This is a genomic window from Flavobacteriales bacterium (genome assembly GCA_016779995.1).
GTDB lineage: Bacteria > Bacteroidota > Bacteroidia > Flavobacteriales > UBA7312 > UBA8444.
The window spans coordinates 230686-346028 of sequence record JADHMO010000001.1; the positions used below are offsets into that span (position 1 = coordinate 230686).

Here is a 115343-nt window from a genome sequence, read left to right on the forward strand (position 1 = left end):
CAAGTGAGTAGCAAAGCCTTTATTATCAAAAAACAAAGACTTTTTGTAGGCTAAATTTCTACCTACACCCATATAGGTTTTGCCAATTAAAGCGTAGGAAAAATACTGCATAGCCACTTGAAATGTGTCAAACCTTACTAACTTATTCAACAAGCCTTTATGCTTTTCATAAGCACCATATCCAAGTACAATAGTCTTATTAGAAAAATGTTGAGTCATAGTACTAATCCAATCCTTATCTCTCGGGTAGCAATCGGCATCAGTCAAAAGAAGGTAGTCATACTTAGCGGCTTTGATACCTAAGGTTAAGGCAAACTTTTTACCCAATCCTTTTTTAATATCTTCTCCTATGTCAACAAGTTTTATTTTAGGATGGTTTTCCCATTGCTTAAAAATAAATTTTGTGTTGTCTGTAGATTGGTCATTAACCAATACTATTTCAAAATTAGGATAGTCTTGTTCTAACAGTTTATCCACTAAAGCCTCCCAGTACTGTTCTTCGTTATAACCACACACAACAACAGAAACGGCTTTAGAAAAGGTCTTTTTTTGTTCTTTATGTCTTGCTAACTTTAAATAAATAAAAAGATAATAGCACAATTGTACTAGAAAGAGAAAAGAAAAAATCACTAAGCATACAGTAGCTATATCCATAGACTACAATGATACGGATATTTAATTTTTTTATGCCCTATAAAATAGATGTTATTAAGACTTAACTATCTTTGGCGAAATTTGCATTTATGGATTTTAAGCTGATTAAAAAAGATAGTGCCTCAAAAGCACGTTTAGGAGAACTGACAACTGCACACGGAAAAATCCAAACCCCTATTTTTATGCCTGTCGGAACGGCAGCAACAGTCAAGGGCGTTCATCAGCATGAAGTAGATAAAGATACTCAAGCACAAATTATCTTAGGTAACACTTACCATTTGTACTTAAGACCAGGTCTTGAAGTGTTAGAAAAAGCAGGAGGAATACACCAATTTATGAATTGGCAAAAGCCCATTCTTACCGATAGTGGTGGTTATCAAGTATATTCTCTATCAGGAAAACGTAAAATTAAGGAAGAAGGTGTGAAGTTTCAATCCCATATAGATGGCTCTTACCACCTTTTTACTCCAGAAAATGTAATGGATATTCAGCGAACTATCGGTGCTGATATCATTATGGCATTTGATGAATGTACGCCTTACCCTTGCGATTATAACTACGCTAAAAAGTCTATGCACATGACTCACCGTTGGCTAAAGCGTTGTTGTGAACGATTTGATAGTACCGAAGCAAAATACGGCTTTGAACAAACCCTTTTTCCTATTGTTCAGGGAAGTGTATATAAAGATTTGAGAAAACAATCGGCAGAAAAAATAGCCTCTTTTGAGCGTGAAGGTAATGCCATAGGTGGCTTATCTGTGGGTGAACCTCATGAGCTTATGTATGAAATGACGGAAATAGTATGTAACGTACTACCTGAAGATAAGCCCCGCTATCTAATGGGCGTAGGAACGCCAACCAATTTATTAGAAAACATTGCTCTAGGTGTAGATATGTTCGATTGTGTTATGCCTACTAGAAATGCTAGAAATGGTATGATATTTACAAGTGAAGGGACTATTAATATCAAAAATAAAAAATGGGCTGACGACTTTTCTCCAATAGATGAAAATGGCACTTCATATGTGGACTCTACTTATAGTAAAGCTTATGTGCGTCACTTATTTACTGTCAACGAAATGTTGGGTAAACAAATAACAACTTTACACAATATTCGTTTTTACCTATGGTTAATGGAACAGGCTAGAGAACATTTGGCTGCTGGGACATTTACAGAATGGAAAAATAAAATGGTTAAAAAACTTGACAGACGTCTGTAAATGCAAAAGTTAGATTGGTATATTATAAAAAAGTTTTTGGGGACGTTTTTCTTCTCTATATCACTGATATTACTGATTGTTGTAGTATTTGACATCTCCGAAAAGATTGATGATTTTATAGAAAAAGATGCGCCACTCAAGGGGATTATTTTCGACTATTACCTCAATTTTATCCCCTACTTCGGTAACCTTTTCAGTCCTTTATTCACTTTTGTCGCTGTCATCTTTTTCACTTCTAAAATGGCTAATAATACAGAAGTCATCTCCATTTTAAGCAGTGGCATAAGCTTCAATAGATTTTTACGACCTTTTATGTTATCTGCTGGATTTTTAGCTGTCCTATCATTCACACTTAGCAACTTCATAATACCACCTGCCAATAGTGAACGCTTAGAATTTGAAAACACCTATATAAAAAACCCTTACAAAAACAGAGATAAGGATATACATATGCAAATAAAACCTGGTCAGTTTATCTACATGCAATCTTATAACACCAAACGAAACATTGGCTATAAATTTTCAATGGAAGAATTTGAGAATAACGAACTCCAAGAAAAGCTGTTTTGCAATTATATCAAATGGAATGAAACTACAGAAAATTGGACGGTGCACAACTATTTCATTCGTAAAATAGACCATTTAAATGAAGAAATAATCGAAGGCGACACCCTAGTTTTAACGATTAATCTGCACCCTAATGATTTTAACGTCAGGCGAAGTATGGTAGAAACTATGAATATGTTTCAGCTTAACCATTATATCAAGGAAGAACGGATGAAAGGCTCTAAAAATTTAGTTTTTCATATCATCGAGCAACAAAAACGTTTTGCTTATCCCTTTGCAACTCTCATACTTACCATTGTTGCTGTGGCTATGGCATCACGAAAAGTTAGAGGAGGAATTGGTTTGCATCTAGGGCTAGGGCTACTCATTAGCTTTGCTTACATACTTTTTATGCAAGTTTCTACAACATTTGCAACTAATGGTGACTTATCTCCTGTCATTGCCGTATGGATTCCCAATTTGCTGTTTGCCAGTTTAGGACTTTACCTACTCAAAAAAGCACCTAAATAGTTTTAGCCTCGTTCCAATACACATCCATCTCTTTCAAAGTTAAATCTGATAGCTCTTGTCCTTTAGATTTTATTTGTTTTTCCATGTATTGAAAGCGTTGAATAAACTTTTTGTTAGTTTTTTCTAATGCATCCTCAGGGTTTACATTCACAAATCGAGCATAATTAATAAGTGAAAAAAGTAAGTCACCAAATTCCTCGGTAGTCTTCTGCTCATCGCCTTTATCCACTTCGGCTTTTAGTTCCATTAATTCCTCTTGAACCTTATCCCACACTTGTTGTTTATCGTCCCAATCGAAACCAACACCACGAGCTTTTTCTTGAATTCGAATAGACTTTACCATAGCTGGTAAAGACTTAGGCACCCCTTCTAGAACAGAAGTCTTACCTTCTTTTAGTTTTAACTTTTCCCAATTGGCTTTCACCTCTGCCTCATCGGCTACTTCAACGTCTCCATATATGTGAGGATGACGATGAATCAACTTTTCACAAACACCATTAAGCACATCTGTAATATCGAAGGTATTTGTTTCAGAAGCTATCTTAGAATAAAAAACAAGATGTAACATAATGTCTCCCAATTCTTTCTTTATTTCTTGCATATCACCATCGACTATGGCATCAGACAATTCATAGACCTCCTCTAAGGTTAAGTAACGTAAACTATCAGTAGTTTGCTTCATATCCCAAGGGCATTTAGCCCTTAAATCGTCCATTATATTCAATAATCTTTCAAAAGCTACAAGCCGTGCGTCCATAAATAAAATTTTTAGCAAAAGTAGTATAACAATTTCATACCTTTGCAACCTATTGAATTTTGTATGAAAGTCGTTTTATTAGCAATAGCATTATTAGCTATAGGTTTTGCAGGAATAGCCATTAAGATACTCGTCAAGAAAGACGGTAAATTTTCTGGTACTTGTGCTAGTAACAGCCCATTCCTTAACAAAGAAGGAGAAAATTGTGGATTTTGTGGTGCTAGCCCTGACGAAATGTGCAAAAAAGAAGAAGTGGCTAGTTAGTCACTAGTGATTTAAAACCTTCTGTAGACCAATTCTCCCAGCTTTTATCAGCATTAGTAAATATCAAAAAAGCCTCTAAATTGGGGTGTTTACTTAAAAAGTCTTTAGTCTGCTCCACTCCCATAACCATAAAAGTAGTGGCATAAGCATCTGCCGTCATACAATCGTCTGCAATTACAGTAGCACTTAATAGAGAATGCTGAACAGGATAAGCTGTTTTAGGGTTAATAGTATGAGAATATATCTGACCATCTTTTTCGTAAAAGTTTCTGTAATTACCAGAAGTTGCTAACGATTTATTGTGAAGGTTTAATATTATTTGAAAGCGGTCGTTTACATCAATCTCATTAGAAGGTTTGTCTATACCTACTCTCCATTTTTTGTTTCTAGAATTATATCCTTTTGCTCTGAGTTCTCCACCCAATTCAATTAGATAGTCCGAAACTAAATGTGAATCCAAAAGCTCAGCAATGACATCTACTGTATAACCTTGAGCAAGAGCATTAAAATCCATAGTTTTTTGTTGAGGATTAGAAAGTAAGCTATCTCCTTTAAGCCATAAATCCTGATAACCAACCTGTTGTAATAAAGTGGCTATGTGTAAAGAATCGACCTCTTGTCCGTCATTAGGACCAAAACCCCAAGCCTCAACTAATGGTGCTACAGTACAATCAAATAATCCATTGCTGAGTGAAGAAATATGCTGAGAGGCTTTAAAAACACGTACAAAATGGGTGTCTAACAACAAACTAGTATCACCTGAATTCAATTGACTTAATAATGAATTGGTATTGTAAGTAGATAATGAATGATCAATAACCGTAAGAAGACTGTCTATTTCATGATGATAATCCTCTGAACTCATGTATTTGATACTGTATGAAGTACCTTGAGCAAAACCAACATTATGAATCAAGCTTCTAGAGCTATCTAGTCCTTTACAGCCAAAAAATAAACAAACAATAAAAAACAAGTATCTCATTACACAAAATTATACATTTGTTTCATAGAATTTAAAATATAAGTAATGAAAATTGATGCAATTTCAGTAGATGATTATTTTGATAAAATTCCTGAAGAAAGGAAGGATATAATGAATAAAATAAGAGCCATTATTAATGCCAATCTTCCTAATGGTTTTGAAGAATGTTTGGGCTATGGAATGCCTAGTTGGGTAGTGCCTCATTCTATATATCCTCATGGATATCATGTTAGCCCTCAGCTACCATTACCTTTTATGAGTATAGCCTCACAAAAAAACTTTATTGGACTATATCACATGGGAATATACGCCGACTCAAAATTATTTAAATGGTGGACAGAAGAATATGCTAAGCATTGTAAAAGGAAGCTAGATATGGGGAAAAGTTGTGTTAGACTTAAGTATTTAGATGAAATACCTTATGATTTAATTGCCGAACTATGTAAAAAAATAAGTGTTAAGGATTGGATTAACACCTATGAAAATAGTTTAAAGAGGTAGCTATTTCTTTTTAAGATACATTGTTTTAAGTACCACTCGTGTGCCATTCACTTTACAATCAACTTCGTTAGCATCATCTGTCAAACGGATGTTTTTGACTTTAGTGCCCTTTTTTATGACTAAAGGAGAACCTTTGACGTCAAGAGTTTTAATAACAATGACTGAGTCACCATTAGATAAAGAATTACCATTACAATCATTTACATCCATAATTTAATCTTTGAAACAAATGTAACTAAAGTCATTGGCTAAACTGAAAAAAATATCTAATTTTAAATCGTAATTTTTAAATCCCTTAAACCTTGAAAATAATAAAGTATATCAACTTTTTAATGATAGTTGCGTTTGTTATTCTAATTCTTTTAAAAATACTTTCAGTTTTAGAATTGGGAATAAAAAAAGATACTATAATAAATCCCGATCAATCATTTCTAGTAGAAATTTGTAGTGATAATAAACTAGAAATAGGCATAGTAGCTATACTACTGCTAATAGTCTTATCTGTTTATCAAATACTAAAAAAATAAATAATCTTATTCATTAGATTGCTTATCGCTAGGTAGAACTGGGATAAATGATTTTTTTATTTTCTGACCACAACTAATGCAGTTTATAAGAATTGAACGAGGCTCGTCTTGGTAATAGTACCTACTAGAAAATGAAGATTCATCTTTTACTACTTTTCTCTTAAACCTACAAGAACAAAAACCTTGTTTTCTTACTATTTTCATAAATGATGTATAGTAAGGGGGGATTTTGTGCGTCTAAACACGAGAAAACAACCAAAGGCTCTTAACCCACCCCCCCTAATTAAAGGAAAATAAGGTTAAGAGAAAAATCATAAAGTTTGGTTGAATTGTGTTTAGACTTCGCTAATATAAGTTAAAAAAGACAACTCTATTAGTGAAAAAATAAAAAAAACCTCACTTATTTCAAGTGAGGTTTTTTTTTAAAATAATAAATTTTATTATCCACCGAAATCATCAAAACGGACATTCTCATCAGGAATACCCCAATCATCAGCCATCTTTAAAACAGCTTGGTTCATAAGTGGTGGACCACAGAAATATAATTCTATATCTTCAGGTGCTTCATGTTTGGTTAGGTATTGATCAATTACAGCTTGGTGTACAAAACCAACAAAACCATCACCCTCCTTATCGTCTAAATCTTTCTTAGGCGTCCAATTATCTTCTTCTAATGGCTCAGACAAAACAATTTCAAAATTAAAGTTTGAAAATTCTTTTTCTAAGCTATAAAAGTGGTCCAAGTAGAATAACTCTCTCTTTGACCTACCGCCGTACCAATAACTTACTTTTCTACCAGTCTTCAAAGTTTTGAATAACTCATAAAGGTGTGAACGCATTGGTGCCATTCCTGCACCACCACCGATATATAGCATCTCCGCTTCAGAATTATTGATAAAAAATTCACCGTAAGGCCCTGAAATAGTAACCTTATCTCCAGCTTTTCTGCTAAAGATGTAAGAAGACGCTACACCTGGATTTACGTCAGCCCATGTATTTTTTGCTCTGTCCCAAGGTGGTGTGGCAACACGAACGTTTAGCATAACACGTCTACCTTCAGCAGGATAAGAGGCCATAGAGTATGCTCGAACCACTTCTTCATCATTCTTCATCTTAAGTGACCATAAACCGAATTTATCCCACTCCAATTTGAATTTTTCTGCCTCATCGTGTTCATCAGGATGTGCCGTAATGTCCATATCGGCATAATTGATTTCACAATCAGGAATTTCAATCTGTATGTATCCACCTGCTTCGTAGGGCATATCCTCAGGAATTTCTACAATAAACTCCTTAATGAAAGAAGCAACATTATAGTTAGAAACAACTGTGGCTTCCCATTTTTTTACACCAAAAACTTCTTCAGGAATAGATATTTCCATATCCTCTTTTACCTTAACCTGACATCCTAAACGGTAGTTGTCTGCAATTTCTTTTTTAGAGAAGTGTGGTTCTTCAGTAGGTAAGATACCACCACCACCATTATGCACTTGGCAAGTACATTGAATACAGGTACCACCACCACCACAAGCAGACGGTAAGAATATACCTTCATTACTTAAGGTGTTAAGTAAAGTAGAACCTCCATCGACTTCTATTTCTTTTTCTCCATTGATGGTAATTTTAACTTTACCAGATGGCATCAGCTTGGCTTTGGCAAATAAAAGAATACCTACCAAGGCGAAAATTACCAATAAAAAAATGGCTATACTTGAAACTATTGTTGTTGTACTTAATATTATCATTTGTGTGTTTGTTCTAAACGAATTATAATTTGATTCCCATAAAGCTCATAAACGCAATACCCATAAGACCTGTAATAATAAAGGTGATACCTAGACCTCTTAATGGAGCAGGTACATGAGAATAACGTATTTTTTCACGGATAGCGGCAATAGCTACAATAGCTAAAAACCAACCAATTCCAGAACCTAGACCAAATACTGTAGCTTCTACAATACTGGTATATGCTCTTTCTTGCATAAATAATGAACCACCCAAAATAGCACAGTTAACGGCTATAAGTGGCAGGAAAATACCTAAAGAGCCATATAAAGCAGGAGAAAACTTCTCTACAATCATTTCTACTAATTGAACCATAGAAGCAATGATGGCAATGAACATAATGAAACTCAAAAAGCTTAGGTCTACATCAACGAAAGATTCGCTAAGCCAAACCAAAGCCCCTTGTTTCAAAATGAAATTTTCTAATAAATAGTTGATAGGAATGGTAAAGCCCAACACAAAGATGACGGCAAAGCCCATACCAACTGATGTTTTTACTGTTTTGGATACTGCCAAATAGGAACACATCCCTAAAAAGTAGGCGAATATCATATTGTCAATGAATATCGACTTGATAAATATATTTGCTAATTCTTGCATAGTATCAATATTAAGATTCGATTAAATCTCTGTTTTTCATTCTTTGTATCCAGATAATTATACCTACTGTAATAAGTGCCATAGGAGGTAAAATCATCATACCATTGTTTTCGTAACCCATTTCGTAAAGTCCCATTTTTTCAAGTACTGGATAACCAAATAGTGTACCAGCACCTAGCAACTCTCTAAAGAATGCTACGACAATTAGTATCCAACCATAACCAAAGGCGTTACCTAAACCATCTAAAAATGATTTCCAAGGACGGTTTCCTAAAGCAAATGCTTCAAGACGACCCATAATTATACAATTGGTAATGATAAGTCCAACAAATACGGACAGTTCCTTACTTACATCGTAAACAAAGGCTTTAAGCACTTGGTCAACTAAAATTACTAGAGCAGCAATTACTACTAACTGTACAATAATTCTAATTCTTGATGGAATTAAATTTCTCATAAAAGATACCAACACATTGGCAACTGATAGCACCACCAAAACAGAAATAGCCATTACAATAGCTGGTTTCAACTGAACCGTAATTGCTAAAGCAGAACAAATACCCAATACTTGAGTAGTAACAGGGTTATTGTCGTTCAAAGGATCTATTAATAGTTTTCTATTTTTCTTAGAAAACAAAGCTTCTTTTTTATCGCTCATTATTGTATAGTATTTAAATTAAATGCCATTGTACTATCTACTACTAAAGAGTCTGTTGGCAATTCTATCATTTCAGACATTTTTTTATTGAAGAATGCTAAATACTGACCAAAACGCTCAGCTAACATATCAGTTACACCGTCAGAAGTTATTGTACCACCTGAAATACCATCAACAGCGTGCATATCATCTTCTTTAGCACCACCCTTGACAACATTGATAGAAACTAACTCCGTTCCTTCAAAAATTGTTTTTCCAATAAACGGCTCTTGAAACCAACCTAATGAAATTTCCGCCCCTAAACCTGGAGTTTCTGATTTATGATCAAAGACCGCACCAGAAATAGTACTCATATCTTCTTTAAGAGCTACAAAACCCCAGATTGGACCCCATAAACCTTTACCTCTCATTGGAAGAATATAAATCTTTTCACCATCTTGTTGACTTTCGAAAACAGGAAGCAATTGTTGATCGGCTGACTTTTTGAGTTCAACTCCCAAATCAACCGTAAAAGCGTCTCCTTCTACTTCTTCTCCTTTGTTATTAAGAACATAGGTATTGACGATGTTTTTCTCGTAAGCGGCTGCCGCATCTTCACGACTAACTTCGATACCAACTGTAGAAAGTATATTCTGTTTCTTTTCCGACTCTATATTTTTGTCTTGAAATGGTTTTAGGCTAATAGCAGCAGCAGATAGCAAAGTAGCTACCAAGACAACCATTATTGCAGCAAAACCAAAAGTGTAGGAATTTTTATTTACATCCATAATATTAAGCGTTAGCTCGTTTTAATCTTCTTTTAATATTTCCTTGAATAACGAAATGATCTACTAATGGTGCAAAGATGTTCATTAATAGAATTGCCAACATCATTCCCTCAGGGTATGCTGGGTTAAATACACGAATAACTATGGCAAATACACCGATTAGAAATCCGTATATATATTTTCCTCTATTCGTTTGTGAACCTGTCACAGGGTCTGTTGCCATAAATACAGCACCAAAAGCAAAACTTCCAATGATTAAGTGAATCTCAGCAGGTGTTGCCATCAATTCGTTTGCACCCCACATATTAAATAGTGTTGCCATAACAAAACCTCCAACAAAGGTAGAAAGGATAATTCTCCAACTCCCAATACCTGTAGCTATAAGTATAAGAGCTCCTATCATAATAGCAATGAATGAAGTCTCTCCTACTGAACCAGGAATAGTTCCCATCATCATATCAAAAGGATTGAACGATAGGGATTGCCAATTAGCAGATGCTGCTAACTCTCCTAAGATAGTAGAACCCGAGTGACCATCAACCATAGCGTTGTGTACCCATACTTTATCACCCGACATATATATAGGATAGGCAAAGAATAAAAACGCTCTGGCAGTAAGTGCTGGGTTTAAAATATTCATACCTGTACCACCAAACACTTCCTTTCCTATTACAACAGCGAAGATGACTGAAATGGCTAACATCCACAATGGTACATCAATTGGCATAGTAAGAGGAATTAATAATCCTGTTACCAAATATCCTTCGTTTACAGAGTGACCACGATAAATAGCGAAAGCAAATTCAACAGCTAATCCTACTGCATAGGAAACAATAATGAGGGGTAAAAACTTCCAAAATCCGAAAATAAAATTCTCAACTAATGTAGCAGTCTCTCCAATAGCAAGGTGGTATTGATAACCAACATTCCACATCCCGAATAATAAACATGGAATTAAGGCTACTATAACCATAAACATGGTACGTTTCAAATCAATAGCATCTCTTACGTGAGCACCCTTGTGAGTAGTATGATCTGGCACAAACAAAAAGGTCTCAAAAGCATCGTATGCAGGATACAATTTTTCAAGTTTTCCACCTTTTTCAAAGTGAGGTTTTACCGAACCCAATAAATTTTTAAATAATTTCATAGTAAATAATTCTAACTACATTCTTTTTTAACCAAATCTAAGCCTTCACGAATAATGCTTTGAACTTCCATTTTAGAAGTACATACAAATTCGCAAAGTGCCATGTCTTCTGCAGACACTTCATAGATACCCAATTGCTCCATAGCATCGATATCTTCAATCATGCACGCTTTGACAAGCTGCATAGGATAAATATCCATAGGCAAGACTTTTTCGTACTGCCCCGTAACTACATAAGCTCTTTCTTCACCATTGTAGTTTGTATTCAAATTGTATTTCTTAGCTGGTGTTAACCACGAAAAATACGACTTAGACATCGAGAATTTTTGTAAACCTGGAGCAATCCAACCTAAAAATTCTTGCTCATTACCCTCTGGAATTACAGTAATCTGAGAATCGTAAAAGCCAATACAACCGTCAGCAGAAATTTGAGTACCAGTAAGCACATTGCCACTAATAAATCGGTTGCTACCATCTTTAATAGAATTTTCAGATATCATATTGGAGATAGATGCGCCAGAAATTGTTCTGTAATAACGTGGTCTTTCAACTTGTGAACCAGTCAAAGCAACAATGCGAGATACATCGTATTTGCCATCAGTAAACAAACGTGCAATAGTCAAAACATCTTGTGGATACAAATACCACACCACATCGCCTTTGTTAATAGGGTCTATGTGATGAACTTGCACACCAACATTACCTGCTGGGTGAGAGCCAGAAATTTTGTTGATTTCCACTCCTTTACAATCCGTAAATACTTTGGATGGATTGGTATTACCATCAACATTGAGGTGTACCTTACCGTCTGTCAATTTCTTAATAACCTCTATTCCTACTTGGAACTCCTTGTCTAAACCATGTAAAACGAAATCGTTATCTGGTGCTAAAGGAGCAGTATCAAATGTAGAAATAAATATGGCTTTAGGATTGTCCGAAGGGTTAGCAATCGTATCAAATGGCTTTTGACGAATAAATGGCCAAACGCCACTATCCAATAAGCCTTTAATAACTTGCTCTCTAGAGGCCTTAGCGTCTAGAGAAAAACTTTCATAACTAACTTCTGAATCGGCAGCAATTTTAACCTCCATAATTCTACGCTTAGCACCACGAACAATTTCTGTCACTTCACCACTAACAGGCGATGAAAAACGAATGCGTTCGTCATACTTATCGAAGAACAAGCACGTACCAGCTTTGACTTTATCACCCTCTTTAACAACCATTTTGGGTGTCAGAGCGTGAAAGTCTGTTGGTTTAATACTAAAATTTTGAGATCGAGGAATACTGGCGTAAACTTTATCGGCCTCCCCTTGTAGGTTGATATTAAGGCCTTTTTTTAATCTGATATCTTTTGACATCTCTTTTTGTAAAAATTGTGATTTTCGTGCGCAAAAATATACATTTGTAGCAAACTAAACGCACCACATTTCAATAAGAGTTTTTAATTTATAATGATTCTAAATAAGAGTGGGTTTTCTTGCTTGAAAAGGTGGTAATAAATGAGTAAAATAGTAGTTAATAATAAAAAATAAGACTTTGAAAAATACTTTAGCACTATCAATATTCTGTTGTGGATTACTTTTTTCTTGCGGCGGCTCTAAAAAAACAGCACAATTTGACGAATCTTTATACGATGATGAAAGCTCTGAAAGTTTAGCAATCGATGAAATAGAAGAAGTCGATACGATTAGCCAAGACCTTATTTTAGAAAATACTTTACGTTATGAAAATGCCATTTATGAGCCTTCTATTCACAGTGTACAGCTTCATCCCCTACGTTTTGAAATGGGAAATCCACTCATACACCTTTCTTTCAAAGACAGTCTTCTACTCTCTTTTGATGACCTTAGTAGCGACCCACAAAACTACGCCTACACCCTAATTCATTGTAATGCCGACTGGACGCCTTCCGACCTCATGGAGAGTGAATATTTAGAGGGTTTTTATGAAGAACCCATCACAGATTATCAATTTTCATTTAACACCATACAAAATTATGTCCATTACCAAACTGTTATCCCTAGTGCTAACTTAAAACCTAGCCTTTCTGGAAATTACCTGCTTATTGTTTTTCCAGAAAATCAAAGAGACCAACCTATCCTTAGTCAAAGAATGATGATAATGGACGAAAAAGTATCGGTTAAAGGCAGTGTCAAACGAGCCACAGATTTAGAACAACGCAACTACCAACACGAAATAGACTTTAGCATACATCACAGCGGCTATGAGATAGAAAATCCATTCGGTGACATAATGCCTGTTATCACTCAAAATTCTAGATGGGACAATGCCATTAGCGGTTTACAAGCTGTCTTTGTAAAAGATGAAGAAATCGTTTACGATTACGAAGACGAAAACCTTTTTGACGGCGGTAACGAATACCGATTTTTTGATATACAAAGTTTGCGTTATCTTTCTGAACGATTAGCCGATATTAGCTTTGAATCCGACACCCACAAAGTAGTATTAAGAACTGACGAAGCTAGACGTTTTCAACGTTACTCGGGCTTAGTACAAGACATCAATGGTAAGCGTTTGATACGAGTACAAGAAGGCTCAAGAAATGCCATAGAAGCCGATTATGCTTTAGTACGTTTTACACTTCCGTACGAGCATGAAATTAGTCATGGTGACCTTTATGTTTTCGGACAAATTAGCGACTATGGTTTTCCAGAAAGTCATCGCATGACTTACAATGCAGAAAAAAACCAATACGAAACCAATATATACCTCAAACAAGGTTATTATAATTACGAATACGTCCTTAAAAAATACGAAGGTGGCAATATCAACAAATTCATAGAAGGCACACATTACCAAACTGTAAACGATTACCACATATATATATATCATAGACCAACAGGAGAATCGTACGACCAGTTGATAGGAATTCAAAAACTGACTTCAAAAGACTTGTTATGATGGTATATTCCTATAAATTTGCACCAATTACTAAATAAACTAAAAAAATATGTCAAAAGGCGTTTTTAATGTACCCGTAGCTACTAACGAACCCGTAAAATCATACGAGCCAGGTAGTCCTGAACGAGAAGAATTATTGAGCACATACCAAGCTATGTATAATTCAACCATAGATGTACCACTATACATTGGTGGTAAAACAATTCACACATCAGAAAAAATCAATATGGTTCCTCCACATGATCATCAACATGTTTTAGGACAATACAGTATGGCTACTGCAGAACACGTCAATATGGCTATTGATGCGGCCTTAGAGGCTAGAGAGGAATGGGCATCTATGCCTTGGCACCAAAGGGTGGCTATCTTTTTAAAAGCTGCCGATTTATTGGCTGGACCGTTCCGAGCAAAAATTAATGCTGCTACTATGTTAGCACAATCCAAAAATGTCTTTCAAGCCGAGATAGATGCCGCTTGTGAACTCATAGACTTTTTCAAATTCAATGCGGAATACGTCACTCAATTGTATGGTGAGCAACCCGAATCTGCACCGGGCATGTGGAACAGATTAGAACACCGACCATTGGAGGGTTTTGTTTTGGCCATTACACCTTTTAACTTCACTTCTATCTGTGCTAACCTTTGTGCTGCACCTGCTATGATGGGTAATGTCATTGTATGGAAACCGGCTGGCACTCAAGTATATTCGGCTAAGGTCATAATGGATTTGTTTAAAGCCGCAGGACTTCCTGATGGCGTTATTAATTTAGTACCAGTAAGCGGTCCTGTTTTAGGCGATGTGGTATTCAATCACAAAGATTTTGCCGGCTTACATTTTACGGGTTCTACAGGCGTATTCAGACACCTTTGGAAAACCATAGGTAACAACATAGAAAAATACAGAAGCTACCCCAGAATAGTTGGCGAAACAGGTGGTAAGGACTTTATCGTAGCTCACGAATCGGCAGTTCCTGCTGAAGTGGCTACAGGTATTTCAAGAGGTGCTTTTGAGTACCAAGGACAAAAATGTTCGGCAGCATCAAGAGCTTATATCCCTTCTAATATGTGGGAAGAAGTCAAAACTCAAATTGTGGCAGATGCCAACTCCTTTAAAATGGGAAGTCCTGAAGACCCTTCCAACTTCATCAATGCTGTCATAGACGAAAAGGCATTCGATAGAATTGCACAATACATTGACTACGTCAAGGAACAATCCGATGCTGAAATTATTGTTGGTGGTGGATACGATAAATCTAAAGGCTACTTCATAGAACCAACCATAGTGCTGACGAGCAATCCTAAATTCAGAACCTTGTGTGAAGAAATTTTTGGACCTGTCATTACCATTTACGTTTACGAGCCTAAAGATTGGAAGGCCACTCTAGAATTGGTGGACAATACAAGTGAATACGCGCTTACAGGTGCTATTTTCTCTACTGACAGATATGCTATTGAAGAAGCCTCTAAAGCTTTGGAAAATGCAGCCGGTAACTTCTACATCAACGATAAGCCAACAGGGGCTGTTGTAGGACAACAACCTTTTGGTGGTGCTAGAGGTTCTGGAACTAACGATAAGGCAGGGTCTATACTCAACCTATTGCGTTGGGTATCGCCACGCACCATTAAGGAAACCTTTGTTCCTGCTCAAGACTACAGGTATCCATTTTTAGGATAATTAAATTTTAAGCGTTGGGTTATGAATCCAACGCTTTTTTTTACTTTTGAGAACAATGTTGAAAGAGTATTACGATAAATTACCCCCTATCTTGAAGAACAAGTTTATACTTGTTACGCTAATCCTTATCGTATGGGTAGCCTTTTTTGACTCCAACAACTGGATAAAACAAGCCAAACTGAAATCCGAAATTGAGGATTTGAAAGAACAAAAAAATTACTACCAAGACGAAATAGAAAAAGATAGTATTGCTCTATTCGACCTGACCAACAATCAAGAAACGCAAGAGAAATTTGCTAGAGAAAAGTACTTGATGAAAAAGGAAAACGAAGACGTCATAGTTATCATAGATTCGGATGAATAAATTATTTTCAGAATTTGCTGCTGTTAGCAGTCAGCAATGGAAAGACAAATTATGTGCCGACCTAAAAGGTAAAACCTTTGAGAGTCTTATTAGCTCAGAGGGTACGCTTCCTTTTTACCATTCCGACACCCACAAGCACTTTAAACCCCTACCAATTACTGAAAGTTGGGAATCGGTACAATGGATAGATGGCTCAGATCCTAAAAAAGGCAATCAACAAGCTTTGGAAGCCTTGCAAAATGGCATGACGGCTTTGTGCTTTTCCAATCCACAAGAATTAAAAACACTACTTCAAGATGTACTCATACAACATATCCGAGTAGATTTTGAAAATTATTCCAAAGAAAGCATACAAGAGTTTGAGGATTTAGTCCAAGAAAGAGGGCTTAACCCTGAAGACATATTAGGTGCTTTTCACGGACAAGAAAACAAAGGAAATCTTCCGAATTACGTTTACCATACGGTTTTTGTCGATGACATTTACCAAGCCATTGAAGAAGGTCAACTAAGCTCACAATATGTGTTTACCATAGGTAGCGATTACTTCAAAGAAATAGCAAAAATGAGGGCTTTCTTCATAGCCTTTGAAACAATAAATAAGACCATACCCTTTATCTTGGCACAAACTACTTTAGCCAATAAAACGACTGAACAGCCTTACAACAATTTATTGCGAACGACTACCGAAAGTATGTCGGCTATTTTTGGGGGTTGTGATGCTCTTATGATACGCCCATACAACCAATCTTTTGAGGAAGTCACCGACTTTTCGAACCGTTTGGCACGTAACCAACATCATATCCTGAGGGAAGAAAGTTTTTTAGAAAAAGTACAAGACCCTAGTGCAGGAAGCTACTACCTAGAAGCCCTAACCCAAGGCTTTTTACAATCCGAAAGACAAGAAGGCAAGGTTGAAAATATAGAACAACCTTTGTGGCATACGGCAGAGCAAATAGCCGTCAAAAGCAAGTACACTAAAGAAGATATTCAAGACCTTGAGCACATTCATTTTGGGGCTGGTATAGCTCCCAATTTGAGAGGGCCTTATTCGTCTATGTACGTCAGTCGCCCGTGGACTATTCGTCAGTATGCTGGTTTTTCTACGGCACAAGAATCCAATGCCTTTTACAGAAGAAACCTAGCCGCTGGGCAAAAAGGCTTATCGGTAGCTTTTGATTTAGCTACCCATAGGGGTTATGATTCCGACCACCCTAGAGTAGAAGGCGATGTTGGCAAAGCTGGTGTAGCCATAGACTCCATCACCGATATGAACGTCTTATTTGATGGTATTCCTTTAGATAAAATGTCCGTTTCTATGACTATGAATGGTGCGGTATTGCCCATTATGGCCTTTTATATTGTAGCCGCCCAACAGCAAGGTGTAGACCAAAAAGACTTAGCGGGAACTATACAAAACGATATCCTTAAAGAATTTATGGTGCGTAACACTTACATCTATCCGCCCCAACATTCTATGCGTATCATTTCGGATATTTTCAAATACACTTCTGAGCACATGCCCAAATTCAACAGCATCAGTATTTCGGGCTATCACATGCAAGAGGCTGGTGCTACGGCAGATATAGAATTAGCCTACACCTTAGCCGATGGTTTAGAATACATACGCAAGGGTATAGAGGCTGGTATGGACATTGACACCTTCGCTCCTCGCCTGTCTTTCTTTTGGGGCATTGGCATGAATCACTTTATGGAAATTGCCAAAATGCGAGCCGCTCGTATGCTATGGGCAAAAATTGTAAAGCAATTCAATCCTAAAAACCCTAAATCTTTGGCTCTAAGAACCCATTGCCAAACGAGTGGTTGGAGTTTGACCGAGCAAGACCCCTTTAACAATATCAGCCGTACCTGTATTGAGGCCATGTCAGCCGTTATGGGTGGCACACAATCTTTGCATACCAACGCTTTGGACGAAGCCATCGCTTTGCCTACCGATTTTTCAGCTAAAATTGCTAGAGATACACAGATTTACCTACAAAACGATATTGGCTTATGCCAAACAGTAGATCCTTGGGGCGGTTCATACTACGTAGAAAAGCTAACTCACGACATCGCCCAAAGAGCATGGGAACACATACAAGAAATTGAGGAATTGGGTGGTATGGCAAAAGCCATAGAAACGGGCTTACCTAAAATGCGTATTGAAGAAGCCGCCGCTAGAAAACAAGCCCGAATAGACAGTGCAAAAGATACCATTGTTGGGGTTAATGCTTATAAGAACAAATCCGAAGAACAAGACTTGGATATTTTGGAAGTGGACAATACAGCAGTCCGTTTATCTCAGATAAAAAAACTCCAAGAACTCAAAGACCAACGCGATGAAGTCGCTGTACAACAAGCCCTAGATGCCATTAGCCAAGCCTGTGAAAATGGGGAGGGCAACCTATTGGCTTTGGCTGTAGAAGCCGCCCAAAAAGGTGCTACTTTGGGCGAAATTTCGTATGCTTGTGAAACGGTTTTTGGTCGCTATCAGGCACAAAACAATTCGATATCAGGTGTTTATAAGATGGAAATAGAAGACAACCCCCATTTCAAAGCAGCTTTAGAGCTGAGTGCTACTTTTGAAAAGCAAAAAGGAAGACGTCCCCGTTTGATGGTCGCTAAGATGGGACAAGATGGCCACGATAGAGGTGCTAAAGTGGTAGCCACCTCCTTTGCAGATTTGGGCTTTGATGTAGATATGGGTCCTTTGTTCCAAACGCCTAAAGAAGCCGCCAAACAGGCCATAGAAAATGACGTGCATATTTTGGGCGTATCTTCTCTAGCAGCAGGACACAAAACCTTAGTCCCACAAGTCATTAGTGAACTTGAGGCTATGGGGCGTGGCGATATATTAGTTATTGCTGGTGGCGTGATTCCACAACAAGACTACGATTTCTTGTACCAAGCTGGAGTAAGTGGTATTTTTGGACCTGGAACAGTCATTGCCCAAGCGGCTATTGACATATTAAAGCAATTGCTCGATGAATAAGCTCAGTCAAGAGGTTATAGCAGGGAATCGTTCGGCATTGGCTAGAGCCATTACCCTAGTGGAAAGTACACTTGCCGAGCATCAACAAGAAGCCCAAATCATCCTACAAGACATATTACCCCATAGCGGACAATCTTTGCGTATAGGCATAACGGGAGTTCCTGGAGTAGGCAAAAGCACTTTTATAGAAGCCCTAGGTAAGCACCTTACAGCCCAAGGCATTAAGGTAGCCGTTTTAGCTATTGACCCCTCTAGCGAAAAATCAGGAGGTAGCATATTGGGTGACAAAACCCGTATGCACGAATTGTCGGTTGATGATTTGGCATTTATTCGCCCCTCACCAACGGCAGGTTCTTTGGGTGGCGTAGCTAAAAAAACACGAGAAAGCATACTCCTTTGCGAGGCTGCTGGTTATGAAGTCATACTCATAGAAACGGTAGGCGTAGGACAATCCGAAACAGCCGTTCATTCTATGGTGGACGTCTTTGTATTGCTCATGTTGGCTGGGGCTGGTGACGAGCTACAAGGCATCAAACGAGGCATTATGGAAATGGCAGATATCTTACTCATCAACAAAGCCGATGGGGATAACCTCATTCCAGCTAAAAAAGCCCAAGCCCAATACAAAACAGCCTTACACCTTTTCCCTCCTAACCCCAACGGTTGGACTCCACAGGTGGGGATTTGTTCGGCATTGGAAAAACAACACATTGACCAAGCTTGGGAAACTATCGAGGCTTATCGCAAATGGACCCAAGAACGAGGGACTTTACAAAGCCAACGCCAAGAGCAAAACCGCTATTGGTTTCATCAGATGATAAAAGCCCGTTTGCACGATGACTTTTATAGCCAACACCAAAGCCAAATAGCCCAATTGGAACAGCAAGTTATTGAAGCTAAACTCAGCCCATCACAAGCCTTACAACAACTCTTTCAGTGAAAAAAGGCGTCTTTTATATGCTAGGTTCTACCCTAGCTTTTGCCCTCATGCAAATCTGTGTGAAGTACTTGCCTCATATTCCAGCCCACGAACTCATTTTATTCCGTTCCATCATCTCTATCGTATTGAGTGTGGCTATGCTCCAAAAATTAGGCATACCCCTATTGGGCAACAATAAAAAGGTCTTATTGATGCGAGGTATTTTTGGCACTACTGCCCTATTGTTATTTTTCTATACTTTACAAAACATACCCCTAGCCAGTGCAGTGACTTTGCAATACCTCTCGCCCATCTTTACTGCCCTCTTTGCGGCTATCTTTCTCAAGGAAAAAATGCAAATCAAACAATGGCTTTACTTTGGCATTTCCTTTGCTGGAGTAGCCTTGATAAAAGGGTTTGACGAGCGTATTTCCCTAACTTTTATGCTCATAGGTATATGCTCGGCTATGTTTTCAGGTATGGCATACACTTGCATACGCCAACTCAAAGACACGGAACACCCTGTGGTGGTAGTCTTGTACTTCCCTTTGGTGGCCATTCCCATTATGTCGGTACTGTCCTATTTGAATTGGGTGACACCTCAAGGCACAGACTGGCTGTACCTTTTACTGATGGGACTGTTTACTCAAATTGCCCAAATACTGATGACTAAGGGCATACAAAGTGGTGTAGCCAACAAGATGATAAGTCTTAAGTACGTGGGTACCATTTACGCCTTAGCCATTGGCTACCTCCTCTTTGGGGAAAGTTATGGCATCATGAGTCTATTGGGTATTGCTATGGTTATTTCGGGTGTGGTGCTGAATTTGTGGAAGAAAAGGGCGATTAAAAAAAGCACCTAAGCGGCTAGAATGTAGATGCTTACAAGAAAATACCTATCTTTAGTGCATGCAATTATCTACTGACATTTTTTCATTTTTTAGCAAATTAGAAGAAAACAATAACCGCGAGTGGTTTGAGCCAAACAAAGCCGAATTTAAAGCTTTGGAGAAATCTGTCAAGCAGTTTGGCGAGACTCTAAAAGACCAACTCAATACCCACGATAGCGTAGACGGTTTTAAGCTTTTTCGCATCTACCGCGATGTGCGCTTTTCCAAAAATAAAACACCCTACAAAACCCATTTTGGACTTAACTGGCACCGAAGCAAACCCGAGTTAAGAGGAGGCTACTACCTACACCTCAGCCCCAATGATATTTTCTTAGCCTGTGGCTTTTGGGATCCTAGCCCAGCAGATCTCCAACGCATCCGCCAAGAATTAGCCGTAGATGGCGATGAGTACCGCCAACTGATAAACAAAGCCAACTTTAAAACCATTTGGGGTGAGCTTCACGGCGATGCCGTAAAAACCGCTCCCAAAGGCTTTGCTAAAGACCACCCACACATAGACCTATTGCGTTTTAAGCAACACCTCTTTAGTGTACGCTACAGCCAAAGTCAAGCTACTGCACCCGACTTTTTGCAGCGTCTAAACACCGACCTAAAGGCTGTACGCCCATTTTTAGATTATATGAGTAGTGTGCTAACCAGCAATAGCAATGGGGAGTCTTTGCTCTAAGGAATAAGTGTTTTTGTGGTACAAGAAGATGCTCGCGCTAGCGGGGGGTATTAAGATTTAAGCTTGTTAGTTACTACCAATTGGAATAATTTCAAAATGAAAGTTTACTGGTGTCGAATAGCTTATTTTTTCAAAATTCCTGTGAAATTTTTTAAACTCATGAAGATATTTTAAATCAAATCTCATTAAACTTATCAAAAATGGTTTGAATAAATGTTTACCGCTAAAAAGAATATCGACAACTTCGAAAATATAATATTTATCTGATCTATAGTCTTTTTTAATCAAACTTAATAAAAACTGATCGTAATCTTTCTTAACGAATTCTAACATTATTTCAATAGCTTCTGTCCAATAAATTTTGTGCCTATCATTAACATCAAAACAACAATAAAACAACCTATATACTTCATCATCTATTGATTCAATTTGCTCTGTATATTTTGTTAAATAATTAAGCATAATTCTTTTTCTATCACATGAATTTAAAACAACATTTGAATTAAATTCGTTCAAACGTCGTAATACACCAGACTCAAAATAATATGGAGGATTTGCATTTTGAAATTGTTTAATTAAAAACTCATAAAACGGTTCTTTTTCCTTCGAATAATATTTGTTTACAATACAGTTTTCATAATTATTTAACTTATTTATCAAGTTAGTATCATCATATCTTACATTTACTCTATATTTTAATAGATTAGATTTTTGGTTTACTAAATAAAAAATACTTGAAATTACTTTTTCATAATCATCTCTATTGTCATATTGCCTTATTATTTCTAGTTCTCTTGCAATTTCTAACTCTAATCCATCAGATATCCACTTATCAATTGAGTTTTTAAAATCATTAAAACTGCTTCTCCTAGCTTTAGAAAATTGTATTCGAGGAATTTTTGAAATTGGAATCATATATGAAAAATAAATATCAAACATACTTGGATAAACTATAGAAAGTTTATCACTTGAAAAACTTCTACAAAATAAATTTTCATCTAAGTGTGAACTGATTTTTTCTATTTCATTTGAAGAAAGAAAATATTTTAAACTATTCTCTTCCAAGTAACGATATAAAGTTATTTTTAGCGGTAGGCTATCAACATTATTTTCTTTTTTTAATTTATATGTAAAATCATTTCCACTTGATTGTGTTTCAAAAAATTCAAGTGGCTTATCTTTAATTAAATCATATACATCTGGGTAGAAAACTCTCAAAACTTCAATGCTGAAGAAGTCATATAAATCGACATTCCCAATTAATTTTCCAAAATTTAAACAAAAAGAATTTGACAGTCTTGTTACATCTCTTTTAGATTTTAGCCAGTCATTTAAAATTTTTCTAATCTTATTATCATATTTATAACCTTTAAAATAAAAAAACTGTTCCTTCTCAATAATATCTGGAAATACTTCTTTAACATTAATATAAAACTGTTGCTCAAGTACATTCTTTGGGATTAAAGGCAAACTGATTTCTAGTTGAAAAATCTTTTCTAAGTACTTTCTTTCATTGAAGCAATTGTGTGACTTAATAGCACTTACCACATAGTTTCTGTCATATGCAACTAAAAAAAAGGTATTTCGGAAGTTTGCTGTATTACGAATCAATTTCAAAACCTCAATAATTTCACTAGTTGAAAGTCTATCAACATCATCAATAAAAATAATTAACTTTTTATCTATAGCTGAAAGAGTTGTATTTATTTCGCTATATAAAGTGTCAGTTGATAAAGGTTTAAAAAAATATATCAAAAATTCATGTATTAATTTGATAGCAAGGTTAGAATTCAAATTTTGTACTTCTTTTGAATATCTTCTTATCAGTCTACTTAAAGATAAGCTGTAAACTCTCAAATTTTCATCTAATATTTTAAAGAAATTCTGAACAATCGAATTAGAGTTTTTACTAGCCCAAACATTAAATTCAATTGTTATAACATCGTCATTTTTCAATTTCTTTTGAAGTAAATCAATAAAAGATGTTTTCCCCATTCCCCAACTAGCATTAAGACCTATTGCAAAAGAATTATCAAAATTGCTTTCCAATATTTTTTTTGATAATTGTGAAACATAATTAGAATATCCAAATTCATCCTCCCCATTTTCTCCTAATGATTCCTCATTAAAAAAGGCATCTTTAGAATTTAAAGGATTAATTACAGCTAATTTGCTTGTGTGAAGCACTAACCTAAATAATGTCAATAGAAGTATTACATCTAAATAATAAAAATTATCATTTAAAAAAAACTCTTCAAACCTCCATACTGAATCAACTTTAAATCTGTAAAAACTTAAATATATTAAGCTAATTAAAATTAATATTTTACTAAAGTTTTTTGAAGGTTTGAATCTTTTGAAATCATAAATCATTGTAATAATTCCAATTAAAACTAGAATAATAAAAATCAAATCGACAGGATATGATTTTTCGATAAATGAAAATAAATACTCAACTAATGAGTTTGAAATAATATTTTCGATCAATCTTTTAAATAAAATAAATAATGAAATTGAAATAAAAAAGAATAAGAAGTCACTTGATATTATAAACCTATATATTTTATTTATCCAATTTTTAGAATAAATTTTCATTTTTTCACTGCTTTATAACCCATTGTAGATAAACTTCCCTTATTATCATACAAGGTCATATTCATTTCATCATCAATCACATAATATTCGCCGTCTTTACTTCCAATTACAAAATATTTATTACCTATTTTTTCTAATCTTTCAATTTTATTATTAAAGTCAGGAATAATGCCCTTATATTCTCCATTTGACACATGAATCTCATAGGTATATGAGAAATTAGCTGAAGTATTTATAATCGTCCACTTACCAAATAAATTAGATTCAGTTTGAGGTGTTGGCTTTTGTTCATCTACTACCACCTGATTATCTGATGAAAATGCTTGACTAAAAATTTGACTAAAATTTCTTGTTATTTCATTTTCTTGTCCTTTTGAATCAACATAAGCTAATGCTAATTGTTCTAAGTCACCTACAACAATTCTTTTTTTAATTAATAAATCAGAAGCAGGGTTGTTTTTAAGCACATACAACTTTATTAACCAATCGTTATATGGTCCTCCATTACCTAATCCATACGTTTTAAAATCGTCTTCATCTTTAAATTCGACTAACTGATAATAAAGTGATTTAAATTCTTCAAATACTATTTCAAATTTTTCTTCATCATTCAATTTCGGCTTGTTGTTCTTTTTCTTTTTAACTATTGTATTCTCTAGTTTTTGCTCAGTTATCGCTTCCTCAGTCTTATTTTTTGAATTGTCACTTTCATCTTTAGTTAAGTATACTATTACAGCACTTACAATAATTATAAAATATATTTTTTTCATGCTTTCATTTTTTCATATTCCTAAATGAGGGATATCAAAAATGAAGTGTTAAGGTTTGGAGTTGTATTTATGTTTCTTCACGAACTACATATTCTTTAATAGTTTGGGTGCGTTTGGCTATGCGTTCTTTCAGTTCTTCCAAATTATCTGAATACTCAAAATCCATCAAGTGGGGGTTGTTGGGGTTGAGGTTGTTATTCAGATTAAAATAGATGATTTTTAAGTGTTTGGTATAGCCTGGCATAATGGTACAACCCAAATATTTTATTTCTGGGCTTTTCTTTAAATGGTTTTCCAAATGGCGTTTGCAAGGCTTATAATGAGGAAACTTTATCACTCTATATTCTATGCAGTAAGTTTCATAACTAAAATCGTGGGCATAAATACCTGGGCAATCGACCCAAAACCACCACCATTTTTTTATTTGTGCCCAAAATTCTTCTCTACTTTTTCCGTAGGCATCCGTATATATTCTTTTTTTAATTCTAAATTTATCCATAGTACTTTACTCTATCCCAAATCTGACAAAGACCGAGGATTGTAGTTTTATCTTTTGAAACTGTATAGTTCCTTTAAATTTGCCTTGGCTAGTGCTTTGCACCCCTTCAGAAAAAACACTTATAGCATCTGTAAATTGTGCCCTTAGGTTTCTCTCGTAGGGTCTTATGTCCGAATTGCTTTCTTTTACTTGCATGGCTTTACCCCTACGTTCGCCAATAGCTTCTAAGAGGTAATCGGCTCTATCTTTAGCGTCTTTAATGGCTTGTATGCGTATGTCTTTTTCAAAGGCTTTTATCTTGGAATGGCTAACTTTTACTATACGTGCGTCTTTTATGTTGAGTTTATCCAATTGCTCAAATACCTTGCTTAGCATAAAAGCATCGCCCACCTTCAAACGGTAATCGGTTCGGCTAATAACATTTTTCTTGCGCCATTTTATACGAATATAATCGGCATTGGCATCGGAAAGTTCCAAATTATTGAGATTTATTCCCAAGGCTCGCAAAGCGTCTTTCAAATTGCTTTCTTGCTGTTCTACTGTCAATACCTCTCTGCCTTCTGTCCGTTCGTGAATACTTATGGCTATATATATTTCATCGGGTACCACTTCCATTTCGGCAGTGCCACTAACATCTATGTGTGGGGGGCTGTGTTCTTGAGCAGATACAGCAATGCTCAAAAGGAAAAATAGGCTTAGAATCAATTGTTTTTTCATGGTTTTTTAAGTCTTTAAAATAAGGAACCCATGCGGTTAAACATGGGTTGCTTCATAAAAAAACTTGAAAAATTAAGCTTGTTATTAGCGGTTAAGCTATTCCAAATATAAGTTATTTATTGTAACGGAAATTCTTTTTTTATCAACAATTGCAAATCGTGGCAAGTATCCACGACATAATGGGGCTGATGTTCTGAAAAATTACCGTGTCCGTAGCTGACACCAACACAAAGCATGTGGTGGTTTTTGGCTCCAATAATATCAAATTTAGTATCGCCAATCATCAAACAGTCTTTGGGTTCTAGGGCGTACTTTTCAAGGATATAAGCTATAATTTCTGTTTTGTCGCTACGGCTATTGTCCAAATTACTACCTACTATCTCCACAAAGTATTTGTCTAAAGCGTGTTCTGCTAATATTTCTTTCGCAAAGACTGTCGGCTTAGAAGTCGCTACATATAGGGTATAGCCTTCTTGTTTGAGGGCATGTAAGACATCGGCAATGCCTGTAAACAAAGCGTTTTGGTGTATGCCCGTTTCAGCATAAAAACGTCTGAAATGACTGACTGCCTCCAAAGCTTGTTCATAGCTTAGCTTTAACTTCTCTTGAAAAGAATCCATTATGGGAGGTCCTATGAATTGGTGCAGCTCCTCCTCGCTAGGCATCACTACACCCATCAAATCGGCAGCATGACGTATGGAATTGACAATGCCTTCTTTGGGCTCTATGATAGTGCCGTCAAGGTCAAATAAAAGGTGTTTCATCGCTAATAAAAAAATATTTAAAAAAGCTATCAAGAGCTTGAGCTACTGAAAGCATAGAAAAGGTAAAGTAAAAGAAAAAAATAAACATTATTGGTAGGAAAAAACTGGACGTAGTGCTGGACGTTCACTAATTTCATGAAAACAAATGGCGTCTTTGGCGTAATAGTGAAATACCATACTTTTTCTACTAGATTGGGGATTTTGTATAGGTTCACCCCCGTGTAGCAAATTGGCATGCCATATCAGTACATCGCCCTTTTTGGGTAAGAAAATTTCTTTATGTAGTTGTTTTTCGGCAATAATCTGTTCTATTTTATCTTCGTAGTCGCAATAGTCCTTTTTTCCATTTCTAAAAGCCGTTCCTATATTGTCAAAATCGGCATTAAGAACCAAAGGCAATTTATGAGACGAGGGATAATAAAATATGGGACCGCTATCAGGAATTATATCTTCTAAAGCCACCCATACAGCAATGATGTTATTTTGTGGGTAAGTAGTCATATGCACAAAATCAGAGTGGGCTTTCTGCTGACTACCTTTCAAAAAATTAATACTCTGAAAAACAGACATTTTTTTTCCTACTAGCATCTCTAAAATACTCATCAACTGGGGATTGGTAGCGGATTCAAATAAGGGTTTGGACTGACGTATAGCAAACATGATTTTTTGAGCATAGCCCCAATTAACCTGATTGGTATCGAGCAAATGCTGTATCTCTGCATTATAACGTTCTACTTCATCTTCGCTGAAGAAATTTTCTAAAATGGCATAGCCATTTTTCGACCAAGGCAAGAGTGCCGATTGTAAATTCTCGTCCAAAGCTTTGAAAGCTGCCATCTTGGGCAATTCTTGTGCGCTATCTAGTCTATCCAAAAGTGGTTTGGGGTTATCCAAATGCTTGAAGTCTTCTGAAGTTATGGAGGAATAATACTTTTTTTTAAGGCCGTATTTCTTGTACAAAGGAACGTTATGAAGTAATTCTTTTCTTTTGAAAAGATTGTAAAGTTGAATACTCCACTTGAACGAACGAATCCAATTTATCATAATTAATTGGCTGTAATTTCAAACTCTGTTCTTCTGTTATTGGCTCTACCTGCTTTGGTATTGTTAGTATCTACTGGACGACTTGCCCCATAACCCATAGCCGTTACTCTACTCCCATCTACAGAACGAGAAACTAAATAGGCTCTAACGGCTTCTGCACGTCTTTGGGATAGCTTTTGATTGGCAACATCGCCACCCACATTGTCGGTATGTCCAGAAAGCTCAATCTTAAGACTTGGTACATCGGTCATCAGTTGTATCAAACGGTCTAACTCAGGATAAGAATCTATCTTAACCTCAGCTCTTCCTGTGTCAAAGAATACATTTCTCAAAGCAATTTTACTACCAATATCGATGTTCTTCAATTCAATGTCTTTGTTAATCATGTTGTAGGCTGAGCCTTCAGGTAAATTGAAGTTTTCTGAATGAAACAAATAGCCTTCAGCCTCCACCGAAATACCATAATTCAATCCCGATGGTAAAGACAATAAGAATTTGCCCGTAGCACTGTTAGAACGCATTACGGCATACACATCTCCCGTAGCATTATCAAATATTTTTATTTCTGCTTCTATAGGGTCTTGCAACAGACCGTCTAAAATACGCCCTTTGAAAACAGTTAAGCTATTGGCTACGGTAACTTCCACACTTTCTGGTATATAAGTATCTTCTATAGGCGAAGCAATACTGGCAATGAGGTTGTCCTCACTAGCTACCGTCGGTTTTTTAGGTTCGCCCCAAAAGGTAGCACAATAGATATCCATACCACCATTACCTCCATCTCTATTGGAAGCGAAATAGGCATTTTTTCCGTTAGCAGAAATACTAAAATACAATTCATCATAAGGGGTATTTATAGGATAACCCATATTGATAGGTTCGCCCCAAAGCCCCAATTCGTTACGGTAAGAAACAAAAACGTCATAGCCTCCTATGGAGGTATGCCCCTGTGAACAGAAATACATAGTTTTGCCATCGGGTGCCATATATACCGAACCTTCTTGAAAACCTGAATTGACCTCTTGCCCTGCACTCTGTGCTTTTCCCCAAAAGGTTTCTTCCATATCTTTTTTACCACTAAAACTGATGTTCTTATCGCCACCATAGCCACCATCGGTAATGAAATAAACTTTGATATCTTGAGGGTCGTAAGAAGCAAAAGTTTCATTGGCTTCGGTATTGACCACCTTTGACATCTTAAGCTCGGGCTCACTCCATTCCGTTCCCTTGAGTTTAGATTCATAAATATCACTTTGACCATCGGTGTATTTGAATAACAACAAACGCTGACCGTCATAGGCTAAAGAAGAAGATACATCGTCGCCCTCGCTATTTAGACTGTTTAGGGCTTTTATAGATTGCCACTTTCTCTTTTTGCGCTCGGCTGAGTATATATCAAAATTACCACTCTTGTTGGTGTTGAAGATAATCTCCGAACCATCAGCAGAAATACTCGGTGCTATGTCATCGTAAAAGGAATTTAACTCCTTAACGTTATCTACCCATACTCTAGTTTTCATAGCGAAAATCTCAGCACCACTCTTGCTTTCTGATATGTGCTTTCTGTTCAACTTTTTGTAGGGTTCTAATTCTTTATCATTAGCTAAAGTACCATAGCGTAAAAACGACTTTTCGGCTTGTTCAAAATCCTGTTCTAGCTGATAGGCTTTACCCAATAAAAAATATAAAAAAGGTACTGCCTCATCTCCTGCCAACTCTAAAGATTTTTTAAGGAATGGCATAGCCTTATAAGGGGTATTGGTATACAAATAGGCGTGACCTACTTTTCTATTTAAATCTGCATTATTTGGGTTAAACTCTTGGGCTGGCAAATAAAATTCTAAGGCTTTGGAGTACTCATTAGCGGCGTACACCATAGCTAATACTTTAGCCTTTCCTTTCTCCAACCATTCGTCACCCAACTCTAAATTGGCTTTGGCTTCTTCAAAACCTGCTTTATCGTCTTTAAAATTACCTTTCTTGAAAGCTACATCTTGAGCGAATAAGCTACAGGTCATTATGAAAAATACTAGTGTAAAAAACTGTTTCATATCTCTTTTTATTCGCAATTGTTAATGTAATATTCATTGGCTTTTTCCATACCCAGTTGATAGGCTTTTTGCCAGTCTTGACATGCACCGTCAACATCTCTTAGCATTTCTCGAGTAATGCCTCTATTGAGTAAAGCTGTGGCATTGTTGGGTTGTAGCTTAACCGCTTGTTCCAAATCTGCTAAAGCTCCAGTATAATGCTCTTGCAAATGATAGATGGCGGCTCTATTGCATAGTGCCATAGCATAATCGGAATTTATCTCTATCGCTTTCTTGAAGTCTTTGAGTGCCATATCGTAGTTTTCGGATTCAAAATAGACCGTCCCTCTGTTGTTGTATGCCATTTCATAATTGGCATCGGATTGTATGGCTTTGGTATAAAAGTCAATGGCTTGGTCTTTATCTCCTGCTTTTCGATAAGCACTTGCTAAATTGTTAAAAATAAAGGCTTGGGCATCATTCTTACTAGCTTCCAAATAATCGGCTATGGCTTTGTCATAGTCTTCTAATGCTCGATAACAACTTCCCCTATCGTTTAGTGCATAAGCATAAGATGGGTCTATCTTTATGGCCTTAGAATAGGCTTTGATAGCATTATCATAATCCTTTTGCAAATAGTACAATACGCCTTGGTTGTATGCCGCCTCAGCACGACTAGGCTCTATGGACAATAAACGATCATAAGTGCTTAGGGCTAGTTCCTTATTATTCAATAATTCGTAACACTTGGCAATATTAAAAATAGCATCAAAATAGCTGTCGTCTATGCTAAAAGTACTTTCAAAATCAGAAATAGCTAGTTCATAATTCTTTAACTCCTTGTGGGATAAACCTTTATTGAAGTAAGCGTCCGCATTAGCAGAATCCAAAACAATAACAGATTCAAAAGACGTAATAGCTTTCTCAAAGTTAGATGACGCAAAAGCCTCTATACCAGCATTATAAGATTCTTGTATCTCTTGAATTAAAGCGTTATTGGTGTTGATAGCCGCTATAGAATCTCTAAATTGGATTTCTTCGGTCGTAAGCGTACTATCAGCTTCTTGTTGTCCGTACACCCAAAAAAAGCCCATAGTAAAGACTACGGACATAAAATAATTCTTCATTTTATTTTTTTTCTAAAATTAAAAATAGTGTTTGACTTTAAAGAAATTTAATACTAAAGTTTTCTACAATTTATCAACGCTTCCAAGTGGCTGAATAAACCAATACTTCCGTATCTTCTTTAGGGAAAATTTTAAGGGATTTGTATTCAGTTCCTTGCTTTTCATTATGCTCTCGATGGGCATTGTCACAATAGGGTAAGTTTTTACTCAACCCACAACTGCAAAAACTGTATCGCTTGCCTTCTAATAATTTTACCTTAATGGCTTCTGCTGTTTTATCAATCATTTTTAAAAAGTTTAAAGGTTCGTACTTCTTCTTGTGCTACTAAATTAGCAATATAATATCCGTTTGGCAAATGACTAAAATTGATACGCTCTAGTCCTACTATATCTTTACTGAACACCAATTGTCCTTGTAAATTGTGTAAGCTAAAGTGCATAACATTCTTGCCACCTTCAATAGTAAGGTAATCGTTCAATGGCGTAGGATACACTTTGATTGTTTCTTCCGAATTTGAAAAAACAGTAGTATTCGTGGTATCGTTAGAATTGGTGGTATCGTTGGAAGAAATATTTATTTCAAAGGATTCTTTCTTGACTAAACAGCCACCATTGGAAAAAACACTCAAGTCCACTGTGTACTGACCAGCAGAAAAGGTATGCGAGGCATTAAGTGTATTGGCTGTATTCCCATTGCCAAAATTCCACTCCACATTGTCGTAATTGGAAGCAGTAGCACTAAATGAATAAGTACTGTCATTGGTAGAAGATGTGTCGGCAGATTGAATAGCGAACATGTTCCACACCCAAGTGCTATCGAGTACGGTATTGGAAGCTATACTTTGTAATGTAGCTGCATCCTCTGTTGAAAGTCCATTGGGCACATAACTAGAGCCCTCGCAACTTTTTTGAAAAAGAGTGCAATAAAAAGTACAGGCCGCAAGGTATGAACCCGCTAAATTAGGGTGTCCTTCATCAGGATTATATAATTCAAAGTCAGGGTTATCAGCAATGGATTTTTTCCAAGCCATTCCAACTGGTGCTACTGTAGCCTCATTGTCCATACCCATTTCTAAATAGGATTCTCTTAGTCGTTGTTGCATACCTAGGTAGGTAGAAATAATAGGGTATTGCTGACCATTAATAGGATCTCCATATTTACGCCCCCATGTCATAAAAAAGACAGGCTCTGTACAACTGTCATTGACAGCAATGGAGTCAACCAATGCTTGGGCATAAGGGTAAACTTCTTCTTCAACTTGCCATTCTGGTACACTTGGCTCATTACTTTGTGCTTGAAGAATTACAAAGTCCCAGGCTTGCTGTCTGATTTTTTGCATACTCGAAGAATTGGCTTCAGCATGATTCATAAAACGCCAACCTCCGGGGGTGTTACTCTCTACATTAAGGGTATCGCCCATAGAGGTTGCAATGGAAGATGCCATAGTAGGCATATTGTTGTAAAAGGTATATGAATTACCTAAAAACAAGGCATCATAGGATTGGGAAAATAAAGCAAAGGGAGTCAATAGGAATAATAATAGTACTTTTTTCATGTCATTGTTTTAATTTGTTCTTCGTAAAAATACAATAATAAAATGATTTCCAAAAAAAACTATTTTTGTGAGATGAACACTTTGTATTTCAAACTCATTTTAAGCTCACTTCTAATCTTGACCTTAGTAAGTTGTGACACGCCAAAATCATTGACCAAAAAGGGCGATAAATTCTCTGAAAAGAATCTGTATCAAGATGCTAGTATTCAGTACATGAAAGCCCTAGATAAAAAAGGAGATTTTATTGCTGCTAAAGAAGGGCTTCGATCTTCAGGACAAAAGCAAGTCAATTCCTACCTCGATGAATTTTTCAAGTCTAAAAACTTTGGCGATAAAAGAGCTGCTATCTATCATTATAGAAATGCTAATGACACAAAAGAAAAAATAAAAAAGTATAACATCGCTATAGATATCCCTAGCACATACACCACCGATTACAACAGATTAGTTGATGAGTACGTCAGTACCATATATGTTGAAGCTATGGACTTATTAGAACAAGAGAATTTTTCTGAGTCTGAAAAACTACTAAAAGAGGTAGCCCTACTCAAGCCTAACTTCAAAGATGTTAACGACCTTAAAAACGTTGCTACTTTTGAGCCTATCTACAGAAAAGCTAATGAATTTCTAGAGTTAGAAAAGTTCCGCTCTGCCTACTACGAGTACGACAAAATACCTGACTCTTACCAAGAAACCAAACAAAGAAAAGCACTAGCTCTAGAGGCTGGACTATTTACTATTGCTATCGTAGAATTTCAAAACGCCACACTACAAAGTGGTGGCGAATCGGCTATATCGGCACTAGTGAGTGATAAATTGATGAAACTCAATAACCCTTTCATCAAACTTGTTGACAGAACTTACACCCAAAATTTTATAGACGAACAAATTATGGGACTTAGTGGTCAAGTAGCAGAAAATACTAACGCCCAAGCGGGTGAGCTAATCGGTGCTAAAGCTATCATTTCTGGTAAACTAGTCAGCTTTTCTAAACAAAAAAACCCAATAGTTAAAACTGAAAAAAAGGCTTGGGCAGAAAGGAAAGTTCGTAAGTATGACGAAGAAACAGAAAAGTATTTTTACGAAACGGTATATGACAAAATAAAATACCAAGAGTACAGAGGAAATACTAGCGTACAAGTAGGCTTTCAATTTCAGCTTATCTCTACCGAAAGTGGCGAGATACTATTGACTAAACTCATTAATTTAAACCGTCGAGATGAAGTCCATTTTGCTGAATCCAACACCAACTACAATAATATTGTTCCTGGTAATTGGAGATGGCAAAATAAACAAAGTCCTAACGATATTGTAGAAACCTCATACTCCCAAAAGAGAGCCTTAAGAAACTTGTTTAAAAACAAGAAAACTCTCCTATCAGTGAACGCTTTGGCCAACGATATCTACCAAGAAATTGCAACAGAAGTGAGTCAAATGGTTAATAATTATAATCCAGAAAATGAATAAACTATCCCTACTCCTTCTCAGCCTTTTTATCATTTCTTGCCAATCCTCAAAACAGACTAGCGAGCTAGATGCTGGTATTCCTGCTTGGGTAAAAGAATATCCCGTTTCTGACAGCCATTATATTGGGATAGGCATAGCCGATAGAAGTACACATCCCCAAGACTATATTCAAGTTGCTCAACAAAATGCACTGCAAAACCTTAGCTCTCAAATCAAAGTCAGTATTTCTTCCCAATCTGTATTTCTACAAATGGATAGAGAATATGGCTACGAAGAAGATTTTAAATCTAACATCGAGGTAAAAGCTAACGAAATCCTTGAGGGCTACGAAATGGCAGGTACGTTCACACAACAAAATGAATATTGGGTGTATTACCGACTCAGCAAACAACTGTATCAAGAAACTAGAACGGCTAGAATACAAGAAGCCATAGAAGAATCCAAATACTTTTTGAACAAAGCCATTATGTATTATACGCCACTCAAGGAAAAATACATTTACTACGTCAAAGCCTTAGATGTTTTAGAACCCTACCTTAGTGAGCCGTTAAAAACTGAGTTTGACAGAGAAACCGTTTTTCTAGGCAGTGAAATCATTGCTCGTTTTCGCTCATACATAGACGACTACCAAATCTTTTGCCAAAGCAAAAAGATAAAAGCTATGATTGGCAACTCTGTAGATAGAATTAAATTAACCGTACAACACGAAGGTAATCTACTAGCTGACATACCCCTCATCACTTCATCTGTATTTCTTGAGTTAAAAGACATCAGCCAAAGTACCGATACCAATGGTGTTTTTATCACTTCTGTACCCAAAATTAAAAGCGTTGAGACCGTACAAAAAATAGAAGTCGGAATAGATTTTCAGGCTTGGCTAGACGAAGGTAGCGATAGCGACTTCATAAAGAAACTGTTTAAAAGCATTAAGACTCACCAAATCAATGTGCCAGTTTATGTATATACGCCAACAATATATGTGCAAACTGAAGAAAAACATTTTGGTAAAGATGAAAAGGGCTCAGACTTACGCTTTGCTGTAGAATCTGCCCTTAGTGAAATGAGATTCACTCCAGTAGGTAATAAAAACGACGCTCAAATATTTCTTACTGTAAAAGCCGATACTAGAAAAGGTATAGAGAAGAAAGGGCAAAAAATGTTTACGGCATTTTTGGATATGAATGTACAAGCTAAAGACTTAGAAGATAGAGTCATATTCAGTAAGACTATCAATAAAATAAAAGGCATACAGTTAGACTTTGAACAGGCAGATAAGGAGTCCTATCAACAAGCTATCAAAGAAATTAAAAAGACTATTATTCCCGAATTCGTTAATAGCTTTGTTAAAGACTAAAAAAACTCGCCCGAAGGCGAGTTTAAATTTTCAAAAAAATGGGCTATTTGTTAGTATCCCTTGGATAGCTTTTCCATTTCCTTTTCAAAGGTTTCTTTAAACTTCTCATAGTTATAATCTGCCTTTATTTTTTCATCTTTAGAAAGTCTTTCATGATACTTTGAAGCTAATTTTTCAGCAGCTAGCTCCAATGCCATATAGCACTTGTACTTGCCATCAGATGTCTTAGTCATCTTCTCACAAATCGTAACAACACCGTTTAATGTTTCATCAACTACAGTTCTACTCATTTCATTGAAGGTTTCCGTTACTTCTTCCTTATTGTTAAACTCAGTAGAGTTCACATAATTATCTCCAACAATTTTCATCGTTGAACTAATAGTTTTAGCCAATTCAGCCTGGGCATTAGAACGTGCTTTCTTCTTTGCAGTCATTTGGTCTAGACTTTCCCCTAATGCATTACCTCTAAATGTATTTTTATCAGAAAAATACTCGTCTCCAGAACAATACTGCTCTATCAATACTTCGCCTTGGTCTTCTACGCTCAATCCTTGATTAGATTTGCAAGAATATATTGTTGCTACTGCAAACAATAATAAAATATAATTACTCAGTTTCATAAGTTATAAAAATTAGTTTGTGCTCAAATTTAAACTTTTTTATCAAACTTTTATTTTGTGAAACATCAATTTAAATTATACTGATGATAGATATTAAATCTATTTTTTAACGATATTTGTAACACTTTGACCATTATAATAACAAACTCATCATTATGAATAAGTACCTAATTCTATTAGTTGTTACATTACTAGTTAGCAACACCTTTGCTCAAGTTCAAGTTGGTAACACCACCCTTACTGAAAGAGAAGTTATCGGAGGACTCGATGTTCCTTGGGAAATAAAATGGGGGCCAGATGACCATATTTGGGTTACCGAACGTTCTGGTATCGTTAGTCGTGTAAACGTAGAAACTGGAGAACAATATATCCTATTAAACCTCGCCCCTCAGTTGTACGATCAATACGAATCAGGGCTATTAGGCATGGAAATACATCCTGATTTCAACAATGGTGCGCCCTATGTATTTATGGCATACACCTATTATTCTGCTGGTGGTGCTAGTGAAAAAATTGTGTACTATGAATACGATTTTGATAACGATGCCCTCATCAATGAAACCATAATGGTAGATGATATTGATGGTAACAGCACACACATTGGTTGCCGACTTCTAGCTATTGACAACACAACCTTATTAGTCACTACTGGTGATGCACAGGATTGGATGGCTTCCCAAGATGAAACTGCTTTAACGGGTAAAACTCTCCGTATAGATATTGATGCTAATGGTGGTAACTTCGGACAGCCTAAAGCCGATAATCCAAGTCCATATAGCTATGTGTGGTCTATTGGTCATAGAAATGCACAGGGTTTAGCTCTAGGACCAAACGGTATTATTTACAGCTCTGAACACGGTCCTAGTAATGACGATGAATTAAACATCTTAGAGGCTAATGGAAACTTTGGTTGGCCTAACGTTCAAGGCTTTTGCGACAACATTTCAGTAGATTATAGCTACGCTGAAGATTTGACAAGCAATTTTACTGAAAGTGATTACTGCCAAGAAAATAATGTAATAGAACCTTTGTGGAGTAGTGGTACTTCTACCATAGCACCATCGGATATAATATGGTACGACCACCCTTCTATACCTGAATTTCAGAATACTCTACTAATGACTGTATTGAAAGGCAAGAAATTGGTTCGTTTTGAATTTAACTCTTCTGGGGACGAAATTATTGGCGAAACAGACTTTTTCAATAATAAATGGGGGCGTTTGAGAGATATTTGCGTTAGCCCTGACGGTAAGATTTATCTTGCTACTAACGGTTTCAACTGGCCAAGTCAAGGTCCTAATGAAATTATTGAACTTTATAATGCTGAATATGATGCTACTAGTATTGAAGAAAATGAGCAAGAAAATGTAAAGTTCTATCCCAACCCTATTGCTAAAGATGGTGTGCTAAACTTCCAAAATTACGATTACCCTTTCCATTTGAATATTTCTAATTTACAAGGACAAATAGTTTACTCTAATAAAGCACAAGAAAGAAGTCTATTGATACAAGGTCTGTTAGAAAGTGGTATTTACTTCCTCAGAAGCAATAATGATAATAACACTAAACTAATCGTAAAATAAAGATGAAATACCTATTCACATTTACTTTACTTTTAGGTTTTTCAAGTCTTTTTGCTCAATCCTACAATAGCCCTGAAAGTGTCGATTATGATAGTTATGGACAACGTTATTTAGTATCTAACTCTAGTCAAGGTCAAATACTTTCATACGATGCCATTAACGATGAATTGGATGTTTTTGTTTCAGGTGTTGGCTCTGGTCCTCACGGACTAGAAGTAATAGGTGAAGAAGTGTTTGCTTGTAGCGGCAGTCGACTAAAAGCCTATAACCTAGTTACCGAAGAACAAACCGTAAACGTAAATCTAGGCGCATCTTTTGCAAATGGCATCACCCATAAAGGCAACGATGTATTCGTTACGGATTTTAGTGGTAAAGATATCTATCGCTACAATACAGTTAGTGGTAACTTCAATATGTATATAGAAGATCTTCCTAGAAAGCCCAATGGCATATTTTATGACGATATAGAAGACCGATTAATTGTGGTTTGTTGGGATAGTAATGCCCCCATTTATGAAATCAATATGTCGGATTCTAGCTATACTACAGTAGCAAATACCAATCTAGGAAATTGCGATGGTATTGCTATGGATAATAACGGAGATTTTTATGTATCTGCATGGAGCAATAATGCGATTAGTAAATTCAACAGCGACTTCAGTGGCGGTTCAACGGTAGTTGTTCCCAATATGAGCTACCCTGCTGATATATATTACAACAGAGCAACGGACACTTTAGCCATACCAAACTCGGGCAATAATACTGTTGTGTTTGTAGGCTTCGGTGCTCCTGTCACTTCCTACATGTGTGTGGATGAAGGTTGTGTTGAGCTGAGTAGTGCCGATGGCGACTATGCCACATTAGAAGATTGTGAGACCGTATGCCAAACGACAGATATTGAAGAAAAAGAATTGCCATCTAGCCTATTCTACCCTAACCCTATTATGAATGGTGAGACTATTACAATTAACCCAACAGAAAGTGTAGTCTTATACACTATGCAAGGGCATATAGTTTTTGAAAAGGAATTGAAGAATAATTTTTCTTTTGAACTACCATATCTCAAAAAAGGCTTTTATTTGCTTAAGACAAATGAAGAAATCGGAAAAATTCTAATTCAATAAAGCTATGCAGTCTCCCCCTTTAGCCGAACGATTACGCCCCAAATCTTTAGATGATTTTATAGGACAAGAACACCTTATTGGCGATAATGGTGTATTGCTAAAAACATTAAAAAATAATGTCATACCCTCTATCATTTTTTGGGGTCCTCCCGGTGTAGGCAAAACTACTCTAGCCAACATCATAGCCAATCAGTTAGATAGACCTTTTTACACCCTTAGTGCCATCAATTCAGGTGTGAAAGACGTTAGAGATGTCATTACTAAAGCCGCTTCATTGGGCTTATTTGGCAAGAATGTGCCCATACTATTTATCGATGAAATACATCGATTTAGCAAATCCCAACAAGACTCATTACTTAATGCCGTTGAAAAAGGAATCGTTACTCTCATAGGCGCTACTACTGAAAATCCATCTTTCGAAGTGATATCGGCTTTATTATCACGCTGTCAAGTGTATGTATTGGAAAGTTTAGATAAATCTCACCTCATTCAATTACTGGAACAAGCCATTACTAAAGACGAGATACTGAAAACAAAACGTATCAACATAAAAGAAACAGATGCCCTACTCCGTCTATCAGGTGGCGATGGCAGAAAATTACTTAATGTTTTTGAGCTAGTTATCAATACCCAAAACACCATAGATATTAGCATTACTAACGAATTGGTCATGGCATCGGCTCAAGAAAATGTGGCACTCTACGACAAAACAGGCGAACAACATTACGACATCATATCAGCCTTTATCAAGTCCATACGAGGAAGTGACCCTAATGCAGCAGTTTATTGGTTAGCTCGTATGCTTGAAGGTGGCGAGGACATCAAATTCATCGCAAGACGTATGATTATTTTAGCCTCAGAAGATATCGGTAATGCCAACCCCACAGCCTTAGTTATGGCTAACAATTGTTTTCAGTCCATAAATGTCATAGGAATGCCTGAAGCAAGAATTATACTATCGCAAACAGCTATTTACTTAGCCTCGTCAGCTAAAAGCAACGCCTCCTATATGGCTATTAATATGGCACAAGAAAGTGTACGAGAAAAAGGTGCTTTATCCGTTCCTCTAGAACTAAGAAATGCCCCTACTAAACTGATGAAAGACTTGAATTATGGCAAAGAATACGATTACGCTCATAATTACGAGAATAACTTTGTCAAACAAGAATATATGCCAGATGAAATTAAAGGACAAACTTTTTATGAACCTGGCAATAACGACAGAGAACGACAAATAAGAAAATTCCTAAAAGAGCGTTGGAATGGTAAGTACAATTATTAATTATCCCTAAAGACTAAAATTAAATGTACTAGATTTGTATAAATTTGCCATTAGAATGAAATACACCCCATACCTTTTACTTCTTTGTATCCTTTTTTCATGTCGCCACGATTTTGAAAAACCCACTTGGGATACTGATATTAGTGCGCCTATAGCTTATACTACTTTAAATCTTACGGATATTGTTAACGATAGCAGTATACAATTTGACACACTAGCTGATAACAGCTTAAAATTTATCTATCAAAAAGAAATTATCAACTATAATTTCGATAGTCTGATTCATTTAAAACCCATTAGCACGACTAAAAATGTTAAGCTAGAAAGCATCAATTTTTCAAATACAACAGTCACTCATTCCATAACTATGGGAAACTTAATTTCCTCAATAGATTTTGGCACGATTTTATTTCCTAATGGTGGCACAGCAGTTATCCCTGCCTATTCAGACTTGCTCAATGAAACCTTTCCTATTGATGCTAACGACTATTTTGAGGAAATGACCTTCACCGATGGATACCTAGATTTGACCATTGAAAATGGACTACCTACCGATTTGAGTAATGTCGTTATAGAACTTCGTAATGAGGGTGAAACCAACAACATTATTACGATGAATATTCCCTTACTGCCAAGTGGAGAAAGTGAGACAACCACAGAATCTTTAGCTGGTCAAACATTATTCGGCAATTTAGAGGCTGAGATAATTAGTGCCGATATTGTGGGAACAGCACCCAATCCTGTAACTATTGATTATAGCGATGCTCTAACGGCTAAAATCGTAATTCGTGATATCGAACTCCAAGAAGGAATTGCCGTTTTCCCAAGTCAAGAAATTTTTGATGAAGATACTGTCGTATCCTTTGATATTGGAGATGTAAAACTAAAAAGAGTATTGGTGGCAGAAGGTGGCGTAGAAGTTGTAGGCGTAAGCACCATACAAGATACCCTAAAGATAGAATATAAAATTCCTGGAACTACTTTAAATGGTCAGCCTTTTGAATTTTATTTCGAACTACCTCCTGCTCCTGAGGGGGGCTCAATTAGTGAAACCAAACTTTTCGACTTTTCTGGGTACGAAATAGATATGACAGGTAAATATGGAGATACTATCAATACCATATACACCGAATCAAGAGGCTGGATTGACTCATCAGGTGTTGTCACTCACATTTCACTAGAAGATAGCGTATTTAATACTATTACCATCAAGGAAATAATTCCTGAAAAAGCTTGGGGTTATATGGGTAAAGACACCATCAATGAAAGTCAAGAATTAGATTTTAGCGATTTTTCAGATTTCAGCGGACAGTTTGATTTAGAACATATCGAAGTGAAACTATTGACTCAAAACTCCATAGGTGCTAAGGCAGATGTGCGTATTAATACTTTTAAAAGTACAAGTGACCAAAATGAAATTGTGTTGAATAGCGATGTGCTATCCTCTGCTATCTCTATTGGTTCAGCCACAGAAAACCCCAACTCTATCCCAGAAGTATCTCCTAGCAATAGTACGGTAGTATTTAACGAAGTGAATTCTAACATAGACGAACTCATAGAAGATAAACCCCATACCTTAGGTGTCGATTTTGAGCTATTGCTCAATCCTGATGACAATCAAGAAGATGGTTTTTTATTCAAAAACTACGGTGTTAAATCAGAGCTGCAAATTGAAATACCCTTATCCTTTTCTGGCTCAAACATTGTCTTAAAAGATACAGTAGATGTTTCTTTTTCAATAGATAATATTGAACAGGCTTCCTTCACTCTACTAGCACAAAATAGCTACCCCATCGATGCCGAAATAAAAATGTATTTGCTAGACCAAAACAATATGGTATTAGAAAGTCTTCTTTCTGAACAAATCGTTCAAGCTAGTGAAGTCGATGCTAACGGCAAAACTAGTTCTAGTACCTCTAGTGAATTGACCTTCGCTTTCACTAATATCAGCGAAAGCTTATCGCTATGTAAAAAAATAGCTTTTGAAGTTACTCTCAATACACAACCCTCAAACCAATTCGTCACTATTTACAGTAACTATGCCATGGATCTAAAACTCGTTGCTAACTTTAATTATACCGTAGAATAATGCCAAAGTATTTTTCGATGTTCTTAGTGGCTCTTACTTTATCGGCCTATTCGCAAGAAAGCTCATTAGAGTTTAATACAGATATTGGTTTGTTTAACAGTAGCATCAACGCCCAATTACTGTCACAGTCCTATGGCTTTTTAGATGCTATGGAAAAGAACAACATCATAGACGCTTTAAAAGCAGAAAATAATATTGCCTTTGAAAGTAATAACACTTTTGTTTATCAAAATAAAAAAGGCTGGGGGCTGAGTTTATCTAACCATATAGGAGCATACGCCACCTACTCAAAATCATTAGTAGAATTGAGTCTGTTGGGAAACACTCCATTCAAGGGTGAAAACCTTAAACTAGACCCCTTTGATATTACTGCTTTTAACTACTCACAACTAGATTTTTCATATCAATGGAGTAGAAAAATACAAACGAGTGTAGGGCTACTTTTGGGACACCATTTTCTAGATGCTACTGTCAATGAAGCTCGTTTTTACACCCATCCTCAAGCTGCTTTCATTAACTATCAAGTGGATTATGAGGCTCACTACACGGATACAATAGATTTTTTACAAAAACCTTTTAGCAAGAACGGTTATGGTGCTGTTTTTGGAATGACATACAAAGACAGTATCAGTAAGGGACAAATCGAGTTATCGATTAGTGATTTAGGATTTATTAGGTGGAACGATAAGACTAGCAATATGCATATTGAAAGTCAGTATGAATTTGAAGGCATCAATGTTGATGACTTTCTCAGTTTTAGCGATAGCATCATCAGAAATGAACTAGATAGTCTACAATCGGATTTACAAAGTAATATAAAGGAAAGCTATACGTGGCAACTTCCTACTAGGTTTAGACTAAGTATAAATCAGCCTTTATACAATTCAATAATTCAAGGCTACTCCCTATCCATTGAACACCGAATGAACCTTTATAATATTCCAAAACTGACTTTAGAAGTTCATAAAAAAATGAAAAAACATCGTTTGGCATTAGGTTATCATATTGGTGGTATTGAGCATAATGGTTTTCAATTCAGCTACCTTTATGGTGGAGAAAAAACCCATTTCCACATTTACACCAAACAGTTTAATGCTGGTATTCCCACTTTAAGCTATGGTCTTCATATAGGTATTGGCATAAAAAGAGTATTTTCGAGCAGTAAATAAGCGATACCGTGATAAGTAAATTAAAATTTAAAGACTCCTTTTTTCTGATTGCTGGGCCCTGTGCTATTGAAAGCGAAGAAATGGCTTTTGATATTGCTAGACACGTCAAAGCAATTTGTGAAAAATTAGAAATTCCTTTTGTTTTTAAAGGTTCTTATCGAAAAGCTAATCGTTCACGTTTAGACTCTTTTACAGGTATTGGTGATGAAAAAGCACTTACTATTCTGAAGAATATTAGAAAAGAGCTAGATATTCCCGTAACTACAGATATACATTCTGTAGAGGAGGCAAAATTAGCTGCTAAACACGTGGATATTTTACAAATTCCAGCTTTCTTGTGCCGCCAAACTGACTTGATAGTAGCTGCTGCCAAAACGGGCAAAACCGTTAATATCAAGAAAGGTCAATTCTTGTCACCCCAAGCTATGCAATTTGCCGTACAAAAGGTAAAAGATAGCGACAACAATTGTGTGCTAATTACGGAAAGAGGCAGTCAGTTTGGTTATCATGAATTGGTAGTGGATTTTAAAGGGATACCTCTTATGCAAGAATACGCCCCTGTTGTAATGGACGTTACACATTCCCTACAACAGCCCAACCAAAGTAGCGGTGTTACAGGAGGTCAACCTCAACTAATAGAAACCATAGCTAAAGCAGCTATTGCTAGTGGTGTAGATGGTATTTTTATAGAAACTCACCCCAAACCCCAAGAGGCTAAATCTGATGGTGCGAATATGCTACCCCTAGACCAATTGGAAGACTTATTGTATAAGTTAGTGCGACTGAAAAAAGCCCTTTAATTTTTGTAAATTTGATTTAATAAAAATTTAAAGCCACTCTCCTTTTTTACATTTTCATTTATGATGCAATTGACTAATCAGAAAGACTGATGCTCAATTAGAATTGTATTATACTTAAAATGGAAAAAACGCTTACTCATAAAAGTCAAATCAAAAAAAGTATCAGTGAAACAGAATTTTTAAAACAATTTGTTTTTACTCCCTTTAAAATAGACGACTTAAAAAACTTCAATTCAAAAAAAATTGGAAATCATTATTTATCATTTCATGACAAACTAAACATTTGCGATTTTCAAAATGATAGTTTTGAATGTATTATAGTGGGAGATTTGTATGACTACCAATATACAGATTTTGATAATGAGCACATATTGGAAAATATTTGCCGTACCTATTTACACAAAGAAATATTTGATTTTGTTCAATTATTTGAAAAATACTGTGGAAGTTATCTTGTATTCTTCTATGATAAAGAATTAGACAATACCTTCGTTTTTACAGATGCAACAGGTACAAGAGAATGTTATTATCATACAACCGATAATAATCAACTCATAGCAGCATCTCAAGCTGTTACAATAAACTCTATTTGTTCACTTGAGATTGATGATAGTGAAGAAGCTAAAAGCTTTTTTAATTCTAAAGCCTTTCAAAAGCGAATGACCTTTGTTGCTGACACCACAAATTTTAAAGGAGTTAAACGACTAAAACCAAACTATCTATTAGACCTTAATAAAAAGTTATCAATTAGGTATTTTCCATATGAAAAGCTCCAAAGAAGTGATGTGGATTCAACTGCTAAGATAGCAGCAGAAATGATTAAAGGATATATTACCTCTGCAAGTAAAAGATATAAAATGGCTATTCCAGTAAGTGGTGGTTGGGAAAGTAGAGTTTTACTTGCTGCTAGTAAAGACATTAGCGATAAAACTTATTATTTTGTTTATAAGCATAGTAATTATTCTGATAATCATCCTGATATTAAATATCCAAAGATGCTATTAGAACAATTAGGATTAACATTACATATTTTTGAATGCTCAAAAAATATTTCTGAAGAACACCATAACAATCTTGGTAAAATTTTATCATTTCCTAGATTTTCAAATTTCAATTATTTATTTAGTGCAGTCAATCAGCATATACCTAACTATCTAATACTAAATGGCAATGTAAGTGAAATTTGTAGAATGCAATGGGATGAAATCAAAATTAAAGATGAGTATAGAATAGCTTTTCTAGAGAACTATCCATATCAACAATTTGCACTAAAGCATTATAAAAAATGGTTAGAGGACAACAATCCAACATTCGAGAAATATAATTATAGAGCTTCAGATATGCTATACTGGGAAGAAAATTCTGCGAATTGGGTGGGAAAAGCTAATAGTGAAACAAGAATTATTGCAGATGCATTACAACCTTTTAACTCAAAAAAACTCATTAAAACATTAATGTCTGTGGACAAGAAATATAGACAAAAACAACACCCTATTCTCTATAAAAAAATAATAGAAACCTTATGGGCTGAATGTCTCTCTGTTCCAATAAATCCAGGTTTCAAGAAGAAAACAATACGATTTATGCAAATTATCGGTATCTATGGGATTTATAGAGAACTGTATATAAATTTACAATTAAAACTAGCCAAAATAAAATCTAAAAGAAGCTAAATAAAATGGTGCTAATAGGCTACCCCTTGACCATTTGGAAGACTTATTGAAAAAGTTATTACGGCTGAAAAAAGCCCTTAAATTTTTGTAAACTAATTGACTGAGCCTCTTAACATAAATCAAATGAGTATTATTGATATAGAACTCCTACCCCTAAACAAAAACGATAGCAAACTCTTATACGCACTGTTTAATGATGAAAAAGTACTCCAATCATATCGGCGAGAATCTTTACTAAGTCAAAAGCAAAGTGATGATTTTTTACAAAAAATTACTAGCAGAGGATGTTGGACATGGAAAATACTTAATTACAAGGAAAAAAATAGTTTTTTAGGCATCTGTTCCTTGCACCACTACGACCAAGAAAACAAAACAATAGAAATTGGAGGTACTCTTTTTTCAATTTATTGGGGTAAAGGAATAATGGTAAGCGCATTTATTCAATTGATTGAAAAAGCTAGAAAAGAATTCAATATCAATAAAGTCATTGGCAAAACACATATCTCAAATAAAAAGGCAATACAAATGGTACATAAATTAGGCTTCACTATCTTACAAAAAGATGACGAAGAAGTAGTTTTAATTAAAGAAATAAACCAAAAAACTACTTCACCCTAAAGGCTGTTCTTCTGTTAGTGGCTCTACCCTCGTCTGTATCGTTAGTAGCGATGGGCTGACTTGCACCAAAGCCTTTGAAAGTCATTCTGCTGGCACTTATGCCATTTTCTACTAGAAAATCATAAACGGCTTTGGCTCTATTTTCTGAAAGTTTAAGGTTATGCGATTCTGCACCTACATTATCGGTGTGTCCTTCTATTTCTACCTCAAGACTCGCATTATTATTCATAAAATTAACCAAGGTATTGAGCTCTACCTCGGATTCATTTTTTAGGGTATAAGCATCGGTATCAAAGAAAATATTTTTCAATACAATCTTACTTCCTTTATTGAGTCGTTGCAATGGTATATCTAACTTCAGTGCTTGTAATGCACTTTGCTCATTTAAGACAAAATTTTCCGAATGAAACAAATAACCTTCTTTAGAAACATTTACAGCATAATTGGCATTGGCTGGTAAGCAAGTGAAAAATTCTCCTGTCTTGGTATATGTAAATGACGATATCATCACTTTGCCGGTAGCTAAGTCAATGATTTCAATACTTGATTTCATGGGTGTTTTGGTTTCGGCATCATAAACCTTAGTGTTGAGATAAGCCACTTGTTGAGATTGCATTTCTTGAGGTAGATGAAACCAGAAAATGTCTTCTTGACCATAACCCGATTTATCAGAAGCGAAGTATGCTGTTTTGCCGTCTGAAGCTACAATAAGACTATTTTCTACACCTAACGTATTGATAGGATAACCTAAGTTAATGGGGGTTTGCCAACTAGCTGCAGGATAATCTCTACGACTTAAAAATAAATCAAAATCGCCTAAACCGGGGTGTCCATTAGAGGCAAAATACAAGCTTTGATTATCGGTATGTATAAAGGGTGACATTTCATCGTAAGGAGTGTTTATGGTCGAACCTAAATTAACTGGCTCAGAAAATGTTCCATTTTCAGAAAGTATACTTTTCCATATATCCATATCGCCATAGCCTCCTGGTCTGTTGCTCACAAAATAAAGCTCTCTACCATCCGGTGATATAGTAGGTTGTGATTCCCAGTATTTGGTGTTAATAGTAGGTCCTATATTTCTAGCCTCGGACCATTGTCCATTTCTCTTTATACTGATATATATATCGCAACGACCTAGTCCATCATCACGGTCACAAGCTGTAAAAAACAAAAGTTTTCCATTAGGTGCTAAACACTGAGCTCCTTCATTACCCATTGTATTGACCGATGCCCCCATATTTTGAGCTTTTGTCCACTTACCGTTTTGGTATTCACTCTGATAAAAATCTTCTGAAACGACATTGTCTTGATGTGGACCTCTTCTAGTGATAACGAATAACTTGCCATCGGCAGAAACACTAGGTAAATACTCTTCCCATTCACTGTTAATGCCATCCCCCATATTTTTAAAATCGAAAGGCTTTGGGTTAGCTATAGCGTCGATAGAAAATTCGCAGTTTTTGAGTTCTTTTCTGGCAGACTCTATTTTTTTTGATTTTTGATATTTAAAGCTTAAAAAATGATTGAACGCTCGTTGAGCTTCTACATAGTTCGGTATTTGCATGTATAGCATACCTACTTTCCAATAACCCCAAGCGTTATCGGGATTATTATCTGAAATGCCTTTTAAGTAATTATCAATTGCCGATTCTATATTACCACCTTCTTCCTCGAGCTGACCCAATAGCAAATAGGAAGGTAAATAATTGGCATCTTGTCGTATAGCCGACTGAACCAATTCTTTGGCTTTTTTATCGTTACTCTCTTGATAAAACTCTACAGCTTTAGCATAGGCTTTTTTGGCTTTTGGGGTATTCTGAGACACTAGCACAAAAGGGGTAAATAATAGAAGAATAAGGAGGTTTTTCATTTCAAGAAGGTATAGATTAGGGTATGTTCATGTACTTATGCGATTGTAAAGATATGTTCCATTTGGGGTTATTCATCACGTAATCTACTATTTCTGGCATCATTTCTTTGGCTTTGCTCCATTCTGGCTGCAAGTACAATTTACAATCTGAAGTACATTGACTAGCAAATTGTTCAGCCCATTTGAAGTCATTCCTATTGTGTATTATTACTTTTAACTCGTTGGCTTGAGGAATTATTGCCTCTTTTGGCGGATTATTTTTCTTAGGCGATAAACATATCCAATCAAAATCGCCACTTAATGGATAAGCTCCTGAAGTTTCTATGTGAACACTCATGCCCTTGTTGTGAAGACTATCGGTAAGTGGTTGCATATTCCACATTAAGGGCTCACCGCCAGTCACAACAACCGTTTTGGAAGGATAAGCTAGAACTTGGTCAATCATCTTATGAATGTCTGTAGGTGGATGCAAATCGGCATTCCAACTTTCTTTGACATCACACCAATGACAACCTACATCGCAACCGCCAATTCTTAGAAAAAAAGCTGATTTCCCTGAATGATAGCCCTCTCCTTGGATGGTATAAAAGGCTTCCATAAGAGGTAACATAAGCCCCTCGGCAACTAATTTTTCTTGAGTCTTATTCATTAATTGAATCCTTTAACGGCGTAAAGTGTATTTTTTAAGAGCATAGCAATAGTCATTGGTCCTACTCCACCCGGTACTGGTGTTATAAACTCGCATTTTGAGGCTACCTCATCGTAGTTGACATCTCCTTTTAACTTCCACCCACTTTTAGTTTTATCCGATTTTACTCGACTAATACCAACATCAATTACACACGCTCCGTCCTTTACCATATCGGCAGTTATGAATTCGGCACGCCCTAGCGCAACAATAAGAATATCAGCCGACAGGCATAATTCTTTAAGGTTGGTGGTTCTACTGTGTGTTAAAGTCACCGTACAATTACCAGGGTAGCTATTTCTTGCCATAAGAATACTCATCGGTGAGCCAACGATATGACTACGCCCTACAACAACACAATGCTTACCCTCTGTATCTATATTGTATCGCTTTATCAATTCGACTATACCAGCAGGTGTAGCAGGAAGAAATGTGGGTAAATTTAGAGCCATTTTCCCTATGTTTTGAGGATGAAAACCATCGACATCTTTGGAGGGCAATATAGTTTCAGTAATGGTCATTTCATTAATGTGCGAAGGTAAAGGCAGTTGAACAATTAAACCATCGATGTTGGCATCGTTATTTATTTTATGGACTTCTGCAACCAATTCATCTTCTGTAATGCTTTCATCAAAACGCAATAAAGTGGAATCAAAACCAACTCTTTCACAGGCTTTTACTTTAGCACCCACATAAGTTTCACTAGCTCCATTGTTGCCAACCAAGATAGCTGCTAAATGTGGTTTCTTCTTGCCCTCATCTACTAAAACCTGAACTTCTTGAGCAATCTCTTGCTGAATATCTAAAGAAGTTTGTTTTCCGTCTAATACTTGCATAAAATTTGTCTTACATACCTGGCATACCGCCTCTATTTTTCATCATTTGCATCATCTGCTTAGCACCACCGCCTTGCATCATCTTCATCATCTTACCCATTTGTCCAAACTGCTTTATCAACTGGTTGACTTCTTGTATGGAAGTACCACTACCATTAGCAATTCGTTTTCTTCGGCTACCATTCAAAATTTTAGGGTTGCTTCTTTCCTCAAGAGTCATGGACTTTATCATTGCTTCTATACCTTTAAAGGCGTCATCGTCGATATCTACTCCTTTTAGAGCTTTACCCATTCCTGGTATCATACCCATCAAGTCTTTCATGTTTCCCATCTTCTTGATTTGCTGAATTTGCTTTAAAAAATCGTCAAAGCCAAATTGGTTCTTGGCAATTTTCTTTTGCATCTTACGGGCTTCTTCTTCATCGAATTGCTGTTGAGCTCTTTCAACTAAAGAAATAACATCACCCATACCCAAAATACGACTAGCCATTCTATCTGGGTGAAATACGTCTAAACCGTCCATCTTTTCACTCGTACCGATAAACTTAATTGGCTTATCGACAACTGAACGAATCGTCAAAGCAGCACCACCACGAGTGTCACCATCTAACTTTGTCAAGACGACACCGTCAAAATTTAACTTTTCATTAAATGCTTTGGCCGTATTGACAGCATCTTGTCCAGTCATTGAGTCCACAACAAATAATATCTCATTGGGATTAATGGATGACTTGACAGCAGCTATCTCATTCATCATTTGTTCATCTATGGCCAAACGACCTGCTGTATCCACAATAACCACATTATGACTAGTTGTTTTAGCATGTTTTATAGCGTTTTGAGCAATCTCAACAGGGTTTTTATTCTCTAATTCCTTATAAACTTCTACGCCTACTTGCTCTCCCAATACACCTAGTTGGTCAATGGCTGCTGGTCTGTAAACATCACAGGCTACCAACAAAGGCTTTTTGTTAAGCTTAGTTTTTAGGTGAAGGGCTAACTTTCCCGTAAAGGTAGTTTTACCAGAACCTTGCAATCCCGCTATCAATATTACGGTGGGATTACCATCTAGGTTAATTTCAGACTTGGAACTACCCATCAATTCAGCGAGTTCATCACGCATAATCTTGGTAAGCAATTGACCAGGCTCTACAGCAGTAAGGACTTGCTGACCTAAAGCTTTTTCTTTAACAGTTGCTGTAAAATGCTTAGCGGTTTTAAAATCCACATCGGCAGCTAACAATGCCTTACGGATTTCTTTCATAGTCTTAGCGACGTTAATTTCCGAAATGCTACCTTGTCCTTTGAGAACTTTAAAGGCTTTTTCTAATTTTTCTGATAAATTTTCAAACATATCTTTTACATTCTATCGGGTACTTTTACCCCTAATAATTTCATACCTGTTTTACTTACTCGAGCTACCATCTGGCAAAGCGCTATTCTAAATGCAACTTGGTTTTTATCTTCGCCAATCAAGATAGGAACATTCTGATAAAAACCATTAAACTCTTTAACCAAATCATACACATAGTTAGCTATTAAAGCTGGACTGTATGAGTTGGCCGCCTCTTGAATGATAGTTGGAAAATCGTTTATCTGCTTTATAAGCGTTCTTTCTTTCTCCGTTAGTTCTAGCCCTTCTAATGTATACTCAACTTCTTTGTTGTACTTTTTTACCATAGTTTGAATACGAGCATGAGTATATTGAATAAATGGCCCCGTATTTCCGTTAAAATCAATGGACTCTTTGGGGTCAAATAACATGCGTTTTTTAGGATCTACCTTAAGCATAAAATATTTTAAGGCACCCATACCAATATTCTCATAAAGCAATTCAGACTCAGAGCCGTCCATACCATCAAGTTTTCCTAAATCTTGAGCAATAGCTTTGGCAGAATCTACCATTTCTTGCATCAAGTCATCGGCATCAACAACAGTGCCTTCTCTAGATTTCATTTTGCCAGAAGGTAAATCTACCATTCCATAAGATAAGTGATAGCAGTTTTGTGCCCAATCGTAACCTAATTTATCAAGGATTAAGAATAATACCTTGAAATGGTAGTCCTGTTCGTTACCTACCGTATATGCCATATGAGAAAAATCAAAATCTTGATGCCTCTGTATAGCAGTACCAATATCTTGAGTCATATATACGGCTGTACCATCAGAACGCAATAAAATCTTTTCATCAAGACCATCTTCTGTTAAATCTATCCATACTGAGCCATCGTTTTTCTTGAAGAATGTTCCCTTGTCTAAGCCTTCTTGTATAACAGCTTTTCCAAGAAGATAAGTGTCACTTTCGTAATAATTCTTATCAAATTCAACACCCATTCTATCATAGGTCGAAGCAAAACCAGCGTAAACCCAATTATTCATTTTCTCCCAAAGTGCTATTACCTCAGCATCTTTGGCCTCCCATTGACGCAACAACTCTTGAGCTTTTTTGAATAATGGTGCTTGTTTTTCAGCATCTTCTTTAGACATACCACTTTCCACCATTTCAGCTTGTTCTGCCCTATAATGCTTATCAAAAATGACATAGTATTTGCCAACAAAATGATCCCCTTTCATCTGAGTAGACTCAGGGGTTTCTCCATTTCCATACTCCAACCAAGCAACCATGGATTTACAGATATGAATCCCTCTATCGTTAATGATTTGTACCTGTTTTACTTTTTTTCCCGCTGCTTGTAATATCTGAGAAACAGATGCTCCTAAAAGAATATTTCTGATATGCCCCAAATGAAGGGGTTTGTTGGTGTTTGGAGATGAAAATTCTACCAAATGTATTGGCGAATCGTCTGAATGTTCAACACAACCGAAGTTCTCTGAATCAAAAGCCATTTGAAATTGCTTGAGCCAATAGGAGTTATCAATACTTAAATTTAAGAACCCTTTAACGACGTTAAAATCCGAAACGAGTGCTTCGTTTTCTTTCAGATACTGACCAATTTCCTCGGCTGTTTGCTCTGGACTTTTCTTTGAAACTCTTGTTAAGGGAAAAACAACTAAAGTCACATCTCCTTCAAATTCCTTTCTTGTTTTTTGAAACTGAAGGTTGGTGTTATCAGCTTGATAAAGTGACTGTAAGGCTAACTCTACAACTTTATGTAATTCTTGCTCTATCATTTAGATTTGGGTAAAAATATTTCTGCCATCATACATCTTGCACTACCACCACCACAAGCCTCTATGGTATCCAATGAGCTGTGAATTATTGGACAATGCTTTTCAATCTGACTAATTTGTTCTGGGCTTAAACTGTTGTAGGCAGAATCTGACATTACTAAATAAGGCTTATCTCCCATAACCTGCAACATATTACCAGCAAAATGTTGTTTTTGCTCTTCTGAAATTTCTATGATTTCTTTATCTGATTCTTCTAACATCTCTATGACGTGAGTACGCTCCTCTATTTCATCAATGGTATCTAGACAAACCACTGCAAAATTATCTGCTACACACATCATTACATTAGTATGATAAATCGCTAATCGTTCACCATTCACATCTTGATTGGCTGTAAAACAAACGGGTTTATAACCAAAAACATCGCAAAACTGAATTACTGCCTGTTCGTCTGTTCGTTCAGAAATAGCGGCATAACAATATTTATTTTCTCTATCTAGTATCATGCTACCAGTTCCCTCCAGATACCTATCGTATTCTTCAAATTCGGTAAAGTCATGTATCTGCTCGATATGAAATCCATAATCATCAACCAAGATATCAAAAATATCTTCTCTACGTTCTGTACGTCTATTTTCAGCACACATAGGGTATAATCCTACACCTCCATCTCGATGAAAAGACACCCAATTATTAGGGAAAATTGAGTCAGGCGTGTCAGGCTCTTTAGTGTCAGGAACTACAATTACATTAACACCTTTAGAACGTAATTTATCAACAAAGGCATTAAACTCTGAAAGTGCTTTTTCTTGAGTGGCTTGAGGTGACAAACCGTCTAATACTTTTTGATAGTAATTGTTTACAGCCGTTTGTTCGTTAAAACGAAAACTTACTGGCTGAATCATTAGTATGTGCTGTGTTATTTGACTCATTTTCTTCTCAATGGTAATGTTGAACAGCGCAAAAGCCCCTCCATCTTTGCTATTTCAGCATAGGGCACTTCTTCTACTGTAATTCCTTTATTTCTTAACTCTTTATTTAATCTTTCAAATCCTTTTTCTGATATCACAACTTGAGGAGAAATAGAAAATATATTAGAATTCATTTGATACATTTCATCTCTACTAATAAATATGATGTTATCTTCTCCAAAATAACTAATTAAAAAATCTACATCTGATTGGTTTTTGAAACCCGCTTTGTACATAATAGCATAGTGTTGACCAACAGGCTGAAAACAACAATCCAAATGCAAGGCATTATCTTTAGGATTGTCATCTGATTTTTTGAGTTCAAAGCCTTTTACTTTTTTATGAGGAAAAGAATGCTGTAAAAATTCAACTGCACTTCTGTTAGTTCTTGCCACTTGATACTTCTGAAAATCGGCTTCTTCTGAATAACCCACAAAAATAAAGTCGTCACACAACATTACATCGCCACCTTCGACTCTTACATCAATAGGCATTGAAATGATATCTTCAGCTCTTATATTTTCTATTAATGTGTCTATGGCTGAAACTTCTTCCTTTCTATCGTCAATGATATTAGGCAAAATAAATTTGTTGTCAATAACAAAAGCTATATCCCTTGAAAAAATTTGATTTAAACCTTCAATATTCCTTGGTCGAAAAACCTCTACACCATACTTTAAAAGTACAGATTTGACCGCATTCATTTCGTTAATAACATTTTGCTGTGTAGGAAAAGTGCCTTTCAAAACGTGTTCTCTAGACTTTGGATCATAGCAATCTTCAATCTTAGGTGTACCACCAAAACTATCTGGCAAACCTAGAACAACAGCCTCTAAAGGATTGGTTTCGTTGTGTAAATTTAGTGCTATCATCTTTTCTCAATGAATCGCAAATTTAACTATACTTTAGGGTTTAATAAAATCTTAATGATGATATTATTTGCACCCATAAATTTGAATATATTTGAAGAGCATTTCAATCCAAAATGAAAGATAAATTTGTATCATACCATTGCGAAAATAGAATTGGCTTTATCACTATGGATAGAGCTGAAAAAAGAAATGCTCTAAATCCTCAGCTTGTTCAAGAGTTAAAAATTGCTTTTGGAACTGCCGAAAAAGATGAAACATGTAAAGTGATTGTATTACAAGCACAAGGCCAAGCATTTTGCGCTGGTGCCGATTTGAAATACTTGCAATCCTTACAATCTTTTTCTCACCAAGAAAATGTTGCCGATTCGTCAAGTCTAATGCAGTTGTTCAAACAAGTTTATTCCTTAGAAAAGGTAGTCATCGCAAAAATAAAAGGACACGCCATAGCAGGTGGTTGTGGTTTGGCTAGTGTTTGTGACTTATCGGTTGCATCAGATGATGCTAAATTAGGCTATTCTGAAGTTAAAATTGGATTTATCCCTGCTATAGTCAGTGTGTTTTTACTCAAAAAAATCGGCGAAAGTAAAACTAAAGAATTACTACTTACTGGAAAAACTATATCAGCTACAGAAGCGGCTAGTATTGGATTGATAAACCAAGTGGTTGGCAAGGATATTTTAGATGATACAGTACAAAACATAGCCGAAAAGCTGTGTCATCAAGCCTCACAACAATCCCTAGCAAGTACTAAGAAATTGATAGCCCATCTGCAAAGCATGTCGTTAGAAGATGGTCTTAATTTTGCCGTAGAAGAAAATGCAAAAGCTAGAGCTAATGAAGACTGCAAAAAAGGTATTAAATCCTTTCTCAATAAAGAAGAAATAAATTGGTAGAATTCCTATTGAATGAAAAAGAAAAATACAAAAGAAAACATTTTTAAACGTCTCATACAAAAGTTTAAAATTGAAGATGATAGAACGAAAAAGATATTTGGTTTTATATTTTTATTTTTATCAATCTACGTATTTGTGGTTTTTGTCTCCTACCTCCTAAACGGAAATATTGACCAAGACAAGACAGGTAAGCTAACTAATGACATTAGTAATATTGGTGGAGTGTTTGGAAATACTTTGTCGCATTTATTTTTGCGTCATTATTTTGGTATTTCTTCTTTCATTTTTCCTCTATTGTTTTTCAATTGGGGCTTATCACTCGTCTTTGACAAGACATTATTTTCTATAAAAAAAGGCTTTTCACTTGGTATTCTTGCTGTAGTTTGGATTTCTTTATTCTTTGGCTTTTTCACATCTCCTTCAATTTTAGGTGGAGTATTTGGCAGTGAAATGAACGAATTTCTAGCCTTGAGAATAGGAAAAATTGGAAATGGATTTTTTATTTTTCTATCCTTATTAACTTTCATAATTATACGATTTAATCCAAAATTTAAATTCACCAAAAGCAGTGATGATAAGCAAGAATTGCCAGAAAATAATGAAATAGCTGATGAAGAATTTAGCTTATCCAACGAATTAGATTTTCAGGAGGAAGAACAAGAACCAATTATCGAGCCGATTAGTCAAATAGTTAATCCGCAAACAGAAGATAATAAAGAAGAAATTACACCAAACATAAAACAAGAAGAAAGTAATGATTTAGGAATTGAGGTTCACGTCAACGAAGAAGATATTTTAAGTCAAAAAGACATCAAAACAAAACTCGAAGAACTCGGAGATTATGATCCTAAGCTTGATCTTTCTAATTATAAAATACCTGCAGTAAACTTATTAAATGACTATGGCTCAGGTAAAATAGAAATAGATAAAAGTGAATTGGAGGCTAATAAAAATAGAATTGTCGAAACACTTGCAAATTACAAAATAGGTATATCTTCTATTAGTGCAACTATTGGACCAACCATAACGCTTTATGAAATTGTTCCAGAAGCTGGTATTCGAATCTCTAAAATCAAAAACTTAGAAGATGATATTGCACTTAGTTTATCAGCCCTAGGTATTCGTATCATTGCTCCTATCCCTGGCAAAGGAACTATCGGAATTGAAGTGCCCAATCAAAAACCAACGACAGTCTCTATGAAAGCTGTAATTTCTTCCGATAAGTTTCAAAATTCTGAAATGGAATTACCTGTTGCTTTTGGTAAAACTATTTCAAACGAAACCTTTGTCGCTGACTTAGCTAAAATGCCTCACCTTCTAATGGCAGGAGCTACTGGTCAAGGTAAATCTGTTGGGTTGAACGCCATATTAGCATCATTACTCTATAAAAAACACCCTGCTCAAGTCAAATTTGTATTGGTAGATCCAAAGAAAGTGGAACTCACATTATTCAATAAAATAGAAAGACACTTCCTAGCCAAACTACCAGACTCCGAAGAGGCAATCATTACTGACACCAAGAAAGTAATTAATACCCTCAATTCCTTATGTATTGAGATGGATCAACGCTATGATTTACTTCAAAATGCTCAATGTAGAAACATTGTTGAATACAACAAGAAGTTTATTGCTAGAAAATTAAACCCTAATGACGGGCATAAATACTTACCCTATATTGTCTTGGTTATTGACGAATTTGCTGACCTTATAATGACAGCCGGTAAGGAAGTAGAAACGCCAATTGCTCGACTGGCTCAACTTGCTAGAGCTATTGGAATACATCTAATAGTAGCTACTCAACGCCCTTCAGTAAATGTTATTACAGGTATCATTAAAGCCAATTTCCCTGCACGTGTAGCTTTTAGAGTTACCTCAAAAATTGACTCTAGAACAATTCTAGATGCTGGAGGTGCCGACCAATTGATTGGTCGTGGTGATATGCTTATCTCTCTAGGTAGTGACTTAATACGATTGCAATGTGCATTTATCGACACTCCAGAAGTAGAAAAAATCACCGATTTCATTGGCAATCAAAGAGCCTATCCCGAAGCCTTTTTACTACCTGAATACATTGGAGATGCCGAGGGTGGCACTAGCGATGCTGACCTCGATGACAGAGATGTCATGTTTGAACAAGCAGCACGAGTTGTCGTACAACATCAGTCTGGCTCTACTTCACTCATACAACGTAAATTAAAACTAGGCTACAATAGAGCTGGAAGAATCATTGACCAACTGGAAACAGCTAGAATTGTAGGTCCTTTTGAAGGAAGTAAAGCCCGTCAAGTACTAATTCGTGATGAAATGGCGTTAGAAGAAGTATTAAATGAATTAAACAACCCAAATTAAATTATGAAAAAGCTATTATTAATCCTCACTGTCTTTCCTTGTATAATTTTTGCACAAGACCAAAAAGCCAAAAGTATTTTAGATAAACTAAGTGATAAGACTAAATCTTATACCTCGATAGAGGCAAAATTTACTAATACATTTACTAGTACGGTAACAGATATTAGTGAGTCACAAAGTGGAACATTATATCTTAAAGACGATTCATATAGACTAGAGATGGAATCACAAACAATTATTTGTGATGGAGAAACAAATTGGATTTACCTTGCAGATGATGATGAAGTAAATATTACAGAAGTTGATGATGAAGAAAATGAATTAAATCCATCTAAAATTTTCACCATTTATGAAAATGGCTACAAGTATAAATTTGTGAAAGAAGACGGTAAAAACTACCATATCGATTTATTTCCTAAAGAAAGTGGTCCTTTTACGAAAGTGGAGTTATTCATTAATAAATCTAAGATGCAAATTAGCTCGTTTACTATGATTGACAAACAAGGTAGCCATTTTAAATACGTTATTGATTCATTTGTAACAAATAAAGAAATGAATAATGATTTTTTTGTGTTTAAAATAGCTGACTACCCTAACGTAGATGTTATTGATTTAAGATAGTTATCTCATCAAAGTAACCTCACCTATTTGCCTAGTCTGCTTACCTAATTCATCTTTAATACGAACAGACCATAAATAAGTGCCTGGCATTGCTAAATTTCCAACTTGGTTCTCGCCATTCCACCATTGATTGATATCATCTACAGAATATATAATTTCGCCCCATCTATTGGTTATTACCATAGAAAACTCTTGTACCCTATCGATATTGTATCCTTTTAAGCCAAATTCATCGTTTATGCCATCACCATCTGGCGTAAAAGATGTAGGCAAGTAAAAAATAAGCTCACTTTCAACTAATAAACTCTTCGTAATAGAGTCTGAGCAACCGTTTTCATCTTCTAAGGTCAATTGCACATCGTACCAAGCTGCCGAATCAAAATAATGAATTGGTTGCCATTCATTAGAGTAAAAGCCATCTCCAAAATCCCAACTAACGAAACCCTCAGTTGATAAATTTACAAACTCTACCATAGGGTTTAGAGTGGTAATTTTCTCAGGATAATGATAAAAATCAGCAATTGGTTTATCAGAAATCTTAAATGTTAGAGACTCCATATCAGAACACCCTAAATTACTGACAACAGACAATTCTATAAGGTACTCTCCTTCCTCGTTAAAGGTATAATTCAAATCAATAGCATCGATTATATCATCACCAACACGCCAGATAGAAGATTGTAGACCATCACTAGAAATAGAGGTATTGATAAATTTTACGGAATCGTAAATACACACCTCATCACTGAAAAAACTAGCTAAAGGATTAGGCCTTACCAAAATATTCATTTCTACTGCATTAAAACAATTGGTTGAACCGAACTCTCGCAATTGTAAAATATAATCTCCAGGGTTGGAAAAAAGAACACTTATACTATCCGAAAATTGCCCCTCGACAATTTCTGCACCATCACCATAAACAAACTCCCATTCAAGCGAATTTGTTGCTGAGCTTGGTACAACAGAAAAGTATTCTAGGCTATCGCTAAGACAGATTTGAAGGTTTTGACAATATCCTAGAACACTCAACTTTAAAAAGAAAAGTATAAGTACTCTATGCATTCTAATTAGTTAAAAATAATTGGACCTGGGTTAGGTAAATTATTAATCGTAATGTTAATGGTATCAACAGATTGACAACCCTCTGAATCAGTTGATGTCACTGTATATGATGTTTCAGAAGTGTTTTGAGGAACATAGTTACCATTATCACCAATTACCACAGCAGGAACCCATACATAAGAACTAAATCCATCAGTAGCATCAAGAGAGATAGTTTCTCCTAAACAGATAGTAGTGGTTTCAGCTCCGTTAACTAGTAGCTCAATAGGGCTAATTTGATTAATTGTTAAAGTAACATCATCTGACGCTTCACAGCCATTAGCATCGGTAATACTTACGCTGTATTCGGTATCGACCAAAGTAGGTGTTAAAGTAGTTTGATCACTGGAAAGAGATGAATTAGTCCAAGTATAAGAAGTAAACCCTGAAGTAGCATTAACAGTGATAGACTCTCCTAAACAAATGGTACTATCAGAAAGTGAAACCTCAACTGAAGGAAGTTCAAAAATTTCTATTTCAATACTTTCCGTTGTAGAACAACCTCCCTCACCGATGACCTCAACCTCAAAAGTATCATCAGTAATAGCATTTGGAGTGTACGTAGATGAAGCACCAGAGAGTGATGAAGGAGTCCAATTGTAGCTATCATAACCAGCATCAGCAGATAATATTACTGATTCACCTAAACAAATAGACAGGTCTGAAGCAGATAAATTAGGTATAGGATTATCTAATATTTCTACACTCAAGGTCTGGTCGGCCTCACAACCGTTAAGTTCTTCGGTCAGTGTAATAGCATTATTTATTATACCTAAAGGCGCATTAGACCAATCTACTTGAATGGAAGTGCCAGTACTAGAGCCTATTATAACTCCACCACCAGAAACACTCCAAGAATAAGTAGAACCTGCGTTAGGTGTAATAGAATAGTTTTCAAGAGTAGAACCAAAACATAAGGTATCAATTTGAGCGTAAGAGGCCATTGAAACCGTAAATGATAGAAAAGCTGTTAATAGAGTTTTAATACAATTTTTCATAATGAAATAGTTTAGTTAAGTAGTTTTAATTTTTAGTTCGTAACAATTGGTGGTGGAATAACTTCAATGACGTTAACATTAACTTGAGATTGATACGTATCACACTCCCCTGTAATGGTGTACGTATAAGCTCCTGAAAGGTTTGCTGACGGATCAAAATAACCTAAATAGTTTGCATTCAAAGTAGGTGACCAAACACCATTTGTATCTGGATTGCCGATTAATTCATACAAGTTAACTGCGGAATCATCAATGCATATTTCAAGCTCATAGTCACTACCAGCATTGATATTTTCTTCAATTAATGAAACATCCAAAGGATAACTTTGTTGGCAACCATTTTCATTAAAGACAGTATAAGTGTATAAACCTGTCTGTTGTACTTGAGGGTTAAAAAACCCTTGATAACCAAAGTATAAATTAGAAGTTCCTTGCCATACACCTGAAGTGTTATTCAGGTTTAGAGCACTGTATAAACTTACGTATGTATTGTTATCACAAAATTGTAATTCAACTGTAGGCTGACTTTCTATATTATCCAAATTCAAAAAGACACTAGATGACTCCGTATTACATTCATCTGAAACAGTATAGATATACTCTTGTGGGGTATTGACTAAAGGATTAAACTGACCTAAATAACCTTGAGCAAGTGACGGGGTCCAAAAGCCACCATTTTGAACGTCATCACCTAAAAAATCAAATAAATTAAACGCACTAGATTCTTGACAATATATGATAGTAGTGTCAGATCCAGAATTTAAATTTGAATAGACAAAAAGTGAATCATCATAATTTACTAATGCTATATCAGAGCAACAATCTCCATTATTCCAACCTCCGGTTTGACAATCTCCATATACATTAATACTGATGTAAAGATCTTCTGGAAAACAAGATTCAGCAACAGTAACTTGAAAAGAAAAAGATAATGGACCAGTAGATGAAGAACCCCAGTTTGGAAGTCCTGTTGTATTTATAAATCTAAAGCCTGGTCCAAATTCTAATCCGCTAGGAAAAGTATTTTGCAAATCCCAAATCCAATATCCAGATCCATAGTAATTATTGATATTTGAATTTACCGGCGTTGATATGGGGCTCAGATTAGACCAACCACTACCAAGATTAATTTGAAAAGCGATTACCCAATTGATATTTAGCTGATAAAAACTATTTAAAGTATAGTCTACTGTCACAACATCACCAATTTCATAGGGACCTACGGGACTTAAAGAATACGATTCTTCCACAACACATTGAGCGTTAGAATATATGTATAAGAAAAGAAAGGATATGACAAATAAATACCTCAAAACAACTAGTTATAGGTTAAATAGCAAAGTAAATAATTTAAACAAACACAACACTTGTATACGTAGATATAATAATTATGTTTCAAATTTTTTTTTAACTACCTCATCAAAGTGAAATCACCAAATTTTCTCGTCACTTTTCCTAGTTCATCGACTATACGAACTGACCATAAATAACTACCGGGCATAGCATCATTGCCTTGAGATGTTTTGCCATTCCACTTTGCGTTAACATCTTCAGAATAAAAGACAATTTCACCCCATCTATTGGTAATTTGGAATTGGTAATTTTGAATTTTATCAATTCTAAATCCATTCACTCCAAAGTCATCGTTTAATCCATCACCATCTGGTGTAAATGAACTTGGAAAATAGTAAATCAGGTTATTTTCTACTAACAATTGTTTTGAAATAGAATCAGCGCACCCTTTATTATTTTGAACTTTCAAAATAACTTCAAACCATCCCAAGGAATCGTAGGTATGAATGGGCTCCCATTCATCTGAAGTTTGATTATCACCAAAATCCCATAAAATAGTATCGTCATTCGAGGATAGATTTACAAAAGAAACCTCAGGATTAAGAATTGTAATTTTCTCAGGCTCAAAATAAAAATCAACATAAGGACGATCTGAAGGAACAAAACTTGTGGATAATGAAGAAGAACAATTTAATACATCAACAATGGTAAGCTCAAAAACTTTACTATCATTATCTAGCGGATAGGATAAGTTGTAACTATCAAAACTTAAGTCATCTACCGACCATAAGACGCTTTGAATCGTTGTATCAACACTAGAGTTATTAGTGAAAAGTACAGAGTCCTTGTAACAATCTTCCACATAGCTAACGTTAAGAACAGGATTAGGGTTTACTTTTACTTCAATTTGTTGAGGAGTAAAGCAATTTTGAGAACCATACTCTCTGAATTCTAAAATATAATCTTCAACAATTGGAAAAGAGACTGCCAATTCTGAAGTATTTTGACCATTTTCTATAATAGCTCCATTGCCATTGATAAAAACCCATTCTACAGGATTATCAGGACTACTAATATTAGACGAAAATTTAATATCTGAAACACCCGCACAAAGGTTAATGCTTTGTGGCATTGTTTGTACGCTATCTGAAAATACTGATATTAGACTTGGAGTTGGAATACTATTGATAGTAATATTTAAAGCAGATGTTGAATTACAGCCGAATTGGTTGGTGCCTATTACTGAAAATTGATTATCACTCAGGTCAGTAGGCACATAAGTTGTTTGATTGGATAATACATTAGGAATTGACCAAGTATATGTATCAAAACCTAAAGAAGCAACTAAGTCTAATTCTTCTCCGATACAAATTGTAGTGGTGTTATTTCCATTAACTGTTAAGTCAATTGGTGTTGACTGATTAATAACAAGATTGGCATCATCAGTAGATTGACAACCATTGACATCCGTTACTTCAACAAAATAATTTGTTTCTGTTAAATCAGGTGTTATTTGATTTGTAGTATTTAAAATAGTTGGTATCCAATCGTAACTCACGTATCCAGAGGTGGAATTAACAGCTATGGACTCACCAAAGCAAATCACACTATCAGAGAGTGAAACTTCAACAATAGGTAAATCAAAAATTGTAAGCTCTAAAGAGTCTGAAGACGTACAACCACCATCTCCAGTAATCGTTACTGAGATTTGATTATCTGTTAAGGATGTAGGAGTATACATATCTGTATTAGAAGATATGCTCGAGGGTGACCAATCGTAGTTATTATATCCTGCGTTAGTATTTAGGCTTATTGATTCCCCAATACAGATTTCTGAATTATCAACACTTAAGTTTACAATAGGTAAATCATAAACAACAATTGCTAACGAATCCGAACTTGTACAACCACCTTCTCCTGTAACTGTTAAAGAAATCATATCAACTGATGATGAAGTTGGGAAATAGACATCCGTATTACCAGAAATACTTGAGGGTGTCCAAGAGTAATTGTCATAGCCCGAATTTGAACTGACCACTAAGGATTCACCCATACACAGATCGTTATCATCAATTGATAGATTTACAATAGGCAAATCATAAATTGTAAAATCAATAGTTTCTGTTGATGAACACCCAAAGTCAGAGGTAACTGTTACAGAAATTTGATTGTCTGTCAAAGAAGTAGGCACATAGGTATCTGTATTCGAAGATATTGCTGAAGGTGTCCAATCGTAATTATTATACCCTGGATTAGTATTTACAATAAGAGATTCTCCTAAACATATTTCAGAATTGTCAATAGTGAGGTTGACAACAGGTAAATCATTTATAACTATTTCAAGAGAATCAGTACTTGTACATCCACCCTCTCCAGTAACAGTAAGAAAAATCATATCTTCTGATGAAGAAGAAGGATAATAGACATCTGTGTTTCCTGTTATAGTAGCTGGTGTCCATGAATAATCGTTATAGCCCGGATTTGAAGTAAGCGTCAATGAATCAGTAATGCATATTTCAGAAACTTCAGCAGAGAGATTCACTATTGGGCTATCATAAATTGTAAAGTCAATAGACTCAGTTGTAGAGCAACCCTCATCGACAGTAATAGTAACAGATATTTGATTGTCTGAGGTTGAGTTTGGAGTATATACATTAGAGTTTTGTAAATCGGCAGGAGTCCAAACATAATTGTTATAAGCTTGACTGACACTAACAGTAATAGAATCCCCCAAACAAATTTCAGTATTATCAATGTTTAGTGCAGGTATTGGGTTGGCAATGATGGTAGCATCCAATGAGGAAGTATTGCTACAGCCATTAAAACTTTCTGTAATTACTACGGCGTTAGAAATTGTACTTACTGGAGTTGCTGACCAATCTACCTGTATGGAGTTAGTTGTTGAAGAACCTACTATGTTTCCTCCGTTCACAGACCACGAATAATTTGAGCCTTGATTGGCAGGAACGGAATAAGTAACTAACGAAGAAGATCCAAAACAAATAAAGTCTTCGCTTGAAGTAATTTGAGGAGGTGCTACATCTATTACAGTTATTGGTATAGTAGCAAAATCTGTCAAACATTCTCCTGTAACAGTATAGATGTAATCATCACTTGTATTGGTTTGTGGATTAAATGTCCCAAGATAACCTCCTGAAAGAGTTGGTGACCAAGTACCAGCTTGATTTACATTATTGCCTAAAAAATTAAATAAATTTATTGGAGGATCATCATAGCATAATGTGTAACCCTGAATATCATTACCTGCATTTACATACTCTGTGATGACAGTAAAAGAAATAATAGCTTCATTTACATAGGATTCCCATGTTCCTCCACCCCAATTAGGACTATTTATAAAGACTTGAATTGAATATCCAGCATAAACATTAATATCAGTATTTATTGTATTGGTGAAGTTCTGATAAGTATTAATAGTCAAATTATTTCCAATTACTGCAATATTTTGAACAAATGCACCAAAATTGTCATACAATGCAATTGTAGCATTATTGACATTAAAATTTATGTTACCCCATCCATGACTATGCCAGTTGATATCATAATATAACTCATTGATAACTCCATTTTCTGTAATATCGATGGTAAGGTAATTTATGTTTGTTTCTAAAAATTGACTAGCTACTTGTTCTCCTGATTCAGAATCACAATACACCACTTCGCAATCATCAACTGTTAAAGGCGTGTAAAAGCAACTACCATCGTCTTCATTTGCATCAGGTTCAAAATTACAGGCTTCAGGATCTGTACAACCTTCAACATCACAATCTCCAATAGTTTGATCAACAGTTAAATGATTTCCAGAAAAGATAGTAACTCCAGAGTTATTGACAAGGTTGTAAGAACATTCATATTCCCATAGACCACCGTCTGTAAATGATATATCCAAACAATCTGTTGGATCTAAACAAATTGTATAAGAAAAAAAGGTTCCTGTAGTAAAATCATATCCACCATAATCTACTCCATTAATAGTCACCAAATGCCCAGAACCATGATCCCAACCATCACCAAAAGAGTCAAATAAATTAAGAGTATATTGTTCTTCTCCTTCATCACAATCAGCTTGACAGGTGAAATCAATAGACCACGAATTTAGTGACCCTGATATAATCCAATCATCATCTCTTATTTGCAAGCGCCATAATCCATTTGCATTCTGACCAATAAGAGCCGATAAATTACCCTCAGGCACATAATCTCCAGTAAATGGGGCGAATCCTGCAGTTATATTAGTAGTTGCATCCATAGTAAAACAAGTACCTGTATAATTGTCCCCTGAACCACCATTATCAGTAGATAAATAAACAATAGTTCCAGAGGGAGAAATTAATCTAATATCAAGATCAGCTGTGTAATTATGTGAAATATTTATGCATACCTTTATATCGCAATTAATTGTACCAACAGAATTTACATTGAGATAAAAGTTAGTCCATGCTGATGGTCCAAAAAATGTAGCATCAGGGATATTACCACCACCACCTGTAAAAACTTGAGCCTTTGAAAAAGAAATACAAAAAAATAAAGCAATTAAAATTAAATACCTCAATGTCGTACTTGTTAAGTTTTATGTGTACAAATATAACAAATAGAACCTTAACAAGGTTATCTAAGGAAAAGAGCTATTGCACTATAAGTCGCTCAAAATCGGCGAATCGAATTATATTAAATTTGGTGTTGGATTTAAAAGAAGTATTTGGAAAAGTTTCAAAATCGAGAAGACCTTTGAATTCACTAGATAAGAAGTATAGACACTGTTGATAAGCTGAATAAGCATACTTCTCTGGATAAGAGAAGTACCTTTGATAATAATTATTAACGAAATCTGAGTAAAACTGACTGTTATCGTTCATAAAGATTGACGGTAAATGAACATTTAGATTCACCAAATCATAATAATCTAAATTATCGAACCTATTCCATGTATTGAGCCCATAAATAGTAAACACTGTATCCTCCATACTTCCTAAAGTAGGTAGCAACCTACTGACAAACGAGCGGTCATTTGAAGGGATAATCATAATATTTTTATCCGATTTTAATTTACTTTTTAATAAATCCCTATCAGACAATTGGTTTTCATCGAAAGTAAATACCTGACATCTTCTATTCATTATTTGCAAACTCAATTTCTTTTTAGCATAAGAAAAAAGGTCATCTTCTCCGTCCTGTCCCAGTAATATTAATTCATCGCTAGTATTATTAAGCAAAAGATAATCAATCAATGCGTCAATTTGAACGTAAGACAAAGGAACCGATTGATAAATATTCAAATACTTATTTTTTACACTCATGTAAGACAAAGGAGAAATGAGTTTCTTTTTGGTATCATATCCATAAAATTTGGCTAATTCTTCGAACTGCCTAATGTATATTGGTCCAAAAATATATTCCCTATCATACAATACGTTAGAGGTAAGTATGGATTCAAAAACAGAGTCATTTGGTACATCTAACACCATCAAGTCAATATTGTATCCCAATTCAGTTAAACTATCTATAGCTAGTTGAAAACCAAAATAAAAATCTAAAGCTACTTTTGACTTGGGATAAACCAAATTCTTATTGTTATTATTAACTTTTAGAGAATCGTTTAAATCCAAATAAAAAGGTAACAACAAAGCCACTTTAATTTTTGTAGTATCTAGCTCATAAGTTGGGAGATTTGAAATCTGAAAATCCGCATTATTTATGATTTTTTTGGAAAGAGTTTCCGAACTGATAGGCTTTGTTGACTGTGATACTGTGTTATTATCAATTGGTTTTACTATGGTGTGACGTAAAGGAACTAATAATTTGAAACCAACATGCAAACCTTGAATAACCGCTGGATTAGATATTACTAAATCATTTAATTCAGCATTGTATTGTCTCGAAATGCCATATAGCGTTTCTCTAGGTTGAACAACATGTATAGCAAAAGGTTTATTGTCAATAATTGTATCCTGCTGAGCCTCAGCAAAAAAAGTGCTAAAGACACTGAATAAAACTATACAAATTGCCGACTTAGTCATAAATAATTTAACTTTCAAAATCTCTTTTTATTATTCCCATTCTATTGTAGCTGGTGGCTTAGAGCTGATATCATAAACCACTCTGTTAATACCTTTGACTTTATTGATAATGTCGTTAGATACTTTCGCTAAAAACTCATAGGGCAAATGAACCCAATCGGCTGTCATTCCATCTGTGGATTCTACAGCTCTCAAAGCTACTGCATTTTCATAGGTTCTTTCATCACCCATTACCCCAACCGATTGTACAGGTAAGAAGATAGCACCAGCTTGCCAAACCTTATCGTACAGACCTTCTGAAATTAGTGAGGATATAAAAATATGATCAACTTCTTGTAAAATTCTAACTTTCTCTTTAGTTACGTCTCCTAGAATACGAATAGCCAAACCAGGACCAGGAAAAGGGTGTCTTCCTAAAAGAGATTCATCAATATCCATAGAACGACCTATTCTCCTTACTTCATCTTTAAATAATGTATTTAAGGGCTCAACCACTTTCAACTTCATAAAATCTGGAAGTCCACCTACATTATGATGAGATTTGATAGTAGCTGAAGGCCCTCCAGTAGCAGATACAGATTCTATAACATCAGGATATATTGTTCCTTGTGCCAACCATTTAACATCTTCAATTAGGTGTGCTTCATCATCAAAAATATCTATGAACTTGTTGCCAATAGCTTTTCGTTTAGCTTCGGGATCACTTAGGCCATCTAGAACCTCATAAAAGCGTTCTTTAGAATCAACACCTTTGACATTTAGACCCATACCCTTGTATTGTTCCAATACATTTTCGAATTCATTTTTGCGAAGTAAACCGTTGTCAACAAATATGCAGTATAAATTAGCACCAATGGCCTTGTGTAATAGCACACCAGCAACAGTTGAATCCACTCCTCCAGACAATCCTAAAACCACTTTATCGTTACCTAATTTGGCTTTCAAATCTTCAACTGTTCGTTGCACAAATGATTCTGCCGTCCAGTCTTGAGCACACTCACAAATGTTAACTAAAAAATTTGAAAGCAACTGTTTTCCGTCTGTTGAATGATAGACTTCAGGATGAAATTGAATAGCAAATGTTTTTTCTTTAGTTATTTGGTAACCAGCTACTTGCACGTCTTTAGTTGAAGTGATTATTTCAAACCCTTCAGGCAAGGTTGTTATGGTGTCTCCATGGCTCATCCATACTTGTGAACCTTCAGAAATACCTTCCAAAAGCGGATTAGATGAATGGACAAAAGAAAGATTGGCTCTACCATATTCTCTAATTTTTGAGGGCAATACTTCTCCCCCGCTGACCTTAGCTAAATGTTGTGCGCCATAACAAACTCCAAGTAATGGAAGTACGCCTTTTATACCTTCTAAATTTGGGATAGGTGCATGCTCATCACGCACAGAAAAAGGACTTCCTGAAAGGATTACACCTTTAATATTATCAGTCAATTCAGGTATTTTATTGTATGGATGTATTTCACAATAGATGTTTAATTCTCTTACCCTCCTAGCGATGAGCTGAGTATATTGTGAACCAAAATCTAGAATAAGAATTTTTTCTTGAGCCATTTATAAATTATTAAAGCGGTAAAACTACAAAATTAGTATCTAGTGGATTAAGCTCTTCCTTCAACTTTTTTATAAAGTTATCACCATACTTTAGGTAATATGGAATAAAGTTATTGTAACGCTCTTGTAAAATTCGGTTTGGGAAAAAACTCATTTTAATTTTAGAAATTTGAGATAAAGCTACTTCATGCTTTTGCTTTTCTACTTTGTGTAGTTTTTTACTTAAATTTTCAAGAGATTTCTTTTGCCTTTGATGTTCGGCATCTATCATAGACTGATATGCTTTATCGTCAAATTTATCCTTGATAGAATGAAACATTTCGCTCAAAGACTCCACTTGACTTTCTAGTGATACATTAGCCTGATTTTGAACATATTTCTTGTGTAAATCGGATTCTGAACTAAAGAAATCTTCAAATGAAAAACCTAAGTGATTTATTTTATCTATCTGAGATGGTGTAGTTAAGATGACTGAATTTCTCAAAACCAAGATAGGAAATGGTATGTGTTCAGACTCAAAAGCTGTTTTCAACTGCATCCAATAGGACAATTCGGCACCACCCCCAATATAAGCTAGGTTAGGGAGTACCATCTCCTGAAACAAGGGACGTAATAATACGTTAGGACTAAATTTCTCAGGATTGGATTCAATTACTTTAGCATCTAATCTGTCTAAGACCCTTTTTCTACTACCCTGCTCTAATTGGAAAAAATTACACTCTCTAACATAAGCCTGTGCTTTGTAATTTTCACTGAGCTTTTCCGATTGTGAAGCAATAAGAGGATAAAATGAATGGTCTTGTATGTCTTTCTTCATAATAGCCACAAAGGACTTTTTTAGCTGAATATCATCACCGTCAATGATAACAAGTCCATCGTCTTTAAATAATTCATTTATCAAAACACGTGTGGCTTGGGCTAGATTAGCTGAAGAATAGGCTTTATGAAAAATAGCTTTTAACCGCTCAGCATTTTCACCCTTACCCATAAGTAAGTTTATATCTTCAAGAACACTTGAGAAGTCAGATAAGTTCATTCTACCAACTGCCCCACTCTGACTGCTATCCCATCGAATAGTCTGACCAAATAAATGGATGTGATTTATCTCATCAAAATCATGATCTTCACTAGCTAACCAAAATACTGGCACAAAATGTTTAGAAGGGTATTTTTCCTTTAAAGCAAGACTTAAATTAATAGTAGAAACGATTTTATACAGGAAATACAAAGGCCCCGTAAAAATACACAACTGATGGCCTGTAGTTATTGTAAAAGTGTCTTTAGATTCTAGTGATTCTATGTTAGATTGTGTCAAATCCGATATATCAATAGCTTGGTTTTGTTTTTTCAAAACATCAACTAAAGTCATTCTATCAATAGGGAATTGGCTTTTTTCTTCCATCTGATTATGAAAGCTATCAATAGTATTGTAACGGCCATAAAAAGAAGATAATTCGGTACTTTCAGACAAATAGTCTTGTACCAAAGGACTTAAAAAGTTAATTTTACGATATGGTATTTTAATAGAACTCACTTAGCGCAAAAGTAAGTAAAAAGTAATTTTTATTTACCTAATAAAATAAGTGATGAACCAAATCGTTTTTAAATCATGAAAATAAATCTCTTACTTCATTTAATTCTTTTCTCTGCAATAGTCCATGCTCAAGATGTTGTCGATAATTATGATTATAGTCAATCCGACAAAATCAGCGAACAAACCATAACCATAGAACCTTATTTACAACTAAGTAATGGTGCATTTTTCACTTCTCTGACACTAGTTTCCGACAATCCCTACGTAGATTATGTAAAAGGCTTTGACTTTAATTGGGGGATTCGATATCAACTCAAAGTAAAAGAACGCATTTTTGCTATGCCACCAGAAGACATGTCAGATAGAGAATTCGAGCTTATAGAAGTGCTTTTACAGACACCAGCCAAAGATAACTTCGAGATGATACTAATCAACGAATTTTATCTCTCTGAACCCAAAGGAGAATCGATTTCAAAACTTAAAGCAGGACGATATCGCTATCATGACGAAATGGAATTTAATGTACCGCCTAAGCTTCGTGCAGAATTTGACAGAAAGATGAAAAAGAAAAGCTATTGCAAAGGTTATTTTGGATTCGATAAAGACGATAACATTATCTTGTTAAAAATAGAATAAACTAAAAATCGCTATGAAAAAACTAATCGTATTAATACTCATCTCCAACGTACTGTTTGCATAGGAATACTCTAATTCAGCTCTGTCTTTCTCATACATACCTCGTATTAGAATTCTAGACCATAAGTACGAAGGAAGTAATGACATTTAGATTAATTTGTAGGTTAAAATAAATTGATACCTTTGCTTAACTTAAAAAATTTGAACCATGAAATATTTAACTTTACTCTCTTTGATCTTTATCCTTTTTTCTTGCGACCCAGAAGAAAAAGCAGTTACTCCAGACCCTAGCATAACACCTCCTGAATGGATTCGAGGCAGTTGGACTTATACAGACTCTAGCAATTATACTGAAAACCTCATTATTTCAGAAGACGATATTGTTCACGAACGTTTATTAAGTACAGGTAAAAAATCTACAAGCTACATGGATTCGTGTAAAGAGTATAGCATATCAGTAAACCAAGAAATCAAATACAACAGTTATTTTCATATTAAATTTACCGATAAAAACGATAGCATTAATCTACTTTATCTAGCAAAAATAGCAGGAGATGAAATTAGAGCAATCGACGAAATAAGCCCTACACCTAAGTCTTATACTAGAGTGAATTAGGCATGAGAATATTTTTGTTAATACCATTGACTTTAATTTTACATTCCTGTGTTCCAGAAGAGGATAATTCTCCACAAATTATAGAAGAATTTTATCATATTAATCCGCCAAATTGGCTTTATGGAAGCTGGACTAGTGGTGTGGATAGTAATAAAGTTATATTACATATTAGCGAACATAACATTGAAGATGTTCAAGAAAATAGTTCTTATAACTTAAAAGATAGCTGCATCATTAATAATTGGGAAACAGAAGAGAGTTTTATAATTTCAACAAAATATATTCTAAACATACCAAATTTTGGAGAGGACAAATCGTATAAGATGACTTTTAATTACTTATCTAATACTGAATTTGAATTAGAACAAAACCTTATAATTTTTTCTGGAAATACAACAACAACTTTTGATACTACAAATATTTATAAAAGACAGTAATATAAGGCCACCAAAAATTTGGCAAGGTCATTTTTATAGCTTTTTATGCTGGAGGGGGCATAACGTTGTAAACGAAGTTTTACTTCAAAGTCGGAAAGTAGCTTGTTGGTGTTGAAACACATAACATTCGCTTTAAGGAAATTAAAATACGCTATTAATAAAGCTTAACTTATTGATTTTCAAAAGAATACCAAAAGAATACTAAAATGGATATACGACACTCATAATGATTGGATTTACGTAATGCATATATTTAGGTGTTGTACACAAGCTGATCCAGCCGCATATTTTAGCACATTTACAAATCGCTCAAGCCAGCCCATATTCCAAATTTGTAAAAGAGTGCAACCCCCTATCCACTCTCGAAAACGGAGTATACTTTTATATTTGTAGAAGCCCTACTTAAAAATAATTTTAATATTTTCTTGGTAATTTAGATATTATTCGTATATTTGTACTCGTTGTACTTAAATATAAATACTCATAGATTGAAAAAGGAACTAAAACATATTACCAAAATTCAAACAGGAGTCTTCGCTAAGACTGTTGCAAAAGGCGATATAACTTATCTGCAACCTAAGTATTTTGACGAACTAGGTAAGCTTACCGTAAACTTGGAGCCTGACTTAAATTCAGTTGGCGTCTCAGAGAAGCATATCCTAAAACAGGGAGATATAATATTTGCTGCTAAAGGCTCAAAAAACTTTGCCTTTCATTTTAAACTGCAAGAGCTAGCTGCAGCTGCATCCACTTCATTTTTTGTTATCAAAATACATGATGAATCTGTTCTTCCAGAATATTTAACCTGGTACCTGAACCATCAAAACACAATGAAGTATTTAAAGTCATTTGCTAGAGGGACTTCTATCCCCTCTATATCTAAAGATGTACTTAATAACCTAGAAATCATGATACCCGCAATCGAAAAACAAAAACTCATTTATAAGATAGACAACCTACGATCTAAAGAGAGACAAATAACAATGGATATTCTTTCGCTCAAGCAAGCACTGAATCAACAACAACTTTTTAACGAAATAAAATAATCACAATGGATAAGACGATAACTCAAAAAGACATCAATAATGCCGTGTGGAAAGCCTGCGACACCTTTAGAGGCAGCATAGACCCTAGCGTCTATAAAGACTATGTACTTACTATGCTCTTCATAAAATACTTAAGTGATGTGCATGATGATAAGTATAAAGCGTACTTAGAGAAATACAACGGAGACGCTGAGCGAGCTTCGCGCGCCATGCGTCACGAACGATTCGTAGTACCAGAACACAGTCACTTTAAATTTCTGTACGATAGTCGGAACGAATCCAATATAGGAGAACTCATCAACATTGCTTTGACCGATTTAGAGGAAGCTAACCGAGAAAAACTATACAGTGAAGACGGTGCTGGGATCTTCCAAAACATTGACTTCAACAACAGCAAACTAGGTGAGCCAAAAGACAAAAACACACGTCTTAAAAACCTGCTTTTAGATTTTAATTCCGAGAAGTTGGATCTACGCCCATCACACCTAGATGGTAACGATATTATTGGTGGTGCTTACGAATACCTAATTGCAAATTTCGCCAGTGATGCTGGTAAAAAAGCGGGTGAATTTTTTACGCCAGCCGAAGTCTCTACCCTACTTGCTAAGCTTACCAAGTCTAAACCAGGTTCTCGTATAGCAGATATTACATGTGGCTCGGGATCACTACTTATTAAAGCTGGACAAGAAGTTGGCTCACCTAACTTTTCTCTATATGGACAAGAAGCCAATGGTAGTACATGGGCACTTGCCGTTATGAATATGTTCTTGCATGGATTCGACAATGCGACAATTCGTTGGGGAGACACTATACGTAACCCCAAACTAAAGGAAGGTGATGAGCTCATGAAGTTCGACACGGTAGTTGGGAATCCGCCCTTTTCTTTGGATAAATGGGGAAAGACTGATGACAAAGAAGAAGATAAAGCAGCCGACAGCTTTGATCCAGAAACTGATCAATACAACAGATTCTGGAGAGGTGTTCCACCTAAAAGTAAAGGAGATTGGGCTTTTATAACCCATATGATTGAAACCACCTATGAAGGCACAGGTAAAGTGGGCGTAGTAGTACCGCATGGTGTTTTGTTTAGAGGGGCAAGCGAAGGAAAGATCAGAAAAAAACTCATTGAAGAAAATCTGCTTGAAGCGGTAATTGGCTTACCAGCCAACCTATTTTTTGGAACGGGTATACCAGCTGCCATTTTAATTTTTAATCGTGGAAAAGGAGACAATACACATGTGCTATTTGTGGACGCAAGCGAATGCTATGAATCCGCTAAAAACCAAAACAGGCTGCGTTTGGAAGAAGACATTACTCCTATTGTCGAAACCTATGAGCAATTTAACAAAGGGCAATTACAACCAGGTGTAGCTAAAGAGAAATATAGCTATGTAGCCACATTTGATGAAATAGCCGAAAACGACTTTAACCTCAATATACCACGATATGTTGACACTTTTGAGGAAGAGGCTGAAGTAGATATTGCTTCAGTGCAAAAAGAGATTATTGAACTAGAAGGTGAATTGAAAACAGTTCAAGAGGATATCAATAGACATCTAAATCAGTTAGCACAATGATGAATCGTGAAATTCCTTCAGATTGGAGCTATAAAAAATTAGGTGATATTGTCAAATTTCTTGACGGAAAAAGAAAGCCGATAAAAGAAGCTGATCGTCAAAAAATGAAAGGACCTTACCCTTATTATGGTGCTTCTGGCATCATTGATTATGTAAACGATTACATATTTGATGATGATTTAATCTTACTCGGAGAGGATGGAGCTAACATTCTAAGCAGAAGTACGCCACTAGCCTTTAAAATATCTGGAAAAACTTGGGTAAATAATCATGCCCATGTCCTTAAGCCAATCAACGGAACGGTTCTAGGTTATTTGGTGGAATACCTCGAAAGTATAAGGTATGAAAAATACAATACGGGGCCGGCACAACCTAAGTTGAACAAAGCAGTTTGTGAAACTATCCCAGTTTTATATCCACCTATTTCCGAACAATTAGCCATAGCCAAGGCCTCCGAGACAATGGACAAAGCCATAAACGGCAACAACCAACTCATAGCGCAAAAAGAGTTGCGTAAAAAATGGCTGATGCAAAATTTGCTCACAGGTAAAAAACGTTTGAAGGGTTTTCGTGGTGATTGGAAAGAGTATCAATTAGGCCAAATGTTTGCGGAGAGAAATGAACGTAACAATGATGGATTTGCGCTTTTATCTATTGGACAGAATGGAGTTTATCCGCAAGAAGATTCTATTAAAAAAGATACTTCCAACTCTGACAAATCGAAATACAAAAAGATCTGTATCGGTGACATCGGCTACAACACTATGCGCATGTGGCAAGGTCGAAGTGCTTTGTCAAATTTAGAAGGAATTGTAAGTCCTGCATATACCATTCTAAAACCAAGAGAGAATGCAGACGCATTGTTCTTTTCATACCTATTCAAAACACCTAAGCTTGTCAACTTATTTTGGAGAAACTCTCAAGGTTTGGTTGGTGATACCCTTAACTGTAAGTACAAAGATTTCTCAATAGTAAAAACCATGCTGCCTCTAAAGGACGAGCAGATTGCTATCGCTCAAATCTTACAAACAACAGACAGGGAACTTGATCTGCTCAGGGCAAAAACCGACAAGCTTAAAGAACAGAAAAAAGGAATGATGCAGGTATTGCTGAGTGGTAAAAAACGACTAAAAATTAATTAAATGAAAATACTCGGAATAAGAAACTCACCTAAGGTCATACGGTTTTGCATCTTAGATGGAAATGCAACCAGCTTCTCTTTTTCAAATGCAAACGGAGAAAATAAAATAGATCTACCTAAATCCTTGAAGACTGAAGCTGAAATCTATCAATGGGTTAAAAGTGAATTCAACCGTTTGTTTGATAAATATGGGCCTTTTGACCATATGGCAATAAAGCAAAATGAAAATGTACCCACTAGGTACAGCAGTGTAAAGCCTGTCATGTTTCTAGATTGTATTGCCTGTCTAGTGGCAATAGACAATAACACGCCTTTTTCGTCTCATTTATACACCTCATTGGGTACAAAGAGTAAAGAAGTAGTAAAACATATTGAATCACAAGTTTCAAAGAGCAACACCCATTGGGACAGCAAAATGGCTGACGCAGTTGTAGCAGCAATAAAAAATATACAATAGATGAGTTTTAAAGCAGGAGATAACATATACAAATTCACTCTAATTAAGAAGTTAGGCGGCAATTTTGGTGAGGTTTGGCATGCGAAAGACAACAGCATTAATAAAGAAATTGCTCTTAAGATTCTTGAACCTGCTTTTGAACCCATTGCCAAATTATTAGACGAAGCGAGGATTGGAAACAAATTCAATCATCGTAACCTTCTTCCGATTCACTATGCTGATGTGGCATCTGTTGGCCCGAAGACTTACACACTAATTTCTCAAGAGTACTATCCAAATGGGGATATCACTAATCAATTGAACACCCACAACTTTTTACCACTACCACAAGTGATGAGTGCTCTTCAAGATATTCTGTTTGGCTTGGAATATCTTCATAATAGCGGGTTCTATCATAACGATATAAAGCCTGGTAATATATTGATGGACGATCAACAATCAGCAGTTCTTGCTGATTATGGAATTGCTGGATTTTCTCCAAGTATTACCCCAGTTACCCCTAAGAACTCGTATAAGGTTCATAGAGCACCTGAAACAAATGGCAGCTCTGCGAAAATCAGTATTCAATCCGACATCTTTCAGGTTGGCTGCACAGCGTATAGACTACTTAATGGCGTAAGTACTTTAAAAAATGAATTTATCACTCTTGGTGCTTCGGACTATGAAAATAAAAAAGCGAATGGAAAAATTCCAGATAGAAAATCGTACCAACCATTTGTTCCGAAGAAACTAAAAACCATCATCAACAAAGCGCTGAATGTTAATCCTGGTGACAGATTCAATTCAGCCTTAGAGATGAGACGAAAACTAGAAAAACTTCACTTTCCGGGTTATTGGACAGCTGATAAAAAATCGAACCTAATTGGTGTTGGGAAAAAGTACTTATATCAATTTGTGGTAGTAGCACTACCTAAAGACCTTTTCAATTTCACGGCTACAAAAACCAATCAAAAAACAGGAAAAACAACGAAAATCGGTCAGTTCACTGTTAAGAAGAAGAGTGAGTTAGAAATGAATAAAATAAGAACTCAATTCATTGAATGGGTTGTAGAAAATGCAAGTTAATATGGATACACCTAGCTTTAAAGAAGACCATATCAGCCAGATTCCTGCTTTACAATTATTGCAAAATTTAGGCTACAAATACCTCACTCCAGATGAGGCCATGCAATACAGAGGCGGTAAAGCAACTCAGGTGATACTTGAGGATATTTTACGCAAGCAGCTAAAAGAAATCAACTCCATCAAAATTGGTAGTAAAAGAGAAGAACGGTTCTCTTCTGGTAATATAGAAATGGGTATTCGCGCATTAAAAGAACTCCCCATGAATGAAGGTTACATTAATGCCTGTGAAACAACCTACAACCTTCTTACCCTGGGCAAAGCGCTTGAGCAAAGTATTGATGGTGACAAGAAAAGTCATACGCTGCGCTATGTAGATTGGGAAAACATTGAAAATAACGTGTTCCATGTAACGGAAGAGTATAGTGTGATGCGCAGTACCAGCAAAGACCACTACCGCCCAGATTTGGTGTTATTTGTTAACGGTATTCCTATTTCAATTATTGAATGTAAACGTCCTGATATGAAAGAGCCTTTAAAACAGGCCATCAGTCAGCACCTCAGAAACCAACAAGCAGATGGAATTAGAGGTTTATATGTCTATTCTCAACTATCCTTAAGTATTGCAACCCAAGAAGCTTCGTATGCCACAAATGCAACTCCCGAAAAGTTTTGGTCTAAATGGCAAGAAAAATTTGATTCGGAATCTGAAGAAAATGAATACAACAGGAAATTATTGGAGCTGAAGAACCAACCACTATCAACTGATGAAAAGGACAAACTATTCTCTGATCGGTTTAGATATGTGAGACAATATTTTGATGCACTTGAAAAGGAAGAAATCCTTCCAACAATTCAAGATCAGTACCTCTACGGTCTATGCCGTCCTGAGCGATTAATGGATCTAATTTTCAATTTTATACTTTTCGATAATGGCACTAAGAAAGTAGCTCGCTATCAACAATATTTTGCCATCAAAAAATCGACAAAGCGTATTCAGCACTTAGAAGGTGGCAGCAGACAAGGAGGTGTAATTTGGCATACACAAGGAAGCGGAAAATCACTTACCATGGTGATGCTTGCTCAGGCTATAGCTATGGATAAAAGCATCCGCAACCCTAAAATTATTCTGGTAACGGATAGAACCGATTTGGACAGACAAATTACTGGGACATTTAGAAAATGTGGTCGCTTTGTAGAGAATGCTTCTACTGGACAACGGCTTGTGGAGTTGCTAGAAAGCAAAAGTGATGCAGTTTTAACCACTATCATCAACAAGTTTGTGGCTGCAATGAAAAAGATCAGAAAACCTCTTGATAGCCATGATATTTTTGTATTAGTAGATGAAGGTCACAGATCGCAAAACGGAACTTTCAATATTGAAATGCAAAAGACATTACCAAATGCATGTTTTATTGCTTTAACCGGAACTCCCCTATTCAAAAAGGATAAAAGCACAGCTGCTAAGTTTGGAGGAATTATTGACGCCTATACAGTAGATCAAGCTGTAAAAGACAAGGCCGTTGTGCCACTTTTATATGAGGGTCGTTTGGCAAAACAAACGGTAAATGCTAGTCCTTTAGATACTTTTTTTGAGATGGTTTCAGAACCATTAACAGAATATCAGAAAGCTGATTTTAAGAAAAAATTTAGTCGTGCTGATCAATTGAACAGTGCGGAACAAAAGATATATGCCGTTGCATGGAATATTAGTCTTCATTTCAAAGAAAACTGGCAAGGGACTCCCTTCAAGGCACAGCTAGTTTGTGATAAAAAGATTAATGCGGTTCGATATAAAGAGTTTCTTGATGAAATTGGAATAGTTACAAGCGAAGTTCTCATATCCGCTCCAGATGATCGTGAAGGGGAAGACAGTGCTTTTGGGAAATCACCTGAAAAAGTAAATCAATTCTGGAAACGGATGCTAGATGAACATGGCAATTCGAAAACTTACGAGAAGAATGTCATTAGTCGATTTCAAAACCAAGAAAACCCAGAGATTATTATTGTAGTGGATAAACTATTAACTGGTTTTGATGAACCAAAGAATACGGTTCTTTATTTGACCCGAAACCTGCATAGTCATAAGCTTCTACAAGCCATTGCCCGTGTTAATCGAGTTTATCCTGATAAAGAGTTTGGCTACATCATTGATTACTACGGAGTAATTGAAAACCTAGATGATGCGCTAACAATGTACTCATCTTTTGAGGATTTTGATGCAGACGATTTAGAAGGCACCCTAATCAATATCAGCGAAGAAATTCAAAAGCTTCCTCAAAAGTATTCCGAGTTATGGGATATTTTCAAGACTATAGCTAACAAACGTGATGCAGAAGCCTATCAGCTATTGTTAAAAGATAAAGCTATAAGAGTTGTATTCTACGATAAGCTTGCCGCCTTTGCAAAAGGGCTAAAACTAGCCTTATCAACGATGCAATTCCATAAAGAGGTAGACGAAAAAACAATTGATCGCTATAAAGAAGACTTGGCGATGTTCATGAAGTTAAGGATGGCAGTTGTGGAGCGATACTCAGACACAATTGATTACAAACAATACGAAGGGCAAATTCAAAAACTCATTGATACGCATATCACCACAGAAAAGGTAGAAGTTATAACTGAACTCGTAAATATTTTTGATAAAGAGAAATTCCAGCAAGAAGTAGAGAACACAACTGGAAAAGCAGCTAAAGCGGATAAAATTGCAAGTAGAACTGCAAAGCACATTTCCGAGAAAATGGATGAAGATCCTGCTTTCTACAAGAAGTTTTCTCAAATGTTATCAGAGACAATTGCAGAATACGAAGAAAAGAGAATCAATGAGGCTCAATATTTGAGTAAAGTCCAAGAAATAATGGAAAATGTACTCGCGCATACTGATAGCGACATACCTGAAAGTTTGCAGCAAAGGGAAGTTGCTAAAGCGTTCTATGGCCTAACAATTGAAGCACTTATTGACAAAGTACAAGATTCAGTTGTAAGAAGAGAAGTTGCCGTTCAATCGGCTTTACGTATAGATGATTTGATAAGAGAATCGGTATTGGATACAGAAAAACCGATTATTGATTGGCAACAGAAATCCAATATCACAGGCAAGTTACTTATTGAAATAGGAGATTACCTTATTGATGAGGTTAGAGATAAATACAACGTTTCATTGACTTTTGGTGAGATGGATCAAATAGCCAACAACTTTATTGAAGTTGCAAAACTGCGCTACAAATGATGATGGCTTCTATTCAATTCGGCTCAAAACAAATTGACTATCAGATTGAATATTCTGTTCGAAAGACTTTGGGAATTACTGTCACTCCAGACATGGACGTTTTAGTTAAAGCTCCAAAAGATAGCCCTATTTCAAAAATTGAAGAAAATCTTCAGAAGAAAGCTCCCTGGATAATTAAACAACAAAGTTTCTTCTTGGCCTATCATCCTAAAACAACTGAAAGGAAGTATATCTCAGGAGAAACACATTTATATCTCGGTAGACAATACCTACTTAAAGTGGAAGAAGAAAAAATAGAATCGGTTAAGCTGAAAGGGAAATACATTCAGGTTAAAACTCCTGATAGGTCAAGAACGAAAAAACTGCTTAATGAATGGTACTTGAATCATGCCAAGTCAAAATTCTATTCAACCGCACTCCCTCTGATTGAAAAATTCAAGAAATACAATGTTGAACCAAGTTCCATTGTTCTACGGGAAATGCCGACACGCTGGGGAAGCTGTACACCTAAAGGCAAAATCATTTTAAATCCTGAATTGATTAAAGCTCCAAAGGGTTGCATCGAATATGTCATCATACATGAATTGTGTCATTTGATTCATCACGATCACACAAGAAAATTTATCGAATTACAAACGAAAGAAATGAAGGATTGGGAAAAATGGAAAACGAAATTGGAAAAATTGTTAGCATGACTAAGTCAACCCAATTTGCAAGTACATTGCCAAAGCCGCACATGCCCACGCTACGCCCTAAGCTTTGTCAAATAGCTAGCAAAGCCAACCCGAACAGAATATGTATATTAATAAAAATAAAAAGCCAGCATACAACAACACCTATACGCAATACCCTTCGGGATACTGCGCATAGCCAAACCTTATAAAGCTAAAAGTCCATATAAATCGTAATGGTCAGCGTGGGTTATTTTAACTTGGGCAAAATCACCCATTCTTACGTAAACATCTGAAGCTTTGACTAAAACTTCGTTATCAACATCTGGAGAGTCAAATTCTGTTCTGCCAATAAAGTACTCCCCTTCTTTTCTATCAAACAGTACTTTGAAGGTCTGACCTACTTTTTCTTGATTCAAACGGTATGAGATATCGCTTTGCAATTCCATTATCTCCTCAGCCCTTTGGTGTTTTACTTCTTCTGGCACATCATCTTCTAACAAATGAGCATGTGTGTTTTCTTCGTGTGAGTATGTAAATACACCCAACCGGTCAAAAGCGGTATCGTTTACCCATTGTTTGAGCTCTTGAAAATCTTCTTCAGTTTCACCCGGATAACCTACAATTAAAGATGTACGGATAGCTATTCCCGGAACTTCTTGCCTAAACTTGCGCAACAAAGCATCGGTTTTTTCATGAGTAGTGCCTCTACGCATAGATTTCAATACAGCATCACTAATGTGTTGCAAAGGAATGTCAATATAATTGCACACCTTAGGGTTGGTTCTAATGACTTCTAAGACATCTTCTGGAAAACCTGTTGGGAAAGCGTAGTGCAAACGTATCCACTCTATTCCTTCCACTTCTGATAATGCCCTCAATAAATCAGCTAAACGTCTTGATTTGTACAAATCCAATCCGTAATAAGTCAAATCTTGAGCAATAAGAATAAGCTCTTTAACGCCGTCCTTAGCTAATTTTGTAGCCTCTGTAACTAAATCCTCCATAGACTTAGACTTGTGCTTACCTCTCATCAAAGGAATGGCACAAAAGGAACAAGGACGGTCACAACCTTCTGCTATCTTTAAAAAAGCATAGTGCTTAGGCGTTGTTGTTAAACGCTCACCTATAAGCTCATGCTTATAATCTGCTCCTAATGCTTGTAATAATTTAGGTAAATCAGTCGTCCCAAAATATTCGTCTACATTAGGAATTTCCTTTTCTAAATCGGGCTTGTAGCGTTCGGACAAACAACCAGTAACAAATAACTTGTCTATTTTACCATCAGACTTTCGTTCTGCTTGTTCAATAATAGTATTAATAGACTCTTCTTTGGCGTTGTCAATAAAGCCACAGGTATTGATAACCACAACATTAGCATCATCTTTATCCGATTCATGCTCCACATCCATATCATTGGCTTTCAATTGCCCCATCAACACTTCTGAATCGTAAATATTTTTGGAACACCCTAGAGTGATAACATTGATTTTATTATTCTTTAACGACTTTGTTCTCATATTAGTTGAATAAAGAATCTACAAACTCTTTCATATTGAATACTTGTAAATCTTCAATTCCCTCACCAACACCGATGTAGCGAACGGGAATTTTGAATTGGTCAGATATACCAATGACTACGCCACCTTTGGCTGTACCATCTAATTTACTAAGAGCCAAAGAGTCCACTTTAGTTGCTAAAGTAAATTGCTTGGCTTGTTCTATTGCATTTTGCCCCGTAGAAGCATCTAAAACTAACATTACATCGTGAGGAGCATCAGGAATGACTTTAGACATGACGTTTCTAATCTTAGTCAACTCATTCATAAGATTGACTTTATTGTGTAAACGACCTGCCGTATCAATAATAACCACATCAGCCCCTTTATTTTTAGCCGACTGAACAGTATCAAAAGCTACTGATGCAGGGTCAGAGCCCATCTCTTGTTTTACGATATCTACTCCTACTCTTTCAGACCAAATAACCAATTGGTCAACGGCAGCTGCTCTAAACGTATCCGCCGCTCCAAGTACTACCTTTTTACCAGCTTGTTTGAATTGATGAGCTAATTTTCCAATGGTAGTAGTTTTACCCACTCCATTCACTCCTACCACCATAATGACATAGGGTCCGTCAGTTTGAGGAACTACAAATTCTACCTCATCCGAATTATTACTTTCTTCAAGTAAAAGACTCATTTCCTCTTTAAGAAAGGTGTTCAACTCTTTAGCGTCAAGGTATTTGTCCTTCGCTACCCTTTCTTCTAGTCTTTCAATAATTTTTAGAGTCGTTTCAACACCAATATCGGAAGTAATTAAGGCTTCTTCAATGTCATCTAGAGCATCTTCATCAACTTTAGACTTACCTCCAACAGCACGAGAAAGTTTTCCGAAAACATTTTCTTTAGTCTTTTCTAAACCTTTGTCTAGCTTGTCTTTTTTATCTTTTGAAAAAAAACCAAATATTCCCATAGTTAATGATGTGTTTCTAAACAGAAAAAGCTCCTTTTTCAAGAAGCTCAAATCTGTTAAATTATAAAGTTAAGGCTTACTTTTTAGCCAAATATTCGTTCACTTTATCCTGTGGAACGATTTCTGATTTAAAACCATAAGAACCCGTCTTCTCAGACTTGGTCATCTTAATTACTTTTGTAAAATCTTTTGCTCCTCTTTTCTGTAAAGATGCTACTGCCTTCTTTGCCATAGTATATCAGCTTTTAATTGCTTACTTAATTTCTTTATGCACCGTCATTTTCTTTAGAATAGGATTGAATTTTTTCAATTCCATTCTATCTGGTGTATTCTTTTTGTTCTTAGTAGTAACGTAACGAGAAGTACCTGGCTGACCAGATGCTTTATGCTCTGTACATTCTAATATCACTTGAACTCTATTTCCTTTCTTAGCCATTTGCTTAAAAATTATTGGGTTGCAAATTTAATTAAACTATTGTTATCTACAAATACTATTGAAGCTTTTTAACATCTATCATAAATAAATGATTAGCTATCTGAAAATCCTTCTTCCAAATGGATAAATCCAACTCTTTCCATTCACTTTTAGGATAAATCCAATCAAATACACCCTTTTCTAATGTCACTTTTAAAGGCATATCAAAGCCATCAATAGCGTTCCACTTGTATTTTAAGGTTTTTCGCTTACCCCAACCAGATAATTTATATTCAAATTGAGGCAATTTTGGCGTATATAAATACTGCTCATATAATTTATCAAAATTACGAGCACTTTTTTCATTAATATAATCTAGAACTTCTCTACCATCTACGGTTTGGTGTTTAAAATGATTAGTCATAGATTTTAATAAATCAAACCATAAGGTATCGTTATCAACAACACTTCTCAAAGTATGTATAAAAGCACTTCCCTTAGCATACATATCACCACTACCCTTATGATGCACATCCGGAGTTCCTACTATTGCTCGTCTATTTTGAGCCATAGACATCTGATTTTTCACATATTCTATCATAGCATCGTAACCATAGGTACATTCTACAAATAAAACTTCAGAATAAGTGCAGAAGGTCTCTTGTATCCACATATCAGAAATGTCATTTGCCGTAATACTATTGCCCCACCACTCGTGAGCACTTTCGTGAACAACGATAAAATCAAAACCCAAACCAGCCGTAAAACGTGTATTGCCTAAATAACCTAGTCTAAACTTATTACCATACGCAATAGCACTCTGGTGTTCCATCCCTAAATATGGTGTTTCGACCAAAGCAAAACCATCATTCCAAAAAGGGTATGGCCCCAAATATTTTTCAAAACAATCAAGCATAGGCTTAACGACCTCAAATTGCTCTTTGGCTTTCTCAAGGTTATAAGGCAGTACGTAGTAATCCAAATCTAGTGTATCAGTACCACTTATATACTTGTCCCCAAAATGAACATAATTACCAATATTTAGAGTTACATCATAATTGTTGATTGGATAGGACACAAACCAATGGTATGTGTTATATAACTTTGTGGACTTGCGTAAATCATGAAAACGCATATTGCCATTTGAAATGCATTGCAAACCTGCTGGAACTTGACAGCTAATAAGCATACTATCTGGCTCATCGGATTGATGGTCTTTATTGGGCCACCACGAACTAGCTCCTAAACCCTGACAAGATACGCCCACCCAATCATTACCATTAGCGTCTTTATCCCATGAAAAACCGCCGTCCCAAGGTGGATTGACAGCTACTCTTGGATTACCAGCGTAATATACCCTTATGAAGGTCTTTTCTCCGCTTTTTACAAGCCTATCAAAATTCACGAAAACAGCGTTAAATTCTCGAGAATATTCTTGTGCTCTGCCTTCAAACTGAATTTCAGAAATTTTCATGTTCTCAAATAAATCAATTTGAATAAGTTCAAAATCAGACTGAGCCTCAAAATGTATTTCAGAATAACCTTTAATGAATTTTTCTTTTGGGTCAACAGAGATTTTTAGATGATAATAACTAACATCATAACATAGCCTTTCTGGAGATAGATAACCTCTGAGACTATCTTTTCTACCAAATTCTTGGGAATAGGAAAATAAGGGTTGAAAAAAAATAAATAATAAAATGAGTTTTTTCATAGTCTTTTAGTATCAATTTATTCGATAAGAGTAAGCGTTAAAGTACAATTTTCTGTTAAAAGAGTAACGGTTGCCGTAATATTAATTAGGGCTGTAGTTTCTGACTGCAGAAAACCTGTTCCTGATATTTGAGTAAATCCTGTCGGATCTTCACCACTAACAGAAATATTACCATTATTATCGATAGTGCCTTCTAGAGTAAATAGACCAAAATCTACTACTAAATCACCTTCATTTTCACCTTCTTCAATAGTGATTTCACTAGCACCAACATCTATAAGTTGAGACATTATAAAACCGTCACAATTAGACTCAACCGCCCAATTATTTACCATTAATTGAGACGCATATACACAACTTCCATCATCAATAGTTGCTTCAGAGTCAAAATTGAAAGCTAACTCATCTGTACATCCATAGCAAGAGTAGTTGCACGATTCGTTATCGACATTGGCTAAATTGTTATAGTTACAAGCCGTATCTACCATACAACCAAAAACAGTTTCAACATTATTGCCTCCTCCATTTGGATTAATATCATTATTGATGTTATCATCTTCTTTTTTACAAGAGGCAATTACTAGAGAAGTTAAAATACAAATTGCTAAAATTCTAAAGCTAAATTTCATAAATGTTGAATGTTAGGTTAAAAAAAAAGTTGTTACCAAATGTAACAACTTTATTTTAAATCTATAATGTATTGTTTTTTACAACAATATGTTATCGTTTTCTAATGCTTTTTTCAATACAGAAGTGATACCGTTTTTATCGATAGTTCTTAAGGCACTAGCAGAAACCTTTAAAGTAACCCACTCACCAGATTCAGGAATAAAAAACTTTTTAGTTTGTAAGTTTGGATAAAACTTTCTCTTAGTCTTTCTGTTAGAGTGAGAAACATTGTTTCCAACCATTACTTTTTTGCCCGTTATGTCGCAAATTCTTGCCATCTCTATATTGTTTAATTATTTTGGGTTGCAAATATAAACTTATTTATTAAAAAAACTACCCTTTTATTTTTCTGCTACACTAATCAAAAAATTGAGTGCTGCATTTGACGCTCTAATGATATTTGTATCTCTATCAGTATTGTATGCTATTGTCTGAGAATATACATTTAAAGGTGTGGCAACTGCTATACAAATTGTACCTCCTTTTACACCCTCACTGTCGTTCAATTCTGCTAATCCTGAGGTAGATATTGCAAAATCACTGTTGAATAATTTTTGAGAACATTGTGCCATTTCTCTAACAACTTCCTCGCTAACAACTCCATATTTAGAAATTGTTTCAGCTTTTACACCAAGAATATCTTCTTTAATAGCTTTGGAATAAGCTACCACAGAGCCATTGAAATAGGAAGAACTGCCTGAAACAGAAGTTATCATCTTAGCAATATTACCACCAGTACAACTTTCAGCTGCTGAAAGAGTAGAATTGGTATCTTTCATTATTTGCCCAACGACTTCTTCATTCAAACGCATTTGATATTTTGAAAAATAAGGGCCTATTAAAGATTTTAGAGTACTAATATTTTTGTTTATCAGATTTTCCAAATACTGTCTGTCCGAACCTCTAGCCGTAAATCGTAACATCAAACAACTGGCAGAGGGCAAATAAGCCAATTTTATTTCTTGAGGTAAATCATTCTCCCAGTCAACAATTAGCTCTGCTAAATGAGATTCAATAATTCCTCTAGTATAAACTGTTTTATGTACAATTTCCAATAGATTAAATTGTTCCTTAAGTTTATGTAGGACTAATTGCATCATGGACTTCATCTCATAAGGAACACCGGGCATTGAAACGACTATTTTACCATCATGTTCAAACCACATTCCTGGTGCTGTTCCTTTTCTGTTTCTAATGACTTTGCATTTAGAAGGCACAAAAGCTTGTGATTCTGTAAACTTATTTATAGTTCTTTTTCTCAACTCAAAATATTCTGTAATATCATCTAATACGGTTTGACTTAAAATCAATTCATCGTGGAAATATTCACAAAGTGTTTGCTTTGTGATATCGTCTTTAGTAGGACCTAAACCACCAGTAATCAAAACTATGTCTGAACGTTCAAGAGATTGAGAAAGTGAAGAGATAATGTGGTCTTTTTTATCTGAAATGGCACTTATTTCTACAACATGTACTCCATTTTTTTCCAAAAAATCCCCCATCCACGCGGAATTGGTATCAATGGTTTGACCAATCAATATCTCATCACCAATGGTAATAATATCTGCTTTCATATAGAGGAGCTAAGCAGAAACTAATTACTCAATAATGTAAAAAGTGTTTTTCTGAGAAGTTTCCTCACCATCAACATCTTGCAAAGTAATTGTTAGCTCATATCTACCAGGCTCTAAATCTGGATAAGGCAAAGCGATTTGAAGAGTGTCTTTTACAGAGGTTCCGCTAAGATTATAATCTTTCTCGTAATTCCAAGGAGCTGATTGTAATCTTGCATCTACAAAATTATCAAGAACAGAAACTCTAAATTGATTCAAACCATTATCATCAGAAAATTCATAGATAAACTCTAAAACAGCACCGTCTGCTTTTTGAATGTTAGTGTTTACAATAGTTAATGAGTTAATAGTTGGAGCATCATTATCAGGCTGACATGATGCCATAAGAATCAACACAATGGATAAAGCGAAAAAATTTTTCATAGTAGTAAGTTTATTTAATTGTTAATATTAATTGTTCAAAGGTCATATTTTTTTGTGAACCATCAAACATATTTTTGACAGTTATTGTATTGGTTTTCATTTCATTTTCACCAACAAGCAACACATACTCAACGTTTTTTCTATCGGCGTATTGCATTTGTTTTTTCATTTTGGCTGCACTAGGGTAAATCTCCGATTTTATTCCTTCTGATCTCAACTTCTTTAAAAGATTTAAACAGTAATTTGCTTCGCTTTCGCCAAAATTAACGAATAAAACTTGAGTACCCTTTTCAGTAAACTTAGGGAACAAATCTAATGCCTCAAGTACAATACAGATTCTATCAAAGCCAAAAGATATACCGACACCGGACATATTTTCAAAGCCAAAAATACCAGTCAAATCATCGTATCTGCCACCACCACCAATACTTCCTATGCTAAGATCTTTAGCCTCAACTTCAAAAATTGCACCTGTATAATAGTTTAAACCTCTAGCTAGTGTTACATCTATATCCAAACTTGCACATTTAAGTTGAATTTCTTCTAGCTGATTAACGACTTGACTTAGTTCATCTACACCTTCCAAACCAATTTTTGAGTTTTTAAGAAAATCTTTAAGACTGCTTATTTTAAATGAATTAGTACCGTCAAGATTGAAAAGAATGTCCATTTTAGCTACAGACTCTTTAGATATCCCTTTTTCGTACATTTCCTCTTTAACTTTAACCTCTCCAATTTTATCCAGCTTATCTAATGCAACCGTTATATCAATAATTTTATCTTCTTCGCCAACTACTTGGGCTATGCCACTAAGAATTTTCCTATTGTTTATTTTAATGGATATATTTTTTAGACCTAAGGAGTCAAATACTTCGTCATACAGTTGAACTAATTCTATTTCAGCTATAAGAGAAGTAGTGCCTATGATATCTGCATCGCATTGATAAAACTCTCTAAACCTACCCTTTTGAGGGCGATCGGCTCTCCAAACATTTTGCATCTGAAACCTTCTAAAAGGAAAGGCAATATCGTTTCTATTTTGAGCTACATATCTAGCAAATGGCACAGTTAAATCATATCTGAGTGCTTTGTCTGAGATTTGTGGAGTTAAAGATTTAGAAGTTGAAGACTTGTCGAATTGAGTTTTAGATAGGAAATCACCAGATTTTAATATCTTAAAAATCAACTGATCACCTTCATCTCCATATTTACCAGTTAACGTTTCTAGCTTTTCCATAGAAGGAGTTTCGATTTGTTCAAAACCGAAGACACCAAAAGTTGTTTTCATCTTTTGGAACACATAGTTTCTTTTTCTCATCGTTTGAGGAGAAAAATCTCTGGTGCCCTTAGGAATACTAGCTTTATTATTCATTGTTTTAATCTTAAAATCAAGCAAATATCTGAAAAATTACTCTTGTAAATAATTAAGTCATTAGATATTTAAAATAAATTTTTACAAAAAAGTATTGTGAGATGATAAGATTTATAAGATATTTGCAAAATATTATTAATCTATTTTATCAAAAAAAAGAATTATGAAAAAAATGCTTTTAACTGCAGCTATCGCTTTTACAAGTTTAATGGCTTCTGCACAATTTATGGTTACTGCTGATATCGATATCGAAGATTTCGATACTGATAGTATTAGCGAAACTACAGACTTCGGATTTGGTTACATGATCAATGACACTTGGACTGTAGGTGCTACTATCCCAGCTGGTGATGACGAAGACTTTAGAGTTTTTGCTCGTTACTACTGGAATGAGTCTATCTACTTAACAGCTAACACAACTGCTGAGGACTTCTCTGACAACCTACGTATAGGTGCAGGTTACAGCTTCGCTGCTTACGGAAGTTTCTATGTTGAGCCTAACTACACTTTCAACGTATCAGAAGATGATAACAATGAAAGAAATGGTAAATTAAAATTAGGTTTAGCTTACAGATTCTAAGCAAACAACTAAATTTAAAGAAAAGTGTATCGTAAATGATACACTTTTTTTTTGCTCTAATTCTGACTTATTCCTTAAATTTGTACTCTTATTTAAAACAAGATTTATGATTTGGTTAATTATTATATTTTTTATGATTGTTGGTGGCATTGTTAGTAGCCGACTTAAAAATAAATTCAAAAAATACTCTCTAGTTCCCTTGTCTAATGGTATGACAGGTAAAGATGTTGCTGAGAAAATGTTAGCAGACCACGGTATCAGAGATGTGAAAGTGGTTTCAGTTCCTGGTAGACTAACAGACCATTATAACCCAGCAGATAAAACGGTTAATCTAAGTCCCGATGTTTATAACAAATGTAGCGTAGCTTCTGCAGCTGTAGCGGCACATGAATGTGGTCATGCTGTACAACATGCAACGGCCTACTCTTGGCTACAAATGCGCTCAGCTATGGTGCCTGCAGTAGCATTCAGTAGTAAAATGTTAAATTTTATTTTTATAATGATGTTTTTAGGTGCTGGTTTTTTAGGCTGGTTTGGTATAGATACTGCCTTATTAGTAGTCATCGTTTTTCAATCTGCAATAACCTTATTTACACTAGTTACTTTACCGGTTGAGTTTGACGCAAGTAATAGAGCATTAGTTTGGCTAAACAGAAAAAATATTACCAATCAACAAAACCACCCTCTTGCTGTTGATGCTTTGAAATGGGCGGCTGGAACTTATATGGTGGCTGCTTTAGCTTCTCTTACACAGTTGGCATATTACATTATGCTTTATTTGGATAACAGAGATTAAAAACATACCCAAATTTAATACAACCTTACTCTGAATGAGTAAGGTTTTTTTTTATTTGGTTTTTTAAGACAAATTAATTGCTGAAATTTGTACCTCATTTAAATATATTGCTTTTTATGTCCAAGTCGTTTTGTTTTTCATTAATTTTTCTATTCTCAACAATTTATTCTTTCGCTCAAAAAAATTGGGCGCAAGACATTCACAACGAAGAAAAATCCTTATATGAAATTCAAGAAGCTTTTGAAAACTATTGGGAGAATAAAACCATAGGCAAAGGAAAAGGCTGGAAACCGTTTAAAAGAAGAGAGGCTTTTATGGAACCTAGAGTATATCCTTCAGGCTTTTTTCCATACGAACAATTATATACTGAATATAACAAGCTAATGAATCAGCCTAAAAGCACTTCTCAAGCTCCTTTTGAGGCCAATTGGCAAGCTTATGGTCCTACTCAAGTGCCATTACAAAATAATGGAAGAAAAAGAGGAGTTGGTAGAATTAATAATGTGACTTTCAATCCAAATGACGATAATATACTCTGGGCGGGCTCCCCTTCTGGCGGCTTATGGAAATCAATAGATGGTGGTCAAAATTGGACATCTAATACTGATTTATTACCTAATTTGGGTGTCTCTGATATTGCTATTGACCCCACAAATACAGACATAATGTATATCATTACTGGCGATAGAGATGCCGATGACACCTACGCCTACGGACTAATGAAATCTACAGATGGAGGCGAAAGTTGGAATACAACAGGGCTATCCTTTAATATCAATAGTGCTTATAGAGGCAATCGCATACTTATAAATCCTAACAACACCAATATTTTAATCGTTTCTACTAGAAAATCTGGATATGGCGAAACTTTTCGCTCTACTGATGGCGGTCAAAATTGGGAACTTGTTCTTCAAGGTCCAAACTTGATTTCTATGGAATTTAACCCAACAAATTCTAATCATATATATGCTGTTACAACCGGAACAAGTAAATACTACCGTTCCTATGACAATGGTGTAACATGGAACAATGTCACTAATGATTCTGGACTTCCAAATTCAGGAAACACTAGAGCCGTTGTAGCTGTAACACCTGCCAACCCTAATGTTGTTTATATACTTTACAGTGCTGGTGGCGGTGGATTTGGTGGTCTTTATAAATCTACAGATGGGGGTTATAATTTCACATTACAATCTAACAGCCCTAATATTTTGAGCTGGGAGGTTGATGGCTCGGGAGCAGATGGACAAGGTTCCTACGATTTAGCTCTTGCAGTATCTCCCACTAATGAGGATATCGTTTTTACAGGTGGAATTAACATTTGGAAATCTACCAATGGCGGTGTTGATTTCAATATAAGCAGTCATTGGTATGGTGCTGATGACACTGAATATGTTCACGCTGACCAACATATACTGAAATATAATCCTTCAAATGGAATACTCTACTCTGGAAATGATGGCGGTCTTTATAAATCAGAGGATAATGGGATAATCTGGACAGATATAAGTGATGACTTACAGATTACTCAATTCTACAAAATAGGAATATCACAATCCAATTATGGATTATTAATAGGTGGCACACAAGATAATGGAACCTTAAGATGTAATAGCGAAAATGATTGGGATGCTGTGAGAGGTGGTGACGGAATGGAATGTGCTATTGACCCCACTGACCCATCAATTATGTACTCAGAGGTTTACTATGGTGCTATTTCAATTTCAACAGACGGAGGTCAAAGCTGGAACGATATAGCACCTGATACAGATGGTGCTTGGATAACACCTTATGAAATTGATCAAAATAACCCAAGTAGAATTGTTATTGGCTATGACAACGTTTATGAAAGTCTAGATTATGGCTCTAATTGGGAGATGATTTCTGGTACTTTTAATAATTCAGGAAATATAGACGTCATTGCTCTCTCTACAAATTCTGATGTCATATATATTTCAGAAACAGAAGAAATTTATAAAACCATTGATGGAGGTGAAAATTGGACTAACATAAGTTCAAGTTTGCCTAATAATACCGTTACTGATATTGCAATACACCCTACTGACGAAAATAGAGTTTGGATAACATTCTCAGGATATTCCAGCGGAAACAAAGTGTTTTATTCTAATGATGGGGGAACAAGCTGGGCTAATATTTCAGATGACTTACCTAACCTACCGGCTAATTGTATTTTGTTTTATCCCCCTAACGAAACACTATTTGCAGGGACTGATATTGGTGTTTTCTATAAAGACAGCTCAATGACAAATTGGGAGTATTTTAATCAAGGATTACCCAATGTAATTGTTACCGAATTAGAATATCATATCAATAGTAACAGTTTATTTGCTGGAACTTATGGCAGAGGTGTTTGGGCTACTAATTTACCATCTACAGCTCCCCCTGTGGCGTCCTTTAATTATTCTATCGTTGATGAATGCTCTGGCTTGGTATCATTTAATAATACTTCTTCAAACTCTAGCTCTGTTGAATGGAATTTCGGAGACAATAATAGCTCTAGCGAAGAAAATAGCACTCATCAATACCTAAATGACGGCACATACCAAGTAAAACTAGTTGCTACCAACAGTTTAGGAACAGATACTATTTATCAAAATATTACTATTGATATATTGGATATGCCAATTGCTTCAGATAATGAAAGTTGCACTCCTTCTTCATTAGAACTAACCGCAACATCTAACAACCCTAATGCAGAAATTAATTGGTACGATAGTCCATTAAATGGTAATTTACTTGCTACTGGAGAAAATTACACTACAGAAGTTCTTAACGCTACAACAGTATTTTATGTTTCTACTACAGAAGTTCTAAACTTTGGAAATATAGGACCGACTGAACACGAAGGGAATAATGAATACAGCAGCTCTGCATCTAGTGTAGGTTCTTTAGTATTTAGTGCTTATGAAAGTTTTATTCTTGAATCAGTCGATGTTTTCACTAACCAAGCGGGAGAAAGAAAAATTGTACTACTTGATGAAAACGATAATGTCCTTTTAGAACATACCGAAAATGTGCCTGTTGCTGACAACAATCCTCACACTATAGTTCTCGATTTCATGATAAATCCAGGCTTGAATTATAAATTGGCAACAGATAATGCTGTAAGTATTGCTAATTTTGGAGGAGAAAATCCGCAGTTTAAAAGAACAGGTAACGCTGTACCTCTTTATTTCCCTTACAATTATGACAATACCCTAAGTATCACTAGTTCTTATTGGGGTAACGAAACCTTAACAGATTATTATTATTATTTCTACAACTGGAGAGTCAAAGAGATATGCTCTAGTCCGTGTTTAGCAGTTGAAGCAAAAATAGGTAGTAATGAGGTTTTGACAATAAACACAAGCGAATGCCCATATGATAGCGTAATTCTAAATGCTTCAGGCAATTTTACCTCTTTCGAATGGAGTAATCAATCTTCTAATCCAAATTTAACGGTTTATGAAAGTGGCGAATATAGTGTAAGTGCTTACGATTCTGCTGGATGTATAGCCACAGAAAGCATAAATATTCCATTGATACAATCTTTCGACATAAATTCTAATGAAGTCTTATGTGAAGGCAGCTCTATATTTTTACAATGTTTATCTGGCTTAGACTCATACACTTGGAATACAGGAGAAAGCACCAACGTTATTTCTGTAAGTAGTAGTGGCATATATTCTGTAATTGCAACAGATGCTAATGGTTGTGAGCTAAACGATGAAATTGAAATTAACTCAATAGAGCCAATTCAAGCAGTTATTCAAACAGAAATGGATTCTCTTATCGTATGTAAAGGTTCTGAATTCTCATTTAATATCGCTTCAACATTCTCTAGTGCAGTATGGAATGAAAGCTTTTCCGCTTTGCTTTATACTGGTACAGCATCAAGTTTAGGTGATAATATTATTTCTGTATTAGCTCAAGATGAAAATGGCTGTTACTCGAATGACTCTATTATCTTAAAAGTTGTTGATTGCGCTTCCTTAGAAGAATACCTAGCAAATACAACACTTTATCCCAACCCTACAACTAGCGAATTTATCATTCAACATCAGTCATTGAATAATGATATTCAATTTATTGAAGTATTGGATTTACAAGGCAGGATTGTTGAACAAAGAAAAGCTGATTACACTAATGGCATTCTGTTTGAAAAGTTTGACTTAAGCGAATTAAGTTCTGGAATTTATCTTGTCGAGTTAATGGGTAAAAAAGGTAAGACAGTTAAGAAAGTAATTTTAGACTAATCTATACAAACACTTTTTTAGGATTAAGAATACCTTTAGGGTCAAATATGGATTTTATACCTTTTTGAATGGCAATATTTTCTTCAGAAAATGCAATATCCATATAGCCTTTTTGGACTAATCCTATGCCGTGTTCACCACTAATCGTACCACCAAGACTAACTGTTAATTCAAAAATTTCTCTAATGCCTTTTGACAAATCTTCGTTCCAAGCTTTGTCACTCATATCTCCTTTAATGATATTAATATGCAAGTTGCCGTCACCAGCATGTCCATAGCATACAGATTTAAAACCGTGCTTTTTGCCAATAGACTTAACCCCTTTTAGTAACTGAGGTAATTCTGCTCTAGGAACAACTGTATCTTCTTCTTTGTAAACGCTATTACTTTTGACCGCTTCTCCTACTGCTCTTCTCATTTTCCATAACTGTTCCTTTTGTAATGAGGAGTCAGCAAATAATATTTCGTCACAATCGTATTGCTCCATCACCTCCGTAATTTTTTCGCAATCTTTAAAAAGCATATCCATATCATTGCCATCGACCTCAACCAACAAGTGAGCTTGAATATCTTCGTTGATTGGCACATTCATATCTGTAAATTTCAGAGTCCAATCGATAGCATCTCTTTCCATAAATTCGAGTGCCGAAGGTGTAATACCTGCTCTAAAGACAGCAGAAACAGCCTCACAGGCCTTTTCTGCAGAACGAAAAGGTACTAAAAGCGTTAGGTCATGTGATGGGTGAGGAATTAGCTTGAAAACAATTTTTGTAATAACGCCAAGGGTTCCTTCACTACCGACCATCAGTTGAGTTAAATTATAACCCGTGGAATTTTTCAAAACATTAGCTCCTGTCCAAATGATATCTCCCGAAGGTAATACCACTTCTAAATTTAAAACATAATCTTTAGTCACCCCATACTTGAGAGCTTTAGGACCACCAGAATTTTCAGCTAAATTACCTCCAAGGAAACTACTCCCCTTACTTGCAGGGTCGGGAGGATAAAACAATCCTTTAGCTTGTACAGCATCTTTAAAAACTTGATTGATTACACCTGGCTCAACAGTGGCTTGTAAGTTACGCTCGTCAATTTCTATTATTTTATTAAAACGCTCCATACTCATAGCTACACCACCACAAACAGGCAATGAACCCCCACTCAGACCTGTTCTAGCACCACATGGAGTTACTGCTATATTTTGTTCGTTGCAATACTTCATTATCTTAGAAATATCTTCAGTATGGCTGGGTTTTAAAACAATTTCAGGGAAAAACTTTAAATCTTCAGTCTCGTCGTGAGAATAATCATTAATACTTTCATCATCAGAAAATATTCCTTTTTCATCTAAAAAAGAATTGAAAAAATCTAAATCTTCTGCGCTTATCTTCTTATATCCTGTTTCCATAATTTTAACAAAATTAAGTAAATTCGCCATACTAAAAACATAAAAAATACATGAGAAAGATATATCTAATATTAATGTTCCCCATTGTTTTATTGGCTCAGAAAAAAGAGATAACACTTGAAAACATTTGGGAAACCTACGATTTCTATCCCAAATCAGTGAGTGGTTTTAACTCTATGCAAGATGGAAACTACTATAGTAAATTAGATAAAAAAGGAGATAATTCACAAATCAACAAGTATAGTTTTCGTACGGGTCAGAAGACTCGCACACTTGTAGATTCTAAAAATATTGAAATCGATATCAGTAACTACACTTTTTCAAAAGATGAAAAGAAAGTCCTTTTCGCCAATGAGACTGAAAAAATTTATCGATACAGTTCAAAATCAATTTACCACATCTACAACTTGAAAACTAATAAACTAGAAAAGTTAAGTGATGATAAAGTAATGTATGCTGACTTCTCACCCTCTGGAGACAAAGTAGCTTATGTCAATTCAAATAACCTTTTTGTCAAAGATTTATCCAACGGCAAGACCATTCAGATAACTACAGATGGAGAGCTAAACCAAATTATCAATGGAGCCACCGACTGGGTATATGAAGAAGAGTTTGGTTTAACACAAGCTTTCTTTTGGTCACCTGACGGAAATAAAATAGCCTTTTATAAATTCGATGAACGTGAAGTTAAAGAATTTTCTATGGATATGTTCAATGCTGAACTTTACCCAAGTCAATACCAATTCAAATATCCTAAAGCCGGAGAAGACAATTCAAAATTAAGTTTACATATTTATAATATTGATGATGAAGAAACCACAACGATTTCTTTAAATAAATCTTATGAATATATACCAAGAATGAATTGGACTAAGTCCAACGACCTGCTTTATATCCTTGCAATGAACAGACATCAAAATGAGCTAGACTTTATTCTTTACAATACCACTAATTCTACATCTGAAATTCTATTCTCGGAAAAAGACAAATATTATATCGACGTTCACGACAACACTACCTTTACCGATGACGGCCAAAGTCTAATTTGGACTTCAGAAAAAAGTGGCTTCAACCATATCTACATAGTAAATCTAGAAAATGGGCAAAGTCAGCAAGTCACGACTGGAAATTGGGAGGTTACCAAATACCATGGCATGAACCAAGATGACAACAAAGTTTTCTACACTTCAAACGAAGAAGGTGCTATTAACAAAAGTCTATATTGCATTAACTTGGATGGTAGTGATAAAACAAAACTGTCAGAAGATTTAGGAACACATTCAAGTACATTCAGTAATGGCATGAAATACTATTCCAACACCTACTCTACTGCTGACACTCCACCTTACATTAGCCTTCATAACCATACTGGAAAAGAAATAAGAGTATTGGAGGATAATGCAGACTTAAGTAATAAAATGGAAGAGTTTGATTTGACAAAAAAGGAGTTCTTTTCATTTACAACCTCTGAAGATATAGAACTTAATGGGTGGATGATTAAACCATCGGACTTTGACCCCAATAAACAATACCCCGTTTTTATGTTTTTATATGGAGGACCTGGCTCACAACAAGTGGTTAACTCATGGGGTTGGTTTAATTACTTTTGGTATCAACACCTAGCCCAAAAAGGATATATCGTAGCATGTGTAGATAATCGAGGTACTGGTGGTAGAGGTGCTGAATTCAAAAAGATGACCTATCTTCAACTAGGAAAGTACGAAACCATTGACCAAATAGAAGCCAATAGATATTTAGCTAAACTACCCTATGTTGATGAAAATAGAATAGGTATCCAAGGGTGGAGTTATGGAGGCTATATGTCTTCATTAGCCATTACTAAAGGTGCTGATGTGTTTAAAACAGCTATTGCGGTTGCGCCAGTAACAAATTGGCGATATTACGACAATATATATACCGAAAGATATATGCGTACCCCACAAGAAAATGCTTCGGGCTATGATGATAACTCCCCTATCAATCACGTTGATAGTCTCAAAGGCAATTATTTACTTATTCATGGAACTGCTGACGATAATGTACATGTTCAAAACACCTATGAAATGGTTTCTGCACTTATTAAAGCCAATAAACAATTTGATTTGTTCGTATATCCTGATAAAAATCATGGAATTTATGGTGGTAATACTAGGTTACATTTATATAAGCTGATGACAGACTATATTTTAGAGAAATTATAAGTCAAGAAATTAGTATATTCGACCTTTTAATTTAAAAAAACATAAATTATGCTTCAGATTATTTCATACGTTGTTTTTACAATACTTATTTTACTAATTGCCAAAACATACTTAGACAAGAAAGGACATCCCAAAGGATTATTTTATTTATTTTTTGCTGAAATGTGGGAAAGGTTTTCATTCTACGGAATGCGAGCATTATTAACCCTTTATCTTATTAAAGATTATTACTCTCATCTTGAAAACAATGAAGAAGTAGCATATGGTATATACGCCGCCTATGGAGCATTAGTTTATTTAACACCATTGATTGGTGGCTATCTAGCAGATAAATTTATAGGCTATAGAAAATCCATTCTTTATGGTGGAATATTAATGGCATTAGGTCATTTCTTTATGGCATTTCCTACCGATTTTTTCTTTTACGGAGCTTTAGGTTTACTTATTATGGGTAATGGTTTTTTTAAGCCTAATATTTCTACACTAGTAGGCTCTTTGTATGAAGAAGGAGACATCAAAAGAGATGGTGGATTTACAATATTTTATATGGGAATAAATCTAGGTGCAATGATTGCCCCATTATTCTGTGGTTATCTTGGAGAGGTTTATGGTTGGCATTATGGGTTTGGAGCTGCTGGTATTGGAATGTTGGCTGGTTTAGTTGTTTTCTGGAAAGGTATTAGCAGTAATGTCTTAGGCGACAAAGGGCTTCAACCCAAAGAATACATTAACAAAAAAATATCTGGAATTTCAGTAGCAAATTTAATCTATATACTTGGTTTTGTGGCTGTTCCTGTTTTTGCGTATTTAATCGTTCTAGACACACAATCCTCAGTTTTAGGTGATGTTCTATCAGTAGTAGGTGCAGTTGTATTAATATATCTCGCCTATATTATTTACGACTATAAAGTTAAACAAAACGATAAAGTCAGTGGCGACAGACTAATTGCAATACTTATTCTATCTGTATTTTTAACAATATTTTGGGCTTGTTTCGAACAAGCTGGAAGCTCAGTAACAGTATGGATTGACAAGTGTGTCAACCTAGTTGGAATGACTGCTTCGCAAACCAATGCAATAAATCCTTTTTACATTGTACTACTAGCTATACCATTTAGTCTTCTGTGGACTAAATTAGGAGCAATGAACAAAAATCCTAATACTCCTATTAAATTTGCTTTAGGTATTTTTCAACTTGGACTCGGATTTTTAATTTTTGCAGCTACTGCACATTTTATCGGCGACAATGGAAAAGTGCCATTTTTATTTGTATTCCTTGGATATTTCCTAATTACTACTGGAGAGTTATTTTTGTCACCTATTGGTTTATCTAAAGTGACTGAATTATCTCCTAAAAAAATGGTAGGGTTTATGATGGGTGTATGGTTCTTATCTTCCACATTTGCTCATTATATCTCTGGAATTCTTGCTAAACTTACAACAACTGGAAGTAGTGCCGAAAGCAATTGGCTATCAAATCTAGGAAATTGGTTTATGGGCAATCCTGATTTATCATCTGAACCTGTAGCAACACTGATGCAATACAATAGTATTTATGCTCAAATAGGTTTTGTCACAATATTTATCTCAATTTTCGTTATGATAATATCACCATTTATTAAAAAATTGATGCATGGTGTTCACTAAAAAATATAATGATATGAAAAACACCCTTTTAATTTGTGCCCTTTTAATTGGCTCTTTAAACCTCTATTCTCAAGAAAAAAACGATGGTTGGCTACTAAATTTTGACGAAGCAGCAGAACTATCCATGAAAACTGGAAAACCTATTCTTGCTAACTTTACAGGTAGTGATTGGTGCGGTTGGTGTATTAGACTAAAAAAAGAAGTCTTTGTAACCCCTGCCTTTAAAAAATGGGCTAAAGAAAATGTTATTCTTCTTGAACTTGACTACCCTAGACGAGTACCACAAACTGAAGAAATCAAAAAACAAAATCGAGAGCTTCAACAATTCTTTAAAGTAAGAGGTTATCCGACACTACATATGTTCAATGTTGGAGTAGCAGACGGAAAAACTCAAATTACTGCTTTAGGTAAAATGGGTTATTTAGCTGGTGGACCAACACCTTGGATTGCCAATGCAAATAATTATCTTAAAAAATAAATAATGAAACAACTCTTATTCACTTTAATGGTTTTCATTTTGCCATTTGTAGTAGTTTCTTGCAATGAAAATACTGCTAATCAAGTAAAAAAAGAAACCGACCTTAAACAAATCATTCAGTCAAATAATGCTTATTCAGCTATTAAATGGATATCATTAGAAGAACTTGAAAATAAAATGAAAAAGTCACCTCGTAAAGTGATATTATTATTTACCAAAAAAGGTTGTCCATACTGTAAGGAGATGAAAGAAACTACTCTTATTGACCCAGAAGTAATTAAATTAATTAATGAAAATTATTATGCAGTTACTCTAGATGGCAAATCTAAGGAAGCTATTACTTTCAAAGGTGTAACCTATACCAATGATGCTTCAATTGAAGAAGACCCAAAATCAACGTGGAGACATAATTTATTTGCCGAATTGGTAGAGCCATATAATGGCGGTTATTATTGGCCTTCCACAGTAATACTCGACACCAATCTTGATTTGATTAAAAGTTTTCCTGGCTCACAAAAACCTCCTCAGTTTAAGCGATTGCTGATGAACTATATGAGATAAAAATCTCGTGAAAAATCTAATAAAAAAAAGGTCTTGCAAATGCAAGACCTTTTTTGTTGGGTGGATGATGGGATTCGAACCCACGACCCTCGGTACCACAAACCGATGCTCTAACCAACTGAGCTACAACCACCGTTGGGACGGCAAATATATAAATTTAGAAAAAATATTAGCCTAATTTTATATAAAAAACTACCTTTGATAATACCATGGCCACAACTAAAAAATATCAGAGTCTTAATATTTCTGGAATGACTTGTGCTAATTGTGCAAAAGGAATCGAAAAACACCTCACTAAAAAAGGATTTAAAGAAGTAAAAGTCGATTTTGCTAATGCTGAAGCTCATTTTTTATCTAAAAACATAGAGATAGATGATGTCATTAAAGAAATTGAATCTATTGGTTTTCAAGCCAATACTGAAGAAATTGAGGAGGATAATACAGTAGAAAAATTATTTGCGTTTTGTCTCATTCTGACTATTCCTTTGTTTAGTCATATGTTTTTAAATGAAAATCATATTCTACATAATCCTATTATTCAGTTTTTTTTGGCTTTACCTGTTTACATTGTTGGTTGCTACTATTTTGGTACAAGTGCTTGGAATTCACTAAAATCAAAAGTACCAAACATGGACGTTTTGATAATGATGGGCACTACGGCAGCATTTTTCTATAGCGTAACAGGAACTTTAATATTTTGGGGTACTCCAGAAGCTCATAATTTTTTGTTTTTTGAAACAACAGCTACTATAATAACTCTAGTCCTTTTAGGCAATGTTTTAGAGCATCGCTCGGTAAAACAGACTACCACAGCGATAAAGGAACTCAGCTCAATTCAAAACCTAGAAGCGAAAAGGGAGAGAAAAGATGGCTCAATAGAAATTATTTCTTTCAAAAACATCATTAAAGATGATGTCCTACTAGTTAATTCTGGAGATAAAGTGCCAACAGATGGTATTATCATATCAGGAGAAGGTTTTTTTGATGAATCCATGATGACTGGTGAAAGCCATTCTATTCTTAAAAAAAGTAATGAAGAAGTAATTGGAGGCACACTGTTACTTGATGGTAACATTAAAATGATTGCCAAAAAAGTGGGTGAAGAAACTGTTTTATCTCACATCATTAAATTGGTTAAAAGTGCCCAAAATAATAAGCCTAACATACAACGCCTCGGTGACAAGGTCAGTGGTATTTTTGTGCCTCTTGTTTTATTTATATCTCTATTTACTTTCATACTAAATCATTACGCCTTTGACATCAGCCTATCAGATTCTGTTATGCGAGCAATAGCGGTATTAGTTATTTCATGTCCTTGTGCGATGGGCTTAGCAACACCAACAGCCGTAATGGTAGGTTTAGGACGAGCAGCTAAAAATGGAATTCTAATTAAAGGTGGTAATACTTTAGAAGAGTTTGCAAAAGTCAAAAATATAGTCTTTGACAAAACAGGGACACTAACAACAGGTGACTTTAAAATAGATAATCTAGTTTGTAAAGAGAGTGACAACGAAGATGTAACAAACTTAATATATACCTTAGAAATGCATTCTTCCCACCCTATTGCTAAGTCATTTATCAAAGAACTAGAGGAAAAGGCTGAGCTGTTAGAATTAGAAGAAATCCAAGAAGTCAAAGGGCAAGGTATTCAAGCAAAGTGGAAAGGAAATTTTTACCAATTGGGCTCAGCTAAGTTTGTCAATCATGAAGACCAAACTCATCAAATTTACCTTTATAAAAATAATAGTTTTTTTGCAGGAGTAAATTGCTCTGATGAGATAAAACACGATTTAAAAGAAACTATTTCAAAGCTTAAACAACAAGGATTAACAACTACAATATTAAGTGGAGATAAAGTTAGTAAATGTGAATTTGTGGGTCAAGCTATAGGAATAAATAACATTTATGGTGAGCACTTACCTCATGAAAAATTAGAAAAGATTGATGAGCTAAATAAAAATGGTCTTACAGCTATGGTAGGAGACGGCATCAACGATGCACCCGCTTTAGCAAAAGCACATGTTGGAATTTCATTAGGAGGAAGCACCGAAGTAGCCATAGAATCAGCACAAGTTGTATTATTAAATACGGATAATTTAAAACAAATAGATACAGCCTACAAAATCAGTAAGCATACTCTAAAGACTATCAAACAAAATTTATTTTGGGCATTTTCTTATAACATCGTAGCTATACCAATCGCTGCCTTAGGATTTCTAAACCCTATGTGGGGCGCTTTGTTTATGGCGTTCTCGGATGTTATTGTGATTGGAAATTCTCTCAGACTGAAGAAGAAGAATATAAATAATTAAAAAATGCGACTAATAATCACTTTCCTTTTAATATTTCTTAGTATTAACCTAATAGCTCAAGACAAGTTTGTCGCTCACGACTATATCAATGGCAATATACTTTCATACAAGCCAACATTTCAAGAATCATTTCCAAAATGGGCAAAGTTATTGTACGAAAATGATGCTAATTTTTATGACATACAACAAAACTATAGCCTTTGGAAATTAGATAATTCAAAAAAAGAATTCAAAGCCGTAGAACGGTATTACAAGATATGGTCTAGACATATAATTCCATATGTTTCTGAAGATGGCAGCATAATTATCCCTAATCATTCAACAGATGTTGAAAGTCAAAATGTGCCAAATAGTGTTTCTGATAATAACTGGGAATTTTTAGGTCCTAAAGAAACTTTTTTTCTCAATGAAACTGGTGGTGAAATAGCAATGGCTAGTTGCCCGTGGCAGGTAAATGTTTACTCCTTTGATGTCTCAAAAAGTAATAATAATGTATTGTATTGTGGTACAGAAACCGGATTTGTCAATAAATCTATAGATAATGGAGATAGTTGGACAATGTTGGCTAAAGAATATAGTTTTAACGGAGGAATAACCGCCTTAGCTATTGACCCTCAGGACGAACAAACTGTCTATCTAAGTGCCAATTCACAAATCCATAAAACAACTGATGGAGGACAAAATTGGAATCCCATACTAGCTAATGATGGGCTATTTAGTTCTGATAAAATCATAATTGACGAAAATAACTCCAATACAATAATTTCTGCGGGTTCTTCTGGAATTCACCGTTCAATTGATGGTGGGCAAAATTGGTCTAATCCATCACAATTACAAACCTATGATATTCACTTCAAAAGCGATGATGCATCGACCGTTTATGCCATAGCTACATTAAATGGTTATTTTAAATTTCTTATTTCAACAAATGGAGGACAAACTTTTACAGAATCCAATTCATTCCCTACTGACATAGAAGATGAGTCAGGAGCATTAATAGCAGTAAGTCAAGATGATACGGAACATGTTTTTGCTTTACTTTTAAGTTCTGATGACACCCCTATTCTCTACAAAGGTAATCCTCAAAGTAATAGTTGGGAATTATTAGCAACAGGACAAACGGATAATTTTCCACTTGATAATTGGCAAGGTTTCTATGACCTTGTTTTTGAAGTATCACCTGATAACTCAGACGTAATTTTTGCAGGTACAGCCAGTCTATACAAGTCAAGCGATGGTGGTGAGACCTTTAACATTGTTGGTGGATATGGAGGTAGTTTTTCTATTCATCCAGATGCTCAATGTATGGTACTTCTAGATAACAATAGAGCATGGTTGGCAACAGATGGAGGCTTGACCTATTCTTCAGATAATTTTACGCAAACAAATAATGCTCAATCTAAAAACAATCTAATAGTCGGTTCTGATATGTGGGGCTTTGACCAAGGTTGGAATGAAGATATTGTTGTTGGAGGAAGATACCATAACGGAAATACGGCGATTGCTGACTTTTATGAGCCAAAAGCCTTGAGAATGGGTGGTGCTGAATCTCCAACGGGTTGGGTTATGAAAGGTAAAAGTAGGCATGTTGCTTTTAATGATTTAGGACCTGGCTGGATATTACCTACTTCAGCAGAATCTTCACCAGAAGGAAGATTTCCTTTTTCTAAATATCCAAATATGGACGAATATGGTGGTAGAAGAGGAAATATGGTTTTCCACCCCAATTATTACGAAGTTATTTATTTAGGAGAAGGTGATGGATTTTGGAAAAGTAATGATATGGGACTTAGTTTTGAATTATTGCATGATTTTGGTCAAAGGGTGAAATACATTCAAATCGCCTTTAACGAGCCAAATATAATCTATGCTGATGTTGTCAATTTAGGCTTACATAAATCTGAAGATGGTGGTTATACTTGGACAGCTAAACCGAATTTAACTAATGCACAAAATGGAGGAAACTATTGGAAAGGAAAACTACATTTTGATATATCGCCAAACGATGCTAATACGATATACGCTTGTCAACAAAATGGAATTTGGTCTTCAGATTTAGGAAAGATTTTCAAATCTACCGATGGTGGTGACAGTTGGACAGACTGGACGGCAAACCTTAATCCTTATGCTAAATCAATAGTCGTACAAGCCGATGAATTAGGTAATGATATTGTCTATTTATTCACCTCAAACATCAACAATCAAGATGCTCAATGCTACATTAGAAGAGATGGGGAAAATGAATGGTCAATATATGGTAATGGATTTCCAGTTGGCACTGACCCCAATCACGCACTAGCATTTTTTAGAGATAGTAAGTTAAGAGTTGCTGGGACATCAGGCGTCTGGGAAATCGACTTAGATCAAGTAAATTTTTTACCAATTATTCAGCCTTGGGTAAATCGTCCTGTTATCGATTGTATAAATGATACTATTCAGCTAGAAGACCATTCTATCCTAAATCATGAAAATTGCAGTTGGACATGGAGCATTGACCCTGAACCTTTGTATATTGAAAACACAAACATTAGAAATCCAAAAGTTGTATTAGGCGAGGTGGGTAATTACTCTATTACTTTAACTGTTACCAAAGATGGCACCACATACTCTAAAACCATAGACAATATGGTTTATGCAAGTGAATGTCCATCGGTAGAAAACTGCAACAATCCAGCCTTAGTTTCAAAGGAGGATTGGAGTTTAACCTATGTTGATAGTGAAGAAATCAACTACCCAGGATATGCTACTATGGCTTTTGATGGAGATGCAAGTACTATTTGGCATACTCAGTGGAGTACAGGTGATATACCCTATCCTCATGAAATGCAAATTGACTTAAATAATGAGTATAAAATTTTTGAGTTTACCTACCAAACAAGGCAAGATGGGCAAAATGGTCGAATTAAAAATATGGAATTGTATTTCAGTAACGACTCTAATGATTTTGGCACGGCCGATACCATCATTCAATTTGAAAATACATCAGCACCACAAACCATCATTTTCCAAAATCCTAAAATAGGAAGTCATATGAAAATTGTAGCTCTCTCAGAAGTTAATGGAGGGCCATGGTCGTCTGCTGCTGAATTTGATTTAAAAGCATGTTATAATACGTCAAGAGTTGAAACAAAAGATTTTGAATTTCTTAATGCTTATCCTATTCCAACAAGTGGCCCATTAAAAGTGTCTTTACCTTCAATTGGAAGCTATCAATATGCCATCTATACGGTTGACGGAAAATATCTTACAGGAAATTCGTTTAATGGAAATACCGATTACATAGAGTTAGATTTATCTAACTATGAAGACGGTGTATATGTTATTGAAGTTATTTCTAACAATAACAGAAAATACCTCATTAAATCTATTAAAAAGTAAGCCTTATTTTAAACTTGTTAAGCTTTCAGAAACTAATAATTTCTCCGTTGTAAAGCCCTCTGCATATTTTACTCTTGATAGTCGCCCCAAGTTAGCCGCACGATAATGCACACTATCTAAAAACCCTTGACTAGAGATGATTGTTTCAGGTTCTTTAGAACTTGCGTCAAAAAATTGGGAACTAAATGCCTTTACAGCCTCCATTTTAATAGACATAAAATCGCTAACATCTACAACGAAATTTGGTTCTATTTCTTCAAATTGTATATAGTGATAAACCACATCTGGTCGCCAAGCTTCTTGTCCTGTTTCTATCTTGGGCAATCCTGACAAAAAACAAGCAGTAGAAACCAAGTCAGAGCCTTTTTTGTGGTCGGGATGTCTATCACTTATAGCATTGGCTAATACAATACGTGGTCTATATTCTCGGATTATTTTCACAAGCTCCATTTGATGCACCTCATCATTTTGAAAAAAACCATCTTTAAAACCCATATTGTGACGAAACTCAACACCCAATATTTGAGCCGCCAAAGCAGCTTCTTTATCTCTTATTTCAGCACTACCTCTTGTCCCTAATTCACCCCTTGTAAGGTCAACTATGCCAATCTTACTGCCCAAATTAACTTGTTTTGCTATTGTTCCTCCACAACCTAACTCTACATCATCGGGGTGAGCTCCAAAAGCTAATATATCTAGCTGTTTATCCATTTTATTATTTTTTTTGATTTTGGACTTGTTGTCGGTAAAAAATAATCTACCCACTGACCATTTTCATCGATAATGAATTTTTGAAAATTCCACAAAACCGAAACATTCTTTTTACCATTTTTATTTTTCTCTGTCAACCATTGATAAATGGAATGTTTAGATTTTCCTTTGACCGATACTTTTTCAAAAATAGGAAAAGTTACGCCATAATTTTTTTGACAGAAAGAGGATATCTTTTGACTATCGCTATATTCTTGATTGGCAAAGTCAGAAGAAGGGAATGCTAAAACTGTAAAGTTTTGATTTTTATACTCATTATATAATTCTTCTAATTGCTTGTATTGGGGTGTCAATCCACACTTAGAAGCTACATTGACAACTAATAACTTCTTACCTTTCAATGTAGACAAATCAAAATCTTTTCCATCAATGGTTTTCACCTTAATGTCGTAAAAAGATAAATTCTCCTCATAATTGTAACTATTCATACAACTCAGTAATAAGGTTATTAGAAATACAAATGAGTATTTCTTTAGTTTCTTAATTGTTTTTGTCTCCATTTAGCTAATACTGCAACAAGAGTAACTATAACGATAGAATAATAAACAAATGAAGGAATAGGCATTGGATCACCTTTAGCGTAAGAATGTAAACCTGAAAGGTAGAAGTTTACTCCAAAATAGGTCATGATAATTGAACTATAAGCTACTATTGAAGCTAAGTTAAATGCAAATATTCCCTTGATTTTTGGTATGAAACGCATGTGCAAAACAAAAATATAAATTAGCATACTAGCCAAAGCCCAAGTTTCTTTAGGGTCCCAGCCCCAATATCTACCCCAAGATTCATTAGCCCATACACCACCTAAAAAAGTACCTACGGACAACATAAATAAACCTGTTGTAATACTCATTTCATTAATAAATGTCAACTCCTTTAAACTAGCTGCTATTCTACTTTTATTCGTTGAACTTTGAATGACCATTAAGATTAAATTGAGAAATCCTAACAAGGCCCCAAGTGCCAAAAATCCATAACTAGCAGTTATGATAGCTACATGAATGATAAGCCAATACGAATCTAAAACAGGCACTAAATTGGTAATTTCGGGGTCTAACCAATTCAAAGCCGCAACTATTAGTAATAAGGAAGATAGAATAGCTGTTGCTGCTACAGTCATTAAACTTTTTCTCGAAAAAATGAATCCAGCTAATATGGTTGCCCAAGCTATGTAAATAACACTTTCATAAGCATTACTCCATGGTGCATGTCCAGAAATAAACCATCTGCCCATAAGACCAATTGTATGAGCTAAGAAGCCAATTCCTACTAGTACAAGAGCAAATTTTATTATATAATTACGCCATTTTCTTTCCTTTAAAATTTGCTGAATGAGTAGTAAAATCATTATTAAACCTACAATAGCATAGTAGTATGATAAGCGATTAAAAACTTTAAGCTCATTATAAAATACTTCAGATTCTATTTTCATATCCGATGGATAAACAGCAGAACCAAATTTCAATTGATAGTTTTTTATTGCGGTTAAGGTATTATTTGGCACTTCATAATCTCCGTCATTTAAGGCTTGTTGTAAACTCTTGTAATAAATAGGGAGAATATTATTCACAAATAAAGAATCATCACCCATCAGTAAACCTTGATTCATAGATGGTGATATCCATTTGTTGTTCACATCATCAGGGATTGGGAAAAAGCGCATGAAAGAACCGTTATAGACCATATAACAAATGTTTACTCTTTCATCAACATTCATTACCTCCTTGTCATACTTACTTCTTTCGGCTGGTTTTTTAGCGTAGGCTATCTCAACATCATTTGTTAAGACATATTTAGCCTCATCACTAAAAAATGATAAGAAGGATGTATATTTTTCTTCTAAACCTAGTTTTTCCTGTAACTCATCATTATTTACTTTTATCATTGGTGCTAACTGCCACAAATAAGGATTCTGTAACATACCCAATACCACTTGATTAGAGCTTAAACCTTTATACTCACTCTTCCTACTTACTTTTCTAAGAACTTCAGAAGTTGTTGTGCTAAAAGGTTTCAAGCGACCACCATCATCTTGAACAACTAATCTGCCAAATTTGTCAGCGTGATTTTTATCTATAGCATTGGCTTGAATAAGTGAATCCACTGATGATGAACTTTGAGCTAAAATAGAAGATGAAAGGGAAACAAAAAGCAAAAGTGAAAGCGCCCTTTTGAGCCTTAAATCATCTAGTTTTTTTCTCAATGAAGCAAAACGTGTTTTCTTAGAAAACATAGTAGCTACCATTCCCACAGTCATCATCAAATAACCTAAATAACTTATCCAAGTACCCCAAAAATCGTGATTGACAGAAAGAACTGTTCCCAATTCGTCTTGGTCATAAGAAGATTGAAAAAAACGATAGCCTTGATAATCCAAAACGTTATTCATAAAGATTCGATGATTGGTCTTTTCTTCACCATCTATTAGAGTCACCTCACTAGCAAAAGAAGCTGGACTATTTGAACCTGGATAACGCTCAAGCTGAAAATCGTTCAAGCCTATGAAAAAAGGTGTTTGGTAATATTTAGAACCATAGGAAAGGGAAAAGTTTAGCCCTCCTAACTGAAACTGATTTCTATTACTAACAAAGCCCTTGTCACCAAATAACTCAATAAGCTGTTCTTCACCATTACTTCTAACCATTACCTTTAGTAAGTCTTCCATTTCTTGACCTTCAGGATTTACTCCTGCATAATGTGTCAGAGTAGCTTTTTCATTCAAAACGGGAATTACAAAATTTTGACCATCAACCATGTACAAGGAACGTAGCATTAGGGGTTGAATGCTATCTTTTTTGACACTGCCTTGAAAACGATCTGCCATACGCATGAACTCTCCATCTGAAGGAAGTTGAACCATCAACTCATCGTTTTGATAAAAGAAATTGACATGACCTGGCAAGGGTGTTCCAAAAGAAAAGTTTAAACCCAAATAGCGTTTTGCCCTACCCTCTTGTAAATAATAGGTTTCTCTACCATTAGCACCTGCCAAAACAATGGTAAGTGTTGGAATACCTTCACCAACAACTAAAGTATCTACGGCATTAGGAATATAATCGACGTAATCTACAGAAATATCGTTATCTAAAAACTTCACGTCTTGACTAAAATTATTGGATTTTAAAAACTCTAATGGCCCCTCATAATTGTGTAACAACAAAGGCTTATCATAACTATACTGATAAGCGTTATCATGAACATTTATCTGTAAAAAAGTACGATCAGATACAATTAGGTTAGATTGCTCACCTTCACGAATTGACATCATACCTTCAAAACTTATGTAACGAGTAATACCTGCACCAATAACAATCATAATAAATGAAATGTGGAAAAGTAATACTGGCCATTTTTCTTTGCGCCAAAGTTTGTATCGATTGATATTCGCAATCATATTGACACTAAGAAGTACAATAATAATCTCAAACCAAGTTGTATTATATATGAGAGCTTTAGCTGTTTGAGTACCAAAATCATTTTCTATAAAAGTAGCATATCCGATAGCAACAAAAAACAAGAGTATCAAAATAGCCATCAGACGCATTGAAAATAAAAAGGCAATAAATTTATCTAACATAAAGGTTTAAATTTGGAAGTACAAAATTACTTAATTTTGTGGTGATTTTATCTCAATTAACTACATTTCAGTATGACAAAAATAACAATGATAGGCGCAGGAAATTTAGCAACTCATTTGTGCCGTGCATTGATAAACGCAGGTCATGAAATAATTCAGATATACAGCAGAACCGTAGAATCGGCTTCTACTCTTGCTAATGAGATAAATGTACCTTATACCACGGACACTAAAGCTATCATAAGTTCAGATTTAGCCATTATCGCAGTTAATGACGATAGTATTCAAGATATCGAAAAGCATATTACTTTCCCAAAAGTACATACTTCAGGAACAAAAGCACTATCTAACTTAAATGGAAAAAATATTGGAGTCTTTTATCCTTTACAAACCTTCAATAAAAATATAGAGGTTAACTTTAAGTCCATTCCAGTGTGTATAGAATCATCAAATAGTGATTTATTACAAACACTAAAAAACATAGCTCAATCAATTTCTGATAAAGTTTTAGAATTAAACAGCGAACAAAGAAAAAATTTGCACCTTGCTGCCGTAATTAGTTGTAACTTCAGCAATATGCTTTACCGTCTCTCTGAAGAAGTATGTCAAAAAGAAGGTATCCCTTTTGACATCTTGCATCCGTTAATTTTAGAAACAGCACAAAAGATTAAGCATACAACTCCCTCTAATGCTCAAACAGGACCAGCTAAAAGAGGTGATTTTGAAACAATAGAAAAACATTTAGTGCTTTTGCAGAATGATGAGGAAAAAAAAGAAATATATCAATTACTAACGGCAAGTATTAAAAAACGTCAATGAATTATAAAGAAAAACTAAATCACATTAAAACATTCATTTTTGATGTAGATGGTGTGCTTACAGATGGGAAAATATTACTTCACCCATCAGGAGAGCAAATGAGGAGTATGAGTGTTAAAGATGGAATGGCAATAAGAGAAGCTATTAAAAAAGGATATTTAGTTGCTATAATTTCTGGAGGAAAAAGTCAAGGCCTTACAGAACGTTTCAAACATCTTAAAATTAACGATGTATACCTTGCTTGTGACGACAAAAAAGATGCTCTTAGTGATTTAATGCATATTCACGAACTAGATTCACAATCAATTCTTTACATGGGAGATGACATCAATGATTGGGAAGTTATGAAAGAAGTAGGCTTAAGCTCATGCCCTCAAGATGCAGTACCAGAAATAAAAGCTATTGCTGACTACATTTCACATAAAAATGGTGGTCAAGGTTGCGTCAGAGATGTAATAGAACAAACACTTAAAGTACAAGGAAAATGGTCAAACTAATCGATTTTTTCAGACTGATAAGAACAAAGAATCTTTTAATTATAGTTATTAGTCAATACCTAATTCGCTATGCTATAATTATACCAATGACTGATAGTAAGAGTCTTAGTGATTTACAATTTTTCTATCTAGTATTGTCAACGATTTTTATTGCCGCTGCAGGCTATATCATTAATGACTACTTTGACACTAGAGTTGATAGACTTAACAATAGAAAATTAATAATAGACCACACTATTAAAAGACGTGAAGCTATTTTGTTACACTTTGTATTCAGCGGAATAGGTGTATTTCTAGGTTTTTTTCTAGGATGGAGAGTAGGTATTATAAATCTTGGCTTTATAAATTTATTCTGTTCCAGTGCATTATGGTTTTACTCTACTCATTTTAAACGCGCTTATTTAAGTGGTAATCTACTTATTAGCTTATTAGCTGCTTTAGTTTTACTTATTGTTCCGTTGTATGAAATAATACCCAATCCAGACACTAATAGTGAGAACGCTTTTTATATAATCTGTGGTTATGCCATTTTTGCTTTTATTACAACTTTTATTAGAGAAATAATTAAAGATTTCGAAGATGCCAGTGGAGATAAAAAAATGGGCTACACTACCTTTGCTATAGTTTCAGCTAAAACAGCTAAAAATATAGTTCAATCTTTAAGTTTAATATTAATATCTATCATTGGAGTTGTTGCCTACTTTCAACTTATGTATCCAGCATATTTAGCTGCGGCATACGTTATCTTGATAGTTGAAGTACCATTTATTTACTTTTTCATAAAGTTATTTAGTGTAAGTGATAAAAAAGGATATCACCACCTCAGCCAAACTATAAAATTAATAATGCTAACAGGAACTTTATCTATGTTAGTCTTTACACTTTTGTTTTAAAGCTATTTTATGTTAAATAACCTTAACACCAAGACTATAATATTGGCTTCCCAATCTCCTAGAAGGCAAGACTTACTTTCTGATTTAGGTATTATTTTTGAAGTAAAAACAAAACCCATAGAAGAAGATTTTCCGTCAGAGATGAACCCTCATTTAATTGCTGAATATCTAGCCAATAAGAAAAGTTCAGCATTCCATCCAAAAGGAGAAGAAATTGTAATTACAGCTGATACCATAGTAATTCATAACAATAAAGTACTAAACAAGCCCAAGAACAAGGAAGAAGCAAAAGAAATGCTCAGCAACTTATCAGGTTCAACACATGAAGTTGTTACTGGAGTTTGTATTCATCAAGAAAATAATCAATTTAGTTTTTCTGAATTAACGAAGGTACAATTCAAAGCACTCTCCGAATGGGAAATAGACTACTATGTGAACAACTACAACCCTAGTGATAAAGCAGGTGCGTATGGCATACAAGATTGGATTGGCAAAATTGGAATAAAGTCAATTGACGGCTGCTATTACAATGTTATGGGACTTCCTTTACAAACATTATACGGTTATCTGATAAAACTTTAGTACTTTTGTATTGAGTAAATAACAAGATTTATTATGAA

98 protein-coding genes and 1 tRNA gene (2 of these 99 only partly in view) are annotated in these 115343 nt (G+C 35.2%); 48 read left to right on the plus strand and 51 right to left on the minus strand.

From position 1 onward, the window contains the following. Positions 1-600, minus strand: partial view of a glycosyltransferase gene (locus tag ISP71_01085; GenBank protein ID MBL6662670.1) — the 5' portion only. The gene continues 444 nt to the left of window position 1, outside the view; 600 of the gene's 1044 nt are visible here — the first part of the coding sequence; it begins with the start codon at positions 598-600; its stop codon lies off the left edge, out of view. A gap of 143 nt (positions 601-743) precedes the next feature. On the opposite strand from ISP71_01085, the gene tgt reads away from it, so the two are divergent. After that, positions 744-1874, plus strand: coding sequence for a tRNA guanosine(34) transglycosylase Tgt (gene tgt / locus ISP71_01090; GenBank protein MBL6662671.1), 1131 nt, complete (start codon positions 744-746; stop codon positions 1872-1874). Then, positions 1875-2951 (plus strand): LptF/LptG family permease, encoded by a 1077-nt coding sequence (locus tag ISP71_01095; protein ID MBL6662672.1) that lies wholly within the window; start codon positions 1875-1877, stop codon positions 2949-2951. It abuts the gene before it with no gap. Here ISP71_01095 and mazG read toward each other — a convergent pair. Further along, positions 2944-3708, minus strand: coding sequence for a nucleoside triphosphate pyrophosphohydrolase (mazG, locus tag ISP71_01100; protein ID MBL6662673.1), 765 nt, complete (start codon positions 3706-3708; stop codon positions 2944-2946). The two genes, ISP71_01095 and mazG, sit on opposite strands and share 8 nt — an antisense overlap. A 63-nt stretch (positions 3709-3771) precedes the next feature. Here mazG and ISP71_01105 point away from each other — a divergent pair, with 63 nt between their 5' ends. After that, positions 3772-3972 carry a membrane or secreted protein gene (locus tag ISP71_01105; protein MBL6662674.1) on the plus strand — a complete coding sequence of 67 codons (201 nt, stop codon included), beginning with the start codon at positions 3772-3774 and terminating at the stop codon, positions 3970-3972. Here ISP71_01105 and ISP71_01110 read toward each other — a convergent pair. Continuing rightward, positions 3965-4954 (minus strand): FAD:protein FMN transferase, encoded by a 990-nt coding sequence (locus ISP71_01110; GenBank protein ID MBL6662675.1) that lies wholly within the window; start codon positions 4952-4954, stop codon positions 3965-3967. The two genes, ISP71_01105 and ISP71_01110, sit on opposite strands and share 8 nt — an antisense overlap. A 45-nt stretch (positions 4955-4999) precedes the next feature. On the opposite strand from ISP71_01110, the gene ISP71_01115 reads away from it, so the two are divergent. Next, positions 5000-5455, plus strand: coding sequence for a DUF1801 domain-containing protein (locus ISP71_01115; protein ID MBL6662676.1), 456 nt, complete (start codon positions 5000-5002; stop codon positions 5453-5455). On the opposite strand, the gene ISP71_01120 is transcribed toward ISP71_01115, so the two are convergent. The 8 genes from ISP71_01120 to ISP71_01155 form a co-directional block, all read right to left on the minus strand. Then, positions 5456-5665, minus strand: a complete 210-nt coding sequence (locus tag ISP71_01120; GenBank protein MBL6662677.1) for an alkylphosphonate utilization protein — start codon at positions 5663-5665, stop codon at positions 5456-5458. It abuts the gene before it with no gap. 323 nt (positions 5666-5988) lie between these two features. Continuing rightward, positions 5989-6186 carry a hypothetical protein gene (locus tag ISP71_01125; GenBank protein MBL6662678.1) on the minus strand — a complete coding sequence of 66 codons (198 nt, stop codon included), beginning with the start codon at positions 6184-6186 and terminating at the stop codon, positions 5989-5991. A 236-nt stretch (positions 6187-6422) separates the two neighbouring features. Further along, positions 6423-7727: an NADH:ubiquinone reductase (Na(+)-transporting) subunit F gene (locus ISP71_01130; GenBank protein MBL6662679.1), complete on the minus strand. Its 1305-nt coding sequence runs from the start codon at positions 7725-7727 to the stop codon at positions 6423-6425. Positions 7728-7749: 22 nt separating this feature from the next. Beyond that, the gene (gene nqrE / locus ISP71_01135; protein ID MBL6662680.1) at positions 7750-8367 is read right to left on the minus strand and encodes an NADH:ubiquinone reductase (Na(+)-transporting) subunit E; all 618 of its coding nucleotides are present in this window, start codon (positions 8365-8367) and stop codon (positions 7750-7752) included. A gap of 10 nt (positions 8368-8377) precedes the next feature. Next, positions 8378-9025 (minus strand): NADH:ubiquinone reductase (Na(+)-transporting) subunit D, encoded by a 648-nt coding sequence (locus ISP71_01140; GenBank protein ID MBL6662681.1) that lies wholly within the window; start codon positions 9023-9025, stop codon positions 8378-8380. Continuing rightward, positions 9025-9792, minus strand: a complete 768-nt coding sequence (gene nqrC, locus ISP71_01145; protein MBL6662682.1) for an NADH:ubiquinone reductase (Na(+)-transporting) subunit C — start codon at positions 9790-9792, stop codon at positions 9025-9027. Before nqrC ends, ISP71_01140 begins: the two co-directional genes overlap by 1 nt. A 4-nt stretch (positions 9793-9796) precedes the next feature. Next, positions 9797-10942, minus strand: a complete 1146-nt coding sequence (locus ISP71_01150; GenBank protein ID MBL6662683.1) for an NADH:ubiquinone reductase (Na(+)-transporting) subunit B — start codon at positions 10940-10942, stop codon at positions 9797-9799. An 11-nt stretch (positions 10943-10953) separates the two neighbouring features. After that, positions 10954-12303 carry a Na(+)-translocating NADH-quinone reductase subunit A gene (locus ISP71_01155; GenBank protein ID MBL6662684.1) on the minus strand — a complete coding sequence of 450 codons (1350 nt, stop codon included), beginning with the start codon at positions 12301-12303 and terminating at the stop codon, positions 10954-10956. Positions 12304-12481: 178 nt separating this feature from the next. Between ISP71_01155 and ISP71_01160 the strand changes: the two genes are divergently transcribed. From ISP71_01160 to ISP71_01190, 7 genes are read left to right on the plus strand one after another with little or no spacing between them, the layout of a single operon-like run. Then, complete coding sequence (locus ISP71_01160; GenBank protein ID MBL6662685.1) at positions 12482-13867, plus strand: DUF5103 domain-containing protein; 1386 nt, start codon at positions 12482-12484, stop codon at positions 13865-13867. 49 nt (positions 13868-13916) lie between these two features. Further along, a complete protein-coding gene (pruA, locus tag ISP71_01165; GenBank protein MBL6662686.1) occupies positions 13917-15542 on the plus strand; it encodes an L-glutamate gamma-semialdehyde dehydrogenase in 1626 nt (541 codons plus the stop codon). 55 nt (positions 15543-15597) lie between these two features. Next, positions 15598-15906: a septum formation initiator family protein gene (locus tag ISP71_01170; protein MBL6662687.1), complete on the plus strand. Its 309-nt coding sequence runs from the start codon at positions 15598-15600 to the stop codon at positions 15904-15906. After that, positions 15899-18895 carry a methylmalonyl-CoA mutase gene (gene scpA / locus ISP71_01175; GenBank protein ID MBL6662688.1) on the plus strand — a complete coding sequence of 999 codons (2997 nt, stop codon included), beginning with the start codon at positions 15899-15901 and terminating at the stop codon, positions 18893-18895. Before ISP71_01170 ends, scpA begins: the two co-directional genes overlap by 8 nt. After that, the gene (gene meaB / locus ISP71_01180) at positions 18888-19835 is read left to right on the plus strand and encodes a methylmalonyl Co-A mutase-associated GTPase MeaB (GenBank protein MBL6662689.1); all 948 of its coding nucleotides are present in this window, start codon (positions 18888-18890) and stop codon (positions 19833-19835) included. The genes scpA and meaB overlap by 8 nt, the downstream gene beginning before the upstream one ends. A 17-nt stretch (positions 19836-19852) precedes the next feature. Beyond that, entirely contained in the window at positions 19853-20677 is an 825-nt protein-coding gene (locus tag ISP71_01185) for a DMT family transporter (GenBank protein MBL6662690.1), read from the plus strand. Positions 20678-20723: 46 nt separating this feature from the next. Next, the gene (locus ISP71_01190; protein ID MBL6662691.1) at positions 20724-21392 is read left to right on the plus strand and encodes a DUF2461 domain-containing protein; all 669 of its coding nucleotides are present in this window, start codon (positions 20724-20726) and stop codon (positions 21390-21392) included. 66 nt (positions 21393-21458) lie between these two features. Here ISP71_01190 and ISP71_01195 read toward each other — a convergent pair whose 3' ends face one another. The 10 genes from ISP71_01195 to ISP71_01240 form a co-directional block, all read right to left on the minus strand. Continuing rightward, positions 21459-23987 carry an AAA family ATPase gene (locus ISP71_01195; protein MBL6662692.1) on the minus strand — a complete coding sequence of 843 codons (2529 nt, stop codon included), beginning with the start codon at positions 23985-23987 and terminating at the stop codon, positions 21459-21461. Then, positions 23984-24757 (minus strand): hypothetical protein, encoded by a 774-nt coding sequence (locus ISP71_01200; GenBank protein ID MBL6662693.1) that lies wholly within the window; start codon positions 24755-24757, stop codon positions 23984-23986. The genes ISP71_01195 and ISP71_01200 overlap by 4 nt, the downstream gene beginning before the upstream one ends. 67 nt (positions 24758-24824) lie before the next feature. Next, positions 24825-25256 (minus strand): hypothetical protein, encoded by a 432-nt coding sequence (locus tag ISP71_01205; protein MBL6662694.1) that lies wholly within the window; start codon positions 25254-25256, stop codon positions 24825-24827. Between the two features lie 6 nt (positions 25257-25262). Further along, complete coding sequence (locus ISP71_01210; GenBank protein MBL6662695.1) at positions 25263-25973, minus strand: SIMPL domain-containing protein; 711 nt, start codon at positions 25971-25973, stop codon at positions 25263-25265. Between the two features lie 116 nt (positions 25974-26089). Next, complete coding sequence (locus tag ISP71_01215; GenBank protein ID MBL6662696.1) at positions 26090-26737, minus strand: HAD-IA family hydrolase; 648 nt, start codon at positions 26735-26737, stop codon at positions 26090-26092. A gap of 87 nt (positions 26738-26824) precedes the next feature. Further along, positions 26825-27781 (minus strand): phytanoyl-CoA dioxygenase family protein, encoded by a 957-nt coding sequence (locus ISP71_01220; GenBank protein ID MBL6662697.1) that lies wholly within the window; start codon positions 27779-27781, stop codon positions 26825-26827. A 2-nt stretch (positions 27782-27783) separates the two neighbouring features. Continuing rightward, a complete protein-coding gene (locus ISP71_01225; GenBank protein MBL6662698.1) occupies positions 27784-29832 on the minus strand; it encodes a PD40 domain-containing protein in 2049 nt (682 codons plus the stop codon). Between the two features lie 8 nt (positions 29833-29840). Beyond that, positions 29841-30938, minus strand: a complete 1098-nt coding sequence (locus ISP71_01230) for a tetratricopeptide repeat protein (protein MBL6662699.1) — start codon at positions 30936-30938, stop codon at positions 29841-29843. A 73-nt stretch (positions 30939-31011) separates the two neighbouring features. Further along, complete coding sequence (locus tag ISP71_01235; protein ID MBL6662700.1) at positions 31012-31224, minus strand: CDGSH iron-sulfur domain-containing protein; 213 nt, start codon at positions 31222-31224, stop codon at positions 31012-31014. Further along, positions 31217-32494 (minus strand): T9SS type A sorting domain-containing protein, encoded by a 1278-nt coding sequence (locus ISP71_01240; protein MBL6662701.1) that lies wholly within the window; start codon positions 32492-32494, stop codon positions 31217-31219. The genes ISP71_01235 and ISP71_01240 overlap by 8 nt, the downstream gene beginning before the upstream one ends. A gap of 42 nt (positions 32495-32536) precedes the next feature. On the opposite strand from ISP71_01240, the gene ISP71_01245 reads away from it, so the two are divergent. Continuing rightward, entirely contained in the window at positions 32537-33961 is a 1425-nt protein-coding gene (locus tag ISP71_01245; GenBank protein MBL6662702.1) for a hypothetical protein, read from the plus strand. Next, positions 33954-35315 carry an LPP20 family lipoprotein gene (locus ISP71_01250; protein ID MBL6662703.1) on the plus strand — a complete coding sequence of 454 codons (1362 nt, stop codon included), beginning with the start codon at positions 33954-33956 and terminating at the stop codon, positions 35313-35315. Before ISP71_01245 ends, ISP71_01250 begins: the two co-directional genes overlap by 8 nt. Before the next feature lie 50 nt (positions 35316-35365). On the opposite strand, the gene ISP71_01255 is transcribed toward ISP71_01250, so the two are convergent. Next, complete coding sequence (locus ISP71_01255; protein MBL6662704.1) at positions 35366-35935, minus strand: hypothetical protein; 570 nt, start codon at positions 35933-35935, stop codon at positions 35366-35368. A gap of 155 nt (positions 35936-36090) precedes the next feature. Between ISP71_01255 and ISP71_01260 the strand changes: the two genes are divergently transcribed. The 8 genes from ISP71_01260 (at position 36091) to ISP71_01295 (ending at position 46273) form a co-directional block, all read left to right on the plus strand. Then, a complete protein-coding gene (locus ISP71_01260) occupies positions 36091-37518 on the plus strand; it encodes a PQQ-dependent sugar dehydrogenase (GenBank protein ID MBL6662705.1) in 1428 nt (475 codons plus the stop codon). A gap of 2 nt (positions 37519-37520) precedes the next feature. Beyond that, complete coding sequence (locus tag ISP71_01265; protein ID MBL6662706.1) at positions 37521-38642, plus strand: T9SS type A sorting domain-containing protein; 1122 nt, start codon at positions 37521-37523, stop codon at positions 38640-38642. Between the two features lie 4 nt (positions 38643-38646). Next, positions 38647-39924 (plus strand): replication-associated recombination protein A, encoded by a 1278-nt coding sequence (locus tag ISP71_01270; protein ID MBL6662707.1) that lies wholly within the window; start codon positions 38647-38649, stop codon positions 39922-39924. Positions 39925-39979: 55 nt separating this feature from the next. Beyond that, positions 39980-42013: a hypothetical protein gene (locus ISP71_01275; GenBank protein MBL6662708.1), complete on the plus strand. Its 2034-nt coding sequence runs from the start codon at positions 39980-39982 to the stop codon at positions 42011-42013. Continuing rightward, a complete protein-coding gene (locus ISP71_01280; GenBank protein MBL6662709.1) occupies positions 42013-43182 on the plus strand; it encodes a hypothetical protein in 1170 nt (389 codons plus the stop codon). The genes ISP71_01275 and ISP71_01280 overlap by 1 nt, the downstream gene beginning before the upstream one ends. Before the next feature lie 8 nt (positions 43183-43190). After that, complete coding sequence (gene kdsA, locus ISP71_01285) at positions 43191-43982, plus strand: 3-deoxy-8-phosphooctulonate synthase (protein MBL6662710.1); 792 nt, start codon at positions 43191-43193, stop codon at positions 43980-43982. Positions 43983-44101: 119 nt separating this feature from the next. Then, positions 44102-45655: a hypothetical protein gene (locus ISP71_01290; protein MBL6662711.1), complete on the plus strand. Its 1554-nt coding sequence runs from the start codon at positions 44102-44104 to the stop codon at positions 45653-45655. A gap of 123 nt (positions 45656-45778) precedes the next feature. Beyond that, on the plus strand, positions 45779-46273 hold the full coding sequence (locus tag ISP71_01295) for a GNAT family N-acetyltransferase (protein MBL6662712.1): 495 nt from the start codon (positions 45779-45781) through the stop codon (positions 46271-46273). On the opposite strand, the gene ISP71_01300 is transcribed toward ISP71_01295, so the two are convergent. The 7 genes from ISP71_01300 to ISP71_01330 are packed head-to-tail and all read right to left on the minus strand — an operon-like array spanning position 46260 to position 54645. Next, positions 46260-48146 carry a PD40 domain-containing protein gene (locus ISP71_01300; GenBank protein MBL6662713.1) on the minus strand — a complete coding sequence of 629 codons (1887 nt, stop codon included), beginning with the start codon at positions 48144-48146 and terminating at the stop codon, positions 46260-46262. The two genes, ISP71_01295 and ISP71_01300, sit on opposite strands and share 14 nt — an antisense overlap. Before the next feature lie 16 nt (positions 48147-48162). Further along, entirely contained in the window at positions 48163-48795 is a 633-nt protein-coding gene (locus ISP71_01305) for a 7-carboxy-7-deazaguanine synthase QueE (protein MBL6662714.1), read from the minus strand. After that, positions 48795-49670: a bifunctional 5,10-methylene-tetrahydrofolate dehydrogenase/5,10-methylene-tetrahydrofolate cyclohydrolase gene (locus ISP71_01310; protein ID MBL6662715.1), complete on the minus strand. Its 876-nt coding sequence runs from the start codon at positions 49668-49670 to the stop codon at positions 48795-48797. Before ISP71_01310 ends, ISP71_01305 begins: the two co-directional genes overlap by 1 nt. Before the next feature lie 10 nt (positions 49671-49680). Continuing rightward, a complete protein-coding gene (ffh, locus tag ISP71_01315) occupies positions 49681-51024 on the minus strand; it encodes a signal recognition particle protein (GenBank protein MBL6662716.1) in 1344 nt (447 codons plus the stop codon). 5 nt (positions 51025-51029) lie between these two features. Next, complete coding sequence (locus ISP71_01320; protein MBL6662717.1) at positions 51030-52802, minus strand: arginine--tRNA ligase; 1773 nt, start codon at positions 52800-52802, stop codon at positions 51030-51032. Next, on the minus strand, positions 52799-53734 hold the full coding sequence (locus tag ISP71_01325; protein MBL6662718.1) for an amidinotransferase: 936 nt from the start codon (positions 53732-53734) through the stop codon (positions 52799-52801). The genes ISP71_01320 and ISP71_01325 overlap by 4 nt, the downstream gene beginning before the upstream one ends. Further along, positions 53731-54645, minus strand: a complete 915-nt coding sequence (locus tag ISP71_01330; protein MBL6662719.1) for an amidinotransferase — start codon at positions 54643-54645, stop codon at positions 53731-53733. The genes ISP71_01325 and ISP71_01330 overlap by 4 nt, the downstream gene beginning before the upstream one ends. 113 nt (positions 54646-54758) lie before the next feature. On the opposite strand from ISP71_01330, the gene ISP71_01335 reads away from it, so the two are divergent. From ISP71_01335 to ISP71_01345, 3 genes are read left to right on the plus strand one after another with little or no spacing between them, the layout of a single operon-like run. Further along, positions 54759-55538, plus strand: a complete 780-nt coding sequence (locus tag ISP71_01335; protein MBL6662720.1) for an enoyl-CoA hydratase/isomerase family protein — start codon at positions 54759-54761, stop codon at positions 55536-55538. A gap of 12 nt (positions 55539-55550) precedes the next feature. After that, positions 55551-57887 carry a DNA translocase FtsK 4TM domain-containing protein gene (locus tag ISP71_01340; GenBank protein MBL6662721.1) on the plus strand — a complete coding sequence of 779 codons (2337 nt, stop codon included), beginning with the start codon at positions 55551-55553 and terminating at the stop codon, positions 57885-57887. A gap of 3 nt (positions 57888-57890) precedes the next feature. Further along, on the plus strand, positions 57891-58508 hold the full coding sequence (locus ISP71_01345; protein ID MBL6662722.1) for an outer membrane lipoprotein carrier protein LolA: 618 nt from the start codon (positions 57891-57893) through the stop codon (positions 58506-58508). On the opposite strand, the gene ISP71_01350 is transcribed toward ISP71_01345, so the two are convergent. The 7 genes from ISP71_01350 to bshC form a co-directional block, all read right to left on the minus strand. Continuing rightward, positions 58509-59570 (minus strand): gliding motility-associated C-terminal domain-containing protein, encoded by a 1062-nt coding sequence (locus tag ISP71_01350; GenBank protein MBL6662723.1) that lies wholly within the window; start codon positions 59568-59570, stop codon positions 58509-58511. A 5-nt stretch (positions 59571-59575) separates the two neighbouring features. Further along, positions 59576-60607 (minus strand): hypothetical protein, encoded by a 1032-nt coding sequence (locus ISP71_01355; protein MBL6662724.1) that lies wholly within the window; start codon positions 60605-60607, stop codon positions 59576-59578. A gap of 32 nt (positions 60608-60639) precedes the next feature. After that, positions 60640-61920, minus strand: coding sequence for a hypothetical protein (locus ISP71_01360; protein ID MBL6662725.1), 1281 nt, complete (start codon positions 61918-61920; stop codon positions 60640-60642). 98 nt (positions 61921-62018) lie between these two features. Then, positions 62019-66473: a gliding motility-associated C-terminal domain-containing protein gene (locus ISP71_01365; GenBank protein MBL6662726.1), complete on the minus strand. Its 4455-nt coding sequence runs from the start codon at positions 66471-66473 to the stop codon at positions 62019-62021. Between the two features lie 73 nt (positions 66474-66546). Beyond that, positions 66547-67938 carry a LysM peptidoglycan-binding domain-containing protein gene (locus tag ISP71_01370; GenBank protein MBL6662727.1) on the minus strand — a complete coding sequence of 464 codons (1392 nt, stop codon included), beginning with the start codon at positions 67936-67938 and terminating at the stop codon, positions 66547-66549. A gap of 30 nt (positions 67939-67968) precedes the next feature. Beyond that, on the minus strand, positions 67969-69504 hold the full coding sequence (guaA, locus tag ISP71_01375; protein MBL6662728.1) for a glutamine-hydrolyzing GMP synthase: 1536 nt from the start codon (positions 69502-69504) through the stop codon (positions 67969-67971). Between the two features lie 10 nt (positions 69505-69514). After that, positions 69515-71038 carry a bacillithiol biosynthesis cysteine-adding enzyme BshC gene (gene bshC, locus ISP71_01380; protein MBL6662729.1) on the minus strand — a complete coding sequence of 508 codons (1524 nt, stop codon included), beginning with the start codon at positions 71036-71038 and terminating at the stop codon, positions 69515-69517. A 75-nt stretch (positions 71039-71113) separates the two neighbouring features. On the opposite strand from bshC, the gene ISP71_01385 reads away from it, so the two are divergent. The 10 genes from ISP71_01385 (at position 71114) to ISP71_01430 (ending at position 81934) form a co-directional block, all read left to right on the plus strand. Continuing rightward, on the plus strand, positions 71114-71674 hold the full coding sequence (locus tag ISP71_01385) for a DUF4377 domain-containing protein (GenBank protein ID MBL6662730.1): 561 nt from the start codon (positions 71114-71116) through the stop codon (positions 71672-71674). Between the two features lie 208 nt (positions 71675-71882). Next, a complete protein-coding gene (locus ISP71_01390) occupies positions 71883-72290 on the plus strand; it encodes a hypothetical protein (protein MBL6662731.1) in 408 nt (135 codons plus the stop codon). A gap of 2 nt (positions 72291-72292) precedes the next feature. Beyond that, complete coding sequence (locus tag ISP71_01395) at positions 72293-72727, plus strand: hypothetical protein (protein MBL6662732.1); 435 nt, start codon at positions 72293-72295, stop codon at positions 72725-72727. A 488-nt stretch (positions 72728-73215) separates the two neighbouring features. Next, a complete protein-coding gene (locus ISP71_01400; protein MBL6662733.1) occupies positions 73216-73773 on the plus strand; it encodes a restriction endonuclease subunit S in 558 nt (185 codons plus the stop codon). Between the two features lie 5 nt (positions 73774-73778). Beyond that, complete coding sequence (locus ISP71_01405) at positions 73779-75350, plus strand: type I restriction-modification system subunit M (protein ID MBL6662734.1); 1572 nt, start codon at positions 73779-73781, stop codon at positions 75348-75350. Beyond that, positions 75347-76492 (plus strand): restriction endonuclease subunit S, encoded by a 1146-nt coding sequence (locus ISP71_01410; GenBank protein MBL6662735.1) that lies wholly within the window; start codon positions 75347-75349, stop codon positions 76490-76492. Before ISP71_01405 ends, ISP71_01410 begins: the two co-directional genes overlap by 4 nt. Further along, positions 76493-76948, plus strand: a complete 456-nt coding sequence (locus ISP71_01415) for a hypothetical protein (protein ID MBL6662736.1) — start codon at positions 76493-76495, stop codon at positions 76946-76948. It begins immediately after the preceding gene. Then, a complete protein-coding gene (locus ISP71_01420; GenBank protein ID MBL6662737.1) occupies positions 76949-78013 on the plus strand; it encodes a serine/threonine protein kinase in 1065 nt (354 codons plus the stop codon). A 1-nt stretch (position 78014) separates the two neighbouring features. After that, a complete protein-coding gene (locus ISP71_01425) occupies positions 78015-81239 on the plus strand; it encodes a type I restriction endonuclease subunit R (GenBank protein MBL6662738.1) in 3225 nt (1074 codons plus the stop codon). Next, positions 81239-81934, plus strand: a complete 696-nt coding sequence (locus ISP71_01430; protein ID MBL6662739.1) for a M48 family metallopeptidase — start codon at positions 81239-81241, stop codon at positions 81932-81934. Before ISP71_01425 ends, ISP71_01430 begins: the two co-directional genes overlap by 1 nt. A 182-nt stretch (positions 81935-82116) precedes the next feature. Here ISP71_01430 and rimO read toward each other — a convergent pair whose 3' ends face one another. The 10 genes from rimO to ISP71_01480 form a co-directional block, all read right to left on the minus strand. Then, positions 82117-83430 (minus strand): 30S ribosomal protein S12 methylthiotransferase RimO, encoded by a 1314-nt coding sequence (gene rimO / locus ISP71_01435; protein ID MBL6662740.1) that lies wholly within the window; start codon positions 83428-83430, stop codon positions 82117-82119. Position 83431: 1 nt separating this feature from the next. After that, a complete protein-coding gene (gene ftsY / locus ISP71_01440; GenBank protein ID MBL6662741.1) occupies positions 83432-84382 on the minus strand; it encodes a signal recognition particle-docking protein FtsY in 951 nt (316 codons plus the stop codon). Positions 84383-84458: 76 nt separating this feature from the next. Beyond that, positions 84459-84614: a DUF4295 domain-containing protein gene (locus ISP71_01445; protein ID MBL6662742.1), complete on the minus strand. Its 156-nt coding sequence runs from the start codon at positions 84612-84614 to the stop codon at positions 84459-84461. Between the two features lie 21 nt (positions 84615-84635). After that, positions 84636-84818, minus strand: coding sequence for a 50S ribosomal protein L33 (rpmG, locus tag ISP71_01450; protein ID MBL6662743.1), 183 nt, complete (start codon positions 84816-84818; stop codon positions 84636-84638). A gap of 55 nt (positions 84819-84873) precedes the next feature. Then, a complete protein-coding gene (locus ISP71_01455; GenBank protein ID MBL6662744.1) occupies positions 84874-86511 on the minus strand; it encodes a M1 family metallopeptidase in 1638 nt (545 codons plus the stop codon). Positions 86512-86528: 17 nt separating this feature from the next. Then, complete coding sequence (locus ISP71_01460; protein MBL6662745.1) at positions 86529-87140, minus strand: hypothetical protein; 612 nt, start codon at positions 87138-87140, stop codon at positions 86529-86531. A 78-nt stretch (positions 87141-87218) separates the two neighbouring features. Next, complete coding sequence (locus ISP71_01465) at positions 87219-87458, minus strand: 50S ribosomal protein L28 (protein ID MBL6662746.1); 240 nt, start codon at positions 87456-87458, stop codon at positions 87219-87221. A gap of 63 nt (positions 87459-87521) precedes the next feature. Next, positions 87522-88754 (minus strand): CinA family nicotinamide mononucleotide deamidase-related protein, encoded by a 1233-nt coding sequence (locus ISP71_01470; protein ID MBL6662747.1) that lies wholly within the window; start codon positions 88752-88754, stop codon positions 87522-87524. Positions 88755-88778: 24 nt separating this feature from the next. Continuing rightward, positions 88779-89177, minus strand: a complete 399-nt coding sequence (locus tag ISP71_01475; protein MBL6662748.1) for a DUF4625 domain-containing protein — start codon at positions 89175-89177, stop codon at positions 88779-88781. Positions 89178-89187: 10 nt separating this feature from the next. Beyond that, entirely contained in the window at positions 89188-90549 is a 1362-nt protein-coding gene (locus ISP71_01480) for a histidine--tRNA ligase (GenBank protein ID MBL6662749.1), read from the minus strand. A 163-nt stretch (positions 90550-90712) separates the two neighbouring features. Between ISP71_01480 and ISP71_01485 the strand changes: the two genes are divergently transcribed. The 3 genes from ISP71_01485 to ISP71_01495 all read left to right on the plus strand — a co-directional run bounded on the left by ISP71_01485 (position 90713) and on the right by ISP71_01495 (position 96181). Beyond that, on the plus strand, positions 90713-91129 hold the full coding sequence (locus ISP71_01485; protein MBL6662750.1) for a hypothetical protein: 417 nt from the start codon (positions 90713-90715) through the stop codon (positions 91127-91129). Positions 91130-91235: 106 nt separating this feature from the next. Beyond that, positions 91236-91925, plus strand: a complete 690-nt coding sequence (locus ISP71_01490) for a zinc metallopeptidase (protein ID MBL6662751.1) — start codon at positions 91236-91238, stop codon at positions 91923-91925. 116 nt (positions 91926-92041) lie between these two features. Beyond that, complete coding sequence (locus ISP71_01495; GenBank protein ID MBL6662752.1) at positions 92042-96181, plus strand: T9SS type A sorting domain-containing protein; 4140 nt, start codon at positions 92042-92044, stop codon at positions 96179-96181. 1 nt (position 96182) lies between these two features. Here ISP71_01495 and ISP71_01500 read toward each other — a convergent pair whose 3' ends face one another. Beyond that, positions 96183-97589: an FAD-binding protein gene (locus ISP71_01500; GenBank protein MBL6662753.1), complete on the minus strand. Its 1407-nt coding sequence runs from the start codon at positions 97587-97589 to the stop codon at positions 96183-96185. A gap of 50 nt (positions 97590-97639) precedes the next feature. On the opposite strand from ISP71_01500, the gene ISP71_01505 reads away from it, so the two are divergent. The 4 genes from ISP71_01505 to ISP71_01520 are packed head-to-tail and all read left to right on the plus strand — an operon-like array spanning position 97640 to position 102476. Further along, on the plus strand, positions 97640-99790 hold the full coding sequence (locus ISP71_01505; protein MBL6662754.1) for a S9 family peptidase: 2151 nt from the start codon (positions 97640-97642) through the stop codon (positions 99788-99790). Between the two features lie 48 nt (positions 99791-99838). Further along, positions 99839-101437: an MFS transporter gene (locus ISP71_01510; protein ID MBL6662755.1), complete on the plus strand. Its 1599-nt coding sequence runs from the start codon at positions 99839-99841 to the stop codon at positions 101435-101437. A gap of 13 nt (positions 101438-101450) precedes the next feature. Then, positions 101451-101915 (plus strand): thioredoxin family protein, encoded by a 465-nt coding sequence (locus ISP71_01515; GenBank protein MBL6662756.1) that lies wholly within the window; start codon positions 101451-101453, stop codon positions 101913-101915. 3 nt (positions 101916-101918) lie between these two features. Then, on the plus strand, positions 101919-102476 hold the full coding sequence (locus ISP71_01520; GenBank protein MBL6662757.1) for a thioredoxin family protein: 558 nt from the start codon (positions 101919-101921) through the stop codon (positions 102474-102476). A gap of 59 nt (positions 102477-102535) precedes the next feature. Here the strand turns inward: ISP71_01520 and ISP71_01525 are convergent. After that, positions 102536-102609, minus strand: a tRNA-His gene (locus ISP71_01525). A 76-nt stretch (positions 102610-102685) separates the two neighbouring features. Between ISP71_01525 and cadA the strand changes: the two genes are divergently transcribed. Together cadA and ISP71_01535 are read left to right on the plus strand one after the other, a co-directional pair. Further along, on the plus strand, positions 102686-104788 hold the full coding sequence (gene cadA, locus ISP71_01530) for a cadmium-translocating P-type ATPase (GenBank protein MBL6662758.1): 2103 nt from the start codon (positions 102686-102688) through the stop codon (positions 104786-104788). 3 nt (positions 104789-104791) lie between these two features. Next, on the plus strand, positions 104792-108166 hold the full coding sequence (locus ISP71_01535) for a discoidin domain-containing protein (protein ID MBL6662759.1): 3375 nt from the start codon (positions 104792-104794) through the stop codon (positions 108164-108166). A gap of 3 nt (positions 108167-108169) precedes the next feature. Here ISP71_01535 and bshB1 read toward each other — a convergent pair whose 3' ends face one another. The 3 genes from bshB1 to ccsA are packed head-to-tail and all read right to left on the minus strand — an operon-like array spanning position 108170 to position 112514. Next, positions 108170-108877 (minus strand): bacillithiol biosynthesis deacetylase BshB1, encoded by a 708-nt coding sequence (bshB1, locus tag ISP71_01540; protein MBL6662760.1) that lies wholly within the window; start codon positions 108875-108877, stop codon positions 108170-108172. Further along, a complete protein-coding gene (locus ISP71_01545; GenBank protein ID MBL6662761.1) occupies positions 108862-109437 on the minus strand; it encodes a glutathione peroxidase in 576 nt (191 codons plus the stop codon). Before ISP71_01545 ends, bshB1 begins: the two co-directional genes overlap by 16 nt. Further along, a complete protein-coding gene (gene ccsA / locus ISP71_01550) occupies positions 109410-112514 on the minus strand; it encodes a cytochrome c biogenesis protein CcsA (GenBank protein MBL6662762.1) in 3105 nt (1034 codons plus the stop codon). The genes ISP71_01545 and ccsA overlap by 28 nt, the downstream gene beginning before the upstream one ends. Before the next feature lie 72 nt (positions 112515-112586). On the opposite strand from ccsA, the gene ISP71_01555 reads away from it, so the two are divergent. From ISP71_01555 to ISP71_01575, 5 genes are all read left to right on the plus strand, one after another. Next, a complete protein-coding gene (locus ISP71_01555; GenBank protein ID MBL6662763.1) occupies positions 112587-113333 on the plus strand; it encodes a DUF2520 domain-containing protein in 747 nt (248 codons plus the stop codon). Continuing rightward, positions 113330-113830, plus strand: coding sequence for an HAD-IIIA family hydrolase (locus tag ISP71_01560; protein MBL6662764.1), 501 nt, complete (start codon positions 113330-113332; stop codon positions 113828-113830). Before ISP71_01555 ends, ISP71_01560 begins: the two co-directional genes overlap by 4 nt. A gap of 86 nt (positions 113831-113916) precedes the next feature. Beyond that, positions 113917-114723, plus strand: coding sequence for a geranylgeranylglycerol-phosphate geranylgeranyltransferase (locus ISP71_01565; protein MBL6662765.1), 807 nt, complete (start codon positions 113917-113919; stop codon positions 114721-114723). 9 nt (positions 114724-114732) lie between these two features. Continuing rightward, complete coding sequence (gene maf / locus ISP71_01570) at positions 114733-115305, plus strand: septum formation protein Maf (protein MBL6662766.1); 573 nt, start codon at positions 114733-114735, stop codon at positions 115303-115305. A 33-nt stretch (positions 115306-115338) separates the two neighbouring features. Further along, a protein-coding gene (locus tag ISP71_01575; protein ID MBL6662767.1) for a polysaccharide biosynthesis/export family protein crosses the window boundary here: on the plus strand, positions 115339-115343 show its start. Its footprint extends 751 nt past the window's final position; 5 of the gene's 756 nt are visible here — the first part of the coding sequence; the start codon lies at positions 115339-115341; its stop codon lies off the right edge, out of view.

Coding starts and splice junctions, on each gene's coding strand:
- ISP71_01370 (MBL6662727.1), bottom strand. CDS start 67,938: ATGACTAAGTCGGCAATTTGTATAGTTTTATTCAGTGTCTTTAGCACT.
- scpA (MBL6662688.1), top strand. CDS start 15,899: ATGAATAAATTATTTTCAGAATTTGCTGCTGTTAGCAGTCAGCAATGG.
- nqrC (MBL6662682.1), bottom strand. CDS start 9,792: ATGGATGTAAATAAAAATTCCTACACTTTTGGTTTTGCTGCAATAATG.
- ISP71_01265 (MBL6662706.1), top strand. CDS start 37,521: ATGAAATACCTATTCACATTTACTTTACTTTTAGGTTTTTCAAGTCTT.
- ISP71_01445 (MBL6662742.1), bottom strand. CDS start 84,614: ATGGCAAAGAAGGCAGTAGCATCTTTACAGAAAAGAGGAGCAAAAGAT.
- ISP71_01200 (MBL6662693.1), bottom strand. CDS start 24,757: ATGAAAAAAATATATTTTATAATTATTGTAAGTGCTGTAATAGTATAC.
- ISP71_01190 (MBL6662691.1), top strand. CDS start 20,724: ATGCAATTATCTACTGACATTTTTTCATTTTTTAGCAAATTAGAAGAA.
- ISP71_01150 (MBL6662683.1), bottom strand. CDS start 10,942: ATGAAATTATTTAAAAATTTATTGGGTTCGGTAAAACCTCACTTTGAA.
- ISP71_01240 (MBL6662701.1), bottom strand. CDS start 32,494: ATGAAAAAAGTACTATTATTATTCCTATTGACTCCCTTTGCTTTATTT.
- ISP71_01515 (MBL6662756.1), top strand. CDS start 101,451: ATGAAAAACACCCTTTTAATTTGTGCCCTTTTAATTGGCTCTTTAAAC.
- ISP71_01195 (MBL6662692.1), bottom strand. CDS start 23,987: ATGAAAATTTATTCTAAAAATTGGATAAATAAAATATATAGGTTTATA.
- ISP71_01235 (MBL6662700.1), bottom strand. CDS start 31,224: ATGATTGATAAAACAGCAGAAGCCATTAAGGTAAAATTATTAGAAGGC.
- ISP71_01385 (MBL6662730.1), top strand. CDS start 71,114: ATGAAAATAAATCTCTTACTTCATTTAATTCTTTTCTCTGCAATAGTC.
- ISP71_01560 (MBL6662764.1), top strand. CDS start 113,330: ATGAATTATAAAGAAAAACTAAATCACATTAAAACATTCATTTTTGAT.
- ISP71_01155 (MBL6662684.1), bottom strand. CDS start 12,303: ATGTCAAAAGATATCAGATTAAAAAAAGGCCTTAATATCAACCTACAA.
- ISP71_01255 (MBL6662704.1), bottom strand. CDS start 35,935: ATGAAACTGAGTAATTATATTTTATTATTGTTTGCAGTAGCAACAATA.
- rpmG (MBL6662743.1), bottom strand. CDS start 84,818: ATGGCTAAGAAAGGAAATAGAGTTCAAGTGATATTAGAATGTACAGAG.
- mazG (MBL6662673.1), bottom strand. CDS start 3,708: ATGGACGCACGGCTTGTAGCTTTTGAAAGATTATTGAATATAATGGAC.
- ISP71_01510 (MBL6662755.1), top strand. CDS start 99,839: ATGCTTCAGATTATTTCATACGTTGTTTTTACAATACTTATTTTACTA.
- ISP71_01420 (MBL6662737.1), top strand. CDS start 76,949: ATGAGTTTTAAAGCAGGAGATAACATATACAAATTCACTCTAATTAAG.
- ISP71_01095 (MBL6662672.1), top strand. CDS start 1,875: ATGCAAAAGTTAGATTGGTATATTATAAAAAAGTTTTTGGGGACGTTT.
- ISP71_01295 (MBL6662712.1), top strand. CDS start 45,779: ATGAGTATTATTGATATAGAACTCCTACCCCTAAACAAAAACGATAGC.
- ftsY (MBL6662741.1), bottom strand. CDS start 84,382: ATGGGAATATTTGGTTTTTTTTCAAAAGATAAAAAAGACAAGCTAGAC.
- ISP71_01130 (MBL6662679.1), bottom strand. CDS start 7,727: ATGATAATATTAAGTACAACAACAATAGTTTCAAGTATAGCCATTTTT.
- bshB1 (MBL6662760.1), bottom strand. CDS start 108,877: ATGGATAAACAGCTAGATATATTAGCTTTTGGAGCTCACCCCGATGAT.
- ISP71_01520 (MBL6662757.1), top strand. CDS start 101,919: ATGAAACAACTCTTATTCACTTTAATGGTTTTCATTTTGCCATTTGTA.
- ISP71_01425 (MBL6662738.1), top strand. CDS start 78,015: ATGGATACACCTAGCTTTAAAGAAGACCATATCAGCCAGATTCCTGCT.
- ISP71_01290 (MBL6662711.1), top strand. CDS start 44,102: ATGGAAAAAACGCTTACTCATAAAAGTCAAATCAAAAAAAGTATCAGT.
- tgt (MBL6662671.1), top strand. CDS start 744: ATGGATTTTAAGCTGATTAAAAAAGATAGTGCCTCAAAAGCACGTTTA.
- ISP71_01220 (MBL6662697.1), bottom strand. CDS start 27,781: ATGATAAATTGGATTCGTTCGTTCAAGTGGAGTATTCAACTTTACAAT.
- ISP71_01325 (MBL6662718.1), bottom strand. CDS start 53,734: ATGAGTCAAATAACACAGCACATACTAATGATTCAGCCAGTAAGTTTT.
- ISP71_01140 (MBL6662681.1), bottom strand. CDS start 9,025: ATGAGCGATAAAAAAGAAGCTTTGTTTTCTAAGAAAAATAGAAAACTA.
- ISP71_01300 (MBL6662713.1), bottom strand. CDS start 48,146: ATGAAAAACCTCCTTATTCTTCTATTATTTACCCCTTTTGTGCTAGTG.
- rimO (MBL6662740.1), bottom strand. CDS start 83,430: ATGAGAACAAAGTCGTTAAAGAATAATAAAATCAATGTTATCACTCTA.
- ISP71_01355 (MBL6662724.1), bottom strand. CDS start 60,607: ATGAAAAATTGTATTAAAACTCTATTAACAGCTTTTCTATCATTTACG.
- ISP71_01250 (MBL6662703.1), top strand. CDS start 33,954: ATGAATAAACTATCCCTACTCCTTCTCAGCCTTTTTATCATTTCTTGC.
- ISP71_01490 (MBL6662751.1), top strand. CDS start 91,236: ATGATTTGGTTAATTATTATATTTTTTATGATTGTTGGTGGCATTGTT.
- ISP71_01310 (MBL6662715.1), bottom strand. CDS start 49,670: ATGCAAGTATTAGACGGAAAACAAACTTCTTTAGATATTCAGCAAGAG.
- ISP71_01505 (MBL6662754.1), top strand. CDS start 97,640: ATGAGAAAGATATATCTAATATTAATGTTCCCCATTGTTTTATTGGCT.
- ISP71_01330 (MBL6662719.1), bottom strand. CDS start 54,645: ATGATAGCACTAAATTTACACAACGAAACCAATCCTTTAGAGGCTGTT.
- ISP71_01500 (MBL6662753.1), bottom strand. CDS start 97,589: ATGGAAACAGGATATAAGAAGATAAGCGCAGAAGATTTAGATTTTTTC.
- ISP71_01395 (MBL6662732.1), top strand. CDS start 72,293: ATGAGAATATTTTTGTTAATACCATTGACTTTAATTTTACATTCCTGT.
- maf (MBL6662766.1), top strand. CDS start 114,733: ATGTTAAATAACCTTAACACCAAGACTATAATATTGGCTTCCCAATCT.
- ISP71_01205 (MBL6662694.1), bottom strand. CDS start 25,256: ATGGATAAATTTAGAATTAAAAAAAGAATATATACGGATGCCTACGGA.
- ISP71_01475 (MBL6662748.1), bottom strand. CDS start 89,177: ATGAAAAATTTTTTCGCTTTATCCATTGTGTTGATTCTTATGGCATCA.
- ISP71_01280 (MBL6662709.1), top strand. CDS start 42,013: ATGCCAAAGTATTTTTCGATGTTCTTAGTGGCTCTTACTTTATCGGCC.
- ISP71_01415 (MBL6662736.1), top strand. CDS start 76,493: ATGAAAATACTCGGAATAAGAAACTCACCTAAGGTCATACGGTTTTGC.
- pruA (MBL6662686.1), top strand. CDS start 13,917: ATGTCAAAAGGCGTTTTTAATGTACCCGTAGCTACTAACGAACCCGTA.
- ISP71_01115 (MBL6662676.1), top strand. CDS start 5,000: ATGAAAATTGATGCAATTTCAGTAGATGATTATTTTGATAAAATTCCT.
- ISP71_01405 (MBL6662734.1), top strand. CDS start 73,779: ATGGATAAGACGATAACTCAAAAAGACATCAATAATGCCGTGTGGAAA.
- ISP71_01430 (MBL6662739.1), top strand. CDS start 81,239: ATGATGGCTTCTATTCAATTCGGCTCAAAACAAATTGACTATCAGATT.
- ISP71_01110 (MBL6662675.1), bottom strand. CDS start 4,954: ATGAGATACTTGTTTTTTATTGTTTGTTTATTTTTTGGCTGTAAAGGA.
- ISP71_01230 (MBL6662699.1), bottom strand. CDS start 30,938: ATGAAGAATTATTTTATGTCCGTAGTCTTTACTATGGGCTTTTTTTGG.
- ccsA (MBL6662762.1), bottom strand. CDS start 112,514: ATGTTAGATAAATTTATTGCCTTTTTATTTTCAATGCGTCTGATGGCT.
- ISP71_01125 (MBL6662678.1), bottom strand. CDS start 6,186: ATGAAAATAGTAAGAAAACAAGGTTTTTGTTCTTGTAGGTTTAAGAGA.
- ISP71_01120 (MBL6662677.1), bottom strand. CDS start 5,665: ATGGATGTAAATGATTGTAATGGTAATTCTTTATCTAATGGTGACTCA.
- ISP71_01465 (MBL6662746.1), bottom strand. CDS start 87,458: ATGGCAAGAATTTGCGACATAACGGGCAAAAAAGTAATGGTTGGAAAC.
- ISP71_01390 (MBL6662731.1), top strand. CDS start 71,883: ATGAAATATTTAACTTTACTCTCTTTGATCTTTATCCTTTTTTCTTGC.
- ISP71_01480 (MBL6662749.1), bottom strand. CDS start 90,549: ATGAATAATAAAGCTAGTATTCCTAAGGGCACCAGAGATTTTTCTCCT.
- ISP71_01340 (MBL6662721.1), top strand. CDS start 55,551: ATGAAAAAGAAAAATACAAAAGAAAACATTTTTAAACGTCTCATACAA.
- ISP71_01245 (MBL6662702.1), top strand. CDS start 32,537: ATGATTTCCAAAAAAAACTATTTTTGTGAGATGAACACTTTGTATTTC.
- ISP71_01535 (MBL6662759.1), top strand. CDS start 104,792: ATGCGACTAATAATCACTTTCCTTTTAATATTTCTTAGTATTAACCTA.
- meaB (MBL6662689.1), top strand. CDS start 18,888: ATGAATAAGCTCAGTCAAGAGGTTATAGCAGGGAATCGTTCGGCATTG.
- ISP71_01345 (MBL6662722.1), top strand. CDS start 57,891: ATGAAAAAGCTATTATTAATCCTCACTGTCTTTCCTTGTATAATTTTT.
- ISP71_01210 (MBL6662695.1), bottom strand. CDS start 25,973: ATGAAAAAACAATTGATTCTAAGCCTATTTTTCCTTTTGAGCATTGCT.
- ISP71_01320 (MBL6662717.1), bottom strand. CDS start 52,802: ATGATAGAGCAAGAATTACATAAAGTTGTAGAGTTAGCCTTACAGTCA.
- ISP71_01460 (MBL6662745.1), bottom strand. CDS start 87,140: ATGAAATTTAGCTTTAGAATTTTAGCAATTTGTATTTTAACTTCTCTA.
- ISP71_01485 (MBL6662750.1), top strand. CDS start 90,713: ATGAAAAAAATGCTTTTAACTGCAGCTATCGCTTTTACAAGTTTAATG.
- ISP71_01185 (MBL6662690.1), top strand. CDS start 19,853: ATGCTAGGTTCTACCCTAGCTTTTGCCCTCATGCAAATCTGTGTGAAG.
- ffh (MBL6662716.1), bottom strand. CDS start 51,024: ATGTTTGAAAATTTATCAGAAAAATTAGAAAAAGCCTTTAAAGTTCTC.
- ISP71_01495 (MBL6662752.1), top strand. CDS start 92,042: ATGTCCAAGTCGTTTTGTTTTTCATTAATTTTTCTATTCTCAACAATT.
- ISP71_01260 (MBL6662705.1), top strand. CDS start 36,091: ATGAATAAGTACCTAATTCTATTAGTTGTTACATTACTAGTTAGCAAC.
- guaA (MBL6662728.1), bottom strand. CDS start 69,504: ATGGCTCAAGAAAAAATTCTTATTCTAGATTTTGGTTCACAATATACT.
- ISP71_01105 (MBL6662674.1), top strand. CDS start 3,772: ATGAAAGTCGTTTTATTAGCAATAGCATTATTAGCTATAGGTTTTGCA.
- ISP71_01305 (MBL6662714.1), bottom strand. CDS start 48,795: ATGAATAAGACTCAAGAAAAATTAGTTGCCGAGGGGCTTATGTTACCT.
- nqrE (MBL6662680.1), bottom strand. CDS start 8,367: ATGCAAGAATTAGCAAATATATTTATCAAGTCGATATTCATTGACAAT.
- ISP71_01565 (MBL6662765.1), top strand. CDS start 113,917: ATGACTGATAGTAAGAGTCTTAGTGATTTACAATTTTTCTATCTAGTA.
- ISP71_01455 (MBL6662744.1), bottom strand. CDS start 86,511: ATGAAAAAACTCATTTTATTATTTATTTTTTTTCAACCCTTATTTTCC.
- ISP71_01275 (MBL6662708.1), top strand. CDS start 39,980: ATGAAATACACCCCATACCTTTTACTTCTTTGTATCCTTTTTTCATGT.
- ISP71_01170 (MBL6662687.1), top strand. CDS start 15,598: ATGTTGAAAGAGTATTACGATAAATTACCCCCTATCTTGAAGAACAAG.
- ISP71_01555 (MBL6662763.1), top strand. CDS start 112,587: ATGACAAAAATAACAATGATAGGCGCAGGAAATTTAGCAACTCATTTG.
- cadA (MBL6662758.1), top strand. CDS start 102,686: ATGGCCACAACTAAAAAATATCAGAGTCTTAATATTTCTGGAATGACT.
- ISP71_01225 (MBL6662698.1), bottom strand. CDS start 29,832: ATGAAACAGTTTTTTACACTAGTATTTTTCATAATGACCTGTAGCTTA.
- ISP71_01335 (MBL6662720.1), top strand. CDS start 54,759: ATGAAAGATAAATTTGTATCATACCATTGCGAAAATAGAATTGGCTTT.
- ISP71_01215 (MBL6662696.1), bottom strand. CDS start 26,737: ATGAAACACCTTTTATTTGACCTTGACGGCACTATCATAGAGCCCAAA.
- ISP71_01410 (MBL6662735.1), top strand. CDS start 75,347: ATGATGAATCGTGAAATTCCTTCAGATTGGAGCTATAAAAAATTAGGT.
- ISP71_01470 (MBL6662747.1), bottom strand. CDS start 88,754: ATGAAAGCAGATATTATTACCATTGGTGATGAGATATTGATTGGTCAA.
- ISP71_01350 (MBL6662723.1), bottom strand. CDS start 59,570: ATGCATAGAGTACTTATACTTTTCTTTTTAAAGTTGAGTGTTCTAGGA.
- ISP71_01270 (MBL6662707.1), top strand. CDS start 38,647: ATGCAGTCTCCCCCTTTAGCCGAACGATTACGCCCCAAATCTTTAGAT.
- ISP71_01545 (MBL6662761.1), bottom strand. CDS start 109,437: ATGGAGACAAAAACAATTAAGAAACTAAAGAAATACTCATTTGTATTT.